Here is a 115343-nt window from a genome sequence, read left to right as displayed (position 1 = left end):
TATTGAACCGCCGCGCCGTGCCACATAGGGCAGGTCGTTGGTGAAATCGTAGTTGGCGGTCAGCAGCGGCATCAGCGCCGCCACCGCGGCAGCGGTTGCGGCGTTGCCGAAGGCCACCTGGCCGAGCGGGTTGTTATTGCTGTAGGACAAGCGGATGGTTTCCGCCATATTGGCCAGCGCTTCCGGGCCGTGCAGCGAGATATTCCCTTTCTTACTTTCTTTCACTTCCCATTTGGCGCTGAACGCCGGGCAAGCGGTATCCGGCAGGCAGACCGCCTGTTTCAGGCGATCGATGGCCGGTTGCCACTCCGCCTGAATTTGTTCGGCGCTTTTACCCTGCATCGCGTTTTGTAAAGCGGCTTTCACCTGTTCCTGATCCATCTGCACGCCGGCCGTCTCGGCATGGAACAAGGTGTCGTTGTCTTCACTCTCCGGGCCGCGAATCACCACGCCGCAACCGGGGAATACGCCATCCATCAGCGCCATGGCGGTTTCCTGCGTGCGTTGCAGCGGGCTGGCCCAGACAAACACGTCGCCGGGCGTCGGGCAATTCTGACTAAGTAACCCGTGCTGACGCAGGTATTGCCCTTCGTACTGGCCTTTTAGCACGGCCGCCGCGTAGCCGTGGCCGGTCAGTTCGCCGTAACGGGTCAGCCAGGTCGGCCAGTTGCGGCCGGTGCCTTCCTGAATGGTTTTAACGTTGCCTTCGGTCGGCGGGCGAACGCCATGACGGCTGACTTCCACGACTTTTTCCAGCGTCCAGCCCGACGGGGTGGTTTCCGCCTGCGCTGTCAGCCAGGGCAACGCCGACACCAACAACCCGGCAACGATCTTGCGTGTGAACAACATAATTAATCCTCAGGTAGATGCCTTTTGGCTACCGCCAAGGCTAAGCGATGGTGGTGGCAGGAAGAATATTTTTTCTATGTAAGAATCGTAGGTTTTCTTTCAATTTGTAAACAAAATTGTTGAAGAGAAAATATCACTTTCACCCTAAACACGATGAAATGAAAAAAGAAAAGTCTGAATCATAAAACTGTCTTTTTTTTGCCGGCCTGTTGTCACAGACCGATTTTAGGCTTGGCGGATTAATAGCGGGTGGGATTTATGGAGATATCATGACGGTCAATAAAAAACCGACGTTGGTTAACCACGGCAGATTTTGGGGCATGAGGTTGATCAGGGTAGGGTGTATTGCTCCGTTGCTGATCCCGTTATGGCTATTTTGGGTAATTCCTTTTTTTTGCAGCCTGTATATCAGCTTCACCGACTGGGATTATATTTCGCCGGATTATCATCTCGTCGGTATGGATAATTATCGTGATGTGTTGCACAGCGATGATTTTACCGGCGCGCTGGGGCATACGTTGGTATTCGCCGTGGCGGTGGTCATCCCGGTCGTTGCGCTGGGTTTGGGTTTTGCACTGCTGCTGCATCGCCGGTGCCGCGGGCAGCGCGGCTATCAGGCGATGATCTTTTCTCCGTGGATGACCCCGACGGTGGCGGTGTCCGTGGTGTGGTCATGGGTGTTTGATTCTCGCTCCGGGCTGGCGAATCAACTACTCGGTCTGTTCGGTTACGCCGGCGTGCCCTGGCTGGAGCAGCCGCGCAGCGCCATGCTGGCGGTGGTGACGGTCACGATATGGCAAGGCATCGGCTGGACGATGATGTTCTTTATCAGTGCGCTTAACCGCATTCCCGCCGACTTATACGACGCCGCACGGCTGGATGGCGGTAGCCACGCCAGGCGGCTGTTAACCATCACACTGCCGCTGATTTCTCCCACCACCTTTTTTCTGTTGGTCGTCAATCTGGTGAATGCCGTTCAGGCATTCGATCAATTTCAAATGCTGACGCAGGGCGGCCCCGGCAACAGCACTCGCACGCTGATGTACCTGTTTTACCAGCAGGCGTTTCAGCAGTTCAGTATGGGGCCGGCCGCCGCCACTGCGGTAATGATCCTGCTGTTGGCGGGCTCGCTGTCGCTGGTTAACACGCTGGTTGCCCGTCGCTGGGTGTACTTTTAAGGAGCATGGCTATGGTGTCGTCGCCAGTCACGCTTGCCAAACCGACGATTGCCTCATCCAGGCGTCGTGCCGTTTTTCCCGCGCAGGCGCTGCTGAAACATCTGTTATTGATGGTGGCCGGTTTGCTGATGGTGTTCCCGTTTGTGTGGATGCTGTCCGGCGCGCTGAAAACCAATGACGAAATTTTCCGCCATCCGCTGCAACTGTTGCCGTCGCGCCCCGATTTTTCTTCATTCGCTACCGTATGGCGCGATACGCATTTCGGCTTGTTTATGTACAACAGCCTGACGGTGGCGCTGCTGACATCGCTGTTGGTGGTGAGCAACAGCGTGCTGTTTGCCTATGCCGTCGTCCAACTGCGCGGTAAAGCAAATCGTCTGCTCTATGGCGTGGTGATGGTGTGCTATATGTTGCCCGGCGCGGTGACCTATATTCCCTGTTACATCATTCTGGCTAAATTGCATTTGCTGGATACCCATACCGGCCTGATCTTTTCCAACGCAGTCAGTGCGATGGGGGTGTTTTATTTGCATCAGGCGCTGAAAAAAATTCATCCGTCATTAATGGAAGCGGCGCGTATCGACGGCGCCGGAGAATGGACGTTGCTGCGCACGATGGTGCTGCCGCAAATAAAGCCGGTGCTGGCTACGCTATTTCTGCTTATTTTTATCACCAATTACAACAGCTATATGTGGCCCAGTCTGGTGATTACGTCACCCTCGTTGAATTTAATTTCTATCGGTATCCGGCAGTATTTTATTTCCGGGGGCGATTATGGTTTTAACTGGTCGAATATTATGGCGGCCAGCGCCATTGTCGTGATGCCGATGCTGATTTTATTCCTGTTATGCCAACGAATTATCCTGTCCGGCTTTTCCGATAATGGAGTGAAAGAATAATGATGACCGTACGCAAAGGGCTGTGGCGTGTGGGCGGTGCGCTGTGCATGCTGTTGCTGATCACACCGGCACAGGCCGTCACTGAAGTGAACTTCTGGTATTCCGGCGGTACTAAACCGCAAAAGATGATGCTGACGCTGATTGACGAATTTAACCGTAGTCAGGATCAATACGTGGTGAAAGGCGCATTACAGGGTAATTACGATGAAACCTGGCAAAAATTGCAGGCCGGCATGGCGGCGAAAAACGCCCCGGCGTTCGCGCTGTTGACCGCCTTGCAGGGAACGGCGCTGGCGGAGCGCAAACTGTTGCGCGATATGCGCCCTTACATGGATAGTCGCTTCCGTTTCACCGATTTCATCGGCGCGTTCCGCCGTCAGGTTACCCGGCCGGACGGCAGCGTTTACGGCTTGCCGGCCTACGGCACCACGCAGGTGCTTTACTACAACCAGGCGGTGCTGGCGCAGCACGGCTTTACGCCGGATGACCTGAAAACCTGGCAAGGGCTGGCGAAAGTGGCGGCGGCGGTCACCCGGAAAGACGCCGGCGGCAACACCCAGTATTACGGTTGGGAGCCGATGTGGGGGCCGGGCAATCTGATGGACGCCGCGTTGTCCAACGGCGGACGCATCCTTAGCGAAGACGGCAAAAAAGTGCTGATCGATTCGCCGGCATGGGTGGAGGTGTGGGACAGCTTCCGCCGCTGGATTCATGAAGACCGTATCATGCGTATCTACCACGGCGGCCAGGGCTGGGAGTACTGGTATAAAACCATCGACGATGTGATGAAAGATCGGGCGTTCGGCTATACCGGCTCATCCGGCGATCAGGGTGATCTCGATTTTCAGCGGCTGGCGGCGTTGCCTCAGCCGGGTTGGGGCAACAATCCGGCGGCGCCGCAGGCGGGCGCGCTGGTATTTGTGATGCCGACCGACACGCCGGAAGCGGCGGCGAAGGGTGCTTTTGCGTTTATGCGTTTTTACACCAGCGCCGCCAATACCGCCCGCTGGTCAATGTTCACGGGTTATATTCCGGTACGCGAAAGCGTGTTGCAGGACGCGGGTTACCAGAAATACGTCGCCGCCAACCCGCAGGCCGCCGTGCCGGTGCAGCAGGCGAAATCCGCCGGTATGGATTTTATCGACCCGACCAAAGGCAAAATTCTGGATGCGCTGACCGTTGCCGCCGATCAGGTGGAAATCGAGAACAAACCGGCGCAGCAGGCATTGACCGACGCGGCCCGTAAAGCGCAGAAGGCATTGGATCGCATCAATGAATAAGCCGGAGCTGACGCTGGCTGGTTGCCTGACGGCGGGGCGTGGGCAGGTGGAATTTCGCGTGCCGGAAGGGATCGACGGCCTGACGCTGACCGCGCACAACCGCAACAAAAGCTACCTGTACGCGTTTGTCTACGACGCCGGTCAGCAACTGCGCGCCAATCTGCTGATTGAACCGACCGCCAAGTCGGTGACCATCGCCGCCCGGCGGGCGCTGCCGTTGGGCGGCATACCGGGACCATTGCCTTCAGGAACGTGGCGGTTGGCGCTGTGCAGCATTCCGGCGCAGGCCAATCACCCAACCCAGGCGGATTACGACATCACCGTGGCGTTCGACGCGCCGTTGCCGCCGCCGGACGACCTGCTGCTGACAGTGGCGTTACGCGGCGATCATCAGGTGTGTTTTGATTATTCCGCCTGCCTTGAACCGGCGTCCCGTTGGTATCGCGGCGACTTGCACGCCCACACCCGGCTGTCGGACGGGCACAACAGTCTGGCGGCGGCGAGAGCGCTGGCGCAAGCGCAGCAGCTTGATTTTCTGTTCCTGACCGAACATAACCTCTGCCATCCGGCGCTGCCGGCCGGAGGCCGTACCCTGTTCCTGCCCGCACTGGAGGTGACTACCGATATCGGTCACTTCAATGTGCACGGCCCGCGCCGGGTACTGACGCTGCACGAGGGGGACATCACGCCGGAGGCGCTGATCCGTCAAGGGTTGTCGTTGAATGCCACCGGCGACGGCAGCATCAGCATCAACCATCCGATGATGCCGCCGTGGCACTGGCAGTATGCGGCGATGCCGCTGGCGCGCATCAACACGCTGGAAGTTTGCTGCGACCCAAGCTGGCCGACGTCGGCCGCCGCTACCGAACGAGCATTGCAGATGCTGAGCACGTTGTGGAACGGCGGCTGGCGTATCGCCGCCGTCGGCGGCAGCGATTGTCATCTGCGGCCGGACGAACGCTATGAGGGTGCCACCCAGCCTTCGGTATACGGCGACCCGACGACGCTGGTGTTTGCCCACGGTCTGAGCGGCGACGCTATTCTGCATGGCTTGCGTCAGGGGCGGGTGTATATCGATAGGCAGTGCGGCCTGCGTTTCCGGTTCGACGATGGTGAGGTGTTGCCGGGGCAGAATGTCGGCGCACGCACGGTGCAGGCGACCCTCGCCATCGAAGACGATCGACCGGGTTACCTGGCGGAATGTATCGCGGGGGGCGGCGTGATCGCACGCCATGTGCTGGGGCGCGACGAGGTGAGCTTTACGCTGCCGCTGGCCAACTGGCCGTGGTGTCGCATCGATATTCGTGCGCCGGGCGGCGGTTTTGCCGGGCTGATCAATCCGCTGTATAACGGCACTCACCCGATTTTCGCTAGCCAGACCTTTACCACCTGGGGCGAAGCCGCCGCCCGGCTACCGCAATAATGCCGGATGATGTGCTGTCGGCGGCGCGACGGGTAATCACCGAGCACCCGATCAGCGTATGGCATGAAGTCAGCCGACATGCCGGGGCGCTACAGCGTCAGGCGCATCGTCATCAGTTCCAGCCCCTGATTGCCGAACGGGGCGGTGGCGGTGATGTGAAAACCAATCGACTGGTAACAGCGCAGCGCGCTGTGGTTATGGCTATACCCGTCATACTTCAAGTTGCAGGTGCGTTGGCTTTCCTCGCTCACCCCGGTCACTTACTTGAGTAAGCTCCCGGGGATTCGCTGCGTCGCCGCCTTCCTGCAACTCGAATTATTTTGGGTATAAACACCGACAGCGATAGCGATACGCTGTGCGCCGCAAACTGCTGTGCTGCTTGTCGGATGGCGGCTTGCAACATCTCGCGCGCCAGCCCGCGCCCACGGTACGCCGGGTCGATAAATACCCGGCACAGCCGGCTGTGGTGCGGCTCCACCTGAGACAGCTCGACAAATCCCACGATCTCGCCCTGATGTTCAAACAGATACGGCACAAACTGCGGATTAGCCAGATGCTCGCTAATCTGCGCGAGGGTGATCGGAAACGCATAGGTGGGCCCGCCCCACAGCAGATTCAGTTCGGCATTGTCTATCCAGCGAATCAGACGCGGGTAATCCGCCGGCGTAAAATCGATAAGCATAGGGGCGTTTCCTTACGGTTCGTTTCCTTACGGTTTAAGTAACCGGCGGCTGGCGGCGGCGCCAGCTTGCAGGTAGCGAGCCATCTCGTCTTCCGGCACCATGCCGCCGCCGGTGGCCCAGATAACATGGGTGCCTTGCCGGCAACGCTGTGGTGTCAGCGGCGCGCGCCGACGGTAGCCCTGATCTTCCTGCAACAGACGCAAAAAAACCGGTGCGCCCGCCAGTGCAGACGGCTCCAGCAGAATCTGCTGGGTGTCGTGCATCACATACAGCAACGCCAGCATCTCTTCATCCGTCAGCGTGTAGTAACCGTCAATCAACCGCTGCATGGCGTTGCCGACAAACCCGGACGGGCGGCCGACCGCCAGCCCGTCGGCGGTGGTGCAGTTGCTGATGCCGAAATCCTGCACCGCCAATTGATCGTGCAGGCCGGTGTAGACGCCCATCAGCATACAGGGAGATTCGGTCGGCTCGGCGAAAATACAGTGTACGTGATCGCCAAACGCCAGCTTCAGCCCGAAGCTGATGCCGCCGGGCGCGCCGCCGACGCCGCACGGCAGGTAAATGAACAGCGGGTGCTCGGCATCCACCCCCCGGCCCTGCGCGGCAAACTGTGCTTTTAGCCGTTCCCCTGCCACTGCGTAGCCCAGAAACAGCGAGGTGGAATTTTCATCGTCGATAAAGTGGCAACTCGGGTCGGACAAGGCTTCCCGGCGACCTTGCGCCACCGCCTGACCGTAATCGCCGTCATACTCCACCACCCGCACGCCGTGCGCGCGTAACCGGTCTTTTTTCCACTGCCGGGCGTCGGCGGACATGTGCACCGTGGTATCAAACCCCAGCCGGGCACTGGCGATGCCGATCGACATCCCCAGATTACCGGTGGAACCCACCGCCACCTTGTGGCGACGGAACCACTGTTGGCAGTCGTCGTCCAGCAGGCGGCGATAGTCATCGCTTTCTTGCAACAGGCCATGGCGCAACGCCAGCTGTTCGGCGTGGTACAACACCTCGTAGATGCCGCCGCGCGCTTTGACCGAACCCGCTACCGGCAAGTGGCTGTCCAGCTTCAGCAACACTGACGGTGGCGCATCCAGCTCCGCCTGTCGGGCGATCGCCGCGGCAAATGCCGGCACCGGCACCAGTTCGGACTCGATGATGCCGCCGCTGGCTTCCAGCTCCGGGAACGCCTGACGCAGAAAGGGCGCGAACCGTTGCAAACGGCGACTGGCATCGGCTACGTCGGCACCGGTTAACGGCACGTCGCCCAGCGCGTCATGCACGGAAACCGTCGCCGGATTAAACCAGCACACCGGCTGGCGATTAATCAGCGGCTCCAGCAGCGGAAAGTCGTGGAACCATTGCGGTAAGGATTTACCGTATACGGCGTCGGCCATCGTCGTTGTCTCCTTTAAACGGCGGGCGTACCCGCTGCCAATCATCGATGCTTATCATGCCTGCGTTAGCCGGGATTTGCCTACCGCCATCGCCGGAATGGTGTGTGTTTATCCAGGTTTATTTTTTCTAATCATAGGGATATGACGGCTTGTCGACCCTATACAGAATTTTTATACCCACATGACAGGCTTTTACGACAAATTTACCGCCTGCCCGGTAGCCTGATTGCGTATTCCCGGATGGTATGACGTTTAACCGAATGCGGGTGGGGCGCGGCGAACCGGCCGTGGCAAGGCTCAGATCCGCTGTGCGGCAGGCCCATTTCATGGGAGAAGTGAGCCTGCCATAGCGGATCTCCCGAGGGGAGGAGGCAGTCATGAAATTACACTGGCTGGCGGCGGGCGGATTATTGCTGATGCTGCCGTTATGCGGGCAGGCGGTCGCGCCTTATCCGGCAGATGACCGCGGTGAATTTACCGAGGCGCAGCGGGCGGAAATCCGCCGGATTGTGATGGAATATTTGCTGGCGCACCCGGACAGGGTTCAGGCGATAGGCCGGACGCCGGCGATCGACGGGTGTATACCGGTGCGTCCGGCTGCCGGCAACGGCAAGCCCGGTTCGTGCATCAACAGGTCGTGCCCGCCGCAGTAAATCCGATCTGGAAAAAGGCCGGCATAAACGGATAAATATCATTCATATATTTTGAATGATATCTGCAAATAAACCCGATTTTAACGTCGAGGCAACAGGTCTATTATCACTTCCATCGAAGGCGAAAGCGCCTCCTGAAAAGAATAATTACCCCATTCAACGTGAAGGATATTGACCATGAACGCTATCAAAAATGTTGTTGCAGTTATCGCCCTGGCTACCGTTTCTTTTGGTTCTTTCGCTGCGACGGAAGTACAGCACTCTGCCAGCCAGTCCATCGGCAGCATCAGCGCTACCGCCAATACGCTGGACGGTTTGCAGGCCAGCCTGTCTGAAAAAGCGAGTGCTGCCGGCGCCAAATCGTTCCGCATTATCTCTACCACCGGCAACGACAACCAACTGCGCGGCGTGGCGGAACTGTACAACTAATCAAATCGATATTAATCACATCGATATCACATGCAGCAATGGCCGCCTTCGGGCGGCTTTGTTGTTTTCAGCACTGGGTAAGCGCCAGCGCGGCAGCGCCGAAAGCGGCGCTGTTTTGTGTCGGTAACGTTGAGAGGCGTACCGGCGGTAGTGTGAGCGGCGCGTCGTCGTCCGGCGCGGGCGATTGAGCCATAACGGCGGCCTGTAATTCGGCCATGAAGGGCGCAGGCAGCGTGCCGCCGAGGTAGAGACTGGGCGGGTCGAGCAGCGCGGTGACGGTATAAACCAACCGATACAGTTCACCCGCCGCGCGTTGGGTCCAGCGCTTTCCGGCGGGCGAGGCCGCCAATGCCTGCCAGCTTGCGTCGGCGGCCGCGGAGGGCAGCGACTCGCCCGCCGCCAGCAGGCAGCTGCGCAAATCGTCAAACGATGGGCGTGATTGCGCGCGGGTGCGCAGTGCGCCAATTTCACCCGCGTTGCCTTGCTTGCCACGGTGAAGTTCGCCATTCAGGATCAGTGCGCCGCCAATGCCTTTGCCGATATACAGGTAGAAAAAGCTGTCGTCCGGGGCGGCGGAGCCAAAATACAATTCGCCGATGGCGGCGCAATTGGCGTCGTTTTCCACCAGCACCGGGCAGCCCAGCCGGTCGCTCAACTGCCGGGCAATATCCACTCCGCGCCAGGCCGCCAGACCGGGGGCGATCCACACCGGCATGGCGCCGCCGTCAAACCGGGCGGGCAGCGCCAGGCTGACGGCCAGTAGCCGCTCGTGCGCCTGCGGCTGAGCCTCAAGCAGGGTGCGGATAGCATCGGCCAGCGTGTCCGCTACTGAATCCACCACCCGGAAATCGCCGCGCAGGGTGGTTTGCGCCACACATTGCCCGGCGTAGTCCATCAGAATCAGGCAAATCAGGTCGTATTCCGCGTACACCCCCAGCACATAACCCGCGTGCGCCGCCGGGCGCAGGTTGATGTGCGGCGGGCCGCGCCGCCCCTGCGCCCGGTCGCTCTCTTCCAGCAGGCCGAGGTTGAGCATGTCCCGCGTCATCATGCTGACGGCGGCGGTCGTCAGGCCGCTGGCGGCGGCCAGCGCGCTGCGCGACAGGCTGCCTGAACGGCGCAGCAGCCCCAGCAGCTTGCGGTGGGTGGCGGTGAGTTCTCGCTTTTCCATGGGTATCCGTTATCCCGGTGTTGTCCGGTTTCCTTCACACGTCTGCAATATAATTAAGTTACTTAATTAATTCGTCAACCTCAATAACAGGATGGTGCTCGTGCGTAAACGTGTTTCGTTATCTCTGGCGGCGTTATTGGCGTGCGGGCTGATAGCCCACAGCGCGGTGGCGGATGTCATCAAACTCAAGCTCTGGACCCTGAATGACAGAAATGCGCCGATGCGCACCGTCAATATCGAGGAGGCGGCCGGGGTGCTGAACCAGCAATTCGCCGCCGCGGGGGTGGATCGCAAAATCGTTATCGATACCCATGCCAGCGCGGTGCAGGGCTGGGACGATCTGGCGTTGGATACGCTGAAAGCCTTCGGCGTTAATCAGGGGCCGGATATTGTGCTGCTGCCGCACGAGTGGATCGGCGAATTTGCCCGCAACGGTTACGCCATGCCGATGGAGGAGCAGATCAAAGCGAATCCGTGGGTGTACGCCGATATTTTGCCGGTGTTGTGGGAGGCGATGAAATATCAAGGCAAGGTGTATGGCATACCGCAGGACGCCGAAATCCGCATGTTTTTCTATAACAAAGACATGCTGCGCAAGATTGGCAAGGACGAGACGTTTATCGATAGCCTGCCTGTTCGCGTGGACAGCGGCGAATTCACCATGGATGACCTGACGGCGCTGGCGAAGGAGGTGGTAGACCGCCATGCTGCGCCGATCGGCATGTTGCATCGCCCGAATGTCGGCATCGATTATCTGATGGTGTTTGCCGCCAGCGGCGCGAAATTCATGGATGAGAAAACCGGTAAACTACTGTTTGCGAAGAAAGAGGTTGAAACGGCGCTGAGCTGGTACGCCCGTAATGTGGCGGCCGGCGTGACGCCGACCGATAACACCGCCATGAGCTGGGACACCATCCAGACTGCGTTCAAGCAGGAGCAAGCCTTCCTGTTCCATCAGGGTATCTGGGCGATGGCCTGGCAGGTGAACGATAATTTTGGCCCGGCGTGGCCCGCCGATAAAGCGGGTTACACCCACAAGATTGGCTGGATAGCCGCCCCGGCGTTAGTGAAAGGCGGTAAACCCGCCAACCTGTCGCACCCCATCGCCTACGTGGTCAGCAACAAGAGTCAGTACAAGGATCTGGCGGCGCAGTTGGTGGCTATCGCCAGCCTGCCGTACTACAACAATCGCCACGCCGTCAGTTCCTATCATACCGCCATCAGCCATGCCCAGACCGCCATGCCGCAATACACCGACAACTGGGCGTTGAGCGCAGCCGGCAACATGATGAAAAACATTACCTTTGTGCCGAATCACACCCGTTTTGGCGACTATAACCGGGTGCTGTTCAAAGGCTTGCAGGCGGTGGAAACCAAACGCATGACGCCGGCGCAGGCGGTGGACTTTATCGCCGACGAGCTGGAAACCCAACTGGGCAAGGATGTGGAAATCGTCGATAGCCTGCATTGATGGCAGGCATCGTGGCGAGAGTGTTATCCGCGTTGATGAACGAGGTGGCGTATGTCTGTGACGTTGTCGAACCGCCCGGCCGGTGTGCATCCGGCGCGCTGGCTGGCCCCGGCTATTTCGGTGCTGGCGGTGTTTTTTGTCGCGCCGATGCTGCTCAATCTGGTGATTGCCTTCAGCGACATGGGCAGCAATGTGCAGATAAGCGCCTTTGGCACCGACAACCTGATGCGGTTGCTGGTTTCGGACAAGCGCCTGCCCGCTATCTTGCTGACCACGCTGGTGTATGTGGTCAGCACGCTGCTGTTGTTCAATCTGGGGCTGGGGATTGTGCTGGCTGTTGCCACCACCGCGGTGCCGCCGGCGCTGGGGGCGCTGTTTCGCGGCATCTGGTTTTTGCCGCGTATTTCGCCGTCGGTGTTGTACGCGCTGTTGTGGATCTGGGCGGCGGACCCGTCGCCCCACAGCCTGATCAATCAGGTGGCGGTCGGCTTGTTCGGGTTGCCGCCGCTTAACCTGCGTAACGACCATCCGATGATGCTGATTGTGGTGGCTAACGGTCTGGTGGGGGCCTCGTTTGCCATGGTGATCCTCGCCTCCACTATTCGAGCGATTCCGGCCCATCTGTGGCATGCCGCACGTGTTGATGGTGCTGGCGAGTGGTCGGTGATTCGGCATGTGGTTCTGCCAGCGTTAAAAAGCCCGGTGTGCTTTATTGCGCTGTATCAGGCGCTGTCGTTGATGGTGACTTACGAATACATCCTGCTGATTACCGGCGGCGGCCCGGTATACGACACCACCACCTATGCGCTCTACATTTACCGGCGGGCGTTTGAGTCCGGCGCTTATGGCTATGGTGCCATGCTGGCGCTGGGGCTGATGGTGTTCGGGGTGCTGCTGACGCTGTTGCAGTGGCGAATGATGAATATGCGCGCGCAGTTTACCCCGCCGCGTATCGAGGTGATGCGATGACGACGATGAACGCGGTCGACTGGGCGCGTCAGGCGGCGCGCTCGCGCTGGAACCGGGTGGGGTTTCTGGCGAGCGTGGTGCTGTTTCTGACGCTGGTCTCGATACCGATCGTGACGCCGTATCTGTGGCTGCTGGCTATCTCGTTTACCCAGCGGGATGGTGGCAGCGAGTATCAGGTGCTGTGGCGGTTACTGACGATCGCCGCGCTGGCGTACGGCTTGCTGCTTGCCGTCGCCTGGCGGGCGCGTACCGAACAGCATGCCCGCCGCTTGCGCTGGCTGGTTGGGCTGGCGGCGCTGCTGGTGTGCGGCCTGTGGGTTGCTCCGCAACTCACATTGCACAACTACCGCTTTCTGTGGAACCCGGATGTACAGGCCACCGGCGTACAGAGCGGCACGCTGCCGTCTGTCTGGACCGCGTTGGGCAATTCACTGCTGTTTGCTAGCGGCCACACCTTACTGGTGACGCTGCTGGCGGTGCCCGCCGCCTATGCGTTATCCCGGCTTGGTTTTCGACGGCGCGAAGGGGTGCTGAAAGCCTTGTTATTGCTGCACGCCTTTCCGGTGATGGCGCTGACGGTGGCGATTTTTATTCAGCTCTACTGGATGGGGCTGCTCAACAGCCTGTGGGGCGTGATGCTGGTGATGTGCGCCCTTGAGCTGCCGTTCGCCATTTTCGTGATGAAGAATTTTTTCGACGGCGTGTCGTGGGATATCGAAATGAGCGCCATTACCGACGGCGCCAGCCGTTTTCAGGCCTTCCGACTGGTGGTGCTGCCGCAGGTGACCGGCGGCATCATCGCCATCGCCACCTTCGCCTTTTTGCGCGGCTGGGAGGAGTACATTTTTGTACGCACCCTGCTGATCGACAGCAACCGGATGACCATGAGCCTGTACCTGTTCTGGGCGTCGCAAGACAGCATGGGCGCAGATTCCGGGCTGATTGCCGCCGTTGGCGTCATCTATATCCTGCCGGTACTGGCGCTGTACCTGTTAACCCAACAATACCTGACGCAGATGAGCGTCGGCGGAATTAAAGGCTGAATGATGGCAGAGATTGTGCTTGATGGCGTAACCAAAGCCTGGGGCGATACGCCGGTGCTACACCCGGTTAATCTGACGCTGGAAGACGGCGAGTTTGTGGCGATCCTCGGGCCGTCCGGCTGCGGTAAGTCCACCACGCTGTTTCTGCTGGCCGGGCTGTACGCACCGACACAAGGGCAGATTCTGTTCGACGGCCATCGGGTGAACGGCGTGGACGCGCGCGATCGCAATGTCGGGGTGGTGTTCCAGTCTTACGCGCTGTACCCGCATCTGAATGTGTACGACAACATTGCCTTTCCGCTGCGTTTTAAACCCGGCGAACGCGCCGGGCGCGACCGGCAGGTGCGGGAAGCGGCGGCGCTGGTGCAGGTATCGGAACTGCTGGATCGCAAGCCGTCGGCGCTGTCCGGCGGCCAGCAACAGCGGGTGGCGCTGGCGCGCGCGCTGGTGAAGCGGCCGTCGCTGTTGTTGCTGGACGAGCCGTTATCCAACCTTGATGCCACCTTGCGCATGACGATGCGCACCGAGTTAAAAGCGATTCACGCTCGCTCGCGTGCCACCACCTTGATGGTCACCCATGACCAACTGGAGGCGATGACGCTGGCCAGCCGCATTATCTGTATGAATCAGGGGCGGGTGGAGCAGGTCGGCACCCCGCAACAGCTTTATCGTCAGCCCGCCAATACCTTTGTCGCCGGCTTTATCGGCTCGCCGCCGATCTGCCTGCTGCCGGGGCAGGCCAACGGCCGTCAGTTGACGGTGGGCGAGATACGCTGGGGATTGTCATCGGCTTATCAGGGTAGGCTCACGCTCGGTATCCGCCCGGAAGACGTCATTCTGACGCCGCCGGACTCCGGGTTGTTGGCGGGGCGCATTGAACACATCGAGCCGATGGGGCGGGAAATCCTCTACCGCCTGCATACGCCGCTCGGCTCATTGCCGGCGCTGATAGCCGGCTCGATAGCGCAGTATGACGCGGGGATGCTCGTCGGGGTGTCGCTGTCGGAGGATGCTCTGCTGCTGTTTGACGCCGACGGCAACCGCCTGCCAGATGTCGGCGTTGTGCTGCCCGCCAATGTGTTTTCCGCCTGCCGGACGGCAGGTTAACGTCCACTTACCAACAGGTTGCCTTATGCTCATTGTCAGCTACAACATTCAATACGGTCTTGGCCGCGACGGCCGCTACAATCTGGCTCGCATCGCCGATGAAGTGCGCGGCGCGGATATCATCTGTATGCAAGAGGTCGAACGCTTCTGGCAACGCTCCGGCATGACCGATCAACCGGCGGAACTGGCGGCGCTGCTGGGCGAGTATCACTGGGTGTACGGCGCCAATCTGGACATGGACGCCAGCACCGTGTCGGCGGATGGCCGGGTCGTCAACCGTCGTCGCCAGTTTGGTACTCTGACGTTGTCCCGTCGGCCGATTTTCTCCAGCCGTAACTTCCCGCTGCCGAAATTCGGCACCCTGACCCAGCACTCGATTCAACAAGGTGTGCTGGAAACGGTTGTCGACACTGATGGCGGGGCGATCCGCGTTTATAACACCCATCTCAGTCATCTGTGTGCTGGCACCCGGTTGCCGCAGGTGGACGCGATGCTGGGGATTTTTGCCCGCGCTCCGGATGAAGGCGGTGCCTGGTGCGGCGGCCATCCTGACCCGAACTCGGGCTGGACTGAAGGGCAGATGCCGCTAATGCCGCAGGAGATGATCCTGATGGGGGATTTGAACTGCCTGCCGGAGAGCGAAGAGTACAGCCGTCTGATTGGTCCGGTGTCGCCGCATCACGGCCGGCTGGTCCGTCACCGTGGGTTGATGGATGCCTGGGTCGCGGCAGGCCAGCCGGAGAGCAGCGGTTCTACCCATCCGGCGGTCGGCGGCCGGATCGATCACTGCCTGCTGACGCCCTCACTGGGGCTGACGGTGCGCCGTTGCTGGGCGGATACCGAGAATCAGGGCTCCGATCACCACCCGCTGTGGGTGGAATTGCAATAACTGGCCACTCTGCCATCTGCGCTAAAAACTGGCAGGTGGCAGACAGTACAAAAGGGTGTTTTTTAATTCATAAATTTTGAATGATATCTGCAAATAAACCCGGTTTTAACGTCGAGGCAACAGGTCTATTATCACTTCCATCGAAAGCAAAAAGGCTTTCAACAAGAAAATTAACCGAATTCAACGTGAAGGATATTGACCATGAACGCTATCAAAAATATTGTTGCAGTTATCGCCCTGGCTACCGTTTCTTTCGGCACCTTTGCTGCGACCACGTCCACTGCGATTGAAGTACAGCAATCCGCCAGCCTGTCCGTCGGCACCGTCAGCGCGACTGCCGCTACGCTGGATGGCCTGCAAGCCAGCCTGTCTGAAAAAGCGGGTGCCGTCGGCGCCAAATCGTTCCGCATCATTTCCGCCACTTCCGGCGACAACCAGATGCGCGGCGTAGCTGAGCTGTACAACTGATAAGACATTTATCACGCACCGCAATTACGATGTGAGCAATGGCCGCCTTCGGGCGGCTTTGTTGTTTGGGGGAGTTGTTGTGGTGATTTTAGTGGCGCTGATTTAATGCGCTGTCTGGTGTTTACTCCAGCGCCTGCGCGCAGGCCCAGGCGGAGCTCCACGCCCACTGGAAGTTGTAACCGCCGAGCCAGCCGGTGACGTCCACCACTTCGCCGATGAAATACAGGCCCGGTGTTTTGCCGGCTTCCATCGTTTTTGACGACAGTTCGCGGGTGTCGACGCCGCCGAGCGTCACTTCCGCCGTGCGATAGCCCTCGGTGCCGTTAGGCTGAACCCGCCATTGTTGCAGCGTGGCTGCTACCTCGGCCTGCTGCGGCTTGTTGAGCTGTTTCAGCGTGACGTCCGGCAATTGCCCCAATGTTTGCAGGCATTCCACCAGCCGTTTCGGCAACCATTGCGACAGGGTATTTTTCAGGCTCTGGTTCGGGTGCGCCTGACGCTCGGCATTGAGGTTTTCGGCCAGATCAAGCGTGGGTAACAGGTTGATGGTGACGAATTCCCCCGGCTGCCAGTAGCTGGACAGTTGCAGAATCGCCGGGCCGGACAGGCCGCGGTGAGTAAACAGAATATTTTCACGGAAGGTGGTGCCGTTTTCGGCCGTCGCCACCGCCGGCACCGACACGCCGGAGAGCGTCTGTAATTGCGCCAGCAGCGGCTTATGCAGGGTAAACGGCACCAGCGCGGCGCGGGTGGGCAACACGTTGAGGCCGAATTGCGCCGCCAGTTGATAGCCGAACGGCGTGGCGCCCAGCCCCGGCATCGATAGCCCGCCGGTGGCGACGACCAGCGCCTGCGCCTGTACCACGCCGTTGTTAAGCTTCACCTGAAACTGTGCGTTTTTTTCCACCGACAGCACCTCGCTGCGCAATCGCAACGTCACCTTACCGGCATCGCACTCTTTCATCAGCATATCGACAATCTGCTGCGCGGAATCGTCGCAGAACAACTGACCAAGGGTTTTTTCGTGATACGCGATGCCGTGGCGGTTAACCAGACTGATGAAATCCCACTGGGTGTAGCGGGCGAGGGCGGATTTGCAGAAGTGCGGGTTGTGCGACAGGTAAGCACCCGGCTCGGCGTACAGATTGGTAAAGTTGCAACGCCCGCCGCCGGACATCAAAATCTTGCGGCCCGGTTTTTTGCCGTTGTCCACCAGCAGCACCCGCAGCCCTTTCTGGCCTGCCTGTGCCGCGCAGAATAGACCGGCCGCCCCCGCGCCGATGATGATGACGTCAAACTGTTCCACATTACTCTCCCGCTGTTGCGCCGGTGATATCCGGGCGGCCGATTATAGGCGATGTCCCCACATCGGTCACTCGCCCAACAGCGCCTTGTTTCATGCCGTTCCGCCGCCGGATCTGGGCGATGTACCGGTAACAAAATGTGTGGATGGGTAAAAACAATAATGCATTGATTTTAATTAATTAAATCCTTTTCACCGGCAGAAGTGGCGTAAATTAAGTCAAAATAATGTCATATTTTGCTTTTCCCGTTTCAGCTTGTCACCGATAATGCGCCGCGTTCATGACCACTACATGGCCTAACACTTATGTTACATTTATTTGCCGGGCTTGATTTCCATACCGGTCTGATGCTGGTTCTCGCCCTGCTATTCGTTCTGTTCTATGAAGCTATCAACGGTTTTCACGATACCGCCAACGCGGTCGCTACGGTGATTTATACCCGGGCGATGCGTGCTCAACTGGCGGTTGTCATGGCCGGTGTTTTCAATTTCCTCGGGGTATTGCTGGGCGGGCTAAGCGTGGCGTATGCCATCGTCCATCTGCTGCCAACCGATTTGCTGCTGAATGTCAGTTCCACTCACGGGCTGGCGATGGTGTTTTCGATGCTGTTGGCGGCGATCATCTGGAACCTGGGGACCTGGTATTTCGGGTTGCCGGCCTCCAGTTCTCATACCTTGATCGGCTCCATCATCGGTATCGGTTTAACCAACGCGCTGGTGACCCATACCTCGGTGGTGGATGCGCTTAATATCCCTAAAATGGTCAGTATCTTCCTGTCGCTGCTGATGTCTCCGGTGGTCGGCATGATCGTCGCCGGGTTGATGGTGTATCTGCTGCGTCGTTATTGGCGCGGGAATAAGAAACGCCAGCGTATTCACCTGACGCCGGCGGAGCGCGAAAAGCAGGATGGTAAGCGTAAGCCGCCGTTCTGGACGCGTACCGCGCTGATCTTGTCTGCGGTAGGGGTGAGCTTCTCTCACGGCGCTAACGACGGGCAAAAAGGCATTGGCCTGATCATGCTGGTGCTGATTGGCGTGGCGCCGGCCGGGTTTATGCTGAACATGAATGCCTCAGGCTACGATATTAGCCGTACCCGCGATGCGGTGATGAATCTGCAGGGGTATTATCAGTCTCATAACGCGTCGCTGACGCATGTGATCGGCCTGTCGACGCCGATTCCGGCTCCGGAAAACGTGATTCCTGCTACCGGCAACAAACCGGATTTTCACTGTGATACGTCTCGCGCCATGATCGCCATTGACCGTGCGCTGACGTTGCTGAATAACGTGAAAAACTACAGCGAGCTGCCTGCGGATGATCGTGCCCGTGCCCGTCGTTTGTTGATGTGTATCTCCGATACGTTGGATCGCGTCGTTAAGCTGCCGGAAACCTCGGCCGATGACAAACGCCTGCTCAACAATCTGCGTAGCGACCTGCTGTACACGGTGGAATATGCTCCGCTGTGGATCATTGTGGCGGTGGCGCTGGCGTTGTCGCTCGGTACGATGGTGGGCTGGCAGCGTGTGGCGGTCACTATCGGCGAGAAAATCGGTAAAAAAGGCATGACCTACGCACAAGGCGTCTCCGCACAGTTGACGGCCGCCATGTCGATTGGCATTGCCAGCTATACCGGTATGCCGGTATCCACGACGCACGTGCTTTCCTCCGCGGTGGCCGGCACCATGATTGTGGACGGCGGCGGCGTGCAGGGCAAAACGGTGAAAAGCATTCTGTTGGCTTGGGTTTTCACCCTGCCGGTATCAATGCTGCTGTCCGGCGTGCTGTACTGGCTGGCGCTGAAACTGATCTGACGTGCGCTAATAGAGCGCAAACGTTGCATCCATCAGCGTGTAGACAAAGTAGACAAATAAGAAAGGCGGCCATCAGGTCGCCTTTCTGCTTTCAGCGTATCGTTAATGGGTTGATGGGACCACAACCTGCTTATGCCGTCACTGTTGCCGCCGCACTTCAATGCCAGATGATAAGGCCGATGAGGCTGACGACGACCAGCCCGCACAAGGCGGAAGTCAGCAAAAACTGACCGCGCACCCGCGCGCAACGACGGATAAATTCCGGGTCGTGATGGTCAAGATAACGTTGTGCATAGATGTAACGAACCAACCGTAACTGCTTGCTGGGTTGCCCGTGGGAGGTGAAAAATCCGCTTCCATCCACATACTGATACAGTAGCGGATCACAGTCTCTCAATATCAGCAGCAGCACTCGCAACGAAGAATAATATCGCGCCATATTGATGACACAGACGACACATAAAGCCCAGAAAAGCGCAAATGTACTAATCATCATGCTTCCCTCCCGGATTATGACCCTACAGATGCCGGTATGTGTCGTATCCTGCTGACATCACATCTGTGGGTATTTATGCCACACGTTTTTCACGCGATGTTATGGGGCTGCCCGACCATGGCGAGTTGCCCGGGTGTTCTTCTTCACCTTTGTATCCCTGCCTGGAGATGAACCCGTTGAGGTTCCCCCCCAATTTCATTGTAGAAGAGCCTTGCGATTTTTTTCCATACCCGGCGCAAGGTTCCTGACAGCCAAAAACATCATGATGACTTTTGATCCGGCACCGGCTTTCTTCGCCGTAGGCCCCGTCCTTTTCAACTACACTTTATGTACGGGATAGCGGTTTCACCGTTATTCAGGCTTTCCTCTGGTATCCCTAAACAATTGAGTTGCAGGAAAGCCAACAGCTCTGCAGCTTGATGTATGACGGATATAGAGAGTATCGGCGCAATGGGCGATCACTTCAGGGTAGGCGATCATCCGCATTCGCAGAACCGTTACAAAATGTGTGGCGTTGTGATCCGTTGAACATAACCCGCAATAAGCGGGGTGTTATGCTCATCACTGCCATAGGTTATCAGGCTGGCAGGAAATATCTGCTGACTCATCAGTTAGTCATTACGGAAGGAGCTTAATCATGGCTTACAAGCACATCCTTATTGCGGTTGACCTGTCACCGGAAAGTAAGGTGTTAGTGGAAAAAGCGGTCTCCATGGCGCGGCCGTACGATGCCAAAGTCTCTTTGATCCATGTTGACGTGAATTACTCTGATCTCTACACCGGGCTGATCGATGTCAATCTGGGTGACATGCAGCAACGCATTTCCGAAGAAACCCAGAATGCCCTGAAAGATCTGGCGGAAAACGCCGGTTATCCGATCTCGGAAACTCTGAGCGGCAGCGGCGATCTGGGCCAGGTGCTGGTTGACGCGATTCGCAAGTATGACGTTGATCTGGTGCTATGCGGCCACCATCAGGATTTCTGGAGTAAACTGATGTCGTCTGCGCGCCAGTTGATCAATACGGTGCACATCGACATGCTGATTGTGCCGTTGCGTGAGGAAGAGGAATAAGTCGCACCCGTGTTTTGATGCGCCTGAAATGATCCGACGAATATGAGGCATAGCCAATCGCGATTGGCTATGCCTCTTTGTCTGTCTGTCCTGATCAAAGCCTGTCTGTCCTGATCAAAACTCAATTACGCCTGGTGGGATAAGCTCTTCGTATGGGTTTCTTTAATCACCTAAGGATGATACGCCGGCGGATTTTCTGGTTTTACCCAACCTAATCACGCTAGGATACCGGCAGTGAGGTTACTTATTGGGGAAATCATGGCGATAAAACTGATTGCGATTGATATGGACGGCACGCTGCTAACGCCGGAAAACCAGATTTCGCCGGCGGTGAAACAGGCTATTGCCGCCGCCCGCGAAAAAGGCGTTTATGTGGCGCTGGCGACCGGGCGCCCGTTCATCGGCGTTGAGCGCTATCTGAAACAACTGGGGTTGCAGCAAGACGGGCACTACTGCATCACCAATAACGGCGCGCTGGTGCAGCGCACATTGACGGGGGAATGCGTGGCGCAAACCACGCTGAGCTTTGAGGACTATCTCCATTTCGAGGCGTTGTCGCGCGAGTTGGGCGTGCACTTCCATGCGCTTGATTTCAATTATGTGTATACCGCCAACAAAGATATCAGCGCCTACACGGTGCATGAGTCCCACCTGACCAGCATGCCGCTGAAATACCGGGCGGTAGAGGAAATGGACAGCAGCCTGCGTTTTCCAAAAGTGATGATGATCGATGAACCTGAGGTGCTGGATGCCGCTATCGCCCGCATGCCACCCGAAGATTTCGCCCGTTATACCATCATGAAAAGCGCCGCTTTCTATCTCGAGATTCTGGACAAGCGCGTCAATAAAGGCGAAGGGGTGAAAATGCTGGCGCAACACCTCGGTCTGGCCGCTGATGAAGTGATGGCGCTGGGCGATCAGGAAAACGATTTGGCGATGCTCGAATTTGCCGGGCTGGGTGTGGCGATGGGTAATGCGATTGAGAGCGTCAAGGCGGTGAGCCAATTCGTCACCCGGTCTAACAGTGAAGACGGCGTGGCGTACGCCATTGAGAAGTTTGTGTTGAACGTCTGACCCACGCCGGGCCAGACGTATAACCCGTCATACTTCAAGTTGCAGGTGCGTTGGCTTTCCTGCAACTCGAATTACTTAGGATATAAGACGAACCGCGGGTCAGTCGTTAAAGAACGTTTGTTTGATCGCCAGTTCGACGCCGCGCACTTCCGCCAGCCCTTTCAGCCGCCCGATGGCGGAATAGCCGGGGTTGGTTTTCTTCTTCAGGTCATCCAGCATCTGGTGGCCGTGGTCGGGGCGCATCGGAATGGCGCGGGTATTGCCCTGCTGACGGCGGCGGTGTTCTTCCGCCAGAATCGCTTTCACCACCTTCACCATGTCTACATCGCCATGCAGATGAGCCGCTTCGTGGAAGCTTTTCGGGTTGTCTTCGCGGCAGGTGGCGCGCAAATGAGTGAAGTGGATACGGTCGGCGAAGGTTTCGATCATTTTCACCAAATCGTTGTCTGCCCGTACGCCGTAAGACCCGGTGCACATGGTGAAGCCGTTATGGATGCTGTCGACAGTATTTTTTAGCCACTGCATATCCTCAATGGTCGAAACGATGCGCGGCAGGCCGAGGATTGGCCGCGGCGGATCGTCCGGGTGTACCGCCAGCACGATACCGGCTTCTTCCGCTACCGGCACGATCGCCCGCAGGAATTCCGCCATGTGCTCACGCAGCTTCGCTTTATCGATACCGTCGTACTGCGCCAGTTGGGCGCGGAACTGCTCCAGCGTATAGCCTTCTTCGGCACCCGGCAGACCGGCGATAATATTGCGGGTCAACTTGTCTTTGTCGGCATCGGTCATGGCGGCGAAATACGCAGCGGCCTGACGCTGTTCTTCATCGGTGTAGTCGGCGGCGGCGCCGTTACGCTTGAGCAGGTGCAGCTCAAACGCCGCGAAGGCGGTGTGATCAAAACGCAGCGCCCGGGAGCCGTCCGGCATTGGGTATTCCAGATCGGTACGGGTCCAGTCCAGCACCGGCATGAAGTTGTAGCACACGGTATCAATGCCGCAGGCGCCCAGATTACGCAGTGACTGCTGGTAATTGGCGATATAACGCCGGTAATCGCCGGTCTGGGTTTTGATGGCTTCGTGCACCGGCACGCTTTCCACCACTGACCAGGTCAGCCCTTTTTCCGCCAGTATCGCCTGACGTTGCTTAATCTCTTCGATGCTCCACACTTCACCATTCGGGATATGGTGCAGGGCGGTGACGATACCGGTCGCGCCCGCCTGACGGGCATCATCCAGCGACACCGGATCGTTGGGGCCATACCAGCGCCAGGTGTGTTCCATAATGCAGCTCCTTAAACTCTGTTGATGTCGATGGTCGGTCTGGTGGCCTGACCACCGGACCGGTTCACTATTCACCACCTGTGGCGATATTTCTGTGATGTATGTCACTAATTGGGATTGGTGAGATGATAAGACAACAAGTTATCAGTTTAATTATGCCCCAGTAGTTTGAGTGATTAGAAACATAGTCTGGTCTCAGTAGACATAATTGTTGGGAGTGGCCGTTAAGTCCTAAATGCTAAGTAATATAGCTATTGATGATTAGCTGGTCTCTAGAATGACTAAAGGGAGTAATGTGTTATGCAAGAGTCTGGCAATGTTAAAAAACCTGTGGCACTTTCTGATTTACGAGTGTCATCAATACCTGTAGCTGAGTGTCATGAAAAGCTGGTGGATATAGTTGGTATTCATAAGAATATATTTGTTGATGATTCATTAGACAACCATTCTCATCTGGAGTATACCCCCGTATTTAAAGTCAGGGAATCTGTTGCTGAACGTTTGACTCGTGCTGCAAACTTACTTCCTGATGATTATGGATTCATCATCAAGGAAAGTTTCAGACCTGTTTCGATGCAGAAGTTCTATTTTAATCGGCGATTAAAACGGCTTGCAGCAGAATACTTAACACTTTCACACGAAGAGCTGGTTAGGTTGACATCAGAATTTGTTGCGCCACCCAATGTAGCTGGGCACCCTACTGGAGGTGCTATCGATCTGCTGCTGTGTTTGTCCGGAAAAATATGTGATATGGGGTCAGAATATGATATGGATATCGCATCTTCCAATGGAAAGTGTATGAGTTTTTGTGAAAATATCTCCGAGAAAGCACAAAAAAATCGAAATATTATGTTTAGTGTGTTATCAGCTAATGGCTTTGTCAATTACCCATTTGAGTGGTGGCATTGGTCATATGGTGATAAATACTGGGCTGCTATGACCAATGCACAATTTGCATTGTATGATTATGTTAAATAATCACGGTGGTTATTTGCAGATTTAATGTAGTAACTCCACATTGCATTCTGATTCAATACTATTGATCAGTGATTTAGTCATGCTATCCCGCTGTTGAGCAGAGTTACATAAAAGTTGAATGCGTCCAAGTACATCTTGTGGTTTGATGCTTATTGATGATCCACTCGATTCTATAGTTTCTGAAAAGATAATGTTTTTAGAAAAATTGGATATGCATTTAAGCATTTTTTCATGATTGATGGTCGATTCGGAAAGTGCCTCTAATCTAATTGTTGTAGCATATTTTTCGGTCATTTTTTTTATGTCAATATCAGGTTTTCTCCCTAAATGAATATCAAACATGAGTTTGTAAATATCATGTTCTGTGAAATTCAGATATAAAAGTGGCATGAATCCTCCCATGATCCTTGCGTTAGCCTCAACAAGGATAGGGCCTCTTGATGTGATCATCATCTCGAGATGAAAAATACCATAATGAAGTTCTAGAGCTTGTATAACAGAAATAGCATACTCTTCACATCGCAGCCATTCTTCCTCACTGATATCGGCTGGCATATCAATACGATATTCAACCATCTCATTTTTTTCAGAACGACCACGAGATGAAACCATTAATATTTTTGTTTCTTTTCCATTGTGTGCTACTTCAACAGAGACCATTTCGCCAGAAAGGTACTCTTCTATAAGAAAACCTCTTTCATATTGAACACGGACAGATACCGGGAGTTCACAAATTTTTCTTTCAGCCTCATGCCAATATGATTCAAGCTCAGTTTGATTTTTAACTTTATAGCTAAAAAAGCTATCTCTACCTGATATTGGTTTTAATATTACTGGATAACCGATTTTATTTGCGCTATCAATTGCCTCTTTTTTGTTTTTTGCCGTATAATATTTTGCGTTTTTGATTTTTTTTTCATTTAAAGTATTTCGGGTATAAAGTTTATTCCTGCATCTATTAACTGACTCTACTGTAGGAAATGGTAAACTAAGGTCTTGAGCTGCCTTTGCTGCAAACTCAATTGCTGTTTCTGGCAAGCATATAATGGCATCTATTTTTTTATTTTTTCAATCGCTATTATATTTTCATATAGTTCATCATAATCGGTTATTTCTTTCGTTTTGATATAATTATCTAGACTATTTAATATTTTTTGTTTTTCTCATTTTTTTTATACCAACTAAACTCACCTGATTCTATGAATGATACATAATGGCCAAGTGATTTTGCATGATGCATAACAATTGGTCCAGTAAGATTTGAATCAATAAATAATATATGTGCCATGGCTGTATCACTCAAATGTAAAATAAATTGTAACCAATGCGATTCTGAAGATGCGTTGGGCTGAGATGAGGGGCTGGTGTTCTGCCATTATATTTTACTTCCTCAATGATTGTCTTATTATTTTCAGGTGTTATTTCATTGTTTTTTTCTCTAAATAAAAATTCTATGCCATATTTTTTTCGTTTTTATTTTCTATGTCAGGTAAAGGAATTCCACATTTTAACATGATTAATATTTCTTCTAAATTTACTCCATATGTGAGGTTGACGAGCCTGGTAATATAATCACCTGCAACTCTGCATCCAACTTCTATTATTGCAATCTCATTTTTATTATTAACTTTGAACTCAACATGTAATATACTTGAGTTTACTTCAGCGGAACGAATAATTTTCTCTATATTCCTTTCAAGAACACCTGCTATTTCTGGTTTTATTTTCTCGCCACATATATGCCCAATTTCATCAAAATTAGGTAATTCTGAGACAAACTTTTTGTTTATAAAGTAATTAATGATGAGACCGCTCTCTACAATAACTTCCGCACTATATTCTTCCCCTTCAAAAAATGTTTCAATAATGCATTCTCCTTTAAAATCAATCCCTGTTGCAAATGATTTTTTATAGGAAAAAATAGGTTCCGCATTTCTAATTAGTTCCTGAGGTGTATGATTGATTGATACATACCATGAACCAGCCATATCGACAGGTTTGCTTATAACAGGGAAATGAATGGTATCATTTACTTTAGATATAAGATCTTTGTATGATGTGAAAATGCCTATGAGCATCGGTTGAGAAACTTCTTGTTTTTGAAATGCATTTCTCATTTTTTTCTTGTTTCTTAATACACTGGGGTCACCATTAATCGCTCGTATCAAACCTAATTCAGCGCAAAGGAATTCGGTTGCCTCTACGGAGAACTCGCCAGATGCAACAATGCCGGCAAGATCATTAATATTTCTCAGTATATTTAGTAGTTCGTAGGGAGATGATGATAATTCATCAATTTTTATTTCTTCAATGTTTTTGTATTTAGAGAAATCGATATGTGTTGACTTAGTCGTAATAACTAATGGAATAAGATTGTGTTTGAGTGCGGCATCAATGTACCTTACTGCAAAATCATAATTTAGTGGACAAATTAAAGCGACTCGTTTCATTCTATTTCCTTTTTTAATTTAGAATATTAAACTATCAATTTCAATGGTGGATACCAAGGATTATGCCGTTACTGCTATAACTTGCATTAAATCTGTCAATGGTTATACAGTTATGTGTTTCTCCCCAACGAGAAGGATCTCTGAAAAAAATATATTTCTTTCCGGCATGTTCTTTATATTTGTAAACAAGCACCAGATGACCCCCTTTTCCTGCATTGACTGGAAACTTATGCCGAATAGATGCGATGAAAACAGCACCTTTATTGACTAGATCTAATACGTCATCTAAAGGGATTTTCAATGCCTGGGACGGGAGCCCAAAAGAGGTGGATAGTTCTGCTAGTTTATAGTGAATCCAACCATTCTGCGAGTATGCACCAATCCTTATGGCAGCATTAAATATATCATGCATCTTTATTTCGGTGTTTTTCAGTCCTTTTAACGCCATCAACAGACAAGCAAGACCACAAGAGCGGTCAGACCAATATTGGATCATGCCAAATAACTCTTTCATGTCTTTTTTATTTACATCATAGTTCTTTAACCAATTTTGGCTAATATATGGTATCGATGACATAGTTTTTATTTCTATAAAATTTAGTGTTCATTCAACTTCTGTATTTACGCTATAGGACTGATGCGTAATAGTTGTCAATAATAGTATGGATATAATTGTGACGGATAACCATACTATATGCCATATATGGCTGTCTATATACTGGTATATGTAAACTCCAAAGTATTGGCCAAATCCAATACCAATTGCATTTGATAGAAAGCTATATATAGATATGTTTTTTTGTATCTGGCTGGGCTGAGTATATTTTCTTATATATTCCATGGCATAAACAGGGAATATGATCTCACCTATGGAATAGAATATTGTTATAAGCACGGGTATGTAAAATCCATATGGTGTACTAGGAATCAATAAAATTGCTACCAGCATAGAAACCAAGCTTATTGTAAAGCATTTTTTTATTGATAATTCTAATTTTTTGATAAGAATTGCAACCGGGATGGAAAAAATTATCAGTAATATTGCGTTAATAAAAAAGAAAAAACTAACATATGTTCCACCTCCGGTTTCATTAAATTTTATAGGTATAACACTGATGGATTGTCCTAGGAATATATTGAAAATAATACATATAACATAAAATGGGGTGGACTTGATTAAACCTTCTCCGGCTTTTTTTTGTCCTCTTTTGATTGATTTTTTACCTCTGTAAGATATGTGTTTATATCATTTTTTATTTTTTCATTATTAATAAGGATAATAATGAATCCTAAAAGATAAATTAATGATGTTGCAATGATTACTGATCCAAACTTTCCATCTTGAAAGATAATTGCACCTAGTATTGGCCCTACAGATGAACCTATTCCAAACATCATTGCAGCAGAGGAAAACAATGGTGAGCAGTCTTCATGATGAATATTTGTTATAGTGTGTATAGAGCGAGTCATGATCGTTGCGGATGCCATACATATTCTGATGAATATTAACCCTAAGGTGTAGAAGATAAGCATCTTTGATGTGGTTGAGTAGTATATTATCATTACGCCAAGTGTCGAAAATAACATTGCGGATAATAATATTTTTCTTGAGTTGTCATTTATATTGATAGTTGCTAGTAATAATGAAACACTACTACCAATTATCATGGATATCATAATCGATGTGCTTAGGTATGTATAATCCAAACCCAGGGATTCTTTTGCACCTATAAGCAAATAGGGATTAAGAATAAATGCTCCCAAAGCAACAAGCAATGTATTTAACAATAATACCTGACTGGATTTTGAGTATCCTGATTTAAATATAGTATTTAATATCATAAACATTCTTCTTCACTTCTTTCTTCGGTGAAATAAATGTGTTTATTTCCTTGGTTTTCTTTTTTCAGAATTCCGGTTCTGATAAATGCAATCACTAATTCGTTATAACTAAACCCTAAACTTGTAAACATTTTTGTAAAATTACTATTCTTTGATATTCCTGGTATTGTATTGATTTCGAGAATAAAAATATCATCATTGTCATCGATGATTAAATCAACTCGACCAACTCCTTGACATGCTGCATGTTCAAAGGCTTTTATTGCTGTCTCTTTTATTTTCCTATCAATATATTCCTTACTGGAAAAACTATTTAGAATATACTTTACATCATGATGACTATGACCGATTTTCAATTCAGCATCGTAGTAATTTGAGTTTGTTACTGTTTCCAATGTAGGTAATATGAGAACGCCTTCTATCATTTGAACAAAGCCTACAGATATAATTCTTCCTGATATGAATTTTTCAAGGAAGTATTTGTTTATTTCATTCTTATTTTTTTCATACCATGTATGTAGATCTTCATCGTTAGAAATATATGTAATACCGAGGCTGCTTCCTCCACATCGTTCTTTTGCCATGATAGGGTACTGAAGGCATAGTGCTTTTTTATGAACATCGCTATATGAATCATGAATATTGAGTTCATAAAAATTTGGAGTGTTGACGGATGATCCAGTCATAAGGTACTTGAATTTTAATTTATCGCAACAAACCGCACTAGCCAAAACGCCTGAGCCAGGGTACGGTTTATCTATATAATCTAGAAATCCTTGTAGCCTGCCATCTTCTCCATACTCGCCATGAGCATATATAAATACGAAATTATGATTGTTTATCTCATATTGAAGATTGTTATCTGTTGATTCTATTTTTTTATAATTAAGTCCTAAATCAATGAAAGCTGATTCTATTGATGTTATTCCTCTTTCTTCATCGGATGCCTGAGACTTATATATCAAATTTTCCTGTGAGTGAGTTCCTTCAACTAAGCATATTGACTGATTTTTAATGAATTCTTTATAATTCAATAAATATCTTTTCTCTTTTTCTGTAAGTGACTCAACATAAATTTTGTTTTTGCTGTCTATATATTTCATTTTTTGTCCTTGTATAAAAAATCCATTTCTATAAATGGAAATAAAATAAATCCCCTGTTATTTATGTTATTTAAATAAAACAGTTATTTGAGATAAGTAACAACAATCATTACACTTTAAAACTAAAGTGTAGATGGTGTTTTTATATATTAATCATCACGATGTTATTGATTTTAGCGCTGTGATGTCAATCGCATTTTTATTAATTATTTGTCTTTGGGTTTTAATTTTTATTCAAGTGTCGTTATAGGTGAATTGTTTCATTTTGTTGTTTTTCTTTGGGGTAATAAAATGCATGCTGGAGAAGTATTCCTGTTATAATGATTAGCACGATTATTTAATGATGTTTAATTATTATTCTGGATGGCTCATTTGAAATGGGCGTGTTTAATTTTGTTTTTTATTTGTAACATTATCCCCCTTTGATTAGGCTGTGTAAAATATAATTATGGATTGTTAAAATTTAAAATACGTTGCATTTTTTCTGTGCACTACCTCGAGTACAAATCAGTTTTTCCAGTGCCTGTTGGGTCAGCTTTTATTCTGATGTTGCATATGTATGCCCACTTTTTCGTCCCTTTGCCAACGATGCAGGAGTTGTTCCTATCGTGTTTGTACATTATTAAGAGATGCTACTGATGCTATGGTAAGCTTCAGGCTGTTATTGGCGGAACAGACGTTGACAGGTCACGACTGACGGGGGAACCGGAGGGGATATGGTGTTACCCACACTGAAAGTTGAGCGGCTTTACCGGCAGATATCCACGCTGCTGATTAACTGCATCAGGAACGGTCAGTTTGCGGCCGGGCAACTGCTGCCCTCGGAGCGAGAACTGGCGAAACAGCTGGGGGTAAGCCGCTCGTCGATCCGTGAGGCGCTGATCGCGCTGGAAATCACCGGCTGGGTGGAAATCCGTACCGGGAACGGTGTGTATGTCAACGATCCGCTACCAGAGGCACCGCCCGTTGCGTTGCCGGAAGATGAATTCAGCCTGCGGGCGTTTATTCAGGCTCGGCAGGTGTATGAAGCGATGATGGCGGAGCTGGCGGCGGTGCAGGCCACCGACGAGCAGCGTGCTGCGCTACAGGCGATCACCCGCGATCTGTCCCGCCTTAATGTTAATGACGCGCAGTTTCTGCATGAAGACAAGCGTTTCCACCTGTTGATTAGCGAGATGTCCGGCAATGAAGTGCTACAGGACATGATGGAGTACCTGTGGAACAAGCGTCAGAGCAGCCGGTTCGTGCGGCTGGAAACACTGTACGCCGACTCCGATTTTCCCCGCACCATGAATCAGGATCACGCCGATATCGCCGATGCCATCATCGCGCGCGACCCGGCACGGGCACGGACCAGCATGGAGCGTCATCTCCAGCATGTGTACGATCATCTGTTCAGCGGCGATGAGTAAAGCCGAGGTGTTCCGCGGGCATAAAAAAACCCCGGGGGGGACACAGGCACCGGGGCTGAGGGGTAATGATGAACGTGCAGGCGGGGATTATTTGTAGATAGTCGCGTTGCCGTGCAGGGTATCGTCGCCGCTGGCATAGGTAATGGTGTACGCCGAAGCGCCGGCTTCGCTGGCTTTGTCGGCCAGTTTGGCTTGCAGCGAGCTCAGATCGTTGGCGGTGGCGGAAACCGAACCGATTTTTTCCAACTGCTGGGCCTGGTCATAGCTGACGCTTTGCGCAGCGAAAGAGCCAAACGATAAGGTAGCAAGGGCAGCGGCGATAGCGATGGTTTTGATGTTTTTCATGTCTCTTTCCTTCTTCGGTAACTGACTTCGGTAACTGAGTTGAACGGCGCTTGTCCTTTCGATAACGGAAAGGTTACGCCCTGTTGACCTGCGTGGAAAACGGAGGTTGTTGACGATATCTTTCTATTTTTTTGACCGAGAATACAGTCAGCTTTTGTAAATAAAGCGCTGATTTTCATTGTTTTTGTCATTCATTGCGCGATTTTTTATGATATGCCAGGTTAATTTATTAAGACGGAAAATCTGTGATGAATGAAGACCGGCAGATAACATTCGATGCTTTTTCACATCAGCTGACCAATATAAATATCTGGTCCTGTGACGGTAATTGGTTGATTTATGATGTCAGGCCGCACGGATCTTCGTTTACCGGTTTGACGATTGAACGCGTCAATGTGGAAACCCACCGGCGTGAGGTGATTTACCGTGCCGGGCAGGGGGCGCATGTCGGCGTGGCGACCGGTAGCCCGGTGCCGCCGCAGCGCTATGTGTTTATCCACGGTCCTGAAAACCCGGACGCGCACTGGCAGTACGATTTCCACCATCGTCGGGGCGTGGTGCTAGCGGATGATGACCGCCAGCAGGCGACGACGCTGGATGCCTGCGTGTTGACGGCACCGTATCTGGCCGGTGCGTTGCGTGGGGGTTCTCATGTGCATGTGTTCAGCCCGGACGGCAGCCGCCTGAGCTTTACCTATAACGACCATGTGCTGCACGAGCGTGACCCGGCGCTGGACTTGCGCAACGTCGGGGTGGCGGTGCCGTTGCAGACAGTGGCGGCGCCACACCGTCATCCGCGTGAGCACGATGGCAGCCATTTTTGCGTGCTGGTAAGCGATACCACGCCGCAGCCGCGCCCCGGCAGCGATGATATCAACCGCGCCTATGAGGAAGGTTGGGTAGGAAATACCGGCTATTTACGCCCGGACGGTTGCCGCCAGCGCTGGGCGCTGGCGTTTATCGGCGATACGTTGTCGGCGCGCGGCGAAAAAGTGCCGGAGGTGTTTCTCGTTGATTTACCGGAAAAAATGGATGATTACGCCCGTGCCGGCGAGCGGCCGCCAGGCGGCACCGAGACAGAACTGCCTGCGCCGCCTGCCGGTGTGCGTCAGCGCCGACTCACCTTCACCGCCGACAGGCCGTATCCCGGCGTGGTTAACCAGCCGCGTCACTGGTTACGCAGTTCGCCGGACGGCCGCCAAATCGCCTTTCTGATGAAAGACGATCGCGGTGTCGTGCAACTGTGGACGGTATCGCCGAACGGCGGTGAACCACGTCAGGTGACGCAGGGCGACTGGCCGGTGCAATCGGCATTTAGCTGGCATCCGGACGGCAAATACCTGGCGTTCATTGGCGACAACAGCGTGATGCTGTGCGAGGCGGCGACCGGCCGGTTGATTCGTCAGACCGCGCGCAGCGAAACGCCGCCGGTAGCGGATGCGGTGGTCTTTTCACCGAATGGCGATCGCATCGCCTATTTACGGGAAATCGACGGTTGCAACCAGATTTTTGTGGTAACGGTGAGGTACTGACAACGGGAGCATCGCGAGGACTTTTCGGCTGCCTGCCCACTTATCACCAGATTGGTGTCTGGGCGCCGGTCTTGCTGGTGGTGCTGCGTTTCGTGCAGGGTTTTACGGCGATGCCGTTGGTGTTAAACGGCGATGCACAACCACATCAGGCGGCGATCCCGATGACGCTTGCCCAACGGCATCAGGCGGAACATCACTGACGGGGGTTATTCGCCGATGCGGGGATGACCATCAATGGCGGAGGGTTGCCCATCGGCTGGCGGCGTTCATATTCTTCCAGTCGATCACGGGCCGAGGTGCTGTGGCTGTCGCTGTGGGTGCGGTAATAATCATAGGGCAGCAGTAACGTATCCAGCATGGCGGAAAAGGGGACATCAAGCACGACCATCGGCATCATCGCCCAACTGGTGTTCTCATCCTTCAGCGTAGACATGCTGGCTTGGGTGCCGGAATAGTACCCCTGCTCGCCGCCAGAGTGAGTCATCACGCTGGAACAGCCGCTGCATGTCGCCAGTATCGCGCCTGACAGTACGAGCGACAATGAGGTATTTCTCAGTATGGTCATCATGTTACCTTGAGGAAAATCGTCCCGGTTACGCGGTTGGCTGTGCTTACAGCAACCTTGCGCTGCGGCCTTCACATATTTTAGCAAAATGTGCTTGCTGTCCAGTGTATGCGATTACATCGGAGCCGGGTAAAGAATAAGAAAATTTTCCCTTCTGCCGTGTTGAAAAGCAGAGATAAATCACCATATCCCTATCAGACCTGCAGACATACGCCGACAGGGTATAAGGCTGTGTTCCTGAATACAGTTGCTGCGGTCAGGAGCCCGTCCGGATGGAGGGCCGCCCTATTTTAACCTCGCTGCATGCCAGGAGATATTGTATGCGTAATCCCGATTTTTCCCCGCTGTATCGCTCCGCTATTGGTTTTGATCGTCTGTTTAATCTGCTGGAAGCTGGCCAGAGCCAGGGTAATGGCGGATATCCTCCTTATAACGTCGAGCTGGTTGACGAAAACCAGTATCGCATCGCGATTGCCGTAGCCGGTTTTGCTGAAAGCGAACTGGAGATCACCGCGCACGACAATATGCTGATTGTCAAAGGATCACACCACGGCGACGCCACCCCGCGCAATTACCTCTATCAGGGGATTGCCGAACGCAATTTCGAACGCAAATTCCAACTGGCCGAACACATTCAGATTAACGGCGCCAGCCTGGAGAATGGGTTGCTGTTCATCGAGTTACAGCGGGTGATTCCGGAAACGCTGAAACCGCGCCGCATCGACATCAAATAATCGCGACGGCCGCCGGCATCTCACGCCGCGGCGATCAGAGAGCCGCCTGGAGCGATAACGTCGCCCGGCGTCTGTCTCGCTATTCGTCCGCCGTACGGGGACGTCCGGCTATCGGCCGGAAACCATTATCTCGCTTCACAGAAGGAGTTATGAATATGCGCAATTACGATTTGTCCCCCCTGCTGCGTCAGTGGATCGGTTTTGACAAGCTCGCCAGTTCCATGGGGAACCAGGACGCGGTGGAGTTCCCGCCGTACAACATCGAGAAAATCGACGATAATCATTACCGCATTACACTGGCGCTGGCCGGGTTCCGCCAGCCGGAACTGGATATTGAAGTGGAAGGCCAGCGTCTGACCGTGAAGGGCACGCCGACATTACCGGAGAAAAAAGTGCAGTATCTGCATCAGGGGCTGGTGTTCAAACCATTTTCGTTGAGTTTTACCCTGGCCGAGCATCTGCATGTCTCGCAAGCGCAGTTTCAGCATGGGTTACTGCATATCGACCTGATCCGCGAGGTGCCGCAGGCATTGCAGCCGCAGCGCATCGCTATTGGTCGCCCGGCGCCTGAACGTATTGACGGTACGCCGAACGAACAGGCGTAACCGGTTATCACCAGCCGCTCGCACGGTGTTGGCGAGCGGTTTTTTAACATCTCCTCGCGTTTTCCCCGGCTGTTGAACTACGGCGGGCGATAGTTTGCTTTATGCCGGCTGAATAGTTTTTTTCATTTGCAGGAAAAATGTTGGAAAACACTTCAAAATTATTTTACTTCCTGACCAAATAGGGTGAAATAAACCGATAAATAATCACGGTGAAAAAAATATCTATTAATAAATTATTATTAACATCATCGTTAATGTCATGTTTGATAATTGTTATTTTATGGATTAATGATTCACTTTTATTTATTTTTGAAATGGTGTTTTTATTTTCAAAAGTAAATTATTAAATCTGTTTAGTAATTAAAATAACAATAGTGTATTCCATTTTTATAATACTATTTCCTTCGTTGATCACTTCACTTGATTTTGATGGGACGAGAAAAGCACCCTGCTCTTTATTGTTTTCTCGTCTTTTTTTACTGATGCTGTACCCGTTGTGTTTGTCAGGTCGTATCCCGCCATGAAAGATGGCGATGGCACGCCGAAAACTCGTTATCTGCATTTATTTATGCCTTTTGCATTGACCTGTTTTGTCAGATAACGAAATTAAGGGTGATGAAGAAATAAAATAACTCCTCCACTCATAATGCGGGACCTCCGGTAAAGGCGGCTGATTTCGTTTTAATTTTGAGTGGTGTTGTTATGTCTGCAAATAATAGCAGGTTAGTGAAGCTTCTTATTATCCTCGGTATAGCCGTTATATTTTGGTTTGTTCCGGTTCCCGAGGGCGTTAATCCCACCGCATGGCATCTGCTGGCGATATTTATTGCCACAGTCGTCGGGCTAATCCTTTCCCCCTATCCCCTTGGCGCCATTGCCATTTTTAGTATTACCACGGTGTCGGCGCTCGGTTTGCTGCCGGTCAAGGATGTGTTGGTCGGGTTTAGCGACCCCACCATCTGGATGATTGCCTGCGCCTTTTTTATTTCGCGTAGCTTCATCAAAACAGGGTTCGGTCGCCGTATCGGGTTCCTGTTCATCAGTAAACTTGGTAACAGCAGTCTCGGGCTGGCGTATGGTCTGGTGTTTACCGACCTGCTGTTTTCCCCGGCGATGCCGTCAACCTCCGCGCGTTGCGGCGGCATTATCACCCCGCTGTTCCGTTCCATCGCCGAAGCCTACGGCTCAACGCCGGAACAGGGCACTCAGCGGCGTATCGGCGCGTTTCTGGTGCAGACCATTTTCCAGTGTAACGCCATCACGTCGGCCATGTTCATGACCTCAATGGCCGGTAACCCGTTGATCAGCAAGCTGGCCACCCAGTTCGGCGTGCACCTGACCTGGACCGAATGGGCGGCGGCGACGCTGGTGCCGGGGCTGCTATCGTTGATCGTCATCCCGTTGGTGCTCTACCGTTTTTATCCGCCGGAGCTGAAGAAAACGCCGGAAATGCGTGAACTGGCCAAGGTTCGCCTGCAGGAAATGGGGCCGATGAGCCGCAACGAATGGATTGTACTGTGCGTATTCCTCGGGCTGGTGGTGTTCTGGGTGTTGGGATCGACGCTGAATATCGACGCTACCCTGACCGCACTGGGCGGGCTGAGCGTGCTGTTGCTGACTCGTGCGTTGAGTTGGGAAGACGTAACCGGCGAAAAAGAAGCCTGGCACACGGTGGTGTGGTTTGCCGTGTTGATGATGCTGGCGACCCAACTGAACAAGATGGGGTTGATCGCCTGGCTGGGCGGCATGGCCGGTCACGCCGTTGCTGGAATGTTCTGGTTGCCGATGCTGGGCTTGCTGCTGCTGGTGTATTACTACAGCCATTACTTCATGGCCAGCGCGGTGGCGCATATCAGCGCCATGTACGCGATTTTCGTATCGATCGCCATTGCGGCCGGGGCACCGCCGGTGCTGACGGTGCTGGCGTTTGCGACATTCAGTAACCTGTTCATGGCGACCACGCATTATTCCGGTGGCCCGGCGCCGATCATGTTCGGTTGCGGCTACCTGTCGCTGGGAACCTGGTGGAAAATCGGCTTCCTGATTGGGCTGGTCGTCATTCCTATCTGGTTGGGTGTCGGCAGCCTGTGGTGGAAAGTGCTGGGGCTGTGGTAATAACCTGCTGCCTGCAAAAATGGGATTCGCCGCCGCCGAATACGGGCGGCGGTTTTGTTATCAGCACGCGCAGAAATAGCCTGAACAGGTTAAGATAACGGGATCGATGATGCGAATTCCGGAGCGAGAAATGAGTAAAAAAAGACACCGCTGAAGTTAGGCACTTCGATCATTCTGATGGTGTCGGCGGTGATTGGCTCCGTACTGCTGGTGGTTTACGCGCTGCTGTTTTTCCGTATTACCGAACTGACCGAAACGCACCTCAAAGATAAAGCTTTTGCGATTGCCCGCACGGTTGCCAATTCGCCGCTCGTGGTGGATGACCTGAAAGGCATCGGCGACCCGATGCTGGTACAAAACTTTTCCGAGAATGTGAAAAGCCGCAACCATCTGTTGTTTGTGATTGTGACCGATATGGACGGCATCCGTCATTCTCACCCGGAACCGGGGCAGATCGGCCGTCACTTTATCGGCGATGATCTCTACCCGGCGTTGCTGGGGCTGGAGAATACGGCGGTGAATCGCGGGGTATTGGACCCGGCGCTACGCGTGTTTACGCCGGTATTTGACGAAAATAACCACCAACTCGGTGTGGTCGTGGTGGGGATTTCGCTTTCCAGCGTACAGTCGGTCATCAATGAGAATCGTTGGATTATTCCCTGGACCATTCTGTTCGGTGCGCTGGTCGGCCTGCTGGGCACCTATTTCCTGGTGAAAACCCTCAAACGTATCATGCTGGGTTTCGAACCGTTCGAAATTTCAAACCTGTTCGAGCAACGCAACGCGATGCTCAAACAAATCAAGGAAGGGGTGATCGCGGTCGATACCGACTTGCGCGTTACCATCATCAACGACGAAGCCAAGCGGTTGTTCAGCCAGCATGGTTCGGGTGAAACGCTGGCGATCGGCAGCACGATTAGTCACTGGCCGGCGTTGATGAATCTGGAAAAGGTGCTGGAGTCCGGTTCGCCGCGGCAGGATGAAGAAATCAATTTCAACGGCAACCTGCTGCTGATTAACACCGTACCGGTGGTGGTGAAGGGCGATATCATCGGCGCCATCGCCACCTTCCGTGATAAAACGGAAGTCAGCCAGTTGCTGCAACGCCTGACCGGGATGTCGTATTACGCCGACGCCTTGCGCGCCCAGTCGCATGAATTCATGAACAAACTGCATGTGATTCTCGGCATGCTACATTTGAAATATTACCCGCAACTGGAAGAATATATTTTAAAAACCGCCAATAATTATCAGGCGGAAATCGGCTCGATTATCCGAAAAGTAAAATCGCCGGTGATTGCCGGGTTCCTGTTGGGGAAAATCAACCGGGCGCGGGATCTGGGCGTCACGTTGTCCATCAGCGAAGACAGCCTGTTGCCGGATACCGACGATTCGCAGTCCACCAATGAATTGATTACCGTGCTGGGTAATCTCATCGAAAATGCGATGGACGCCTTATCCGGTCTGGAAAACCGCGAGATTACCGTGACGTTCCATCATCAGGATGGGCAGTTGCACTGCACGGTCAGTGACGACGGACCGGGCATTGCGCCGGATATTCAGCAGCGTATTTACCAGGAAGGATTTTCCACCAAAGGCTCCGGGCGTGGCATCGGCTTGTATCTTACCCGGCAGAGTCTGGAGAAAATCGGTGGTACCATCGATTTTGAATCCGAACCGGACGTTTATACCCAGTTTTTTGTGAATATCCCTTATCAAGCAAGGCAGTTTGACCATGATTAAGGCAATTTGACCATGATAAATGTACTGATCGTCGATGACGACGCCATGGTGGCGGAGTTGAATAAATGTTATCTGAATCAGATTTCCGGGTTTAGCTGCTACGCGACGGTGCCGACGTTGCAGCAGGCGCGAAATTTGCTGATGCAGCCGGACTGCGAAATTGATCTGGTGCTGTTGGATATTTATATGCAGCAGGATAACGGTCTGGATTTGCTGCCTACGATCCGTGAATTTAGCGAACACACGGATGTCATCATTATTTCGTCGGCCAGCGATGTGTATACCATCAAAAAAGCGCTGCACTACGGCGTGGTGGATTATCTGATTAAGCCGTTCCAGTTCGCCCGTTTCGAGCAGGCGCTGACGGCTTACCGGGAAGAGGCCAATCTGCTCAAACACCGTGAGTTTGTCGCGCAGTCGGATATCGATAACCTGATTCGTCGCACCAGCGGCACGCCGACGGTGGAGCGCAAGAAATTGCCGAAAGGGCTGACCAGCCTGACGTTGCGCACCGTTTGTGAGTGGATTGAGAGCAATCAGGGAGCGGAATTCTCTACCGAGATGTTGGCCAATGCGATTGGCATTTCCCGCGTTTCCTGCCGCAAATATCTGATCTATCTTGCCGATACCGGTATTCTCGATACCAATATTCTCTACGGTTCCACCGGCCGCCCGGTTTATCTCTACCGGCTACTGCCGGAAAAGCAGGACGCACTGCGTCAATACTGCGAATAACGCTAATACGACAAAGCCACGAACGATGTGGCTTTTTTATTGGCGGTATAAAACGAAAAAGGCCACGGAATCCGTGGCCTTGTCGCATATAAATCCGATGAAGAATTACACCAGCCAGCCCAGCAGCAGGGTGGCGGCGATCACGGTAGAAGCACCGCCGATACGGGTGGCGATTTGCGCGAACGGCATCAGCGACATGCGGTTGGATGCAGACAGGATCGCCACATCGCCGGTGCCGCCCAGACCACTGTGGCAACTGGTCACGATGGAGGCTTCGACCGGATACATCTTCAGGTACGGTGCAATGAAGAAGCTGATCAGCGCCATCGAAAGCACCACGGAGCCACACACCACCACGTAACCGACGGAGAACACCGCCACCACGCTTTCCAACGGGACATACAACATGCCCAGACCAATCATCAACGGCCACACCAGTGAGCTGGAGACGAATTTGTAGAAGCTGTTGGCGCCGGTTTCCATGCTGGATGGGATAACACGGCCGTATTTACACAACACTGCGATCAGAATCATCAGTACCGGGCCGGGGATATGCAGCACTTTTTCAAACAGCCCGCCGACGATGAAGAAGGTACAGATCAGCAGCAGGCCGCCGCCCATCAGATGGAAATCCACCGTTTTCGGCGCGTCTTTTACCGCAAACAACGCGTTGTCGGTTTCGTTGCGCACCAGATTGCCGTTACCGTTCAGGTCACTGCGCCATACGCCGATACGGGCCAGCACGCCGGCGCAGATGATGGCAAAAATGTTGCCGACTACGGCTGCCGGCGCCAACTGGGCGACGTAGACATCCGGCGCCTGACCGAGGATGGCGGAATAAGCCAGCGACAGCGGCAGAATGCCTTCGCCGATACCGCCGCCGATGATCGGCACGATGATGAAGAAGAAGGTGTGATAGAAGCTGTAGCCAAACAGTTTACCGACCAGTAAACCGGTCACTACCGCTGTCGCGGTGCCCACCACCAGCGGAATGAACATCCGGATCATGCCCTGAATCAGGATGACGCGGTTCATGCCCAGAATACTGCCCACCACCAGACTGGCGATGACGAAGTAAAGGAAGTTGGCGTCTTTCATTAACAGCTTGACGGTATCCAGCGTGTTGGCGTTAAACAGATGAAAATACACCAGGATCGACGGCACCATCAGGCAGAGAATCGCCGGGCCGCCGATTTCTTTCAGTACCGGAATACGTTGGCCGATATAGGCCAGCAGGAATCCCATAGTCATAATAACGGCAAAACCGCCGATCATGTTTTTAGGCAAGTAGCTGGCATAGGAAGCAATAAAAACAATGGCGGAAATAACCAGAAAGAGAATAAAAGGCACTGAACCAATGCGGGTTTTATTGATGCTTTCCAGTAAACCTGATGATGGTGCGGCGGTAGCGAGCGTGTTATCGCTCATGATTTCAGTTTCAATATTTTTCATTATATTCACCCTGTTGTAGCGGCATAGGACAGAGATAATCAGCTTGCTCTGCAAGATGTGGAAACGGCGTTAGGGCGCAAAGCACATGGTCATACCCGTCATACTTCAAGTTGCAGGTGTGTTGGCTGCGTTCGTTCACCCGAATCACTTACCTGAGTAAGCTCATCGGGATTCTCTCTCTTGCCGCCTTCCTGCAACTCGAATTATTTTGGGTATATGAGATACACCATCAAAGACGAATGCGATGTTATTTTTATAATGATATGGCAGGTAATCTAGCATGGAGAAATGTTAAAAATAATAGCCGTTCACTACAAATATAGGGGAATTGTGAACCTCACAGCAATTCATCTTTAAATAACTTAATTCGCCATTTTGTAATTAAAATTAATTTGTGAATGTTGTGGGTGGGATATTTATATGGATGGGTTATTTATTGCTATATAAAAGTAACACGTTAGGGGTAAAATAAAAATAAATTTTTAAAGTTATATAAATAAAATATCTTAAGTAACGGCGGGAAAAATCGATTGTATACCCAAAATAATTCGATTTGCCGGCCCGGTGAACCGCTCCAGCATGGATTGCCTGACGGTCACCGGGTGGCTGGTTTTTCCTTTTGGTTTTATACCGTTCTGGGTAATGCGTGTTGCGCTCGCGACGGGGCGTGGCGCCCTGAATGACCGTGTTGTTCTAAATGGAAATGCTCTATCGCCTGGGCCAACAGCATGGCTTGTTCCTCCAGTGAACCGGTTGCGGCAGACATCTGCTGCACCAGCGCCGAGTTTTGCTGTGTTACGCCGTCCATCTCATTCACGGCAATGGTGACCTGGCTTATCCCCTTCGCCTGCTCATCCGATGCATTAACAATTTCATTGATAATAGTTTGTACCGAGCTGACGGCTTGAGTCATTTCCTGCATGGTTTTACCGGCATCGTTCACCAGTTGTACGCCATTCTCAACACGCTGGCCGGATTCTTCAATCAGCGCGGCAATCTCTTTCACCGCGTTGGCGCTGCGTTGCGCCAGACTACGAACTTCCGATGCCACCACGGCGAATCCCCTACCTTGTTCGCCTGCGCGAGCGGCTTCAACCGCCGCGTTCAGCGCCAGGATGTTGGTCTGGAAAGCAATGCTGTTGATCATGGTGGTGATGTCGCCGATCTTTTTCGCGCTATCGTCAATCTGCGCCATCGTCTGAACCACCTGGCCGACCAGCGTTTCACCGCGACGGGCGATTTGTGTGGCGTTTTCCGTTAATGCCGTAGCCTGATGAGCATTGTTGGCATTGTGTTTCACGGTTGCGGTTATCTGCTCCATGCTGGCGGCGGTTTGCTCTAGTGCGGCAGCTTGCTGCTCAGTGCGTGAGGCGAGATTGATGTTGCCGCTGGCAATCTCTGCCGCCCCCTGATGCACCGCATTACCCGCTTCCTTGATTTGTTCTACCACCTGACGTAACTGTAATTGCATGGTGTGCAAAGCGAAAAACAGGCTGCTGCGATCATTCGGTTTGATCGCAATCGTATTGTTGAGCTGCCCGCTCGCAACCGACAGCGCAATGGTGGCTGCTTCGAGCGGTTCGCCGCCAAGTGGTTTAAGTACTTTCCGGTTGAAGGTCATTCCCAGCAACGCACTCACCAACAGAATGCTGAAAACCATCAGAATCACGGCATTGATTAACTGCTGTTGGGCGGCTTCCATGACTTTGTTCACCGGCGCAGCGATACCCAGATACCATTTATCCGTGCTGTTGCCGATGGTGATGGGGTACCAGGTTACCAGCGCTTTCTCGCCCATTATCGCATCATCACGTTGCACCACGGCTGAGGTAAGGCTGTCCGTTTTTTCGTTCCAGACCTTGCTTGTCATGGATTTATCCGGATAAGAAACCACTTTGCCCGCGCTGGAGAGCAGCATCGCGTAGCCGCTGCCTGACCAGGGTTTAATTTGATTAACGGTTTGCTGTAATGATGCAAGAGAAATATCCGCAGTGATCACGCCAAACAGTTTTCCCTGAGACACCATTGGCGCCGCTACCGATGTCAGCAGCGTTGGGACGCCGTTATAGGCATACGAATAGGGTTCGATTAATGTATCTTTCTGGCTTTTTTGCGGCAGCAAATAGTAATCGCCCTGACCGGGCGTCAGGTAGGAAAGCAGCGGGTTCATTTTGTAATTGCCGGCCGGGTCACGGTCGACAAACCAGGCGTAGCGGCCTTTAGGCGGCTGGCCCGGCTTATTGATAAATTCGGCATCGCGTCCGTCAAACGCATTCTCTTCGAAAATAACCGACACTGAGAGGTAATCCGGATTGTCCCGCAGAGCATATTCCGTCACCTTATCGACTACTGCGCGGTCTTTAATGCCCGCCGCCGGCAGCGAAATCAATGCCTGCCCGAGGTTATGCGCCACGTCACGGTCATAGTTGAGTTTTTGTTGAATTTTCAGCGCTTCACTTTGGGCTATCTGCTGTAAATAACTCTCCGCCAGTGATTTTTGTTCGCGGCTGGATTGCCAGCTCAGTACTCCGATGGTGACAGCAAAACCAAGAGCAATCGTTAATGAGCCTATTAACAACATCTGGGTGCGGATACTCATTGTCTTTTTTGGTAGTGATTGGTTGACCATATGGTTCTCCTGATCTTGATCCCTATCGTAATCAATATCGAACGCTTAACAGTGAAGTCACTGTTATTTGACTATCGGCGCTTTTTTTTTGAACTTTAAAGACACTGAAGTGTAACAAGATATTAGGACAGGATTGGTCATTCGGCGATTGATGCGCTCACTTTTTATTTCCGCATCGCACAAGGTAGACGAAACAAAGCAAGGGCTTGTATAAGCCGGACGAGGGTATTGTCGTTTGTCGTCGGGCGAGTTGTGCTCGGTGGGATAAAGTTTTTTTATAATGCGCAAATAGTTGGCGAATATCAGCAGGGATGATAGGAATACATCATCGCGGTTGGGGTTTTGTCAGTATTTTCACCTGAATTTAACCTTTTTAACACGTTTTATTGTGCAGTAATTCACCATACGAGAGGATTTTCCTATGGGGTGTTGTTTGGTGATAATTATCGCACGTTGTACCTGATGTGGTTTTATCTGTTGATTTTTTGTTATTTTGTGGGTGTTGTCACCAAAAAAATGGCAAACTGAGCTAATTTTATATCTTGCTGATTCTGCGGTTTCTGTTTGTAAATCCTAACAGGTTATATTGACGCGATTGTGATCTGTTGACACATTGTGGGCGTCACAAGGAGGAGGGCGGCAGAGTACCTGGAATCATCATGATTGATCCGACAGGGCTGGCGGGGGTTTTCCTGCTTGTCCCGCACTGTTGTCTCTCCCTGTTTACTATTACATCAGTCTTTGGGCGCGTTGCTCGGGCTGAAATAGAAGAAAAGTACAGACCGCCGCGATAAAAATCATCGCGATAACCCCAATTGCGATATCCCTGTTGCCATCACAACAGTCGCGATGACAACAACAGGTCTGACTGACACACAACATCCACAATGGAGTTCATGTAATGGCTAAATCCCTGATGAAATCAAGGGTGCTGAAGTTCAGCCTTGGTTTGCTGGCGCTGTCCGTTGCCGCCGGTGTACAGGCAAAAACCCTGGTGTATTGCTCAGAAGGTTCTCCAGAAGGCTTTAACCCGCAGCTGTTTACGTCTGGTACGACGTTTGATGCCAGCTCCATTCCTATCTATAACCGTCTGGTTGAATTCAAAAGCGGGACGACCGAAATCGAGCCGGGCCTGGCCGAAAAGTGGGACATCAGCGCCGATGGCAAAACCTACACCTTCCACCTGCGTAAAGACGTGAAGTGGCAGGACAGCAAAGAGTTTAAACCGAGCCGTACCTTCAACGCCGACGACGTGTTGTTCTCTTTCCAGCGTCAGATGGACGCCAACCACCCGTTCCATAAAGTCTCCGGCGGCAGCTACGAGTACTTTGAAGGCATGGGTATGTCGGACCTGATCAGCAAAATCGAGAAAGTGGATGACTATACCGTCCGTTTCCAACTGACCCGCGCCGAAGCGCCGTTCCTGGCTGACCTGGCGATGGACTTTGCTTCCATCATGTCCGCCGAGTATGGCGACAAAATGCTGAAAGCCGGTACGCCGGAGAAAATCGACCTGGATCCGATCGGCACCGGTCCGTTCCAGTTGCAGCAGTACCAGAAAGATTCCCGCATTCTCTACAAACGTTTTGACAGCTTCTGGGGCACCAAGCCGGGTATCGACCGTCTGGTGTTCTCCATTACGCCGGACGCCTCTGTGCGTTACGCCAAGCTGCAAAAAGACGAATGCCAGGTGATGCCGTACCCGAACCCGGCCGATCTGACCAACATGAAGCAGGACAAGAACATTGAACTGCTGCAGAAGCCGGGTCTGAACGTGGGTTACCTGTCGTTCAACGTTGAGAAGAAACCGCTGGATAACGTGAAAATTCGTCAGGCGCTGACTTACGCGGTGAACAAGCAGGCTATTATCGAAGCGGTGTATCAGGGTGCCGGTCAGGCCGCGAAAAACCTGATTCCGCCGACCATGTGGGGCTATAACGACGACGTTAAGGACTACGCTTACGATCCGGCCAAAGCCAAAGCGTTGCTGAAAGAAGCCGGTATGGAAAATGGCTTTGAGATAGACCTGTGGGCGATGCCGGTACAACGTCCGTACAACCCGAATGCGCGCCGTATGGCGGAGATGATTCAGGCTGACTGGGCGAAAGTCGGTGTGAAAGCCAAGATCGTCACCTACGAGTGGGGCGAGTACCTAAAACGCGCGAAATCCGGCGAACACCAGACCGTGCTGATGGGCTGGACCGGCGACAACGGGGATCCGGATAACTTCCTGGCGACGTTGTTCAGCTGCGATGCGGCGAAGAAAGGCTCCAACTACTCCAAGTGGTGTTACAAGCCGTTCGAAGACCTGATCCAACCGGCTCGTGCGGTGTCCGATCAGGCTAAACGTATCGAACTGTACAAACAGGCTCAGGTTGTGATGCACGATCAGGCTCCGGCACTGATTGTGGCGCACTCCACCGTGTATGAACCGATCCGTAAAAACGTGAAAGGCTACGTTATCGAGCCGCGCGGCGTACATAGCTTCAATCACGTATCAATAGATTAATTATCTTATCACGTCACATTTATGGGCGATGGCAGCGCTATCGCCCCTGTTGTTTTTGGCGATGCGTGTTTTTGGAAACGAGTGTTTCTGGAGACGCGTGTTTCCGTAGGGGAACGGCAGGGGGCGCTTCAACGCCCGTTTTAATGCAGTGAGCAATGTCAGGCTCGATGGTGAGCACCGTCGGGCCCTTTATTCTCTATACGAGAAAGCACAGAGAGTTCGGGATATGTTGCAGTTCATACTCCGTCGTTTGGGGCTGGTTATCCCAACGTTTATCGGTATTACCCTACTGACTTTCGCTTTCGTGCACCTGATCCCCGGCGACCCGGTGATGATCATGGCAGGAGAGCGCGGAATTTCGCCGGAGCGCCACGCGCAACTGATGGCGGAACTCGGGCTGGACAAGCCGCTCTGGGAGCAATACGTCCACTATATCAACGGCGTGCTGCACGGCGATTTGGGCATGTCGCTCAAGAGCCGCATCCCGGTCTGGGATGAATTCGTGCCGCGTTTCAAAGCCACGCTGGAACTGGGTGTCTGCGCGATGATTTTCGCGGTGATCGTCGGTATTCCGGTTGGGGTGCTGGCGGCGGTCAAACGCGGTTCCGTGTTCGACCATACGGCTGTCAGTATCGCGCTGACCGGTTATTCCATGCCGATTTTCTGGTGGGGCATGATGCTTATCATGCTGGTATCGGTACAGCTTAACCTGACGCCGGTGTCCGGCCGGGTGGGTGACACCGTATTTCTGGACGACTCCCTGCCGCTGACCGGTTTTATGCTGATCGATACCTTAATCTGGGGTGCGGAAGGTGACTTCAAAGACGCGGTAATGCACATGGTGCTGCCCGCCATTGTGCTTGGCACCATTCCGCTGGCGGTGATTGTACGTATGACGCGCTCGGCGATGCTGGAAGTGCTGGGCGAAGACTATATCCGTACCGCCCGTGCCAAGGGGCTGAGCCGCCTGCGAGTGATTGTGGTACATGCATTGCGCAACGCCATGCTGCCGGTGGTGACGGTGATTGGTTTGCAGGTGGGCACCATGCTGGCCGGGGCGATCCTCACAGAAACCATTTTCTCCTGGCCGGGGCTGGGCCGCTGGCTGATCGATGCGCTGCAGCGCCGTGACTACCCGGTGGTGCAAAGCGGGGTATTGCTGGTCGCCACCATGATCATTCTGGTGAACCTGCTGGTGGATGTGCTCTACGGCGTGGTTAACCCGCGCATCCGGCATAAGAAATAAGGGGGACGCGGAGATGACTCACGTTACCGAATCCGCAGCGACGGCTGCGCCGAAGCCCATGACCCCGTTGCAGGAGTTCTGGCACTATTTCAAACGTAATAAAGGGGCCGTCGTCGGCCTGGTTTACATCATCCTGATGCTGGTGATCGCAATTGGCGCCAGCGTACTGGCACCGCATGCGCCCGCCGAACAATTCCGCGATGCGCTGCTTAAACCGCCGGTTTGGCAGGACGGCGGCAGCTGGCAGTACATCCTCGGCACCGACGATGTGGGTCGCGACGTGCTGTCGCGCCTGATGTACGGCGCGCGCCTGTCGCTGCTGGTGGGCTGTCTGGTGGTGGTGATGTCGCTTGTCCTCGGCGTCGTTTTCGGGCTGCTCGCCGGTTACTTTGGCGGTACGGTTGACGCCGCTATTATGCGCCTGGTGGATATCATGTTGGCGTTGCCGAGCCTGCTGCTGGCACTGGTGCTGGTGGCGATTTTCGGCCCGTCTATCGTCAATGCGTCGCTGGCGCTGACCTTCGTGTCGCTGCCGCACTATGTACGCCTAACCCGCGCCGCGGTGCTGGTGGAAGTGAACCGCGACTATGTGATCGCCTCGCGCGTGGCCGGTGCCGGCCCGCTACGCCAGATGTTCGTCAATATTTTCCCTAACTGCCTGGCGCCGTTGATCGTGCAGGCATCGATGGGTTTTTCCAACGCCATTCTCGATATGGCTGCGCTTGGGTTCCTCGGCATGGGCGCACAGCCGCCCACACCGGAATGGGGCACTATGCTCTCCGACGTGCTGCAGTTTGCGCAGAGCGCCTGGTGGGTGGTGACGTTCCCCGGTCTGGCGATTCTGCTGACGGTATTGGCATTTAACCTGATGGGGGACGGCCTGCGTGATGCTCTCGACCCCAAACTCAAGCAGTAATAGAGCAAGCAGTTATAGAGGTAGAGAGATGGCGTTACTCAACGTAGAGAAACTGTCCGTTCACTTTGGTGATGAGGGGTTGCCGTTTCGCGCGGTAGACCGCATCAGCTATCAGGTGGAACAAGGGCAGGTGGTCGGCATCGTCGGCGAGTCCGGCTCCGGCAAATCCGTCAGTTCACTGGCGATTATGGGGTTGATTGATTTCCCCGGCAAAGTGATGGCCGACCGGTTGGAGTTCAACCAGCGTGATTTGCAGACGCTGTCCGACAAGGAACGGCGTCAGCTGGTGGGGGCGGAAGTGGCGATGATCTTCCAGGACCCGATGACCAGTCTCAACCCTTGCTACACCGTGGGTTTCCAGATTATGGAGGCCATCAAGGCGCATCAGGGCGGTAACCGTAAAACCCGCCGTCAGCGGGCGATCGACCTGTTGAATCAGGTCGGTATTCCCGACCCGGAATCGCGGCTGGATGTGTATCCGCACCAGTTGTCGGGCGGGATGAGCCAGCGCGTCATGATCGCGATGGCGATCGCCTGTCGGCCGAAGCTGTTGATCGCCGACGAACCGACGACGGCGCTGGATGTGACCATTCAGGCGCAGATCATCGAACTGCTGCTGGAATTGCAGCAGAAAGAGAACATGGCGTTGATCCTGATTACCCACGATCTGGCGCTGGTGGCGGAAGCGGCGCACCACATTATCGTGATGTATGCCGGGCAGGTGGTGGAATCCGGTAAGGCGGCGGACATTTTCCGCGCCCCGCGTCACCCCTATACCCAGGCGCTGCTGCGTGCGTTGCCAGAATTCGCGGTCGATAAGTCTCGTCTGGCATCGCTGCCGGGCGTGGTGCCGGGCAAGTACGACCGGCCAACCGGCTGTCTGCTCAATCCGCGTTGCCCGTACGCCGGCGATCGTTGCCGTCAGGAAGAGCCTGAGATGCGGGATATTCCCGGTCGTCAGGTGAAATGTCACACACCGCTGGATGATGCGGGGAGGCCAACCGTATGAGCCAGACCATGAATGCCGCCGGGCAGCCGTACCTGCTCGAAGCGATTGATTTGAAAAAGCATTACCCGGTGAAAAAAGGGTTGTTTGCGCCTGAGCGGTTGGTGAAAGCGCTGGATGGCGTCTCTTTTACGCTGGAACGCGGCAAAACGCTGGCGGTAGTGGGCGAGTCCGGTTGCGGCAAGTCCACGCTGGGACGCCTGCTGACCATGATTGAAACACCGTCGCACGGCGAGCTGTACTATCAGGGACAGGATTTACTCAAGCCGGACCCTGCGGCGCAGAAGCTGCGTCGACAGAAAATCCAGATCGTGTTCCAGAACCCCTACGCATCGCTCAACCCGCGTAAAAAGGTCGGGCAGATACTGGAAGAGCCGCTGGTGATCAACACTGATCTCACCAAGGCGGAACGCCGTGAAAAAGCGCTGGCGATGATGGCGAAAGTCGGCCTGAAAACCGAGCATTACGACCGCTACCCGCACATGTTTTCCGGCGGCCAGCGCCAGCGTATCGCGATTGCCCGCGGGTTGATGCTCGACCCGGACGTGGTGATCGCCGATGAACCGGTGTCCGCGCTGGATGTCTCGGTGCGTGCACAGGTGCTGAACCTGATGATGGATTTGCAGCAGGATTTGGGGCTGTCTTACGTGTTCATCTCCCACGACCTGTCGGTGGTGGAGCACATTGCTGACGAAGTGATGGTGATGTATCTGGGCCGTTGTGTCGAGAAAGGCAGCAAAGACGCGATTTTCAACAATCCGCGCCACCCGTACACCCAGGCGCTGTTGTCTGCGACGCCGCGCCTGAACCCGGACGCCCGCCGCGAACGCATCAAGCTGACCGGTGAGCTGCCAAGCCCACTCAACCCACCGCCGGGCTGCGCCTTCAACGCCCGTTGCCAGCACCGTTTCGGCACCTGCACCCAGTTGCAACCGCAGCTGAAACCGCATGGTGAGCAACTGGTCGCCTGCTTCGCGGTGGAGCAGGAAGACAGTCAGGCAAGCTGACGTCTGTAGTGAGTAACATCGGTAGTGAAACAAAAACAGCCCCGATTAAAATCGGGGCTGTTTTACGATTGGCGAGCAGGCACGCTTTACTCCCTTAATTGCCGCCACTTGCTATCGATCTCCTGCTGAATGCCGGTAATCAGTGGTGCCGGGAGGCTGAAGTGGCTGGCTTCCCGATGAAAGTTTTTGGCGATGTCATAGAGCTCATCCGCTATGTTGAGAACCTCTCAAGCCTTTGATAAACCAGCCTGCCCCGCCAGTTGTCCAACACGTTCTTCCCGGCCATTGCTCAGGCGGCGTATAACTTCCAGAGGTACACTAAGCATTTTTAAGCCCCTCTTCGATGCTGGTGGGGGTATGTACCTGGCTGGTGAGTGCGTTGAGATCGTTCAGGTTACCCAAGACTTCGTACAACATCAGAAACTGTCTGAGTTATTTGAGGGTGGAGACGCCATTGTCGCCAGCCTGACGACGATTCGGTTACCTACCGTAATGGCGCTAATGTATTTGTCGTTTATTTCTACGCTTTTCGGATACGCCATCTGGGGCTATCTGTTGTCGCGCTATGAAACCTGGCGGGTCGCGCCGTTATCGCTGCTGGTGCCGGTGGTTGGCATACTGAGCGCGGCGCTACTGCTGGGGGAAAGTCTATCGGGCGGGCAACTGTCGGGAGGGTTGCTGGTGATGCTGGGATTGCTGGTCAATGTATTCGGCACGCGGTGCTGGCCGTTGCGGCTGGCGCGTCAGTCATAACGTACTGTCGGGTGATAATCCGAGGTGTGGGATTATTTAATTTACTTTAACCGTCTGGTCAATATTTAATCGTGGATTTTAGACGAACACTACGCTATCTTCTCGCGGTCATTTATCGTTCGGCATCGAACAGGTAATTCCCTCGGTGATTAACCACCTGGGGATTATTGAGACAGTAGAATCTTAGCCCGATAAATTACTCTGCTTTCAGTACGTTAAAGAAGATAATGTTCACTTGCGGATGATGTTATTTATTTTTCCGGGGTAATTTACCTTCATCGCAAATCTCGGTATAAGACTAATCCTAAAAGATTGTTTTTTGCGCTGTCTCCCAGCGCTATATTCGCCGTCACCCTTTCCAGGGAAATGTCAGTTAGATGAATAGTTATGATGATATGCAGCGCTTTAAGGATAAAGCCCAGATAAAAGATATGAATTTCAGGGACATGTCCGGTCAGGTATTGCAATCTGACACCGTAGTCTGGCCGATCATGAAACAGCTGTTGCGCAACCAGGCAAGCGATGATTCGCTGTCCGGCGCGCAACCGGTGAGTATTGCGCAACCGGTGCCGGCTAATCTGCATGACTTGTCTGCGCCGGTGCCGTCAGCGTCTCGGCGTGTAACGCCAACATCTGCTCTGGCTTCCGGTTCTTCCGAAGATACCCCGCCTGCTCTGTTTAATGCGGTTGCTGCGTCATTGCCGCCGGTTGAGGCGGTGCCTGCCCCTGTACCGGTAGCGGCGGCGGCGATCGACGTTGCGCCGGAAGCGGCACGTCCGCATCCGCTGGCGTCTGCACCGGCGGCGTCTGCTCCGGTAATGGGTGGGGCTCAGGTTGCTCCAGAAGCCGGCCGGTTTCGCCAGTTATTCACTCGTCACCGCCCTGATGAAATCCATTCGGCACCTAAGACCATGTTGTTGAAACCCTTGCTGGAGAAAATCGCGTTATGCCGTTAGTTTGTGTTTGTTCTCCGAAAGGTGGCGTCGGCAAAACCACCATGGCGGCTAATCTGGCCTATGCGCTGGCCCGCGGCGGCAGCAAGGTGCTGGCGATTGATTTTGATGTACAGAATGCACTGCGACTGCATTTTGGCGTACCGCTGGGCGATGAACGCGGTTACGTCGCCAAATCCGATGAAACGGCCGACTGGAGCCAGTCTATCCTGACCACGGACGATAATATTTTCGTGTTGCCCTACGGCAATGTCACCGAGGAGCAGCGGTTGGCGTTTGAGCACCGTCTGACGACCGACCCGCTGTTTATTAAACGCGGTCTGAGTACGGTGATGAACTATCCGGGGCTGGTGATCGTGGCGGATTTCCCGCCCGGGCCGAGCCCGGCGCTGAAGGCGATGACCGAACTGGCCGATCTGCATCTGGTGGTGATGATGGCGGATACCGCCTCTCTGTCGTTGATGCCGCACATTGAGGGCAACAAGCTGACTGGCCAGGCGCTGAACCGCCGCAAGGGATCTTACCTGTTGCTGAACCAGACGGATAACCGCCGTACGATCAGCAGTCAGGTGGCGTCGTTTGTCCAGCAACGTATGCCGGATAAACTGATAGGCAGCGTACACCGCGATGAAAGCGTCGCTGAGGCCAACGCTTCCCAGCGATCTATTTTTGATTTCAGCCCGGTTTCCGCCGCGGCGTTTGATATTGAGCTGATTGGAAAACGCGTTGCGTCGCTGTTGGATATCCGCATCGGTAACGGAGAAGTTCACGCCGATTTTCCAGCCTACCAGACTGTTCCGGCCAATTAAGCGCCGGTTCGGCCTAATCCGTACGGAATTCATGTTCCCCGGCTGGCTTTCTCAGCGCAAGGTATGTGCGCGCGAACGTTTTCCATCAATGAAATATCAGGATAATCGATGAAAAAAATCCTGTTTTTAACCGTGTTGTTGTTATTGCTACCGGTTGCGGCGGTGATTGTCATCACCCCGATGGACAGTGAAAAACAATATATATTCGGCCTGATTAGCCTGGCGCTGATGTTTTTGCTGGGATTAAACAAGAGTCGGCAAGTCACGGTCATACTGATTGTTTTGTCGGTATTGACCTCGACACGCTATATATACTGGCGGGCAACGGCAACCCTGCATTTCAATTCTGAAATTGAAGCTATTCTGGGTATTGGCTTATTTATCGCCGAGCTCTATGTCTGGGTTATTTTGTTATTAGGTTTTCTCCAGACGGCCTGGCCGCTGGAGCGGGTGATTGAGCCGATGCCGGAGGACACCCAATTGTGGCCGACGGTGGATGTGTATATCCCTACCTATAACGAGAGCCTGGATGTGGTGCGTGATACGGTGCTGGCGGCGCAGTGCATCGACTACCCACGCGAAAAAATGAAAATCTATCTGCTGGATGACGGCAAGCGCAGCGAGTTTGCCGTGTTCGCTTCGCAAGCGGGCGTCGGTTATATCACCCGCGATAACAATGCTCACGCCAAGGCCGGTAATCTCAACCATGCGCTCAGGTTGACGCAGGGCGAACTGATTTGCGTGTTTGACTGCGACCATGTCGCCAAGCGTATTTTCCTGCAGGCGACGGTCGGCCCGTTCCTGTCGGACCCGAAGCTGGCGTTGTTGCAGACGCCGCATTACTTCTACTCGCCGGATCCGTTCGAACGTAACCTGCGCGCGGCGCGTAATATGCCGAACGAAGGCGCGCTGTTTTACGGGCCGGTGCAACAAGGCAATGATCTTTGGAACGCGGCCTTTTTCTGCGGCTCCTGTGCGGTGATTCGTCGTTCGGCGCTGGACGAGATCGGCGGCTTTGCGGTGGAAACCGTGACGGAAGACGCGCATACCGCCATCAAGATGCAGCGCAAAGGCTGGAAGTCGGCTTTTCTGTCGATGCCGCTGGCGGCAGGGCTGGCGACCGAACGGCTGGTGCTGCATGTGATTCAGCGTACCCGCTGGGCGCGCGGCATGACGCAAATCTTCCGGGTCGATAACCCGTTATTCGGCCGTGGGCTGAGCTGGCCGCAGCGGTTGTGTTACCTCAATGCCATGTTGCATTTCCAGTTCGGCTTACCGCGCGTGGTGTTTCTGACCGCGCCGCTGGCCTACCTGCTGTTTAATCTCAATATTATTCATGCTTCGGCGGCGATGATCTTTGCCTATGCGCTGCCGCATCTGATGGTGTCGATGTACCTTAACTCGCGCATGAACGGGCGTTTTCGGTACAGCTTCTGGGGCGAAATCTACGAAACGGTGATGGCGTTCCATCTGGTGATTCCGACGATCGTCACCCTGTTTTCGCCGACGCGCGGCAAATTTAACGTGACCGATAAAGGCGGGTTGCTGGACGAAGGTTTTTTTGATTTTCGTATCGTGCGGCCGCATATCGTTGCGGCGGTGTTGCTGGGTGCAGGCGTGGTGGCCGGCATTACCCGCATTGTCGCGCATGATTATTTCAATGTTGACCCTTATGTGATGCTGCTGAACGTGGGATGGGCGCTGCTCAGCTTGTTGACCCTGCTGGCGGCGATCGCCGTGGCGCGGGAAACTAAACAGGTGCGCAAGACCATCCGTATTGATGTGGATGTGCCGGCCATTATCCATTACGCCAGCGGTATTGCATCCCGCACCACCACCGTCAATCTGTCGATGGGCGGGGTGCAGCTTAAAGCGCCGGACCAGCGCCACAAAACCGATGAGATTGAGGCGGTTGAACTGTTGCTGCAATCCAGCGAAATCTGCCTGCCGGCGCAGTCGGTGGCGGCGGACGACGACACCATTCGCCTGCGATTCGATGATATTCCGCTGGCCCAGCGCCGGGCGCTGGTACGCGTGGTGTTGTCGCGTGCGGATGCCTGGATGGGCAAGCCCTGGCCGCAGGATCGCCCTTTGCGCTCGCTGTGGGCGGTAGTCTGTACGGTTTGCGCGTTCTTCTGGATGAGTTTGCGGGGCCGCGGCAGAAAAGCGGACCTGAAAAAAGAGGACGCCGCAGCATGATGACGCCACGTTTTCTAAAAGCGCTGCTGTCACTGTGTGTGAGCAGCGTGTTGACGCTGGGCGCGGGCGGCGTGCTGGCGGCCGGCGATAATACGGCGGATGAGCCGCTGCCTGCGATGCTCAGCCCCGGTGGTACTCCGCAGACAGCCACGACGGAATCGGCGCCGACGATATCGTTACCTGCGATGCCGCCGGTAACGTCGCCGGCCCCGGCAACGTCATCAACGTTATCAACATCATCAACGTCATTGCTCCCGGCGGAGCCGGATGCGGCGCCGATAGCGCCGGAGTCTCCGTCGCCGGTATCGCCGTCGTTAACGACGCCGGCCATGTTGCTGCCCGCGGCTGTCGGCGATCAGGCCGGCGCAGGCTACCAGCCGCTGTCCAGCGATGTTTCCGTGGCGCAGATGGGGCAAACGCAGGGGATCACGCTGGCGGGCGGTCAGGCGCAGGCCGGGGTGATTTTTACTCTGCCGGGCGACCAGGTGGTCACCAACGCGCGGTTGGATCTGGCGTTGCGGGTATCGCCGGAACTGGCGGCGCTGAATACCTCGATGCAACTGATGCTGAACGGTCAGCCGTTGGGCACCGTGCCGCTGAATGCCGCGACGGGCGACAGCACGCTGTTTCAACTGGATATTCCTGCCGCGATGGTGGTATCCAGCAACAACCTGAGTTTTCGCATCAATGATGCCGACCGCCTGCTATGCGAGCGCGATAGCGCGACCCGCTACAACCTGACCATCCTGCCGACCACGATTCTGCATCTGGAAGGGCAGCAGCTTGATATCGGCACCCGGCTGGAGAATTTCCCGCGTCCGTTCGTCGACCCGTTGCAGATGACGCCCGCCTCGGTAACCATGGTGTTTCCGGCGAGTGTGACGCCGGGGCAAGTCAGCGCGGCATCGCTGGTCGCCTCCTGGCTGGGGACGCGGATGGACGGCTACGGCGTGACGTTCCCGGTAATACGCGATGCGTTGCCCGAAAAAAACGGCATGGTGTTTGGCCGCCCAGGGGAGAAAGTCGGCGCGTTGACGCTGCCGGAAGTCGCCGTGCCTACGCTGCAACTGATTGATAACCCGGTGAATCCTGTTTACAAACTGATGCTGGTGGTCGGCAAGGATGACGAGCAACTGCGACAGGCGGCGTACCGTCTGGCCAGCCAGCCGTTGACCGGCGATGCTTCCACCCTTTCGGTCACGCCGCAGACGATACCGTTTCGCCGCGCTTATGACGTACCGCGTTGGATCAATACCGATCGGCCGGTACGGTTGAGCGAACTGAAGCGCGCCGATCAAAACATGACGGTCAGCGGGCTCTGGCATGAGGCGCTGCGGATTAATTTCCGCGCCGCGCCGGATTTATTCCTGTGGGACGGCGATGCCATTCCGGTACAAGTCGATTACCGTTTCCCGTCGGAAAGCTGGATTGATGAAAACCGTTCGTACCTGAACGTGATGCTCAACGGCACGTTCCTGCGCAACCTGACGGTGAACAAGATTGGCGTGTTGCAACAACTGTGGCGCGAGATGGGCGGCGATACCCGCCAGGAGAGCTATACGCTGAAGGTCGACCCGTATCTGATTTACGGCTATAACCAGTTCCAGCTCTACTTCAACATCCGTGCGAAAGAGGATGCGCCGTGCAGTGTGCTGCTGAATAACAACATCAAGAGCCAGATTGCCGATAGCGCGTCGATCGATCTGAGCCGGACGCGCCATTTCACCTTGTTGCCGAATCTGTCCTATTTTGTAGGCGTGGCATTTCCGTTCACCCGCCAGGCGGATTACGCGCAAACCGTGATGCTGCTGCCGGAAAATCCCTCCGATGCCGAAATCGGTCTGTTGCTGGATCTGGCCGGCCGCGCCGGCGACGCCACAGGGGTCAGCCTTAATCACAACCGTGTGATGTTCGGCTTGCCGGACAACGGCGCTGACCGCCAGAAACTGGAAAACAGCGATGTTCTGACGGTGACCACGCTGCAGCAGGCGGCGTTCAATCAAAAACTGTTGGCCGATTCGCCCTACATGGTCAATGACCATACCTTTGGCGTGAAGACGCCCGGCATCGGGGAGCGTTTCCGAACCCTGGTGACCGGCGACTGGGACCGCACGCCGCTGGATGCCGACCGTTACTTCTCGTCTAACGAAGCCTGGCGCGGTTTCCTGAGCTATCGTTCGCCGTGGAGTCCCGAACATGTGGTGGTGGTTGCCACCGGCAGCGACGACGAGCAGTTATTGCGGCTATATGGCGATCTGAACTCACCGAACATTAACGCCGCGGTGCGGGGCGATACCGCCATCATTACCGACGAAAACAGCGTGCGCAGTTTCCGGGTGGGGCCACAGTTCCCCAGTGGTGAAATGCCCTGGTACATGATGATTGTCTGGTACGCCAATCAGCATTCGGTGTTGATGGCGGTCGCCGCAATGCTGCTGGCGGCGGCCATAGGGCTGAGCCTGGCATCGATCCTCCGGCGACAGGCGGAGAAAAGGCTGTCGACCCGACGTGATGCGGGATCGGATAAAAAATAAGTGAGCCACCTATGAAGATGACGACATTAACAGCCCGCATCCGTCAGTCACTGTCTCTTTCCGGGGTGCTGGTCGGCGGTATGCTGTCGACCTGTGCACTGGCGGCACCGGCTAATCCGGCGCTACAGGCGCTGTTTGAACAGGCGGATTACTGGCATCAGCGTTCTCACGACGATCTTGCCCGCAACGCGCTGCAAAAAATCCTGATGGTGGACGCCAACAACTCGCAGGCGTTGTACCTGATGGCGTTGTACGCCCAAAACGGCGGCGATAACGCCGAGGCCACCAAATGGCGTGAGCGCCTGAGCAAGGCATCGCCGCAGGACCCGCTATTGCAGGCGCTGGATAATGCCCGACAGGCCGCGACTATTCCGCCGTCGCAACTGGCGCTGGCGCGTCAGCAGGCGCGCAGCGGTAATATCAGCGCGTCGCTGCAAACCTGGCGCAATCTGTTTAGCGGCAACCAGCCGCCGGCCAGCATCGCAGCGGAATACTACCTGACCATGGCGGGCGACCGTACATTATTGCCGCAAGCGATTGACCACCTGCGCGAGTTTGCGGCGGCGCACCCGCAGGATACCCATGCCGCCGTGGCGCTCGGCAAAGCGCTGACCTATCAGGAGCCGACCCGCCGCGAAGGGGTGCAGATGCTGAGCGGGCTGGCGTCCGGCAGCGCCGATGCCGATCAGGCGATGCGGCAGGCGTTGCTGTGGCTGGCGCCGAAGATAGACGACGTCCCGCTCTATCAGCTCTACCAGCAGCGGCATCCGCAGGATACCGCGGTGATGGACTATTACCGCAAAAATGTGGGCGGCAACGAGAAAGACACAGGCTTTACCGCGCTCAACAGCGGCGATCTGTCCAGTGCGCAAACCGCATTCGGCCAGGTGCTGCAGGCTAACCCGGAAGACGCGGATGCGCTGGCGGGCATGGGGTATGCCGCCCAGCGTCGCGGCGATTTCGCCGCCGCGGCGTCCTGGCTGGAGCGTGCCGCCCGGCAAGGCGGCGAGAACAGTGCACAGCGCCGGCAGCAGGCGGACGACGCCCGTTTCTACGCCCAACTGGCGAATGCTCAGCAGGCGATGAAGAGCGGCGATACGGCGCAGGCGTTGACGCTGAGCGAACCGCTGGCGCAGGCCGGCGGCGATAAAGGGCTGACGGCGAAACTGTTCCGGGCGGATGTACTGCGTCGTACCAACAATTTTTCGCAGGCGGAACGGCTGTACCGCGATATTTTGCAAACGGATGCGGATAACCGTAACGCCAAAGAAGGGCTGTATTACGTTCTGCGTGAGCAGAATCGTGCCGACGAGGCCAATACCCTGTTTACCGCCTTGCCGGAGAACGTGCGTCGCAGTATGGCGCCGCGCCCGGTCGCCACCAGCTCGCCGGTTCGTAATGAAGCTAAACAGGCACTGGCGGCGGGCGATACCACCCGGGCCATCGGCCTGCTACAGCAGGGTGTGCAGCGTTTCCCGAACGACGGTTGGCTGAAGCTCGATCTGGCGCGGATTTACCAGCAGCAGGGCAATACCGCGGCGGCGACGGCGTTGATGCAGCCGTTATTCCGCACCGGCGCCAGTGCGGAAGACCTGTACGCCGCGGCGCTGTTCGCCAGTGAAAATAACGCCTGGCAGCAGGCCAGCACGTTGCTGTCGCGCATTCCGCCGCGCAATCAGAACGAGGATACCCGGAGCCTGGCGCGGCGGGTCAATTTCAATTTGCAGATGGTGACCGCGCAGGTTTATTTGTCGCGGGGCGAGAACGCCGCTGCGGCCAACACGCTGCGGGCGTTGTCAGTCACGCCGCCGGACAACCCGGCCGACGCGGGCAAACTGGCCCGGTCGCTGGCGGCGGCGGGCGATACTACGGCGGCGGTGGCGCTGGTGCGCAACAACATGCAGCGCGGCGTGCAGGGCAACGCCGGCGATTACGCCGATCAGGTCGGTGTGCTGAATCAGGCCGGGCTGAGCGACGAGGCGCAGTCGTGGCTGAGCCGCCCGGAGCTGGTGTCGCGCAGCAGCGCCGCGCAGTTGGATCAGCTGCGTACCGGCTTCGTCGTGCGCGAAGCCGATAGTCTGCGAGAGAACCAACAGTATGCACAGGCCTACGATAAGCTGGCCCGTGCGCTGCAACGCGATCCGAAAAATACCGACCTGATGTTTGCGATGGCCCGGCTATACCAGTCCGGCAAAATGCACAAAGAGGCGGCGGATGTTTACGACTACCTGTTGTCGCACGATACGCCGACGCAGGAAGCGCGCGTCGGTGCCATTAATGTGGCGCTGGAGCGTAGCGATGCGAAAAAGGCGCAGGCGTTGTCCGCCGGGTTACAGGGTGAACAAACGCCGGAGCGGTTGTTGCTGCTGGCCCGCGTTGCGGACGCCGAAGGCAACCGCGATCAGGCATTGGCCTACCTGAGAACCGCTCGTGCTAAAGCCGTGGGGCTGGAAGGCGCCGTCCCCGGCAAAGCGCCTGCGATCGGCGGCCTGGCCGTGGCGGATAATCCGTTCATTAATCGTGCGACGCCAGCGGCGACCCGTACTGCCGGTAATCCTTCCGCTTATGGCACCGTGATGCCGTGGCAGCAACGTAATGATGTTGCTGCCGGCGATACCGCACCGGCTCAGCAATCAGCGGCTACGCTAACCCAGATCAACACCATGATGGACGATCTGGAGAGGGATAACGGCGGCTGGGTACAAACCGGGGTGCAGATTCGCGGCCGCGATGGCGAGTCGGGCCTGAGCCGGTTAACCGAAGCCAAAGCGCCGTTGACCTGGTCGAGCGGTTCGTTTGGCGATGCGCGGATCAATTTTAGTGTTACGCCGATCACCATGAATGCCGGAGAGGCCGACGGTACAACCAGCCGACGTTTCGGCACCGGTGCGCTGTCTCAGTCGATTACCGCAGCGGTTCAGACTCTGCAAAACGAGCGTGCGAATGGTGCCAACGTGCCTAATCTCAGTTTTAACGATTTGAACCCGCTCACCGCCGCCGGGCTGACAAATCTGCAAAACATGCAGGGCCTCCTGCAGAATTCGACTCGTAAGCCAAATATCGATCTGGTGAATGTTGATTCACCCGGCGGGCGGCGTGCGTCCGGGGCGGAGCTGAATCTGGCGTTGATCGGTAAGAATTATAAAGTTGACTTCGGTAGTACGCCGTTGGGCCAGGAGTTGAATACACTGGTAGGTGGGGTGCAGTGGTCGCCGAAACTGACCGACTTCCTGACGCTGGTGGTGACCGGCGAACGACGTGCGGTAACGGATAGTCTATTGTCGTATGTCGGCGCTAAAGATGCGTTGACCGGCAAACGCTGGGGGCAGGTCACCAAGAACGGCGGCAACGTATTGCTGAGCTATGACAACGGCGATGTCGGTTTCTATGGCGGCGGTGGCGCTTACAGCTATCTCGGCGAAAATGTGAAGAACAATACCAGCGTGATGGCGAATGCCGGCGCTTATATCCGGCCGTTCCATGACCGTGATCGCGAACTGAAAACCGGCGTGAGCCTGAGCTGGATGAATTTCTCCAAAAACCTCGGTTATTACAGCTATGGTCAGGGGGGCTATTTCAGCCCGCAGGACTATGTGTCAGTGTCGCTGCCGGTGGAGTGGAGCCAGAAATATGATGACCTGAGCGTTAAAGCGGGCGTAGCGGTCGGTTTCCAATCTTATTCACGCGATCGCAGCGCCTATTTTCCCAATAATCCCGACTGGCAGACGTTGCTGGAGTCTGCCGAATCGGCTGGGTTAGCCAAAGAATCTCACTATGCCGGCGAGAGTAAGAGCGGCGTTGGCTATAACGCGCATGTCGGTGCGGACTATCGCGTAACTAAAGATGTGACCGTCGGCGGACAGATGAGCTACGACACCTTTGGCAACTATAACGAAACCACGGCCCAGCTCTATTTCCGCTATGGGCTCGGAGGCAAATAAGCATGAGTGACATGCAACAACATGCACTGAACTATTATCACCAGCAGCAATTGCCACCCGGCTGGGCGGATTTGTTCGGCGTGATCGTCAACGGGATGATGGATAACGCCGGCGAACAGGAAGGGCTGGCGTTTTTACGTCACATGGGCGAACAACTAGCTGAACGTTACCCGCTGTCTGAGGCGATAACCGTGGTGGATCTTGAGCAGGAGATGAATCAAGTGCTGTCGCTGTTTCACTGGGGATGCGTGGATCTGCGCCCGTATGAAAACCGTCTGGAAATCTACCATCTGGCAGTGCCTGGCGTGTTCAATACGGCGGGCAGCACACGCTGGCGTATGGCGATGGCGGCAGTATTGCAGGGGCTTTACAGTCGCTGGTTGCGCGAGCAGGGCGGGGCGGAACAGGTGCCGTTGTCTTATCAGGAAACCGATGATAGTTCGGTTCTGCTGTTTCGTTACCAACACTGAGCCGGGGGCATAACATGCTAAAGCCAATGTGGCGTGGTTGGATATTGATGCTGATGGTGTGGTTTAGTGTGTCGGCGACGGCGGCAACCGGCTGGGAAACCTATAAAAGCCGCTTCATGACCGCAGACGGGCGCATTCAGGATACCGGCAATAAGAATGTCAGCCATACCGAAGGCCAGGGTTTCGCCATGCTGATGGCGGTGCATTACGATGACCGTGCGGCGTTCGATAACCTGTGGAACTGGACGCAGAGCCACCTGAAAAATACCGTCAACGGCTTGTTTTACTGGCGTTATGACCCGGCGGCATCCAACCCGGTAGCCGATCGGAACAACGCAGCGGACGGCGATGTGCTGATTGCCTGGGCGTTGCTGAAGGCCGGTAACAAGTGGCAGGACAACCGCTATTTGCAGGCTTCCGACGGCATCCAGAAAGCGATCATCAGCAACGAAATTATTCAGTTCGCCGGGCGCACCGTGATGTTGCCGGGTGCGTATGGCTTCAACAAGAACAGCTATGTCGTCCTTAACCCGTCGTATTTCTTGTTCCCCGCCTGGCGCGACTTTGCCAATCGCAGCCACCTTCAGGTCTGGCGGCAACTGATTGACGATAGCTTATCGTTGATTGGAGAAATGCGTTTCGGGCAGACGGGATTGCCGACGGATTGGGTGGCGTTAAACGCCGATGGCAGCATGGCGCCGGCAACCGCCTGGCCGTCGCGTTTCAGTTATGATGCTATCCGTATTCCGTTGTACCTGTACTGGTATGACGCCAAAACGATGGCGCTGGTGCCGTTCCAACTGTATTGGCGGAATTATCCCCGTTTGGCGACGCCGGCCTGGGTCGATGTGTTGAGCAATAACACCGCGCCTTACAGTATGCAGGGCGGTTTACTGGCGGTGCGTGACCTGACGATGGGCAGTTTCGACGGGCTTAGCGATCAGCCCGGCGCTGCGGAAGATTATTACTCGTCCAGCTTGCGTTTGCTGGTTGCCTTGGCGCGCGGTCGGTAACGGCGCGGCGACACATATGGCGGGGCGTCGTTCCCGCCACGTTTTTGTTCTGTTTTCCTCTCTCTGTATTCCCCTGTGTACCTCTCATTTTTCACGCTTTGTTAACCTGATTGTTACTCGTGATCCTATTCACAAAAAATTCTTATGAATCAGCGCAAGATAGTACTGCAGCGCGGTTTGCTCGCGAGGCAAGAGAGTGTTGGTTATGCGTGATGTTATCAGTAAATTAATGCAATGTTTTTTGGGAATGATCTGTTGAAGCGATTCAGCTCTTGTTTTTAACCGGATGTTCACAAACTAAAGTTATAAAAGTATTCACTCTGTTATCAGGGTGTTATTTTCCGGCGCAAGCACAGGCGGCAATTTTATCGTTCTTTGTCCCCTGTGTTTTTTCCCATCAAAGGACGTCACACTATGAAAAAATCAATATTCAAAAGTCTCTACTTTCAGGTACTTACAGCTATTACCATCGGGATATTATTGGGGCATTTCTACCCGGCTTTGGGTGAACAGATGAAACCCCTGGGTGACGGATTCGTAAAACTGATCAAAATGATCATTGCGCCAGTTATTTTCTGTACTGTGGTAACCGGCATTGCAGGCATGGAGAGCATGAAATCGGTCGGTCGTACCGGTGCGGTGGCGTTACTTTATTTCGAGATCGTTAGTACACTGGCGCTGATCATCGGTCTGGTTGTGGTCAACATTTTGCAGCCAGGGGCTGGCATGAATGTTAACCCGGCGGCATTAAATGCGTCTGCGATTTCCGCTTATACCAGCGAAGCGGGTAAACAAGGCGTAATACCGTTCCTGATGGATGTGATTCCTTCCAGTGTGATTGGTGCTTTCGCCAGCGGCAACATCCTGCAGGTGCTGCTGTTCGCGGTGATGTTCGGTTTCGCTCTGCACCGTCTGGGGCCAAAAGGTGTGGTGATTTTTGATGTGATCGAAAGTTTCTCCAGAGTCATTTTCGGCATCATCAACATGATCATGCGTCTGGCGCCGCTGGGGGCATTCGGTGCGATGGCTTTCACCATCGGCAAGTATGGCGTGGGTACGCTGATACAACTGGGGCAGTTGATTATCTGCTTCTACATCACCTGTATTCTGTTCGTGGTGTTGGTGCTGGGTTCTATCGCCAAAGCCACCGGTTTCAGCATCTTCAAGTTCATTCGTTACATTCGTGAAGAACTGCTGATCGTGCTGGGAACCTCGTCTTCTGAATCCGTACTGCCGCGTATGCTGGAGAAGATGGAAAAACTGGGTTGTAAGAAATCAGTCGTGGGCCTGGTGATTCCGACCGGCTACTCCTTCAACCTGGACGGCACCTCGATTTACCTGACCATGGCGGCGGTATTTATCGCTCAGGCGACCAACAGCCATATGGATATCTGGCATCAGATTACCTTGCTGGTGGTGCTGCTGTTGTCGTCGAAAGGGGCTGCGGGCGTGACAGGCAGTGGCTTTATCGTACTGGCGGCAACGATTTCCGCAGTAGGACATTTGCCGGTTGCCGGTCTGGCGCTGATTCTGGGGATTGACCGCTTCATGTCCGAAGCCCGTGCGTTGACCAACCTGGTCGGTAACGGTGTTGCAACCGTGGTCGTCGCCAAATGGTGTAAAGAGCTCGATTCCAAACAGATGGACGATGTGCTGTCCGGTCGTCATGACGCCCCGGCGGCGGAATCCCGTCCGTCCTGATACGTCACACTGATTTTCTCCTGCCTTTCTTTACCCACAGTTCGTTTCACGGGCTGTGGGTAATTCTTATCCATTCTGTGCTAGATTTAGACGCCTTTAATTTTTTTACTCTTATTTCACGTTGTTGAGTGACATAGACGAAAGCACGCTGTCTAACGGGATGGTACACTTCGCCTCTCATTTTTTATGGGGCGAATAACACGTGAGGCGTCAGGATTATTTCGCCTGAATTCACAAAAACATACTGTATTTATACCCAAAATAATTCGAGTTGCAGGCAGGCGGCAATCGAGCGACAAATTCGTCGGGAACGAATTTGACCAGCCAAAGGCTGGCCTCTGGTGAGAGACAGGATGTCTCTCATTTCATCCCCAGGAGCTTACATAAGTAAGTGACTGGGGTGAGTGAGGGCAGCCAACGCACCTGCAACTTGAAGTATGAAGGGTATAGTTAGTGATTAAAGTAGGGGTTCACATGCAGGGCACCAAATTTGGCCTTTTTGTTGGTGGAGTGTTGCTGGCGGCGACTGTCGGCAACGTGCAGGCTGAAGCACTACAACCCGATCCCGCCTGGCAACAAGGCAAGCTGGATAACGGCTTTAACTGGCAGCTTCTTGCTACACCCCAGCGCCCCAGCGACCGGATTGAACTACGGTTGATGATTAACACCGGTTCATTGACGGAAAACTCGCAGCAAACGGGGTTTGCCCATTTTATTCCGCGTCTGGCGTTGTTGCCGCGAGACACCTTTTCCGCCGGTCAATTACCGTCGTTGTGGCAGCAATCTGAAAGCGAAACCCGGCCGCTGCCTCCGGCTACGACATCGTATGATTTCACGTCCTATAATCTGAGTTTGCCGAATAACCGGCCTGACCTGCTGAAAGATGCCCTCAACTGGCTGGCGGATACGGCGGGCCAGTTACCGATTGACGATAAGCGCATCGCATCGGCGACGAAAATGATTGATCCGGTGGCGACCGCGCCTTCCAACCCTCAGGACCCGACCTGGCGCTATCGCCTGAAAGGATCGTCGTTGCTGTCGTACGCGCCGGGTCAACCGCTAAAAGCCTCGGCGAATGCGGAACAGCTCAGCAAATATTACAAAACCTGGTACACCCCGGACGTCATGACGCTGTATGTGGTGGGTAATGTCGACAGCCGCGTCATTGCCGAACAGATTGACAAAGCGTTTTCTCCGTTGCAGGGGAAACGCGTCGTCCCGTCGCCGCTGCCGACCTTATCCGCGATGCCATCGGCTCCTATTAGCCTGATGGACAGCAATATGAAGCAGGATATTCTGTCGCTGGTGTGGGATATGCCGTGGCAACCCATTCGTGATTCACAGGCGCTGGCCCGTTACTGGCACAGTGATTTGGCGCGCGAGGCGCTGTTCTGGCATATGCAGCAGGCATTGACTAAAAGCCCGCTGAAAGACACCAATGTCCGTTTCGACTGCAATGTGGTGTATGGTCGTGCTCAGTGCGCCATCCATCTGGATAATGTTACCGGCGAGTCGGCCCAGACAGGGGTGACGTTCCTGAGCAAAGAGCTGCTGGCGTTACGGGATAAAGGGTTGTCTCAGGCCGAGTTTGATACGCTGATGGCGCGTAAGACGGAGGAACTGGGCAAACTGTTCGCCACTTATGCCCGTGCCGGCACCGATATTTTGATGGATCAGCGTCTGCGTTCGCAGAAAAATGGCGTGGTGGATATCGCACCGGAGCAGTATCAGAAACTGCGCCAGAATTACCTGGCCTCCGTCACGCTGGAGATGCTGAATCAGGAGCTGCATCAGCAACTGTCTCAGGAAGCGACGTTGGTGATGTTGCAGCCACAGGGCGAACCCGAAGCCGACATGAAGGCGTTGCGCGAGACCTACATGAGTATCATGAAACCGGATAATAACACCGCTTCTGCGGCACCGGCACAATAGATAGACTGGGTGTGTCCCTTAATTTGACAACCGCTTTAAAATAACCGGATAGCACCCAGTTTACGCATACCAGCGCTGTGGGTCTATCCGCCGCTCAGGCAAAAACTCAACGGTAATCCTGTGCCATCTATTGCCAGATGGATTGAGATTAAGACCTTTGATAATCAGCGAAAAACAACGCAAGCTTGCCACATGGGCAGTTGCCGATCCGCTCCGACGGATTAAACGGTTATTTGTCCTTTATCTACACGGCTGGCGATAAGCTCAGCGGCCGTCATATGCGTGCAGGCATAATGCAACTTGTTTTGGATGGTTTGAAAGAAACGGTTAGTATCCTGGTTGGATGGCTCGTAGTCGGCGGCCATAGTAAAGATTTCTTTCACCCGCAGATAAACACGCCGCTCACTGGCTCGGATATCGCGAATGTGTTCCAGCATTTCATCAAAGTAATCTGGCACAGCGGAATGACCAACGGGCGGATTTTTCAGGCGTTCGTCATCCATGACGAAGCCTTTGATCAAATACTCTTGTAAGGTTTGGGTTGCCCATTGGCGAAACTGAGTGCCACGGCTTGAACGGACTCGATAACCAACTGCTAATACTAATGGCAGGCTAAAGTATTGAACATTGTAGGATTTGCCGTCTGCCGCAGTTGTTCGGTATAACCGAACAACTGAATTTTCGGCCAATTCACCTTCAGTAAATATATTTTTTATATGCTCACTGATGGTCGCTTTCGCTTTGCCATATAACTCAGCTAGCATGGCTTGAGAAAGCCACAACGTATCGGACTCAAAACGACACTCAACGCGGGTTTGACCGTCAGCACTGGTGAAGAGAACAAACTCACCTTGTGGAGCTTGAGGCGTGTTATCTGCCATTTAATCAACCTCTCTGCGTTATTGAGTGGCTCTACTACGCTGTTTCATCATGTCAAAAATCAGTTCAACATAGCTCGCCATTACCTGCGGATCTTTTAGTAGTGTACGGGCGATATCGCCTTCTTTCAGCAATGCCTGCTTAACGGCTTGTGGTAAGTCAGTCGCTTTGAACGCTATCGTCTTATCATGTTTTTCAACCTTCAACCTTCAACCACAATCGGGTTTTCGATATCACGGGTATTCGGTAACACGGGTAATAGTGCCATTGGCAAAGTTACGACGGCCAGGTTTATCGCCCGCATCAATGAGATTTGTTATGCATTGCTTGGTATTAGCGTCATGATTTTGCTATATCCGCATGATGGGCAAATAAAAACGCCGCTTCAGTATGATGCTGAACCGGCGTTTTTTGTTGCGTTAACCGCGTGACGCGTTTCAGGCCGGCATCGCGTCCAGCGGGATGATCGCACCGCGATACTGAATAACGGTGCTGGCGGTGAGGTGGCCGCGTTTGGCGGCATCCTGCGCGCTACCGCCGTTCAGGCGCACCGACAGGTAACCGGCGCTGAATGAATCGCCTGCCGCGGTGGTATCGACGACTTTCTCTTTCGGCAGCGTAATCGCCGGGATTTCCAGCAGCGGCTCACCCTGAATCGACACCAGACAAGCGTCTGCGCCGCGCTTGACAACCACTTCCGTTACGCCTGCGCCGTGGGTACGTTTCAACACCTCGTCTACCGGCATTTCGCCCCACAACATATCTTCGTCGTCCAGCGTCAGGAATGCGATATCGGTGCAGGCCAGCATATCGCTGTATGACTGGCGGGTTTCTTCTTTGCTCTGCCACAGACGCGGGCGGTAATTATTGTCGAAAATCACCTTGCCGCCGTTGGCGCGGCAGGCGCGCAGCACCGCCAGCAGGCGTTCACGGCTGTTCTGGTTGAGGATCGCCAGACTGATGCCGCTCAGGTAGATGTAGTCGAACTTCGCCAGTTGCTGGCTGATGGTTTCGGCATCCGGGCTTTCCAGCCAGTAACGGGCCGCAGCATCGTTACGCCAGTAATAAAACGTACGTTCGCCGGTCGCGTCGGTTTCGATGAAATACAGCCCCGGCAATTTGTTGTCCAGACGCTGGATCAGGTCAGTTTTGACCCCTTCCTGCTGCCAGGAAGCCATCATTTCGCTACTGAAAGAGTCGGTGCCCAGCGCGGTAACATAGTGCACGCCGAGTGCTTCTGGTTTTACCTGACGGGAGATATAGACGGCGGTGTTGAGGGTATCGCCACCAAAACCGCGGCTGAGATCCGCGCCTTTCTGTGACAGTTCAATCATGCACTCGCCAATAATCGCAATGTTCTTCGTCGTCATGACAGCTGACCTGTAAAAAAGAGAAGGTGAACCAAGTGGAAACTAGCGCCAGTCTCAACATTACACGGCAGAGAGTCAATAGTGATGAAACGATGTTTTATTTTTTCATGATATGGATCGGGAAAAGCGATTGTAATCCCGATCCTGTGTACAGCGTGGCGCCTGATGCGTTGTGTTTGCGGTTATGACGCTTGCTGGCGACGTTCGGTAACGCTCTGCCCGCCGATGCCCCAATTGTCGGTTTCCACCTCGTCAATGATGACGACGGTAGTGGCCGGATTTTTCCCCAACGTATCCACCAGTAACTGCGTTACGCCGGCAATCAGTTGTTTCTTTTGTTCGGCGGTGGCGCCGTCTTTGGTGATGCGAATATTGACGAAAGGCATGGTTGCTCCTGTTAATTAGCTCTGGGCCGAGTCAGGCGTCGGGTAGCGACGCCGGTTTAGGTGTCTCGGCTTTTGGGTCCGCCGTGGCGATCCAGGCGGCACAAAACAAGGTCAGGCGTGCAAAAAAGTAGAAAAACGTCATCAGGCCGATCACGGAACCAAACGCGGCGCCGGAAGGCGATGTCGCCAGTTTGGGCAGCGCCACGGTCATGGCGAATTTCAGCGCTTCGAAGCCGATGGCCGCCATCAGCGTGCCGCGCAACAGCGGCGTGCGCCGGGGATTATGGCGCGGCAGTACCCACAGTATCCACAAAAACAGCAGATAGTTGGCGAAAATGGAGATGGACAACGCAATCAGCGTCATGACCGGGCGCAGCCAATCAATGCCGCCCAGACCCAACGCCCGGACGATAGTCGCCTGCGCGCTGCCGGCTACCGAGGTGAGAAACAGCGTGATCACCAGCGCCAGCAGCAGCCCGATCAGCGACAGGAAATCCCACAGGTAGCGCAGATAGAGTTTCTCTTCCTCGTGCGGCTTACGCTCCCACACATCGCGCGACTGAGCGTGAATCGCTTCCCGCAGGTTGCCTATCCAGTTTACGCCGGAATAGAGTGCTATCAGCAAACCGGTCAACCCAACGGTGGTGCGCTGCCGTACCGCGGTATTCACGGTGTTCTTCAGGGTACGGGCGAGGTTCGGGTCGCTGATGCTGTTGACAATACGGTTGATGAGACCGGTCAGCAGGTCAGGGTTGGAAGCCAACACAAACCCTGCCGTGGCGAACGTTACCATGAGAATCGGAATCAGCGACAGAAACGAAAAATAGGTGATGGCTGCGCCGAACTGGTTGCCCATCCGGTCGTTAAACCGCTCTCCTGCGCGGATAAAATGCGCGATAGCCGGTACTGATCTGATGCGATGCAGCCCGCCGGTTAAACGTCCGAAGCGCTGGCTCGGCGCGCCGCATTGCGCGCCCTGTTCGGTCGATGGGGGCGGCGGGTTGGGCTTCACAGGCATGCAATCTCTCCTGAGCGACATTCCTGCTGAGTATAACGCAGGCGAACTGTCGGTAAATGTGTAAAGACGGCCTATCGGCTGATTGATGCTGAAAGACACAAATGTCTTGTTTATACTCGGAATCTTAACATTGTCCGCCGCGTTCGCTTGTCGACGCGACCTGTAAGCGAGCCGATTCGCCATGCCTGTTTCCACACCGTCCGTGCCGCCCAAGCCCTCTCCCGGCGGCTTACGCCTGAACCTGCGCATCCTGTCCGTGGTGATGTTTAACTTTGCCAGCTACCTGAATATCGGGTTGCCGCTGGCGGTATTGCCGGGCTATGTGCATGAGCGCCTTGGGTTCAGTGCATTCTGGGCCGGTCTGGTCATCAGCTTGCAGTATTTTTCTACTCTGATCAGCCGCCCGCGAGCCGGTCGTCATGCCGATGAAAAAGGGCCAAAACAGGTGGTGGTGTTCGGGTTGGCGGGGAGTGTGCTGAGCGGTGTGTTCTATGCACTGGCTGCCTGGAGCGACGGCTCACCGATACTGGCGCTAGCATTGCTGTGTATCGGACGTTTGATTTTGGGCATCGGGCAGAGTTTTGCCGGCACCGGCGCAACGTTGTGGGGCGTCGGTGTGGTTGGGTCGTTACATATTGGCCGGGTGATTTCGTGGAACGGCGTGGCGACCTACGGCGCAATGGCGATTGGCGCTCCGCTGGGGGTGTGGATTTACCATCTCGGCGGTTTGTCGCTGCTGGCGTTGGTCGTCGTGCTGGTGGCCGGTATGGCAATGTTGCTGGCGTTACCTCGCCCGGCAGTGAAGGTAACGCCGGGCAAGAAGCTGCCGTTTCGCGAAGTACTCGGCAAAGTGTGGCTGTACGGCGTGATTCTGTCGCTGGCGTCCGCCGGGTTTGGCGTGATTTCGACGTTTATCACCTTGTTTTACGCCGGCCGCCAGTGGGAGGGCGCCGCGCTGACCCTGAGTGTGTTCAGTTGTGCTTTTGTCGGCACCCGTCTGTTGTTCCCGAATGTCATTAATCGTTTTGGCGGCTTGCGGGTGGCGCTGGCCTGCTTTCTGGTGGAAAGCGCCGGTTTGCTGTTGATATGGCTGGCGTCTCACCCGCTGATGGCGGAAGTGGGCGCCTTTTTCGCCGGCGCCGGGTTTTCGCTGGTGTTTCCGGCGCTGGGCGTGGTGGCGGTCAAGGCGGTGTCCGCGCAGAATCAGGGCAGCGCGCTGGCGACTTATACTATCTTTCTTGATTTGTCGTTGGGTGTGGTTGGGCCGGTCGCCGGCATTATGATGGCCTATACCGATATCAATGCGATTTATCTGGCTGCCGCAGGATTGGCGTTGATAGGGTTATTGCTGACTTTGCGGCTATATCAGCGTGGCGGGCAAGACGTGGCGGCAGGATGAGTGAGTTCCCGCCGTCAGCCGTTATCGGCGCGGCGGGGGGCTCAGGCATTGAATGAAATCAGTTCAGCTTCAGTGTGCTGATGACCTTGCCTGCATCGGCCTGCGCTTGCTGCAGATTGTTCGCCGGCAGCGTGATTTGCAGCGTCAGCAGGCGACTATCCACCTTAGCCAGCACGATAGACGAGAACGCTTTCTGCCCGTCGCTGGTCATCACGCTATCGAGTTGTTGAATCTGATGGCCGTTGATCTCGGCGGTCTTGTTGCCCAGTACCTGAAGGCTGGCGTCGCGTCCGCGTTGTTGCTGTTCCAGCCGTTGACCTAATGCCGGCAGATCCAGCGCCGTATCATCACCGACAATCACGATGATGGCTTTCTGGCCGCTTTGATCGGCATAGACATGCATGTTGTTGTTCTGATTGCCTAATTTTCCGCTTTGATCGCTCAGGCCATCCGGCAGCGTAAAGCTTAATTTACCGGAAAGCAGGGACACATTCTGCGAGGTGGCTTTCTCTGCCGTTGGGTTGGCGGCCGGCGCGTTGGCCTTCTTATCGCTGTTGCCGTCGCAGGCGGCCAGCGTGGCGGCCAGCAGACCAATACCGATATATTTCGCTAAGTTTGGCATGGGTATCCTTTCTTTATCACGAACAAAAACAGAAGTGGCGCTATGGCACCTGATTCGAGACGTAAAAACAAGCGTTTTGTGATTACGATTCCTGTCTTACGCTCGAATCAGGCTGGGGCAGGCAATTTTTCCGGTTATTCCGAAACCCGTTTATGGGCGGGAAAATCCGTTTTGAATAAAAAGCGTATCATGCGGTCTGATCCTGGTACGGCGAGCTTCCCGCCTGGCTCAGACGGCGCAGCAACATATTCAGCAGTACGCCGTACATCGGCAGGAAGAAAATCAGATTAATGGCGATCTTAAAGAAATAATCCACCGTAGCGATTTCCATCCAGTGGGTCGCCATGAATGGGTCCGTGCTGCGATAGAAGGCGATAAAAAAGAACGCGACGGTATCGCTAAGGTTGCCGAGCACGGCGGAAGCGGCCGGAGCCACCCACCAGGCTTTGAGCTGGCGCAGGCGGTTAAAAACATGTACGTCGAGAATCTGGCCCAATACATACGCCATCAGGCTGGCGGCGGCGATACGCGCGACTATCGGGTTCACCTGGCTCAGCGCGCCGAACCCCTGCCATTCACCTTTATAAAACAGCGATGAAACCAGATACGACGCGATCAGCGCCGGCACCATCACGGTCAGGATAATGCGGCGTGCCAGCGGAGCGCCGAAAATGCGTACCGTTAAATCGGACGCCAGAAAGATAAACGGGAAGGTAAAGGCACCCCAGGTGGTATGAAAGCCGAAAAGCGTAATGGGCAGCTGAACCAGATAGTTACTGGAGATAATCACCAGAATATGGAAGAGCGATAACCAGCACAGCGCCGTCAGCCGCTGTTGTGCGGAGAATTGAAACATAGTATGACCTTTTTTTGGTTATTGGGGTGAGGGAACCCAGACAAATTGCCTCGTCATACCCGTCATACTTCAAGTTACAGTTGCTTTGGCCGGCTTGATTCATCCTGGTGGCCGACAGCGGTCAGCGGCCAGATATCCATGCGGCTTGCGCCGTGCTGCAATTCGGGTTATTTCGGGTATATGCGTCTTTTTAACGCTAACGTGTCGGCATCATACCGCGTTGTTGTAGCTTTGCAATGGTTCGCGGACGTATGATTTCATGTGTAATAATTAATCGCCGCCTGACGGCTTGCACCCCCTTGCGGGAAGGGTAAACTACGCCGCACTGCGTTCGACAATCATCATGAGACACTGAATGACCGATATTTTCGCCAATCCGGACCATACGCTGGATGCACAGGGGCTGCGTTGTCCTGAACCGGTAATGATGGTGCGCAAAACCGTGCGCCAGATGGAAACCGGGCAAACGCTGCTGATTATCGCCGATGATCCGGCCACCACCCGTGATATTCCCGGTTTTTGCCGTTATATGGAGCATGAGTTGCTGGCGCAAATGACCGAGCGACCGCCGTATCGCTACCTGCTGCGCAAAGGGGCGTAGCAATCCGGGAGCGCCTTGCGAACTTGTGGGGCTATCGGCGTCAGACGTAAAGCGAGCGGACTATCAGAAAATGACCGCCAAAGTAACAGATAGCCATCAATGCCTGATACGCGCGAAAGTTAACGCGAAAGTGGTTTACCAGCCAGATAGCGTGACCGATAAATAACAGCAGCGCGCCTGCCAGTAACGAGAAGTTGGCGGCGTTGCCCAGTGCAAAATAGTGATCCCCTGCCACCCATGCCATAAAGGCAGTCACCAGCACCAACGCCGTGACCGTCAGGCGCTCGGCTTTTAGCCGTGACCACAACAGCGCGAGCAGCAGCGCCGACAGAAGAACCAGTGCCAGCGGCAGCGGCCAGAAGAACCCCAGCGAAGGCTGTGAGACGAAAAAACTGACGGTGTAAAGCACGTGTGCGGCCAAATAAGCCGCCAGTGCAAACCGCAGCCGATCGCCGGAGAGCTGTAACAGCGCGTCGCCGACCAGCGTGGTCGCCAGCCCCAAGACCACCAGATAGCCGGGGATGCCGAGCTGAGGCGTTTGCCAGACCATCAGCATCATCAATAGCAGGGTGACGGGTTTAAACAACCAGCGTTGCCAGACCGGGCCGCGATAACTGGCGTCGACATACAACCAACCGGAAAAAAAGACGGCAATAAAAGACCAGAGCATAGCGTGTCCTTCAAGGTGATGAATCCAGAGTGATGAATCGAGCGCCGTTCCGGCGTATGGCGGACAACCTGCGCCCTGATGGCCGGGATTGTCGCCCCGCCAGCGCGTTTAACGGCCTGTGTCGATTATGCCTGGCGGGACTGGTTCTCAGTATAGGCAAATCCTGAGTTTGAGGTCGGCGTGATGTGTGATACCGGCCGGCTTGCCGGTGGAGAGGCGGCGGGCTTCATGCTATGTTAGCGGCCAGTTTTTGTGACGAAATGATGATGCCTGACAACTTGTCGGGGGAGACGAACTTTTAATGAGCAATGAACCCTTACTTTATCGTATCCAGTTCATTAATAACGGTAAGAACTATCAGCTGTATGTGCGTGAGCTGGTGCAGAGCAATCTGTTCGGATTTATTGAAATTGCCGATTTCGTTTTCGACAACCAATCAGCGGTACTGGTTGATCCCACCACGGAGAAGCTGAAAACGGAGTTTGCCGGCGTTGGCCGCAGCTATATTCCACTGCAGGCCGTTATCCGCATTGATGCGGTCACCGAACGTGATCGCGATAGCGCCCGTATTTCAGAACTGGGCGATAACGTCACCCATTTTCCCTATCTGCCGGGTAAAAAAAACTAGCTGCCGGGTAAAAAAACCTAGGCTATCCGGTGGCGCCTGCCGCGCCGCCGTTTCCCTGCCGATGAACGGTTTTCCGCTAGCGTTTTTTACGCGGCGGCACCGGTTGTTTTCGCTGCCAGTCCAGTAATTCGAACACCCCGAACAGAAAGATGCGCAATTGCAGTAGCCCGCTGAGCGGCGGCGCGTCTTTGGGCTGGCTGGCTTTCAGCAGCAGAAATTGCACGCCGTGCATCAACAGCATGAATCCCATCGCCAGCACCATGAAAATGTTCAGCGGGCGGGGAAAAGGATGAATCAGGTTCAGAATCAAGAACCCCCATATGCCCAGCATCAGCAGTCGGCCAAGATTAATCCAAATGCTCATCGTTGCCTCCGGGAGTCGCATCAGACGCATGACGGATATAAAGACGGTAGGACACCTGACCGGCGGTTTTCTCGCGGTGCAGCGTCCAGGTAGGCGGAATAGCCAACATACGGTTTTCCGCCTCGGTTTCGATATAAATCCAGGCTTCCGCCGCCAGCCAATTGCCGTCTTCCAGCAACCGCAGCGTGTCATCCAACAGGCCGCGGCGAAACGGCGGGTCGAGAAACACCACGTCGAAAGGGAGAGGGGACGCCGGCTTAGCCAGCCATTGCAGCGTATCGGTATTCACCACGTCGGCATTATCGGCACGCAGCAGCGACAGATTCTGCGCGAGTTGGCGCGCCACATTGCGTTCGGCTTCCAGTAGCGTGGCGTGAGCGGCCGAGCGTGACAGCGCCTCCAGACCCAGCGCGCCGCTGCCGGCAAAACAGTCCAGACAGCGCGACTGCTGAATGACCGGAGCGAGCCAGTTGAACAGGGTTTCGCGGACGCGGTCGGTGGTGGGGCGTAAGCCGGGGCTGTCCGGCACGGGGAGTTTTCTGCCGCGCCACTGACCGCCGATAATGCGGATTTGACCGGGCGCGGATGTCGCTTGATGTTTTGCCATAACCTGTATTTTGCTGAAATGGGGCACCGACGGCGGCCCGCCGGATTTTATGAGGCGTTATTCTAACGGCGGCGGCCGGTGTAGCAAATGTAAAGATGCAGTTAATGGGAGGCGACGCGGAAAAATCCGTCAAATTCGGGGATTTGTCTGGTGTTTGACACACCTGGTTACGGAGATTGTCACTCTACCCGGGGGAGCGGCGCGTGTTGCTGGCGGCGGGAAAGTGTTAAACTCATTGTTTTATTGACTGCATTGGTTATTGATCAGCCGCACTGGGTGGCAGGAGCGCAATTACACGATGGCGAAAGAGAAAAAGCGCGGATTTTTTTCCTGGCTGGGGTTAGGGCGTCAGGACGAAGAGAAAACCGAACAATCGCAACCGGTGCCGGAAGCGACGCAAACGGCGGATGAAGCAACGCCCGCGGCTCCGGAATCGGCACAGAAGATAGACGACGTCGCGCCGGAACAATCGGTACAGGGCGGTGCGCCGGCTGAAACCGCGGAAACGACGTCGCCCGAATCACAACCGGCTGAGGCCGCGGTACCGGTCGATCTACCGGAAACACCGGTGCAGGTGGCCGAGGCCGTGCCGGAAACGGCGTTCGCCCCCGTCACTGAATCGCAAGCGGATACTGGAACGTCGGACACCGACGCGGACGATGATGTCGAGTCCGAGCCTGTAGCCGCGGGTGTTCCGGCTGCGCCGGTGGTGTCGCAGGAGCAGGAGCGCCCGACCAAAGAAGGCTTTTTCGCCCGCCTCAAGCGCAGCCTCATAAAAACCCGCCAGAATCTGGGTTCTGGGTTTGTCGGTCTGTTTCGCGGCAAGAAAATCGACGACGATCTGTTTGACGAGCTGGAAGAACAGTTGCTGATCGCCGACGTTGGCGTCGAAACTACCCGGAAAATTATCGCCCGATTGACCGAACATGCCAGCCGCAAACAACTGAAAGACGCCGAAGCGCTGATCGCGTTGCTGAAGGCGGAAATGAGCGACATTCTGGCGAAAGTGGACGCGCCGCTGGCTATCGACAGTAAAACGCCGTTCGTCATTCTGATGATCGGCGTCAACGGGGTGGGGAAAACCACCACCATCGGCAAACTGGCGCGTCAGTATCAGGCGCAAGGTAAATCGGTGATGCTGGCGGCGGGCGACACGTTCCGTGCGGCGGCGGTAGAGCAGTTGCAGGTATGGGGCCAGCGCAACAATGTGCCGGTGGTGGCGCAGCACACCGGCGCGGATTCCGCCTCGGTCATTTTTGATGCGTTGCAGGCCGCCAAAGCGCGTGGCATCGACGTGCTGATTGCCGATACCGCGGGGCGTCTGCAAAACAAAGCGCACCTGATGGAAGAACTGAAGAAGATTGTGCGCGTCATGAAGAAGCTGGATGAAGACGCGCCGCATGAAGTGATGTTGACGCTGGATGCCAGCACCGGTCAAAACGCGGTTAGCCAGGCCAAACTGTTTAATGAAGCGGTCGGGTTGAGCGGCATCACGTTGACTAAACTGGACGGCACCGCCAAGGGCGGCGTGATCTTCGCCATCGCCGATCAGTTCGGCATTCCCATCCGCTACATTGGGGTGGGGGAAAGTATCGATGATTTGAGGCCGTTCAAGGCGGATGATTTTATTGAAGCCTTGTTCGCCCGTGAGGATTAAAACGGATGATTCGGTTTGAGCAGGTCAGCAAAGCCTATCTCGGCGGTCGCCAGGCGTTGCAGGGGGTGGATTTTCATATCCGCCCGGCCGAGATGGTCTTTCTGACTGGTCACTCTGGCGCAGGGAAAAGTACCCTGCTGAAGCTGATTTGCGGGATTGAACGCCCGAGCGCGGGCCACATCCTGTTTGGCGGTCACGATATCAGTCGCCTGAAGAAACGCGAGGTACCGTTTCTGCGTCGGCAGATCGGCATGATCTTTCAGGATCATCATTTGCTGATGGATCGCACGGTGTATGAAAACGTCGCCATGCCGCTGATTATCTCCGGTGCCAGTGCCGAGGATATCCGCCGCCGCGTGTCGGCGGCGCTGGATAAAGTCGGGTTACTCGACAAGGCGCGCAGCTACCCGATTCAGCTCTCCGGCGGTGAGCAGCAACGTGTGGGCATTGCCCGGGCGGTGGTGAACAAACCGGCGGTATTGCTGGCGGACGAGCCGACCGGCAATTTGGATGATGCGTTGTCCGAAGGCATTCTGCGCCTGTTTGAGGAGTTTAATCGCGTGGGCGTTACGGTGTTGATGGCGACGCACGACACCGGGCTTATCGCCCGCCGCCATTATCGAGTGCTGACGTTATCGCAAGGGCGCATGCTGGGAGGTCACGATGGCGAGTAATTCCCGTGCGCAGCGGCCCGGTAGCAAAACTCGGGCTCTGCAAGGCGGCTGGCAGGAACAGTGGCGTTATGCCTGGGCCAATACGCTGCGCGACATGTTGCGTCAACCGCTGGCGACGTTGTTGACCATCATGGTGATTGCCATCTCGCTGACGTTGCCGAGCATCTGTTATCTGGTGTGGAAAAACGTCAGTCAGGCGGCGTCGCAGTGGTATCCCACGCCGCAACTGACGGTATATCTGGACAAATCGCTGGATGATAACGCCGCCGAAGCGGTGATTGGCAAAATCAAGGCGGAAGAGGGGGTGGATAAGGTGAACTATCTGTCCCGCAGCGAGGCGATGGGGGAATTCCGCAACTGGTCTGGTTTCGGCGGTGCGCTGGATATGCTGGAGGAAAATCCGCTGCCGGCGGTGGCGGTCGTCTCACCGAAGCTGGGTTTTCAAAATAACCAGACGCTCAATACGCTGCGTGATCGCATCGCCGCGATTCAGGGGGTGAGCGAGGTACGCATGGACGATAGCTGGTTCTCTCGTCTGGTGGCGTTGACCGGGCTGGTGGGCCAGATAGCGGCGACGATCGGTATTCTGATGGTGGTCGCGGTATTTTTGGTGATCGGCAACAGTGTGCGACTCAGTATTTTCAGCCGTCGCGAAACCATCAATGTGATGAAGCTGATTGGCGCGACGGACGGTTTCATTCTGCGGCCCTTCCTGCATGGCGGCGCGTTGCTCGGCTTTTGCGGCGCGGTGCTGTCGTTGATCCTGTCGCAAGCGCTGGTCTGGAAACTGGCGGGCGCGGCGGCACAGGTGGCGGCGGTATTCGGCACCACTTTTACGGTGCGTGGGCTGAGCTGGGACGAAGCGCTATTGCTGGTTCTGATTGCCGCGATGATTGGCTGGCTGGCCGCCTGGCTGGCGACGGTACAACATTTACGCCGTTTTACACCGGAATAGTCTGTATCACCGTCCGGTACCGACGTTTTCTGGTATACTTTTCCCTCGTGTCGGCTGGCGACTTCGGGGGAAGCGTATTGCTGATATTGTGATTGCCAATGCCTTCAACGCTCGCTTTCCTCGTATATTTCGTCACACCACTGCACCTGTTCTTCACCATCTTGATATGAAAAATAAGATGGTTAAAAATAGTGGAACTTGTGCAGTCCGTCACACTCTAAACCGGTGCTGGCTCCTAAACCCTGTTTAGGCACAGATTGAATTTTTAGGCACAGAATGTGCAACAAATACCGGTATGCTATCCGATGATGTGCAACGTTATGAATGGTAGATTGAGAGGGGTGGAATGACCAAAGATATGCAAACTTTCGCCTTAGTTCCCCAAGGCAGTCTGGAAGGGTACATCCGTGCCGCCAATGCCTATCCGATGCTGACGGCGGAGGAAGAGCGGGCGCTGGCCGAACGGCTGCATTATCACGGGGATCTGGACGCCGCCAAGCAGCTGATTCTTTCGCATCTGCGTTTTGTTATTCATGTTGCCCGTAATTATTCGGGGTATGGCTTGCCGCAGGCGGATTTGATTCAGGAAGGCAATATCGGCCTGATGAAAGCCGTGCGCCGCTTTAACCCTGATGTCGGCGTTCGTCTGGTGTCGTTTGCCGTACACTGGATTAAAGCTGAAATCCACGAGTACGTACTGCGCAACTGGCGTATCGTGAAGGTAGCGACGACGAAAGCGCAGCGTAAACTGTTCTTCAACTTGCGTAAGACTAAACAGCGCCTTGGCTGGTTTAATCAGGACGAAGTGGAAATGGTGGCGCGTGAGCTGGGTGTGACCAGCAAAGATGTCCGTGAAATGGAATCCCGTATGGCGGCGCAGGATATGACGTTTGATCCGTCGCCGGAAGATGACGCGCAGCCGGGTCAACCGATGGCGCCGATGCTCTATCTGCAGGATAAGTCTTCCGACTTTGCCGATGGCATTGAAGAGGACAACTGGGAAACCCACGCCGCGGATAAACTGGCCTATGCGCTGGAAGGGCTGGACGAACGCAGCCAGCATATTATCCGTGCTCGCTGGCTGGATGATGACAATAAGTCTACGTTGCAGGAACTTGCGGATCATTACGGTGTGTCTGCCGAGCGTGTGCGCCAGCTAGAGAAGAACGCTATGAAGAAATTGCGTGCGGCTATCGAGGCGTAATGCCGGCCGGATTTACCACGTGATTTAACCTGAACGATGAACGACCGGGACAGCCACAAGCCGCCCGGTCGTTCTGTTTTATACCCCAGGTTTGTATCGCCACGTCCTGGGGCATGCCACTACTTTCCTTCTTTGCTTATTTCCCTTCCTGATTAACGATATATTCCCAGCCGCCGGACACCGGGTAAAAACCGCAGGATTGCATAAACTTATCCATTACGGCTTCGCTGACCAAGGCATGGTCGGCGGCGTCCAGCCACCACTCTTTCACATCGGGGCAGGCACGCAGCACTTCTTCCAGCAAATATTTGCCGACGCCATGCCGCCGGGTGGAGGTTCTGACTTGCAGGTCGGTTAACTCTGCGCTGTCGCTGTTACTGTCGATTTCGACAATCACCCCTGCCAGCAGATGGCCGTTAAAGCGGGCGACAAACAGGCGGTGATCATGGTTCAGGTCACGCTCCAGTGCGTCGAAATTCTGGTGGGGCCAAATGAAAGCCAGATCGTGCCTGTCCTGTTCGTTAATTGTTGTGAGGCGTTCAACCGAGAGTCTCATACGCGGGTACTCCTGTTGATTCTTAAGAATATTGTAGTGATCTTGTAGAAAAAGGGTTGTGTAACTTTTTCTGTACGGTTAACAGCGAAAAAGGTTTCTCTGTCATTAATTTTTCGAGTAATTAATTATTCTTTGGTGTTAAAACCAGCATAACTGACTATTTATGAAGCAAAAATCAAATTTTAAAGATGGTATTTTATGCTGTTTACGCCGTGTTTTACTGAGAATTACAGTTGATTTACAGCATAAAACTCCTGTTTAATATTATGAATAATAAAGCCTTATTACAAACTATTGCTTATAGTAGAGTCTAAATCGTTATTCCGTATGAAAAAGTGCGAACAATAACGGCTAACGACAATAATTATAGCAATATCTAAAAATGACAGATGGGGTAAAACGGATGAAATTAAGCAAAGGTAACGCATTACTGATGGGGTGCCTGGTTGCAGCAATGGGCCACGCGGCGAATGCGGCGGATATCAAAGTGGCGATCGTCGGTGCGATGTCCGGCCCGGTAGCGCAGTACGGCGACATGGAGTTTACCGGTGCGCGTCAGGCCATCGCCGACATTAACGCCAAAGGCGGCGTTAACGGTAACAAACTGGTGGGTGTGGAATTCGATGACGCGTGCGACCCGAAACAGGCCGTTGCCGTCGCCAACAAGGTGATTAACGAAGGTATTCACTATGTGATTGGTCACCTGTGCTCGTCGTCCACTCAGCCTGCATCCGACATTTACGAAGATGAAGGCGTGCTGATGATTACACCGGCAGCCACCGCGCCTGACCTGACCACCCGCGGCTACAAACTGATTATGCGCACCACCGGTCTGGATTCCGATCAGGGCCCGACCGCGGCGAAATATATTCTGGAGCACGTTAAACCGCAGCGTATCGCCGTGGTGCACGACAAGCAGCAGTATGGCGAAGGGCTGGCTCGCGCCGTGCAGGATAGCCTGAAAAAAGCCAATGCGAATGTGGTGTTGTTCGAAGGGGTAACCGCCGGGGATAAAGACTTCTCCACGCTGGTGGCGCGCTTGAAGAAAGAGAACGTCGATTTCGTCTACTTTGGCGGCTACTACCCGGAAATGGGGCAGATTCTGCGTCAGGCGCGCGCAGCCGGCCTGACCACCAAGTTCATGGGACCGGAAGGCGTGGGTAACTCGTCGCTGTCCAACATCGCGGGCGCGGCGTCTGAAGGTATGCTGGTGACGCTGCCGAAGCGTTATGACCAGGTGCCGACCAACCAACCGATCGTCGATGCGCTGAAAGCCAGGAAACTGGACCCGACCGGCCCATTCGTATGGACGACCTACGCCGCGTTGCAGTCGCTCACTACCGCGATGCAGCGTACCGGCAGCACCGAGCCGGCCAAACTGGCGGCCGACCTGAAAGCCAAGTCGGCGGATACGGTAATGGGCCCGCTGAGCTGGGACGAAAAAGGCGACCTGAAAGGGTTTGAATTTGGCGTATTCGAGTGGCACGCAGACGGTACTTCTTCTTCTGCGAAGTAATTGACCGTACCCGTATTACTCCCAATACCGATGCCCCCTCAGCCGTCAGGCTGCGGGGGCAATATCTAAGGTTAAGGTATGTCCGAGCAGTTCCTCTATTTCCTTCAGCAGATGTTCAACGGCGTGACGTTGGGCAGCACTTATGCGCTGATCGCCATTGGCTACACCATGGTTTACGGCATTATCGGCATGATTAACTTCGCCCACGGCGAGGTCTACATGATCGGTAGCTATGTTTCTTTTATCGTGATTGCCGCACTGATGATGATGGGCATCGATGCCGGCTGGCTGTTGATTAGCGTCGCGTTCATCGCGGCGGTGGTGATCTCCAGCGCCTATGGCTGGAGCATCGAACGCGTCGCCTACAAACCGGTGCGTAATTCCAAGCGACTGATCGCGCTGATTTCCGCCATCGGTATGTCGATTTTCCTGCAGAACTACGTCAGCCTGACGCAAGGGTCGCGCGACGTGGCGTTGCCGAGCCTGATCCACGGCCAGTGGGTGTTGGGCGAAAGCAACGGCTTCGCGGCGACGCTCTCTTCCATGCAGCTCACCATCTGGGTAGTCACCTTTCTGGCGATGCTGGCGCTGACGCTGTTTATCCGCTATTCCCGTATGGGGCGCGCCTGCCGCGCTTGCGCGGAAGACCTGAAAATGGCCAGCCTGCTGGGCATCAGCACCGACCGAGTGATTTCGCTGACTTTCGTCATCGGCGCCGTGATGGCGGCGGTGGCCGGGGTACTGCTGGGCCAGTTCTATGGCGTGATTAACCCCTATATCGGTTTCATGGCCGGTATGAAAGCGTTTACCGCTGCGGTGCTGGGCGGTATCGGCAGTATTCCGGGGGCGATGATCGGCGGTCTGATTCTGGGGATTGCCGAGTCGCTGACCTCCGCCTACCTCAGCACCGAATATAAAGATGTGGTCTCCTTCGCGCTGTTGATTGGGGTGCTGTTGGTGATGCCGACCGGGATTCTGGGCCGTCCGGAGGTGGAGAAAGTATGAAACTGCACACGCTGGTTAATGCCGTGGTCTCGGCGCTGGTACTGCTGGTGCTGGCCACATTCCTGATGGGGATGCAACTGAGTCTGGATGGGACCCGGCTGGTGGTGCACGGCGCGGAAAAACTACGCTGGATGTGGATTATCGCCGCCTGCGCGCTGGTATTCCTGTTTCAACTGCTGCGCCCGGCGCTGGCGCAAGGGGCAAAGAAAGTCTCCGGACCCGGTTTTGTGCTGCCGGGTTTTGACGGCAGTACGCCGCGACAGAAACTGCTGGCGCTGGCGTTGGTTATCGTCGCGGTGGTCTGGCCGTTCGTGGTGTCGCGCGGTACGGTGGATATCGCCACGCTGACCATGATTTACATCATTCTGGGCCTCGGCCTGAACGTGGTGGTGGGGTTGTCCGGTCTGCTGGTGCTGGGATACGGCGGCTTCTACGCTATCGGCGCTTACACCTACGCGCTGTTGAGCCACTACTATGGCCTTGGCTTCTGGCAGTGTCTGCCGCTGGCGGGCCTGACGGCGGCGCTGTCCGGTTTCCTGCTGGGTTTCCCGGTGTTGCGCTTGCGCGGCGACTATCTGGCGATCGTCACCCTCGGGTTTGGCGAAATCGTGCGTATTCTGCTGCTGAATAACACCGGTTTTACCGGTGGGCCGAACGGTATCAGCCAGATTCCAAAGCCGACGTTCTTCGGGCTGGAGTTTAACCGTGCCCCGCGCGAAGGCGGCTGGGATACCTTTCACCATTTCTTTGGCCTGAACTATGACCCGAGCGACCGCATCATTTTCCTGTACATGGTGGCGTTGTTGCTGGTGATGCTGACGCTGTTCGTCATCAACCGTTTGCTGCGTATGCCGCTGGGCCGAGCCTGGGAAGCGCTGCGTGAAGACGAAATCGCCTGCCGTTCGCTGGGCCTGAGCCCAACCAAAATCAAGCTGACCGCGTTTACCATCAGCGCCGCGTTCGCCGGTTTCGCCGGTACGCTATTCGCCGCCCGTCAGGGGTTCGTCAGCCCGGAATCCTTCACCTTTGTGGAGTCGGCTTTTGTGCTGGCGATTGTGGTGCTGGGCGGAATGGGCTCGCAGTTTGCGGTGGTTCTGGCGGCCATTCTGCTGGTGGTATCGCGTGAGTTGATGCGTGACCTGAACGAATACAGCATGTTGCTGCTGGGCGCCCTGATGGTACTGATGATGATTTGGCGTCCACAGGGGTTGCTGCCGATGAAGCGTACGCAGATCAAGTTGCAGGTTGAGAAGAAGGAAGAGCAGGCATGAGTACGCAGCCATTATTGTCGGTCCGGGGCCTGATGATGCGCTTCGGCGGCCTGCTGGCGGTCAACAACGTCGAGCTGGATTTGCACCAGGGCGAGATCGTGTCGCTGATCGGCCCCAACGGCGCGGGTAAAACCACGGTATTCAACTGTTTGACCGGTTTCTACCGCCCCACCGGCGGCACCATTTTGCTGCGCTCCCAGCATCTGGAAGGCTTGCCGGGACAGCAGATTGCCCGCATGGGCGTAGTGCGTACCTTCCAGCACGTGCGCCTGTTCCGTGAAATGACGGTGATTGAGAACCTGCTGGTGGCGCAACATCAGCACCTCAAGAGCGGTGTGTTCGCCGGTCTGTTAAAAACGCCGGGCTTTCGCCGCGCCGAAGCCGATGCCCGGCAGCGCGCCGCGGTTTGGCTGGATCGGGTGGGTTTGCTCGATCTGGCGAACCGTCAGGCGGGGAATCTGGCGTATGGTCAGCAGCGTCGGTTGGAGATCGCCCGCTGCATGGTGACCCGTCCGGAACTGCTGATGCTGGATGAACCGGCCGCCGGCCTGAACCCGAAAGAGACGGAAGAGCTTAACGAACTGATTATCGACCTGCGCGGCAATCACCAGGTTTCCGTGCTGTTGATCGAGCACGACATGAAGCTGGTGATGGGTATTTCGGACCGGATTTACGTGGTGAATCAGGGCACGCCGCTGGCGAACGGCACTCCGGCTGAAATTCGTAACAACCCGGATGTGATCCGTGCGTATCTGGGTGAAGGATAAAACGTTATGTTGTCATTGAATCAGGTTTCTGCGCACTACGGCAAAATTCAGGCGCTGCATCAGGTCAGCCTGCATATCAATCAGGGCGAAATCGTGACGCTGATTGGCGCCAACGGTGCGGGTAAAACCACCCTGTTGGGCACACTGTGCGGCGAGCCGCGCGCCTCGCAAGGGTCTATCGTGTTCGACGGCAAAGACATTACCGACTGGCAGACGGCGCGCATCATGCGTGAAGCCATCGCCATCGTGCCGGAAGGCCGCCGGGTATTTTCCCGCATGACGGTGGAAGAGAACCTGGCGATGGGCGGGTTCTTCGCCAGCCGCGAACAGTATCAGGAACGCATTGTGCGCGTGTACGACTTGTTCCCGCGGTTGTATGAGCGCCGTGCCCAGCGCGCCGGCACGATGTCCGGCGGCGAACAGCAAATGCTGGCTATCGGCCGTGCGCTGATGAGCCAGCCGCGCTTGCTGTTGCTGGACGAACCCTCGCTGGGGCTGGCGCCGATCATCATTTTGCAGATTTTCGACACCATCGCGCAGTTGCGCGAAGAAGGCATGACCATCTTTCTGGTGGAGCAGAACGCCAATCAGGCGTTGCGTCTGGCGGATCGCGGCTACGTGCTGGAAAACGGCCGTGTGGTGCTGGAAGACACCGGTGATGCTTTGTTAGCTAACGAAGCCGTGCGTTCTGCCTACCTTGGCGGTTAAAATCTTTCCGGGCCGAATTCCATCGGCCCGTTTTTCTATCATCCTTTCAAAAAATAAGTGAGATTCGACATGTCAACGGATGGGTTACTGGCGCAGCGCATGGCGCGCCTGAAAAGCTCCGCGATTCGTGAATTGCTCAAGCACAGCAAAATGGACGGCGTGATTTCGTTGGCGGGCGGCATTCCTTCTGATGCGTTGTTTGATTTCCAGGGACTGAATGAAGCGACCCAACTGGCGATTACTGAGCAGCCGAAATCGGCGTTTCAGTATGGCCTGACCGAAGGCAGCCCGCTGCTGCGCGAGCGTATCGCCGAGTTGTGCGCGCTGCGTGGCGTGCTCACGCAGGCGCAGGACATCGTGGTGACGGCCGGTTCCCAGCAGGCGCTGGATCTGGTGATGCGCGCCACCACCAATCCGCAGGATATTTTTGTGGTGGAACGCCCGACCTATCTGGCGGCGCTGCAAACGCTGGAACTGGCGGAAGCGCAGGTGATGTCGGTGTCGTCTGACGAAAACGGCATGGTGGTGGACGAGTTGGCTACCCTGCTGGAAACCACGCGTATCAAGGGCGTCTATCTGGTGCCGAACTTCGGTAACCCGAGCGGCGTGACCCTGAGCGAGGCGCGTCGCCGTCAACTGGTGGCACTGGCCGCCCGCCACGATTTTCTGATCGTGGAAGACGACCCGTACGGCGAACTGCGTTTCACCGAAGAACGCCACGCCACCCTTTATCAACTGGCGAAAGAGGCCGGACACGCCGACCGTGTGATCTATACCTCATCGTTCTCTAAAGTTCTGGCGCCGGGGTTGCGTTTAGGCTGGGCGATTCTGCCTGAATGGTTGCTGCATAATGTGGCGATTATCAAACAGGCCGCCGACCTGCACGCCAGCTCGCTGTCGCAGACTATCGTCGAATACTACCTGGGAACCGGGCGTTTACCGGCACAGATTGACAAGATTCGTCAGGCTTACCGCCGGAAAGGCGAACTGTTGTCTGAACTCATGGCTAGTGAGCTGGGCGATGTGATTAGCTTCAATCAGCCGAAAGGCGGCATGTTCCTGTGGGCGCGTTTCCGGCAGCCGTTCGATACCACCGCCTGGCTGCAAAAAACGCTGGCGCAAGGCGTGGTGTTCGTGCCCGGCGAGTTCTTCTTCGCCGATAAGCCGGACCAGTCAACGTTGCGCCTGTCGTTCGCTACCGCGACTGAAGAGCAGATGCACGAGGCGGTCGCCCGCCTGCGTCGCGCGCTGTAACCGGATACCTCAAACGATGATGACCGCTGCCGTCTGGCAGCGGTCAGGATGACACTTCCTGCAATGGCAAGCCATCGCGGTTGACCCAGCCATCAAGGTCTAAACCGCGCTGGGACTTACCGGATTCAGTGCATAATCACCTGATTGCTGTCCATATTGACGACCTGATCCTGTGTGACCATATCGAGTCGCTGGCGGGAAATCATGTCTTCGACGATAAACACTTTAATCAAATCAACCAGATGTGTGGCCTGGCTGCTGAGGCTGTCTGTCGCGGTGGCGGATTCCTGCACCAGTGCGGCGTTTTGATGCGTGACCTGATCAAGCTGGGCGACCGCCGTATTGATTTGCGAAATACCCAGTTGCTGTTCGCTGGTCGAGAGGCTGATTTCATTAATTAAGTGAGCAACCTGACGCGTTTGTTCCAGAATATTGCCCATCGTGCCGCCGGCGTGAGTAACGAGCTCCGCGCCTGCCGCAATTTTTTGTACACTTTCGGTAATCAGGGTGTTGATGTCGTGGGCGGCGCTGGCGGAGTGCTGCGCCAGTGAGCGTACTTCATGGGCGACGACCGCAAAGCCTTTCCCTTCTTCTCCTGCCCGTGCCGCTTCCACGCCGGCGTTTAACGCCAGAATGTTGGTTTGAAAAGCAATACTGTTAATGAATTGAATAATATCGACAATTTTTTGCGAACTGCTCCTGATATCGTTCATCATCGTGATGACCTGGCTGAACATCTCATTACCGGTTTGCGCGGTTTGCGTCGCGGTATTGGCCAGGTCGGTGACGTGTTTGACTATCTCAACATTGTGAGTAACGGCATTGCTGATCTGCTCCATTGACGCCGCCGTTTGTTGCAGGCTGGCGGCTTGCTCCTCGGTGCGTTGGCTCAAATCACTGGTGCCACTAGCGATTTCATTCGAACCCAGCGCGATGGAATAACTGCTCTGGCGCACCTGATCAACGATGTGGCATAAATTCTGGCGCATTACCTCAATAGCGGCCAGCACGCTGCGGGTGTCGTTTTCTTTCAGTGCGATGTTGATGGCCAGATTGCCCTGCGCGATTTGCTGTGCGATATACGCCGCTTCAGCCGGTTCGCCGCCGAGCTTACCTTTTACCTGTCGGGTAATGAACCAGGCAATCAGGCTGCCTAATACTAGCGCCATCATGGTCAACAAAAACATGATGTTGCCCGAATCGCTAGCCAGTTCTACCGAACCGGCAGCTAACTCATTGGTTTTATTCTTTTGGTAGATGATGATGTCGTCGATTGCCCCCATCAGCTTAACCTGTGCCGGTTTAAAGTCGTTGAGAATGACGTTTCTGGCTTCTTCAGTGCGGTTAGCAAGGCCAAGCTCAATCACTTTTTTCAGCGCGGTGATGGCGGCTGGCCGTGCATCTTCCAGTGCTTTTAATAGCGCCTTCGCTTCGGATGAGGCCGTCACTGTGTTGTAGCGCTGAAGCAGGGCTGTGCTGTTGGCAACCGCCTCATCAATCCGCTGTTTTTCCGCTTGCTTCTGTAACGGGTCAGATGACAACACTAAATCGCGCGCCGCGTTGGATACCGTCATGATGTTGCTTTGATAGGTCTCCATCATGATCAGTTTAGGCACCCTGTTGTCTGATAAATCATGAATGTTGCTGCTTAACTGCCAGAGCTGTATGCGGCCGAATCCCGCAACGATAAAGCCAATCAGTATGACGATGGCGAAGCTGGAAGCGAGCATGGTGCTCAATTTCATGTTATTGAGAGTGTTCATAATATCCCCTGCCTGTGTGATGCAACGGTCTTAGCCAGAATGAAGGTATATAGCGGCCTGTTGGTCGTGCAGATGCCGGCATACCCGTTAACGTCCACCATGTTTTTTCATACAGGCATCGAGCGGATACCAGGTATTTCAGAGAAAACACCCCCCGGAGCCATGGTCCATTAAATGGCTCTAAGTGTCAGAAATAGAGTGTTACCCGTGATAAAAAACACGGTTACATCGCTTGCTGTCACGCTTGTTGAATAAGCGTTTGCACTGGTGTTGAGCCGTCACACGCATAACTACACGATGGAGGGCAGAAAAGTGTGGGGATCAGCGTAAAGTGTCATCCTGATGGATGCCGTTGGGCTGAATGTCACTTCCGTGATGGTTATTTCTTCAGCTGATGGCTTAACTATGTGTGGAGAATGGTGTTTTGTCTAATCGCAAATTTTTGTATGGCCGAGGGAGAGATACCTACCTGGGTTATTTGTAAAAATCACTCGGTATTTTTATTTTAATATCAATATATTAAGTGGTTTTTGGCGGCGTCTGACCGGTTGTGAATCCATCGGGCCTAAAGACGGCGGGTGTGGTGCCGTTATGTTTCAATATATGTCAGAAAAATTCTGCCTGAGGGTGTCTGATGGCACCCATGCTTAATTTTTACTGATGGATCATGACAGACACGGCACAGGACTTCGCATGACATCTCCCATTTCTTTCAACCGTACTGTTGCGGGCTCGTCAGCGCCGTATGCAGGAACCGATAGTGACGCTGGCACGGCGCAGGCCGGCACCGAAGCTGATACATCCCGCGAGCAGCAGTCGTTCACCTCTGTGCTGGTGCAATTCAGCGACGAGGTGCGTAAGCGTATTGATGCCGCGATGCGGGTTAATATGAGCAAGCTCGACAACGCCGACCAGGATTTGGCGCGCGGGCGGATTGAGCAAATCAAGCGACGTATCCAGATGCTGAAGATGATGCTGCTGTCGCTGGCCGGTCAGGCGGTGCCGCCCGGTATAATGCGCGAAATCCGCCAGTTGGCCAGAGAACTGGGTCAGGCGGCGAACACATTGAACGAAGGCGGCGGGGGCGGTATGGCAGCGGCCGTTACGGCAGGCGGGGCGGGAGGAGAAAATGCCTCAGGCGTTGCAGCAGAAAACGACGGCGATACCTCCGGACTTTCCGGCGCTATGGCCGATGCCGCGGTGAGTGATAATACTTCTGCCGGATTCGATAGAGGGGAAGATGCCGGCGGTGCGGCGTCGGCGGCAAAAAACGGTGAAGACGCCTCTGCGCAGGAAGCGGAGCACTGGCAGAATGTGGCGGCGGCGCTCAGTGAACGGGGGAGCGGTACGTCGCAGCGTCGGGAGGACGCAAAATCGGTGCAGGATGCCGTGCGCGAGCTGAAATCGCTGCTTGCGATGGTAAAAAATGCAGTCAGAAACGGCGACCAGGAAGCCCAGAAGTACATGCAGGCGATCAACCAGGCGCTTGCCGATACCGAGAAGACGGCTCAGGAGATGAGCATGACTCAAGGCGGAGCAGACATCAGCATTGACCTGACGGCTAATGCCGCAGGCCAGATATCGATTGATGTGCAGGTTTAATGGTCAGACTGCCGCTACGTGCGCGCAATGATTCGGGGAGCCGGCATGTTTTCCGCCTCCCCGATGATGTGGTCGACATGCCGCTTATGCGGTGGTTAGCGTGACGCCAACGCCAGGCGTAAGGCACCGTTGTTATGCGATGTGCGCTGAGTCTGGCCAGCATGACCGGCGAGGATGAACACATTCATCAACTGCACCAGATGACTGGCCTGAGCGTTCAGACTGTCGGCGGCGTCGGCGGATTGTTCTACCAGTGCGGCGTTCTGTTGGGTGACCTGATCGAGCTGGCTGACGGCTTGATGGATCTGGCCGATGCCGGATTCCTGTTCGCTGGTGGTGACGCCTATTTCCCTGATTAGGTCAGCGACGTGGCGAGCCTGAGCAACAATCTCCTGCATGGTGACGCCGGCATGGCCGACACGCTGCGAGCCGCTTTCCACTTTTTCCATACTTTCGGTGATCAGTTCTTTGATTTCTCTGGCGGCAGAGGCGGAGCGCTGCGCCAGCGAACGCACTTCTCCGGCTACCACCGCGAAGCCACGGCCCTGTTCGCCGGCACGAGCGGCTTCCACCGCCGCATTCAGCGCCAGAATATTGGTCTGAAAGGCGATGCCGTCGATAACGCTGATAATATCGCCGATTTTACGCGAACTGTTGGTAATCTCTTCCATGGTGTGGATAACGGCGCTCACCACATCACTGCCTTTAGCGGCGGTCTGGCTGGCGGTGGTGGCGAGCTGGGCGGCTTCACGCACCGTTTCACCGTTCTGGCGGATGGTCTGGCTAATCTGCTCCATCGACGCGGCGGTTTGTTGCAGACTGGCGGCTTGCTCTTCCGTGCGCTGGCTGAGATCGGCATTCCCGATAGCGATTTGCTGCGACCCGGCGGCGATGGATTCGCTGCTTTGGCGGACCTGATTGACGATATGGCTGAGGCTGTCGCGCATGGTGCGCATCGCGGCCAGCAGGCTATTGCGATCATCGGTTTGCAGCGCGACATCCACCGATAAATCACCCTGCGCGACCTGCTGGGCGATATGTGAAGCATAGGCCGGCTCGCCGCCCAGCAACGTCTTGACCCGGCGGGTAATCAGCCAGGCGACGACCACCGCCAGCAGTGCGCTGATGGCGGTGACAATCAATAGCAGGGTGCCGGAGTCGCGGGCATCGTCCATGAAACGCTGGGACATGGCAACGGTATCATTCTTGTGTTCGGTGATCATGGTGTCCATCGCGTTGAACAGCGTCGTTTGCGTCGTCAGCAGATCGCCCAGAATCAACGCACGGGCTTGTTCCTGCTGGCCGGTGAGACTCAAATCCATGACTTTTCGCACCGCAGCGGAATAGGGCGGGCGCGCCTGATTGACCTGCGCCAGCAATTCACGTGACTTTTTCAGCTTCAGTTTTTCATCCAGCAACTGGAGCAACGTATTGTTGCGGTCGATAAGCTGTTCGAGTTCGTGTTTTCCCTGAGCGAGGTGGGTCGCGTCGGTTTGTATCGCGCTTTCCCGAATAATGCGAGCCGCCGCATTCAGATTGTCTTTAATATCCTGCATGGCAATCAGGTTATTCAGGCGAATATTGGACAGGTAATCCAGATTATTGCCCACATGAATCAGCTGGCTGCGCCCGAAAATCGCGACGATAAAACCGATCAGAATCACCAGTATAAAACCGGATCCGAGCATAGCGCCGAGCTTCATATTTTTTAGTATCTGCATCATGTGCCTTTTCTATTTAGGTATTGCCGTCATAAGTAGCTTCGCATCCCTGGTGTGAGGCGAACTGTGTGTATGGGTTAATGATGGGCGCCGGCAGCAAGCCACCACCGAAACAGCCCATCACCAATTGATCTCAACCTGTTATCGTTACGTGAAGAAATGATTTTTTAGTTAATTAACTTTTTAACAAAATGTATGCGCCTCGTTTACCGTGACAACATGCGGAAGAACGAGCGAAATAAAAATAGGCTATTGATTACATGATAAAAATGTCATCCGCTAAAGTAATTGACATTGTTAATCATTATGGAGCGATTGGCACGTATGCATGAGGGAAACATGGTGCCTGCGATGTGGCGCGTTGTTCCGCAACTCGAATCATTTAGGGTATAGGTGGCAAAAAGGCATGATATTTGTGGTGGTATAAAAATAAACTCATCCTGAATAATGCCATTCTTCATGCATGACTGATGCGGTGACGGCTTTATGATGTTTTCCTGGGGCGGTGGGGGCGTTATCGGCGAAGGGAATAAAAAACCGCCACGTTGTCGTGGCGGTTGGTGGGGGATGACGAAACGTCAGAATTGTTCCCAGTCGTTGTTATTGGCTTTGCTGGCCAGCGCAGCTCTGGGTGCCGCGGCGGGTTTTTTCAAGGCGGGTGCCGGGTGACTCTGCCGACGAGGCGGCGGTGTTGCCGACGTGTGCCCAATGGTGAATACGCCCATCAGTTCCACCAGTTTTTCGGCCTGCTCGCTCAGACTATCAGCCGCACTGGCAGACTCTTCAACCAGCGCGGCGTTTTGCTGGGTGATGCTGTCCATTTGGGTAATCGCCTGATTGATTTGCGAAATGCCCGATTCCTGTTCCTGGGTGGTGACGCCGATTTCGCTAATCAAATCGGCAACATGCTGGGCCTGGGTGACGATATCGGACATGGTTTCACCGGCATGCGCTACCAGTCTGGAGCCGCTTTCCACTTTTTCCATGCTGGTGGTGATGAGTTCTTTAATTTCGCGCGCCGCGGACGCGGAACGTTGCGCCAGTGAGCGCACTTCACCGGCGACGACGGCGAAACCACGGCCCTGTTCGCCGGCGCGGGCGGCTTCCACCGCGGCATTGAGCGCCAGAATATTGGTCTGGAAGGCGATGCCGTCAATCACGGTAATGATATCGCCAATCTTGCGGGAACTGGTGCTGATGTCGTCCATGGTATTGATAACATTGTGTACCACGTCGTTGCCTTTCGTCGCCGTCTGGCTGGCGGCGGTGGCGAGCTGAGCCGCTTCGCGCACCGTGTCGCCATTCTGGCGGATAGTCTGGCTGATTTGCTCCATCGAGGCGGCGGTTTCCTGCACGCTGGCGGCCTGTTCTTCGGTGCGACGGCTCAGGTCGTTGCTGCCGATAGCAATTTCGCGGGAGCCGGTGGAAATAGACGAACTGCTATCATGTACCTGCTGCACAATTCCGCGCAGTCTGGCGCGCATATCCTCCATAACAGCCAGCAGGCTGGAGCTATCGCCTGCTTGCAGCTCGACATTGATAGTCAGGTTACCACCGGCAATTTGACGCGCGATATCGGAAGCGTATGCCGGTTCACCGCCCAGCAGTTTTTTGATGCGGCGGGTAATCGCCCAGGCGATCGCAATACCCAGTACGGTAGATAGGCCGGTGAGTACCAGCATCAGGACGCCGGCGAAATTGGCAGACTGGCCGGCATCGTCAGCCGAGCGGCGGGTATCGCTTTTCTGGTAACTCACCATATCACCGATGGCTTTGAAGTAATTTTCCTGCGCGGGTTTCACTTCATTCATGATCACGGCTTTGGCTTCATCCAGCTTATTTTCCTGGCTGAACGCAATCGCTTTTTGTGTGGCGGCCAGACTAGCGGGCCGAACTTGATTGATGCCATCAAATAACGTTTTTTCTTTTGGCGAATTTGCCAGTTCACCGATGCGTTTAATAATGTCGCCGTTTCGCGCAATGGTTTTGGTAATCAGTTGTTTTTCCTGTGCCACCTGGTCCGGTGCGGTAAACAGCGTCAGGTTGCGTACCGAAATGGCAAGGATGTTCAGGTTATCTTTCAGCTCCTGCACCAGCAATAATCCTTCCAGTTGGTCGTGAGCCAACGTATTGATATTGCTGCTTTGTTGCCGTAATTGCAGTTGACCATACCCAGAAACAAAAAAGCTGATGACCAGTACGATGGCGAAACCGGCGCCAAGCATGGTGGCAAGTTTCATATTCTTCAGAATACTCATGGATTATCCCCCGAATGTTATTTTTCATCACAACAAGCTGGTGCTTATATCCCTGTCATTTCTCGATTGCCGGTGCGCTGTTTGCTTTCCCGCTTGTCGAATTATTGAGGGTATAAATACGGGCATCAAAAATGCCAGGTTATTTGTGATGTAGGGAATTAATCTAATCGATGAATATTTGTTATATCTTAAGAGCCGAAAAAAATTACCTGATTGTAATTTTTATTTTTTGTTTTTATTATCAACGTATTGCCGTTGGTTTTTTATTGTCTCGAATAGCGATTATTAATAATAGTTATGTGCGTGACTTTATATTGGCTGACGACTTTTAAACCATGAAGGGGATTTTTCAAAAAAAGTGTGTTTATACCCAAAATAATTCGAGTTGCAGGACAAAACGCGTTGCGTTTTGAACAACGCAACGCGTTGGCCCTTCAGGGCAAGGCTCATAGAGCCTTGTAACGCGGCAAGAGAGAGACAAATTCGTCGGGAACGAATTTGACCAGCCAAAGGCTGGCCTCTGGTGAGAGACAGGATGTCTCTCATTTCATCCCGATGAGCTTACTCAGGTAAGTGATTCGGGTGAACGACAAATCTGCCGGGAGCAGATTTGAACGCAGCTCGCTGCGGCCCGTAGGGCGAGGCCCAGGGATGGGCCGAGTAATAAAGCCAACGCACCTGCAACTTGAAGTATGACGGGTATAAGTTGAAATAAGACAGGTGACGAGCGGTATGTGTTGAAAGAATACCGCCACGTTGCCGTGGCGGTGAGGTGAATTTAGAACTGTTCCCAGTTACTGCTGCCGGCGTCGTTCGCCAACGCCAGCCTGGACGGCATCGATTTTTTCGGTGCGATCCCCGGTCTTTGCAGGGTAGGCGGTTGGTGATTAACCGTATGCTGGGTCGTGAAGACGCTCATGAGCTCCACCAGTTTTGCCGCCTGATCGCTCAGGCTGTCGGCGGCGCTGGCCGACTCTTCCACCAGCGCGGCGTTCTGCTGCGTGACCTGATCAAGCTGGTTTACCGCATCATTAATCTGCGAAATACCGGATTCCTGCTCATGGGTGGTCACGCCTATTTCGCCGATCAAATCCGCCACGTGGCGCGCCTGCTTCACCAGTTCGTCGATAGTGGAACCGGCTTCGCTCACCTGCGCTGATCCCATTTCCACTTTTTCGACGCTGGCAGTAATCAATTCTTTGATTTCTTTGGCGGCGGAGGCGGAGCGTTGCGCCAGATTCCGCACTTCACCCGCTACAACGGCAAAGCCGCGGCCCTGTTCGCCGGCGCGGGCCGCTTCCACCGCGGCGTTGAGCGCCAGGATGTTGGTCTGGAAGGCGATGCCGTCGATAACGCTGATAATGTCGCCAATTTTGTACGAACTGGCGGAGATATCTTCCATGGTTCGGACGATGTTGCCGACGGCTTCGCCGCCTTTGGCGGCGGTTGAACTGGCTGATTGCGCCAGCGTGGTGGCGGTACGCACGGTATCGCCGTTCTGGCGGATGGTCTGGCTCATTTGCTCCATGGAGGCGGCGGTTTGCTGCAGACTGGCGGCCTGCTCTTCGGTACGTTGGCTCAGGTCGGTACTGCCGGCGGCGATTTCACTGGCGCCGGTCGCAATGGATTCGCTGCTCTGGCGCACCTGGGTGACGATTTGCCCCAGTTTTTCCCGCATGTCGTTCATGGCCGCCAGCACGCTCTTCGTATCGCCGTCGCGCAGTTCGACCCGAAAGGCCAGATTACCATCGGAAATTTGCTGCGCCACTGCGGCGGCATAAGCCGGCTCGCCGCCCAGTTGTCCTTTGACCGTACGGGTGATAAGCCAGGCGGTCAGCGCGCCGAGTACCGCCGCGGCCAGCGCCAGCGCCAGCATGACCGTGCCGTCGGCGCGGGCATTATGCATCGACTCCGACACCACGCTCATGGTGACTTTCTTTTGAAAGTCGAGCATGTTGTCCAGCGCTTTGAACACGCCGTTTTGAGCGGTTTGCATGTCATTGAGAATCAGCTCACGCGCCTGATTGCGCTGTTCCGGCTGATCGGACATCCCCAGCGCGACCGCTTTATTGAAGGCTTGCAGATAAGCCGGGCGCGCCAGCGTCAGTTGATTGAGCTGATCGCGCGTTTCCGGCGTATCCAGCCGTTCCGAGAGTTGTTTCAGCACTTCGGTATTACGGGCGATCTGCCGGTCGATCTGCTGCTTTTCACTGGCGATGCGCGAGGTATCGTTACTCAGTGCGATATTGCGCACCAGACGGGAATTGGTATCGAAGCCGGTTTTGGCTTCCTGAATCAACATCATGTTGGTGAGGGTGGTCGCAGAGAGATGATCGATGTCGTCACCTAACCCCACCAGTTGGGTTCGACCAAATGTCGCTACCAGCAAACCGATCACGATGACCAGGGCGAATCCTGCACTTAGCATGGTGCCCAGCTTCATTTTTTTTAGCGCGTTCATAGATGTCCTTAACGTCGTGTATTCCATGCATTCATTTTGGACCTCGTCCGGGAGGTAAATAAAATAGTTCTACAGATGTATAATTTGGATTAGTTCTATTCCATATGAATAAATTTTCGCATTGACCGATTAATCTCCTGTTAATGACGTATAATTTCTAAATAAATAGAAAGATAACGGTTTATGAAATCCGGTAACAAGATTGTTTAAAATCGATAAGTAAATCGATGAAATAACAAGATATAAAATTACCCGTCATTCGATAACAATATAGATTAAGGAATATAAATTTATTTGTCGAATATAATGTGCGTGCTGTCATAAAAACACCATTTTATGACTTATGGTGATGTTTTTTTGCTTAATTAATCGCTGTTGCTATCAATTACGTTCAAATAAAAACGGTGTTTTAATAATGCTGGAGGCCCACTGTAATATTTCCCTGACTGGCCGCCATTTTTCAGGCTATTTCCGCCGCGGCGCCACTGTTGAATGCTGTTTGCTCCCCCTTCCTCTTGCCGCCTGCTCGGGTATCAACGGCCATGCTCCGGATGCGCACGGCACCAACGGGCCGCCGCCAATACACATTTAATGTAAGGTAATGATTTAAATTAATAAAATCATATTTTCAGTACGGTCATCCTCACGTCTCGCCCGTCAGTGCAATCGTATGCATTGTCATCGGGCTGTCATGTCGTAGTTATTTTTCTGTCATCCGGGCATGTCATGTTACCTGCCGAACATAAAACGCGCTTTTTCGCTCATAGCGCTCACCATGTCGCCCCTCAATGATCTCAGGAGACAGCATGTTTCAGCACGCTATCCGTAAAACCGCCGCCGTCGTCATTATGGCGTTAGCCACCGGCGCACAGGCGCAGGCGGTTACCGAAATCCCGTTCTGGCATTCGATGGAAGGGGAACTGGGTAAGACCGTTAATTCTCTGGCTGACCGTTTCAACCAGACACACAGCGACGTCAAAATCGTGCCGGTGTACAAAGGCAACTACGAGCAGAGTCTGGCGGCGGGTATTGCGGCATTTCGCAGCGGCAACGCCCCGGCTATCCTGCAAGTGTATGAAGTCGGCACCGCCACCATGATGGCCAGTAAGGCTATCAAACCGGTATACCAGGTCTTCAAAGACGCTGGTGTGCCGTACGATGAGACGATCTTCGTGCCGACCGTTTCCGGTTACTACACCGATGCCAAAACCGGGCACCTGCTGTCTCAGCCGTTCAACAGCTCTACGCCGGTGCTGTATTACAACAAAGACGCCTTTAAAAAAGCCGGGCTGGACCCGGAGCAGCCGCCGAAAACCTGGCAGCAGATGGCCGAGTACACCGCTAAACTGCGCGCGTCCGGCATGAAGTGCGGCTACGCCAGCGGCTGGCAGGGCTGGATTCAGATTGAAAACTTCAGCGCCTGGCACGGCCTGCCGATCGCCACTAAAAACAACGGTTTCGACGGTTTTGATGCGGTACTGGAGTTCAATAAGCCGGTTCAGGTCAGGCATATTCAGATGCTGGAAGACATGAACAAGAAAGGGGATTTCACCTACTACGGCCGTAAAGACGAACCGACCGAGAAGTTCTATAACGGCGACTGCGCCATGACCACCGCGTCATCCGGTTCGCTGGCCAATATTCGTCAGTACGCCAAATTCAACTACGGCGTGGCGATGATGCCGTATGACGCCGACGTGAAAGGCGCGCCGCAGAACGCCATTATCGGCGGCGCCAGCCTGTGGGTGATGAGCGGTAAAGACGCCGCAACCTATAAAGGTGTCGCTGAGTTCATGCAGTTCCTGTCTACGCCGGAAATCGCCGCCGAGTGGCACCAGAAGACCGGTTATCTGCCGATCACCACCGCCGCTTACGAGCTGACCAAACAGCAGGGTTTCTATGACAAGAACCCCGGCGCGGACATCGCCACCCGTCAGATGTTGAATAAGGCACCGCTACCGTTCACCAAGGGGTTACGTCTGGGCAATATGCCGCAGATTCGTACCATCGTGGACGAAGAGCTGGAAAGCGTCTGGACCGGCAAAAAGACCCCGCAGCAGGCGCTGGATGCCGCTGTGGAACGCGGTAACGTACTGCTGCGTCGCTTTGAACAGGCGAACAAGTAACTTATTCCGGGCCGAAGGGATTCGGCCATCCCTGTTTTTTCCTGAGAACCCTGTTTTCTGAGCATTCTGTTTTCTGAGAGCCTTGTGCATGACTGCTTCCCGTCCGGTTTTTGGCCGCAGCCTGTTGCCTTACCTGCTGGTGCTGCCGCAACTGGCCATCACGGTGATCTTCTTCCTCTGGCCCGCCGGGCAGGCGCTCTGGTATTCGGTGCAGAGCGTGGACCCGTTCGGCCTTTCCAGTCAGTTTGTCGGGCTGGATAACTTCACCAACCTGTTCCACGACAGCTATTACCTCGGTTCGTTTTACACCACGCTGCTGTTCAGTTTTCTGGTGGCGGCCTCGGGGCTGATCGTGTCGCTGTTTCTGGCGGCGCTGGTGGATTACACCCTGCGCTTTAGCCGCCTGTACCAGACGTTGCTGATTCTGCCTTATGCAGTGGCGCCGGCGGTGGCGGCGGTGCTGTGGATGTTTCTGTTCAACCCCGGCCTGGGGCTGATTACCTGGCTATTGCACCAGTGGGATTACGACTGGAACCACGCACAACACAGCGGTCAGGCGATGTTTCTGGTGGTATTGGCGTCGGTCTGGAAGCAAATCAGCTATAACTTCCTGTTTTTCCTCGCGGCGTTGCAGTCCATTCCCCGTTCGTTGATCGAAGCGGCGGCGATTGATGGCGCCGGCCCGGTGCGCCGTTTTTTCAATCTGGTGCTGCCGCTGATTTCACCGGTGAGTTTTTTCCTGCTGGTGGTCAATCTGACTTACGCCTTCTTCGACACCTTCCCGGTGATCGACGCCGCGACCGGCGGCGGACCGGTTCAGGCCACCACCACGCTTATCTATAAAATCTACCGTGAAGGGTTCGCCGGTCTTGACCTCTCCAGCTCGGCGGCGCAGTCGGTGGTGCTGATGCTGGTGGTGACCGTGCTGACGGTTGTCCAGTTCCGCTTTGTCGAGCGTAAGGTGAACTATCAATGAGCCGGTTTGCAATCACAGGGAGCCGCATGATTGAAAATCGCCGCGGGCTGGATTTCTTCAGCCACGCCATGCTGGCGGTCGCTATTCTGATGGTGCTGTTCCCGCTGTATGTGGCGTTCGTCGCCGCCACCCTGAGCCAGGAGCAGATGTCGCAGGTGCCGATGCAGCTTATCCCCGGCGGGCACCTGTGGGAAAACATGACCTATATCTGGCGGCATGGCGTGGGCGACAACAACAGCGCGCCGTTCGGCCTGATGCTGTTTAACAGCTTTGTCATGGCGCTGACGATCACCGTCGGCAAAATCAGCGTGTCGATGCTGTCGGCTTTCGCCATCGTCTATTTCCGTTTTCCGTGTCGGAATCTGTTTTTCTGGATGATCTTTTCCACCCTGATGTTGCCGGTGGAAGTGCGTATTTTCCCGACGGTCGAGGTGATTTCGCACCTCAATATGACCAATAGTTATGTCGGGCTGACGTTGCCGGTCATGGCGTCCGCCACCGCCACATTTCTGTTCCGACAGTTCTTCATGACGCTGCCGAACGAACTGCTGGAGGCGGCGCGTATCGACGGCGCCAGCCCGATGCGTTTTTTCTTCGACATGGTGCTGCCGCTGTCCAAAACCAATCTGGCGGCGCTGTTTGTCATCACGTTTATCTACGGCTGGAACCAGTATCTGTGGCCGCTATTGATCGTCAACGACCCTCATTTGGGCACGGCGGTCGCCGGGATCCAGAGCATGATCGCCACCGGCGATACCGCCACGCCCTGGCATCAGGTGATGGCGGCGATGCTGATGACGATGCTGCCGCCGCTGTTGGTGGTGTTGCTGATGCAACGCTGGTTTGTTCGTGGTCTGGTTGATAGTGAGAAATAGAACCTTATGGCATGTTTAAAACTTCAGGCCGTCACCAAATCCTACGACGGCAAAACCCAGGTGATTCGGCCGATTGACCTCGACGTGGCGGACGGCGAATTCGTGGTGATGGTCGGCCCGTCCGGCTGCGGCAAATCGACCCTGCTGCGCATGGTGGCCGGTCTGGAGCAGACCACCAGCGGCGATATTTACATCGGCGACGAACGCGTTACCGACAAGGAGCCCAAAGATCGCGGTATCGCGATGGTGTTCCAGAATTACGCGCTCTACCCGCATATGAGTGTTTACGACAACATGGCCTACGGCCTGAAAATCCGTGGTTTCGGTAAAGTGCAGATTCAGCAGCGAGTGGAAGAAGCGGCGCGGATTCTGGAGCTGCAACCGTTGCTCCATCGCAAGCCGCGCGAGTTGTCCGGCGGCCAGCGCCAGCGCGTGGCGATGGGGCGCGCCATTGTGCGCGAGCCGGCGGTGTTCCTGTTCGACGAACCGCTGTCTAACCTTGACGCCAAGCTGCGGGTGCAGATGCGCCTTGAACTGCAACAACTGCACAAACGCCTGAAAACCACCAGCCTGTACGTCACCCACGATCAAGTGGAAGCGATGACGCTGGCGCATCGCGTCATTGTGATGAACAAAGGCGTGGCGGAGCAGATCGGCGCACCGGCGGAGATTTACCGCAAACCGGCGTCGCTGTTCGTCGCCAGTTTTATCGGCTCGCCCGCCATGAATCTGTGGGCCGGGCAGGTGAGCGCCGACGGTAGCCGGGTCGAGCTGTCGGCGGATTTCTCGCTGCCGCTACCGGTGGCGAAGCCGGAATGGCAGGGGCGCACCGTCACGCTGGGGATGCGCCCGGAGCACATTTTGCAGTCCACCGCCGACACCGGCGGCGTGCCGCTGGTGGTGGAAACGCTGGAGCTGCTGGGCGCGGATAATCTGGCGCACGGCACATGGGCGGGGCAGAATATCGTGGTGCGCCTGTCGCACGAGCATTGTCCGGCGGTGGGGGAAACCCTGTGGCTCACTCTGCCGGCCGTATCCTGGCATATATTTGATTCGCAAAGCGGATTACGGATGGAAGCATGACCCCGAACTGGCTTTATCCTGTTATCGTCGCCCACCGCGGCGGCGGCTCTCTGGCGCCGGAAAACACGCTGGCGGCGATTGATGTCGGCGCGCAGCACGGTCACCGGATGATCGAGTTTGACGCCAAGCTGTCGCAGGATGGGCAGATTTTCCTGCTGCACGACGACACGCTGGAGCGCACCAGCAACGGTTGGGGCGTGGCGGGCGAGCTGCCGTGGGACAAACTGGTGGGGCTGGACGCCGGTAGTTGGTACAGCCGTCAGTTTCACGGCGAACGCCTGCCGTTGCTGTCGGAAGTGGCGAAGCGTTGCGCGCAGTACGGTATGGCGGCCAATATTGAGATCAAACCAACCACCGGCTGTGACGATCAGACCGGCCGCGTGGTGGCGATGGCTGCCCGCGAGTTGTGGCAAAACCATCCTGTCGCGCCGCTGTTGTCATCGTTTTCGGTAGCGGCATTGGAAGCCGCGCAGCGGGCGGCGCCGGAATTACCGCGCGGCCTGCTGCTGGACGAATGGGAGGATGACTGGCGTTCCCTGACCGGGCGGCTGGGTTGCGTGTCGATTCACCTCAACCACCAACTGCTGGATGAGGCGCGCGTCAGGATGTTGAAAGACGCCGGGCTGCGCATTCTGGTGTATACCGTCAACCAGCCTGAACGTGCGCGTACCCTGTTACAGTGGGGCGTTGACTGCATCTGCACCGACCGGATAGATTTGATTGGACCGCAATTTAATTAACGTCGGCGGATGTCGCCTTTCCTGACGGCAATCACGCTGAAAGATAAACCAGGCGTGTTTCGTCAGGCGTTTCCTGTATGACCCCGGGCCGCTCGGCCCGCTCCCCGGTAGGGCTTGCCGCCTTGCCGTCGTGACAAGCCATCAGCCTTCGCCCGGGTGAGCTGCGCGTTTTTTAAGGAAGGGCGATGCCCACGTTTATTGTTTCTCTTTGGCACCAGATTTTTCTTTCCCTGCCGCTGTTTGTGCTGATTGCGCTGGGGTATGGCTTGATCCGTTTCGGCCGTTGGCCGTCCACGGTGACCGATGCGCTGACCAAATTCGTGTTTTCGGTGGCGTTGCCCGCCATGCTGTTCCGCATGATGTGCGATTTCTCCAAACGACCGGCGGTGGATGCCCGGCTGCTGATCGCCTTTTTCGGCAGTTGTCTTATCGTGTTCGTGCTCGGACGGATTATCGCCAGCCGGGTGTTTCGGTTAGACGGCGTTTCCGGCTCGGTGTTTTCGCTCAGCGGTATTTTCTCCAACAACGTGATGCTCGGCCTGCCGATAGCCACCCTGATGCTTGGCCCGCAGGCCGTTCCGTCCGTGGCGTTGGTGCTGGTGTTCAATGGCTTGATTTTATGGACACTGGTGACCGTCTCGGTGGAGTGGGCGCGCAACGGGTCGCTGTCGATGCAGGGGTTTACCAAAACGGCGGTCGGCGTGCTGAAGAACCCGCTGATCATCGGCATTTTATCCGGTACGTTTTACAGCCTTACCGGCCTGCCGCTGCCGGACGTGGTGGACAAGCCGATAGGCATGTTGGGGCAAATCGCCGTCCCGCTGTCGCTGATAGCGTTGGGGATGGGGCTGGCGGAATACCGCATTCGCGACGGCTGGCAAATCAGCGTCGCTATTTGTCTCATCAAGCTGGTAGTGCAGCCGCTGGTGGTGTGGGGGCTGGCGCTGGCGCTGGGGCTGCCGGAGATGGAAACGCGTGTGGTGGTGCTGCTGGGGTCGATGGCGGTGGGCGTGAATATCTATCTGATGTCCCGACAGTTTAATGTGCTGGGCGGGCCGGTCGCCGCCAGCCTGCTGATGTCGACCGCGCTGGCGGGGATTACCACGCCGTTGATCCTGACGCTGATGGGCGTGCGGGTATAACGCTATTCGTAACCCGCCGGTCATTCTGCGGTGAGCGGCGGGTGTGACGGGAAGGGATCAGTAACGGTTGGTATTGCCGGGCGCGGACTGTTGAATACGCTGGCGATTCTGTTCCAGTTGCTGTTGCAGTTGCTGCTGCTGTTCGCGGCTGCGCTGCTGGATTTCCTGATTTAACAGTTGCTGCTGGAACTGCTGGTTTTGCTGCATTTGTTGCAACAACCGCTGCTGGCTGCTGATGCCGTTTTCAAATTGCTGCTGCTGGGGCGAGATGGGTTGTGTAGCGGCGTGAGCCAGCAACGGCAGGCTTAGCAGCAACATCAGGGAAGCGATTATTTTCATGATTCCTCCGGGGGAAACGGCTGTCGGATATGGCTTTATTCTAGCGGTTAATTCGGGGCGTCGTCCCTGCCTGCGTCCACACATCGGACGATTCGTCGTACTGACCGCGGCTGGGGCGCGGAAGCGGAATAGGCTATACTGGCATCCACCTTTTTTTGTACCTGACCTTATCATGTTCCATATTGCGCTCTATGAGCCACAGATTGCACCCAATACCGGCAATATTATCCGTCTGGCGGCCAACAATGGTTGCTCGTTGCACCTGATTGAGCCGCTTGGCTTTGATTTCGAAGAGAAAAAATTACGTCGCGCCGGGCTGGATTATCACGATTTGGCGAATGTCAGCCGTCACCGCAACTATCAGGATTTTCTGCAAGCAGTGGCAGGCCAGCGGATTTTCGCCTGTACCACCAAAGGCAGCCGCCCTTATGACGAACCTGACTATCAGCCGGGCGATGTGCTGCTGTTTGGCTCCGAAACCGCCGGCCTGCCGGATGAAATTCGCAATGGTTTTGCGCCTGAAAATCGTATCCGTATTCCGATGGAGCCGAATTGCCGCAGCCTGAACTTGTCCAACTCGGTGGCCATCATCAGTTATGAAGCCTGGCGACAGAATGGGTTCGGCGGCCGCCGCTGATCTACCGCTTATGTCATCGCGTTTCACCGCCGCGTGCAGGGGGGCGGGCTAGCGTTGTTGCAGTATCGGGGTGCGGCGCGCCGGTATCGGATTAAGCAGGAACACCACTTCACCCCGGTAAAAGGGCGATGCAATCAGCCGTCGCTGCCACTGTTCGTCCCACTTGCCGTGTTGTACCAACCCCAGGCGGAACGGTAACGTCAGGTTCATCAGTGCGGGCAGATAGGCGGTGTAATTGTCCACCGTATGCCGCCCCTGATAGGTTTGCACTACCAGTTCATCCACGACGCCGCTCAGACGATTGAGTTGCCGGACGTCGCCGGTTTTTGCCCAATCCAGCAGGCCGGTGACGCTCAGGCGACAACCGGGCGGCAACTGCTGGCGCAGCGCCTGTAAAAAGGCAACGTAACTCGCCAGATTGTAGCTCTTCGCGTCGAAATCAATCTGGATGCCCTCAACCTGATTGCCGGCGGCGACCCAGCGTTGGCGCAGATGCAGCAGGCGCTGCACTTGCTGCTCCCCGATATGCAACTCAGACACCCGAAACGACAGCCAAAGATGCCGTACCGGCAGCGTACTGACCGGGATCCCCTGACGCAGAAACACGGATTTACCGTGTCGACGGGTGATTTCCCCTTGATGCAAGTAGAGCGTATCGGCCCGGGATAACACCGGCTGCGGTTGTACCGCCGCCCACAACCAGAAAGCATGATAGCGGGCGGCATCGACGGTGGCGCTGTACGCCGTGAAACTCAGACACAGCAGACCGAACAGCACAACGCGACAACGGGCTACCATACAACGGGCTACCAATAGTATTTGAGCTGCCGTGCCCATTGACTGCCTTTAAACTCGGTTTTGAGCTGCCGGAACCACGCCTTGCGCGTTTCCTTGCCGATATCCTGAGAACCGCAGTCGTTGTAGCCGCCGGGCGCGTAACAATAGATAGCGCGGTAGAGCGCATAGCTTTTATCTTCCGGCGGCGCTTTCGCGTCGGCAATCACCTGCATGTAGTTGTCCAGACGGTTGAACTCCTGGCCCGGATAGTGGGCGGCGGCATCCGTCAGCCCGTTGAGCATGTTGCTCTCACCCCAGTCGAAGCCGACGCCGTTGCCGGTGCGCAGGACGAACTCGCCCAGGCAATTCAAGGCATGGGCATTCCTGGCGTTCTGGCTCAGCGTGGTCACCGTTTCCTGCAACGTCGGGCATTCGTACCCCTCTTCGGTGTCACTGCCGTCCCAACCGAATACCGTCAGATCCTCTTCGTTCCAGCTCATATTTTCCGTGCTTTTCAGCGGCGCGATGGTTTTCAACAGGGCACTGTCTTTGAGAAAACCGGCGTAATCGCGGTGCGTCAGTTGCCTGGTGAGCAGCGTGTGCAGGGCGATAGCCCGCTCTTCCGGCGTTTGCTGAGGGCCGGTCTGCCGGTGCAATAAATCGGCATCGGCGCTGACTTTCAGAATGGCGGAGCGGAAACGCAGGTTTTTGACCGGGCTTTCCGGTGTAAATACCCGCTCCGGATGACCGCTGTCCACCAGCGTTTGCGCCAGTGCCAGTTGCAGGTATTGCTGCTGGGTATACGTCGTCTTCAGCATCAGCAGGTGACGCCAGTGCGCTTCCGCTTCGTCCCACTGTTTCTGCCGTTGCATCGCCAGCCCACGCAACACCTGGCTGCTGAATACGGTTACATCGGAGATATCCTGTGCCGTGGTCATCGGCAGCGTTTTCAATACCGCCGCGTCGTCGCGCAGTTGGTAGTACTGAAACGCCGCCTGCAGATAGCTAAATGCATCCTGCATACCTGCTGCTTCAAATAGCGGTTGCTGGCGGGTTAACTCCTCTTGCGTCAACGCGGGTAACGTCATCCAGCCGTCGGGGCTGCGCAGGCGCTTGATGTCCTGCACCAGCATCAGGACAGGCGTATCGGCTGAGGCGACAAAACGGTTGTCTTCCAGCAACTTGTTGTCGATTTCGTTGCTGATGACCTGCAATTGATTCACGCTTTTGGCCGACGCCAGCGCCTTGCTGAAACGACCGGCCAGTGCAACGGTATCACCGCTGACCCACTCAGCCCGGCGGTACAGACCTTCAGCGGAGTCGACGTATTTCCCTCGCGGGTACTGTTTCAGGTAGTCGTTGATACGTTGGATTGCCTGCTGCCCGGCGGCCTTATCCATCTTGCGGGGGTCGAACATGTTGTATTCGTCCTGCGCGTCTTTCATCGCCTGATTAATCGACACCCGAATCAGCATGTAGCGAGCCGTTTCCGCGACCCACGGCTGACTGGCTTGCAGCAGTTGCCGGAAGCCGTTATCCGCTTGATCTAACTGCCCTTCATAAAATGCCGTGGCGCTCGTCAGGTAGCGGCGTAACTCGCCGGCATGGCCGGTTTCCGGCACGCCGGCCAGATCGGTTTTCGCGTCGTCAAGGCTATAGTCGCTGGACAGCATTTTCATTCGCACCTGTGCTAGCTGCGTGCGTTGGGCATCATTGAGCGTTTTATCTGCCAGCAGCAGATCGAAAAAGCTTTCCAGCGTGGTGAGGTCGTTGGAAACCCAACGGCCATCCAGATCGACGGGCGTCATTTCGCGCAACTGGCCCAGTTCGGTATCGGAAAAATGCAACTGGACGGCTTTTTGCAGCAGCGAGGCATTTTCTTCGTCGGCTTTATCGTCGGCGGGGGCGACAGGGTCGATTTGCGTGTCGTCGCTGTTTTCTTCGGCTGCATCCAGCCCCATTACGCGGTATGCGGTGAACGGATCGACGCGGGAGCGGGTTTGATCCGGCTCGGGCTGGGGTATCGGCAACGGAATATGGTTACGGCTGCTTTGCAGCAACATCAAATTGGTGCGGGTGTCGTTATCCGGCAAGAGATAAGGAAGTGCGGGCATACCGCAATCAGCATCGGAAAAACCACATACACCATCGCTGGAAGCATACGCCGGTAGTTGTACCAGAGTAGCGACGAATCCAGCCAGTAAGGCTAATCCTTTCATGTCCTTTTCCTGTGCAGGGTGTCAGGCAACATCAAGAACGTATTCCATCAAACATGTGCAGGCATGACTGAAGGGATAACGGGTTGTCACAAGGCAGCCGAGGCGGCTTCCCGCGGCTGTCGCATGGCACAGGTTCACACTCTACCCGACCAGAGGAAAAACTCAATTGATTGACGGTATGGATGTGACGCCGGGCGCGGTATGCCGCGCCCGGGTGAGGCGCAATATCCATTAACGCTGATAGAGCGGTAGCCATAACGTGAGCTGTAAACCACCCAGCGGGCTTTCATCGGCTTTAGCCCAGCCGCGATGCTGTGACAGCGCCGTTTCGACGATGGCCAGCCCCAGTCCTGTTCCGCCGGATTCGCGGTCGCGGGCTTCGTCAGTACGGTAGAACGGCCGGAAAATTTGCTCCCGATCTTCCGGGCTGACGCCGGGGCCGTCATCGCCGACCACAATGGTAACGCCCTGAACATCGACCGAGAACGATACGGTAATATGGCTGTGCGAATAACGCAGTGCATTACGCACCACATTTTCCAGCGCACTGTCGAGCGCGGTGGGGTTGCCGAACAACGGCCAGGGGCCGGGAGGCGATAACACGTCCAGTGTTTTACCCACCTGCTCGGCTTCAAAGCGCGCGTCATCCAGCACATCGTTCCATAGCTCATCCGCCCGCAACTCTTCGCGTAACAATTCATTCTTATGCTGGTTACGCGACAGCACCAGCAAATCGTTGATCATGCCATCAAGCCGCTGGGTTTCGGTTTCGATGCGGTTAAGTTCGTTGCCTTCGCCCTGACGGCGGCGTAACAGCGCGGTAGCCAGTTGCAGGCGGGTCAGCGGCGTACGCAGCTCGTGGGAAATGTCGGACAACAGGCGCTGCTGCGCGGTGACCATCCGCTCCAGCGCGCTCACCATTTGGTTAAAGCTGGCGCCGGTCGCACGGAATTCGTGCGGGCCGGATTCCAGCTCCGGATGTTGTTTCAGGTTGCCGCGCGCGACTTCATCGGCCGCATTCTTCAGCTTACGCGCCGGTTTTGCCAGGCTCCAGGCCAGCCACAGCAGCAGCGGCGAGCTGGTGAGCATGGTGACGATCAGCAGCAACAGTGGGCGGTCGAACAGCAGGTTGATGAAATCGGATTGCGGGCTGCTGGCGGGGCGCAGCATGTACATCAGGTAGCTGTCTTCACCATCGCGCACGGCGAACGGCCCCAGCAATTCCAGCCGACCGTATTTTTTCTTTTGCGGGAAATCAGCGCTGTCGGATTGACCGATGAAATTGCGCACCATCTGCATTTCATTGCGCTGCGCGCCAATCACACGTCCTTCGCTGGTCACCAGCAGCAGGCGCTGGCCGGGCGGCGCCCATTTTTCGATGACGCGAAATAAACGCCGCCACCACAGCAAATCATTGGCGGGGTCGCTCGCCAGCTCAGCCTCAATATGCTGTTCCAGCATGAGCCCCTGCCGCTGTTCATTTTCCAGCAGCGGCGTGAGTTGCCGGGAGTCCAGTTTCGGCAGCATCAGCACCAGCATCAGCACGAGTGCCAACGTCAGCCAGAAAATGGCGAAAATACGGGCGGTAAGGCTGTTAATCATACGACGGCAACCTGCATCATGCGGTAGATACCATCAGATAGCCTCTGCCGCGCAAGGTTTTAAACCAGGGCAACCCATCTTTGCGTTCAGGCAGCTTGCGCCGCAGGTTGGAGATATGCATATCGATAGCGCGATCGAACGGCGTCAGGCGTTTACCCAACACTTCCTGACTGAGATGTTCGCGCGATACGACCTGGCCCAGCCGCTGCGCCAGCAGGTAGAGCAGGGTGAATTCCGTACCGGTCAGATCCAGCACTTCATTGTCAAAGCTGGCTTCCTGACGGCCGGGGTTAAGCCGCAGCGCATCTACCTCGATGGTGGGCGCACTGGCTTCGCCTGCCTGCTGTTGGTCCGTCCAATTGGAACGACGCAGAATAGCGCGGATGCGGGCGACCAGTTCCCGGTCGTTAAAGGGTTTCGGCAAATAGTCATCTGCGCCCAGTTCCAGACCGAGTACGCGATCCAGTTCGCTGCCGCGGGCGGTAAGCATGATTACCGGCGTCTGGTAGCGTTGGCGCACTTCCTTGAGTGTATCGATGCCGTTTTTCTTCGGCATCATGATATCCAGCAATAACAGGTCAACCGAGTCATCCAGTACGCTTAACGCCTGTTCGCCGTCATGGGCGACAACGACGTTAAAACCTTCCATTTCGAGCAATTCCCGCAACAGGGATGTCAGCTCGCGATCGTCATCAACCAACAGGATTTTATTCATGATTTACCTACCTCCACGGGCAAAATACGTCATAGATCGCCGCTATTCCATGACTTTACGTAGTTTTACATCGTCTGACGCATGTTTGCAGCAAGGCAATTAGACTGAGTGCATTGATTAGCCAGCCAGTACAGCGTACCAACGCAAGCCGTGCGTGAACACAGAGGGGTCATGAGATGCGGGGCACCATCATCACGTTATCTTTTACTTCACTGCTGATGTTGGTCACCGGTACTGCGATGGCGACTGAAAACATGTTTTCCGGCAAAGAGAATTTATCCACCGAAAATAATTTATCCACCGAAAACAATGCCCCCGAACTGGGCAACTGTTATCGCGATGACTCTGCCACGAAACGCACGGAGAGTCAGCAAGGGATATTTGATGGTGTGAGGTTGACGGAACATCAGCGCCAGCAAATGCGTGATCTGATGCGGCAAGTCCGCCACGAACAACCCGCTTATGATGCTAACGATGTGGAGATTATGCATCAGCTGATAACGGCAGAAAAATTTGATGCACCGGCGGTGCAAGCGCAGGTCGCCAAAATGGTCCAGGCGCAAATTGCACGTCAGGTTGAGATCGCCCGGGTGAGCAACCAGATGTACAACATGCTGACGCCGGAGCAGAAATCGGTTTTGAACCAGAAACATGAGCAGGCAATGCAGACGGTGCGTCAGCGGATGTCGGCGTCCGGTTCACAGAGCCAGAATTTGGAACTGTCCCGTCAGGGGCAGGATGAGAGTACCGAGTAATGATCGTAACGATGTAGAGCGTGTTTTTCCGAGTAGTGAGATCCGAGTAGTGAGAGTAGTGCCGAGAGTAGTGTGTTAAAGAAGTAACCTGTTTTCCTTGCCATAGACACCATCCCTGTCTTTTTCCCCGCCTTGATGGCGGGGTTTTTTTTGGACGAGCTATAGGATTGTGTGACTATCCAGCCCTGATCGTAAGCCATCCGTTTTCTGCAGAATGACGTGTGTCCTAATTTTTATGCCATTTTTGTGTGATGGGATTACTGATTTTGTTCTCTTCCAGGGAAAAAGTCCCATTCTGTTGTGCTATTGCCTCTCCCGTTTCAACGATCGCATTTTGTATAAAATACTTTTCTTTGTCGCCATGAATGAATGTGAGTTGATGAAATGCAGTCTTTTTCCCCCAGTCTTCAGAAGGCAATGAGATATATCTGATGGTATAGGTTTGATCCTGAAAATTTCCCTGCATGACGTAAACACCATAATGTTCTTCACCTTGCGATATTATTTTATAAATACCGTTGTCGTAATAGAATATTTCTGCATCGGGGAACGGTTTTTTCTCATAGAGTTTACGGTAGTGCAGTGTTTGCCTGTAGGTCGGTTTACCAAAGCCAACCTCAAGTTTTTTTTCATTATTATCCGTTGTTAATGAGCTTGCCTGACTGGGGCTTATTGCCATAAGCCCCAGGAAGAGAAATGAAAAATTCATTTTCATGTCTTATCTCCTTCACCTTTCTTCATGTTTTGTCTGAAAAATAATAATGAGTGCTGACTTAATTGCTATTTTCAGCCCGGTTATTTTCTGGGGGAGTGATATTTCTGTCATACCAATGATGTTACTAATCATCATTCACTTTCCCGATCTCCATAGTTATAAAAAACTGAACGGGGTTTGTTGTGCTATCGCTGTTCCAACCCTCGCTGCGTGCGCTGTTGCTGGCCTGTCAGCATAATGTCCGATACTGCCACAACGGGTTAAAATCGCTTGGAAAAGCGTGTGTCGACAAGTGTGGCGGTATGTGTTCCATGCCTGAGCATGGGCCCCTTTATCGCTAATTCTGATGAGACATGTTATGAGCACGAAATATACGGCCTTGCTTACCCAAGTGGGAGCAGACAGGCTGGCTAATGCGATCGCACTGGGAAAACAACTGGAAATCGCCCGGATGGGCGTAGGGGATGGTGGTGGTGTATTGCCAACGCCGGACGCAACCCAGACTAAATTGATCAATGAAAAACGTCGTGCCGCGCTTAATTCGTTGAGCATCGACCCTGCTAATGCCAATCAGATTATTGCCGAACAAGTGATCCCGGAGAATGAAGGTGGATTCTGGCTGCGGGAAATCGGCTTGTATGATGCGGACGATAATTTGATTGCCGTAGCCAACTGTCCGGAAACCTATAAACCACAGATGCAGGAAGGATCGGGCCGCGTGCAGACGGTGCGCATGATTGTGGCTATTAGTCAGGCGCAGGCGGTATCGCTGAATATCGACCCGGCGGTGGTGCTGGCCAGTCGGCAGTATGTGGATAACATGGCTGACGGAAAACTGGCTAAAGCTCAAAATGGTGCAGACATTGTGGATAAAGCTCAATTTATCGAGAATTTGGGCGTAAGGAGCGCATTTTCCGGTGTGATTGGCATGACACGCAATGCCACGATGAATATTCCCTCCGTTTCTTCCAGTGCCACATATACTGCTGATGAGATTATTGTTGGAACTGCTCTGGGGGGAAACCAATATCGAATAGGTTTATTCAGGCAGACGATCGATCTGGCAAAGAATGGCGTTGGAGGAATGGATACCGGAACCGTTCCTGATGAAGGGTTCGTCGGGATTTATGCCATTTATAATCCGGTAACAATGACGTCAGGCTTGCTTGCGGTTAACGCCACCTCAGTCAAATTGCCGGAGATTTATAGCGGAACCAATATGCCGGATGGATATACCGCATCGGCATTATTGACGGTTGTGCCGGTCAATGCGGGTAAGTTTACCGTATTATCTGTCTTTGGAAGGGAGGTGCATACTCCTGCAAGACAGCTCTATTCTACCTCACAAACTTCATTAGGAGTTGATGTTCCTGTTAGTGGAGTAATTCCGTTAAATGCCAGAACTATGAGTGGATTAATCCGGCAAGGTAGTACGGAAGCTGGTTTTTTATCCACGACGATCGCTAGTAAAAATAGTATTTCTACTCAGCAGATAACAACTTATGTATCTGCAGGGGTTGATATAGCTAACAATTATTCTGATGTTTTTATTGTTAATGAAGGTTATATTTCATTATCTACAAGTAATGCAACGCTAGGCAATGCGAAGTTTGTTTTTTTGGCTTCTAAATACTTGATTTAATATATTAAATATTTATTTTTTATAAATTGATTTCCTGGTGTTGATTTTTTATATTCATTGGTCTCATTGGTTTTATTGCGGTTGGGACCAATTTTTATAAAAAATAAAATGTTAATCACTCATTCTGAAATATATTTCATACGTTGTATAAAATATACCATCATTCATATCAGGTTATTTCGTCGCGCTAGCAAAATACGTGAATTTTACGATCTTTCCCTGTACAAATAATCCTGATGAGAGAAACAATGGGTACCAAATATTTTAAATTGTTGATCCATGTCGGCGAGATTAAACTAGCAGTGTCGATCTCGACTGAAAAACCACTGAAAATTATCCTGATAGGGGGCGATAGTGGCAGCCTATTGTCAACAACGGTCTACATCTATCGCTACCAACGGTTCAATGTTGGGCCACTTGGTTTACTCTGGATTACCAGAGCTTCGGCTCTAAGCCAGGGATGCAATTACTCGCTATATCACGGGTTACAGCAAACTTCGACCGCACTGGTATAACTGTGGTTTGACGCCCAAGAATCAGAGCTGCTGTTCCATGATGAGGCAGATGCGGCCGTGGTCAATTTTAGTTGACCACTACCATCAGCCTACATTTATTGTCATATCACCCAATTTTTTTACTGTAACTAACTAAATCTCAGTGCTATATTTGAACTGCCATCTACATGGCTCGGTTTTCATATTTTAATGAATGGATTTTAAAAAATTTTAGGAACGATATCGATGAAACCTATTGAAAAACACCTGTTATTAAAAAGCTTGCCAACTCAGGAGGTTGGTATAGAGATATCTCCTTTATATAGACCGGCAACCGATAGGTCTATACACAATGTTCATTATACCGATTACACGAGTGCAGAAGATTCAAGAGAAAAACATGCTCATTATGAACACCCTGAAATAATGGATCTTGATTTTATTTGGACTCCAGGTAAAAAGCTTTCTGAGTGTACTCCAGTTGGCATTGAATATCATTGGGCTATTGCATCTCATGTTCTTGAACATGTTCCTGATCCAATTGGCTGGCTCTTAGAAGTATTTGAGGTAATGAATGAAGGGGGGGTATTTTCTCTGGCGCTTCCTGAAAAGACTCAAACGTTCGATAGAAATAGGCGTATCTCTGAAACTTCTGACCTTATTCATGCATGGCTTAGTGAAGATAAAAGACCAAATACAAAACAACTTTACGATTTTCTTTCTAAAGTTACTTCAGAAGACGGGAACGGGAATATTTTTTCTGAACATCATTATACCAAGGAAGAAGCACTGAACTTTACGCTGAACTCCTACACAACGGGGCAATATTTCGATGCGCACTGTTCCGTGTTTACAAAAGATAGTTTTGTTGCCGTGATTAATGAACTAAATGAACTCGGTATTTTAAATGTTAAGGTTTCCGAACCTATAGAAGGTGTTGATGAATTCTATATTCAGTTAAAAAAAGTAGGTGAACCTAAACTGTCTAGACCTGTTCCATTCAAGGCAGACGACGAAACGGTTAGTGCTATTACGAATGAAATTAAGGAAAAACAATTAGAGCATTATATTAAGGCTTACAAAGAAGCAATTGATGTTCAAGATACTCTTAAAAAGCATATTGCCGAATTAGAAAAACTAAAACCCAGTATTTGGAACCGGATATTTGGAAGGTAATGTTATACCAAAAATAATTCGAGTTGCAGGAAGGTGGCAATGCAGACGGTGCGTCAGCAGATGTCGGCGTCCGGTTCACAGAGCCAGAATTTGGAACTGTCCCGTCAGGGGCAGGATGAGAGTACTGAGTAGAGCGTGTTTTTCCGAGTAGTGAGAGTAGTGCCGAGAGTAGTGTGTTAAAGAAGTAACCTGTTTTCCTTGCCATAGACACCATCCCTGTTTTTTTCCCCGCCTTGATGGCGGGGTTTTTTTGGACGAGCTATAGGATTGTGTGGCTATCCAGCCCTGATCGTAAGCCATCCGTTTTCTGCAGAATGACGTGTGTCCTAATTTTTATGCCATTTTTGTGTGATGGGATTACTGATTTTGTTCTCTTCCA

The 115343-nt window shown here is 54.3% G+C and carries 101 protein-coding genes and 3 pseudogenes (1 of these 104 cut by a window edge); 64 read left to right on the top strand and 40 right to left on the bottom strand.

All coding sequences use genetic code 11. The features are described from left to right. Window positions 1-849: the 5' portion of a histidine-type phosphatase gene (locus DCH402_RS20220; protein ID WP_040003134.1), read on the bottom strand. 435 nt of this gene lie to the left of the window's left edge; the window shows 849 of its 1284 coding nt (coding positions 1-849); the start codon lies at window positions 847-849; the stop codon falls past the left edge of the window. Between the two features lie 269 nt (window positions 850-1118). Between DCH402_RS20220 and DCH402_RS20215 the strand changes: the two genes are divergently transcribed. From DCH402_RS20215 to DCH402_RS20200, 4 genes are read left to right on the top strand one after another with little or no spacing between them, the layout of a single operon-like run. Continuing rightward, complete coding sequence (locus DCH402_RS20215; protein ID WP_081642202.1) at window positions 1119-2027, top strand: carbohydrate ABC transporter permease; 909 nt, start codon at window positions 1119-1121, stop codon at window positions 2025-2027. A gap of 11 nt (window positions 2028-2038) precedes the next feature. Then, complete coding sequence (locus DCH402_RS20210) at window positions 2039-2926, top strand: carbohydrate ABC transporter permease (RefSeq protein ID WP_081642201.1); 888 nt, start codon at window positions 2039-2041, stop codon at window positions 2924-2926. Beyond that, a complete protein-coding gene (locus tag DCH402_RS20205; RefSeq protein ID WP_040003131.1) occupies window positions 2926-4206 on the top strand; it encodes an extracellular solute-binding protein in 1281 nt (426 codons plus the stop codon). The genes DCH402_RS20210 and DCH402_RS20205 overlap by 1 nt, the downstream gene beginning before the upstream one ends. Further along, window positions 4199-5629, top strand: a complete 1431-nt coding sequence (locus tag DCH402_RS20200; protein ID WP_040003130.1) for a CehA/McbA family metallohydrolase — start codon at window positions 4199-4201, stop codon at window positions 5627-5629. Before DCH402_RS20205 ends, DCH402_RS20200 begins: the two co-directional genes overlap by 8 nt. Window positions 5630-5718: 89 nt before the next feature. Here DCH402_RS20200 and DCH402_RS22555 read toward each other — a convergent pair whose 3' ends face one another. Genes DCH402_RS22555 through DCH402_RS20190 form a run of 3 tightly spaced genes read right to left on the bottom strand, consistent with a single transcriptional unit; the run spans window position 5719 to window position 7709 of the window. Further along, a complete protein-coding gene (locus tag DCH402_RS22555) occupies window positions 5719-5880 on the bottom strand; it encodes a hypothetical protein (protein WP_233276305.1) in 162 nt (53 codons plus the stop codon). A gap of 5 nt (window positions 5881-5885) precedes the next feature. Next, on the bottom strand, window positions 5886-6311 hold the full coding sequence (locus DCH402_RS20195; protein WP_040003128.1) for a GNAT family N-acetyltransferase: 426 nt from the start codon (window positions 6309-6311) through the stop codon (window positions 5886-5888). A 27-nt stretch (window positions 6312-6338) separates the two neighbouring features. Next, entirely contained in the window at window positions 6339-7709 is a 1371-nt protein-coding gene (locus tag DCH402_RS20190; protein WP_040003127.1) for a D-serine ammonia-lyase, read from the bottom strand. Between the two features lie 377 nt (window positions 7710-8086). Here DCH402_RS20190 and DCH402_RS20185 point away from each other — a divergent pair, with 377 nt between their 5' ends. Both DCH402_RS20185 and DCH402_RS20180 read left to right on the top strand, forming a co-directional pair. After that, on the top strand, window positions 8087-8362 hold the full coding sequence (locus DCH402_RS20185) for a hypothetical protein (protein WP_040003125.1): 276 nt from the start codon (window positions 8087-8089) through the stop codon (window positions 8360-8362). Window positions 8363-8539: 177 nt separating this feature from the next. Next, a complete protein-coding gene (locus DCH402_RS20180) occupies window positions 8540-8791 on the top strand; it encodes a YdgH/BhsA/McbA family protein (protein ID WP_040003124.1) in 252 nt (83 codons plus the stop codon). Window positions 8792-8858: 67 nt separating this feature from the next. Here the strand turns inward: DCH402_RS20180 and DCH402_RS20175 are convergent, their stop codons facing one another. Beyond that, window positions 8859-9962 (bottom strand): ROK family transcriptional regulator, encoded by a 1104-nt coding sequence (locus DCH402_RS20175; protein ID WP_040003122.1) that lies wholly within the window; start codon window positions 9960-9962, stop codon window positions 8859-8861. A 100-nt stretch (window positions 9963-10062) separates the two neighbouring features. Here DCH402_RS20175 and DCH402_RS20170 point away from each other — a divergent pair, with 100 nt between their 5' ends. The 6 genes from DCH402_RS20170 (at window position 10063) to DCH402_RS20145 (ending at window position 15909) form a co-directional block, all read left to right on the top strand. Next, window positions 10063-11433 carry an ABC transporter substrate-binding protein gene (locus tag DCH402_RS20170; RefSeq protein ID WP_081642200.1) on the top strand — a complete coding sequence of 457 codons (1371 nt, stop codon included), beginning with the start codon at window positions 10063-10065 and terminating at the stop codon, window positions 11431-11433. Between the two features lie 51 nt (window positions 11434-11484). After that, on the top strand, window positions 11485-12402 hold the full coding sequence (locus tag DCH402_RS20165; RefSeq protein ID WP_040003120.1) for a carbohydrate ABC transporter permease: 918 nt from the start codon (window positions 11485-11487) through the stop codon (window positions 12400-12402). Next, window positions 12399-13445: a carbohydrate ABC transporter permease gene (locus tag DCH402_RS20160; protein ID WP_040003119.1), complete on the top strand. Its 1047-nt coding sequence runs from the start codon at window positions 12399-12401 to the stop codon at window positions 13443-13445. Before DCH402_RS20165 ends, DCH402_RS20160 begins: the two co-directional genes overlap by 4 nt. A 3-nt stretch (window positions 13446-13448) precedes the next feature. Next, entirely contained in the window at window positions 13449-14552 is a 1104-nt protein-coding gene (locus DCH402_RS20155; protein WP_040003780.1) for an ABC transporter ATP-binding protein, read from the top strand. Window positions 14553-14577: 25 nt separating this feature from the next. Further along, window positions 14578-15441: an endonuclease/exonuclease/phosphatase family protein gene (locus DCH402_RS20150; RefSeq protein WP_040003118.1), complete on the top strand. Its 864-nt coding sequence runs from the start codon at window positions 14578-14580 to the stop codon at window positions 15439-15441. A 201-nt stretch (window positions 15442-15642) separates the two neighbouring features. Continuing rightward, entirely contained in the window at window positions 15643-15909 is a 267-nt protein-coding gene (locus DCH402_RS20145) for a YdgH/BhsA/McbA family protein (protein ID WP_040003116.1), read from the top strand. Window positions 15910-16030: 121 nt separating this feature from the next. Here DCH402_RS20145 and DCH402_RS20140 read toward each other — a convergent pair whose 3' ends face one another. Then, window positions 16031-17215, bottom strand: coding sequence for a BaiN/RdsA family NAD(P)/FAD-dependent oxidoreductase (locus DCH402_RS20140; RefSeq protein ID WP_040003115.1), 1185 nt, complete (start codon window positions 17213-17215; stop codon window positions 16031-16033). A gap of 303 nt (window positions 17216-17518) precedes the next feature. Between DCH402_RS20140 and pitA the strand changes: the two genes are divergently transcribed. Continuing rightward, window positions 17519-19024, top strand: coding sequence for an inorganic phosphate transporter PitA (pitA, locus tag DCH402_RS20135; RefSeq protein ID WP_040003113.1), 1506 nt, complete (start codon window positions 17519-17521; stop codon window positions 19022-19024). A 157-nt stretch (window positions 19025-19181) separates the two neighbouring features. On the opposite strand, the gene uspB is transcribed toward pitA, so the two are convergent. Further along, window positions 19182-19517 (bottom strand): universal stress protein UspB, encoded by a 336-nt coding sequence (gene uspB, locus DCH402_RS20130; RefSeq protein WP_027713562.1) that lies wholly within the window; start codon window positions 19515-19517, stop codon window positions 19182-19184. A 640-nt stretch (window positions 19518-20157) separates the two neighbouring features. Here uspB and uspA point away from each other — a divergent pair. After that, window positions 20158-20592, top strand: coding sequence for a universal stress protein UspA (gene uspA / locus DCH402_RS20125; protein ID WP_015848404.1), 435 nt, complete (start codon window positions 20158-20160; stop codon window positions 20590-20592). 258 nt (window positions 20593-20850) lie between these two features. Continuing rightward, on the top strand, window positions 20851-21666 hold the full coding sequence (gene yidA, locus DCH402_RS20120) for a sugar-phosphatase (RefSeq protein ID WP_040003112.1): 816 nt from the start codon (window positions 20851-20853) through the stop codon (window positions 21664-21666). 99 nt (window positions 21667-21765) lie between these two features. On the opposite strand, the gene uxuA is transcribed toward yidA, so the two are convergent. Next, window positions 21766-22950 carry a mannonate dehydratase gene (gene uxuA / locus DCH402_RS20115; RefSeq protein WP_040003111.1) on the bottom strand — a complete coding sequence of 395 codons (1185 nt, stop codon included), beginning with the start codon at window positions 22948-22950 and terminating at the stop codon, window positions 21766-21768. A 300-nt stretch (window positions 22951-23250) separates the two neighbouring features. On the opposite strand from uxuA, the gene DCH402_RS20110 reads away from it, so the two are divergent. Next, window positions 23251-23928, top strand: a complete 678-nt coding sequence (locus DCH402_RS20110) for a M15 family metallopeptidase (RefSeq protein ID WP_050583345.1) — start codon at window positions 23251-23253, stop codon at window positions 23926-23928. A gap of 21 nt (window positions 23929-23949) precedes the next feature. Here the strand turns inward: DCH402_RS20110 and DCH402_RS21810 are convergent, their stop codons facing one another. From DCH402_RS21810 to DCH402_RS20085, 6 genes are all read right to left on the bottom strand, one after another. Then, window positions 23950-24966 (bottom strand): ATP-grasp domain-containing protein, encoded by a 1017-nt coding sequence (locus DCH402_RS21810; RefSeq protein ID WP_071604752.1) that lies wholly within the window; start codon window positions 24964-24966, stop codon window positions 23950-23952. A gap of 413 nt (window positions 24967-25379) precedes the next feature. Then, a complete protein-coding gene (locus tag DCH402_RS20100; protein WP_040003108.1) occupies window positions 25380-26378 on the bottom strand; it encodes an ATP-grasp domain-containing protein in 999 nt (332 codons plus the stop codon). A gap of 40 nt (window positions 26379-26418) precedes the next feature. Beyond that, complete coding sequence (locus tag DCH402_RS20095) at window positions 26419-26955, bottom strand: cysteine peptidase family C39 domain-containing protein (protein ID WP_040003106.1); 537 nt, start codon at window positions 26953-26955, stop codon at window positions 26419-26421. A 27-nt stretch (window positions 26956-26982) separates the two neighbouring features. Beyond that, the gene (locus DCH402_RS23455; protein WP_411431461.1) at window positions 26983-27513 is read right to left on the bottom strand and encodes an MFS transporter; all 531 of its coding nucleotides are present in this window, start codon (window positions 27511-27513) and stop codon (window positions 26983-26985) included. Between the two features lie 41 nt (window positions 27514-27554). Further along, entirely contained in the window at window positions 27555-28226 is a 672-nt protein-coding gene (locus tag DCH402_RS20090; RefSeq protein WP_081642198.1) for an MFS transporter, read from the bottom strand. After that, on the bottom strand, window positions 28217-29323 hold the full coding sequence (locus DCH402_RS20085; RefSeq protein ID WP_040003103.1) for an ATP-grasp domain-containing protein: 1107 nt from the start codon (window positions 29321-29323) through the stop codon (window positions 28217-28219). Before DCH402_RS20085 ends, DCH402_RS20090 begins: the two co-directional genes overlap by 10 nt. 716 nt (window positions 29324-30039) lie before the next feature. Here DCH402_RS20085 and DCH402_RS20080 point away from each other — a divergent pair. Continuing rightward, on the top strand, window positions 30040-30735 hold the full coding sequence (locus tag DCH402_RS20080; protein WP_040003100.1) for a FadR/GntR family transcriptional regulator: 696 nt from the start codon (window positions 30040-30042) through the stop codon (window positions 30733-30735). Between the two features lie 87 nt (window positions 30736-30822). Here the strand turns inward: DCH402_RS20080 and bhsA are convergent, their stop codons facing one another. Continuing rightward, entirely contained in the window at window positions 30823-31080 is a 258-nt protein-coding gene (gene bhsA / locus DCH402_RS20075) for a multiple stress resistance protein BhsA (RefSeq protein ID WP_040003098.1), read from the bottom strand. Window positions 31081-31328: 248 nt separating this feature from the next. On the opposite strand from bhsA, the gene DCH402_RS20070 reads away from it, so the two are divergent. Next, a complete protein-coding gene (locus DCH402_RS20070) occupies window positions 31329-32612 on the top strand; it encodes a DUF3748 domain-containing protein (RefSeq protein WP_040003097.1) in 1284 nt (427 codons plus the stop codon). Next, window positions 32576-32812 carry a hypothetical protein gene (locus DCH402_RS23450; RefSeq protein WP_071604750.1) on the top strand — a complete coding sequence of 79 codons (237 nt, stop codon included), beginning with the start codon at window positions 32576-32578 and terminating at the stop codon, window positions 32810-32812. The genes DCH402_RS20070 and DCH402_RS23450 overlap by 37 nt, the downstream gene beginning before the upstream one ends. Here DCH402_RS23450 and DCH402_RS20065 read toward each other — a convergent pair. Then, complete coding sequence (locus tag DCH402_RS20065; protein WP_050583344.1) at window positions 32806-33180, bottom strand: YceK/YidQ family lipoprotein; 375 nt, start codon at window positions 33178-33180, stop codon at window positions 32806-32808. The genes DCH402_RS23450 and DCH402_RS20065 overlap by 7 nt on opposite strands. Before the next feature lie 317 nt (window positions 33181-33497). Here DCH402_RS20065 and ibpA point away from each other — a divergent pair, with 317 nt between their 5' ends. Continuing rightward, the gene (gene ibpA / locus DCH402_RS20060; RefSeq protein ID WP_040003093.1) at window positions 33498-33911 is read left to right on the top strand and encodes a small heat shock chaperone IbpA; all 414 of its coding nucleotides are present in this window, start codon (window positions 33498-33500) and stop codon (window positions 33909-33911) included. 155 nt (window positions 33912-34066) lie between these two features. Then, window positions 34067-34516: a small heat shock chaperone IbpB gene (ibpB, locus tag DCH402_RS20055; RefSeq protein WP_040003091.1), complete on the top strand. Its 450-nt coding sequence runs from the start codon at window positions 34067-34069 to the stop codon at window positions 34514-34516. A gap of 343 nt (window positions 34517-34859) precedes the next feature. Here the strand turns inward: ibpB and DCH402_RS20050 are convergent, their stop codons facing one another. Next, window positions 34860-35078, bottom strand: a complete 219-nt coding sequence (locus DCH402_RS20050) for a hypothetical protein (protein ID WP_040003090.1) — start codon at window positions 35076-35078, stop codon at window positions 34860-34862. 140 nt (window positions 35079-35218) lie between these two features. On the opposite strand from DCH402_RS20050, the gene DCH402_RS20045 reads away from it, so the two are divergent. The 3 genes from DCH402_RS20045 to dcuR all read left to right on the top strand — a co-directional run bounded on the left by DCH402_RS20045 (window position 35219) and on the right by dcuR (window position 39109). Then, window positions 35219-36631, top strand: coding sequence for an anion permease (locus tag DCH402_RS20045; protein ID WP_027713554.1), 1413 nt, complete (start codon window positions 35219-35221; stop codon window positions 36629-36631). Between the two features lie 177 nt (window positions 36632-36808). After that, complete coding sequence (locus tag DCH402_RS20040) at window positions 36809-38374, top strand: sensor histidine kinase (protein WP_050583343.1); 1566 nt, start codon at window positions 36809-36811, stop codon at window positions 38372-38374. A gap of 12 nt (window positions 38375-38386) precedes the next feature. Further along, complete coding sequence (gene dcuR / locus DCH402_RS20035) at window positions 38387-39109, top strand: two-component system response regulator DcuR (RefSeq protein WP_029729176.1); 723 nt, start codon at window positions 38387-38389, stop codon at window positions 39107-39109. 105 nt (window positions 39110-39214) lie between these two features. Here the strand turns inward: dcuR and DCH402_RS20030 are convergent, their stop codons facing one another. Continuing rightward, a complete protein-coding gene (locus DCH402_RS20030; RefSeq protein WP_040003086.1) occupies window positions 39215-40561 on the bottom strand; it encodes a 2-hydroxycarboxylate transporter family protein in 1347 nt (448 codons plus the stop codon). Between the two features lie 625 nt (window positions 40562-41186). Further along, window positions 41187-43190 carry a methyl-accepting chemotaxis protein gene (locus tag DCH402_RS20025; RefSeq protein ID WP_081642197.1) on the bottom strand — a complete coding sequence of 668 codons (2004 nt, stop codon included), beginning with the start codon at window positions 43188-43190 and terminating at the stop codon, window positions 41187-41189. Between the two features lie 901 nt (window positions 43191-44091). Between DCH402_RS20025 and dppA the strand changes: the two genes are divergently transcribed. The 16 genes and pseudogenes from dppA to DCH402_RS23445 all read left to right on the top strand — a co-directional run. After that, the gene (dppA, locus tag DCH402_RS20020) at window positions 44092-45699 is read left to right on the top strand and encodes a dipeptide ABC transporter periplasmic-binding protein DppA (protein ID WP_040003084.1); all 1608 of its coding nucleotides are present in this window, start codon (window positions 44092-44094) and stop codon (window positions 45697-45699) included. Window positions 45700-45925: 226 nt separating this feature from the next. Further along, on the top strand, window positions 45926-46945 hold the full coding sequence (gene dppB, locus DCH402_RS20015) for a dipeptide ABC transporter permease DppB (protein WP_040003082.1): 1020 nt from the start codon (window positions 45926-45928) through the stop codon (window positions 46943-46945). A gap of 13 nt (window positions 46946-46958) precedes the next feature. Continuing rightward, window positions 46959-47861, top strand: coding sequence for a dipeptide ABC transporter permease DppC (gene dppC / locus DCH402_RS20010; RefSeq protein ID WP_040003081.1), 903 nt, complete (start codon window positions 46959-46961; stop codon window positions 47859-47861). A gap of 28 nt (window positions 47862-47889) precedes the next feature. Beyond that, complete coding sequence (dppD, locus tag DCH402_RS20005) at window positions 47890-48870, top strand: dipeptide ABC transporter ATP-binding protein (protein WP_040003079.1); 981 nt, start codon at window positions 47890-47892, stop codon at window positions 48868-48870. Window positions 48871-48878: 8 nt separating this feature from the next. Continuing rightward, a complete protein-coding gene (gene dppF, locus DCH402_RS20000; protein WP_411431460.1) occupies window positions 48879-49874 on the top strand; it encodes a dipeptide ABC transporter ATP-binding subunit DppF in 996 nt (331 codons plus the stop codon). A 426-nt stretch (window positions 49875-50300) separates the two neighbouring features. Then, window positions 50301-50627: pseudogene (locus tag DCH402_RS19995) on the top strand (EamA family transporter); the annotation flags it as partial. A 377-nt stretch (window positions 50628-51004) separates the two neighbouring features. Continuing rightward, the gene (gene bcsO / locus DCH402_RS19990; protein WP_040003075.1) at window positions 51005-51583 is read left to right on the top strand and encodes a cellulose biosynthesis protein BcsO; all 579 of its coding nucleotides are present in this window, start codon (window positions 51005-51007) and stop codon (window positions 51581-51583) included. Continuing rightward, complete coding sequence (bcsQ, locus tag DCH402_RS19985) at window positions 51574-52389, top strand: cellulose biosynthesis protein BcsQ (RefSeq protein ID WP_027713545.1); 816 nt, start codon at window positions 51574-51576, stop codon at window positions 52387-52389. Before bcsO ends, bcsQ begins: the two co-directional genes overlap by 10 nt. Window positions 52390-52497: 108 nt before the next feature. After that, the gene (gene bcsA, locus DCH402_RS19980) at window positions 52498-54588 is read left to right on the top strand and encodes a UDP-forming cellulose synthase catalytic subunit (RefSeq protein WP_050583342.1); all 2091 of its coding nucleotides are present in this window, start codon (window positions 52498-52500) and stop codon (window positions 54586-54588) included. After that, window positions 54585-57122 (top strand): cellulose biosynthesis cyclic di-GMP-binding regulatory protein BcsB, encoded by a 2538-nt coding sequence (bcsB, locus tag DCH402_RS19975; RefSeq protein WP_040003074.1) that lies wholly within the window; start codon window positions 54585-54587, stop codon window positions 57120-57122. The genes bcsA and bcsB overlap by 4 nt, the downstream gene beginning before the upstream one ends. Window positions 57123-57133: 11 nt before the next feature. Continuing rightward, the gene (locus tag DCH402_RS19970) at window positions 57134-61063 is read left to right on the top strand and encodes a cellulose biosynthesis protein BcsC (protein WP_050583341.1); all 3930 of its coding nucleotides are present in this window, start codon (window positions 57134-57136) and stop codon (window positions 61061-61063) included. A 2-nt stretch (window positions 61064-61065) separates the two neighbouring features. Beyond that, window positions 61066-61533: a cellulose biosynthesis protein BcsD gene (bcsD, locus tag DCH402_RS19965; protein WP_040003073.1), complete on the top strand. Its 468-nt coding sequence runs from the start codon at window positions 61066-61068 to the stop codon at window positions 61531-61533. A gap of 14 nt (window positions 61534-61547) precedes the next feature. After that, entirely contained in the window at window positions 61548-62546 is a 999-nt protein-coding gene (locus tag DCH402_RS19960; protein ID WP_040003071.1) for a glycosyl hydrolase family 8, read from the top strand. A 414-nt stretch (window positions 62547-62960) separates the two neighbouring features. Further along, entirely contained in the window at window positions 62961-64247 is a 1287-nt protein-coding gene (locus DCH402_RS19955; RefSeq protein ID WP_040003069.1) for a dicarboxylate/amino acid:cation symporter, read from the top strand. A gap of 474 nt (window positions 64248-64721) precedes the next feature. Continuing rightward, on the top strand, window positions 64722-66179 hold the full coding sequence (locus DCH402_RS19950; protein WP_040003067.1) for a M16 family metallopeptidase: 1458 nt from the start codon (window positions 64722-64724) through the stop codon (window positions 66177-66179). Between the two features lie 157 nt (window positions 66180-66336). Beyond that, a pseudogene (locus DCH402_RS23445) lies at window positions 66337-66420 on the top strand (reverse transcriptase); the annotation flags it as partial. Here DCH402_RS23445 and rhuM read toward each other — a convergent pair. The 5 genes and pseudogenes from rhuM to yhjD form a co-directional block, all read right to left on the bottom strand. Beyond that, window positions 66413-67060: pseudogene (gene rhuM / locus DCH402_RS19945) on the bottom strand (RhuM family protein); the annotation flags it as partial. The pseudogenes DCH402_RS23445 and rhuM overlap by 8 nt on opposite strands. A gap of 18 nt (window positions 67061-67078) precedes the next feature. After that, window positions 67079-67264, bottom strand: a complete 186-nt coding sequence (locus tag DCH402_RS19940; protein WP_040003066.1) for a hypothetical protein — start codon at window positions 67262-67264, stop codon at window positions 67079-67081. A gap of 231 nt (window positions 67265-67495) precedes the next feature. Further along, window positions 67496-68428: a 2-dehydro-3-deoxygluconokinase gene (kdgK, locus tag DCH402_RS19930; RefSeq protein ID WP_040003063.1), complete on the bottom strand. Its 933-nt coding sequence runs from the start codon at window positions 68426-68428 to the stop codon at window positions 67496-67498. Window positions 68429-68610: 182 nt separating this feature from the next. Beyond that, the gene (locus DCH402_RS19925) at window positions 68611-68814 is read right to left on the bottom strand and encodes a 2-hydroxymuconate tautomerase family protein (RefSeq protein ID WP_015848366.1); all 204 of its coding nucleotides are present in this window, start codon (window positions 68812-68814) and stop codon (window positions 68611-68613) included. Between the two features lie 31 nt (window positions 68815-68845). Continuing rightward, the gene (gene yhjD, locus DCH402_RS19920) at window positions 68846-69832 is read right to left on the bottom strand and encodes an inner membrane protein YhjD (protein ID WP_040003061.1); all 987 of its coding nucleotides are present in this window, start codon (window positions 69830-69832) and stop codon (window positions 68846-68848) included. A 181-nt stretch (window positions 69833-70013) separates the two neighbouring features. Here yhjD and DCH402_RS19915 point away from each other — a divergent pair, with 181 nt between their 5' ends. Then, complete coding sequence (locus DCH402_RS19915; RefSeq protein WP_040003060.1) at window positions 70014-71231, top strand: MFS transporter; 1218 nt, start codon at window positions 70014-70016, stop codon at window positions 71229-71231. Window positions 71232-71289: 58 nt separating this feature from the next. Here the strand turns inward: DCH402_RS19915 and DCH402_RS19910 are convergent, their stop codons facing one another. Further along, window positions 71290-71853, bottom strand: coding sequence for a DcrB family lipoprotein (locus tag DCH402_RS19910; protein WP_040003058.1), 564 nt, complete (start codon window positions 71851-71853; stop codon window positions 71290-71292). A 187-nt stretch (window positions 71854-72040) separates the two neighbouring features. Continuing rightward, complete coding sequence (locus tag DCH402_RS19905) at window positions 72041-72709, bottom strand: 7-cyano-7-deazaguanine/7-aminomethyl-7-deazaguanine transporter (RefSeq protein ID WP_015848362.1); 669 nt, start codon at window positions 72707-72709, stop codon at window positions 72041-72043. 355 nt (window positions 72710-73064) lie between these two features. On the opposite strand from DCH402_RS19905, the gene tusA reads away from it, so the two are divergent. Beyond that, on the top strand, window positions 73065-73310 hold the full coding sequence (gene tusA, locus DCH402_RS19900) for a sulfurtransferase TusA (RefSeq protein WP_027713535.1): 246 nt from the start codon (window positions 73065-73067) through the stop codon (window positions 73308-73310). A gap of 40 nt (window positions 73311-73350) precedes the next feature. Here the strand turns inward: tusA and DCH402_RS19895 are convergent, their stop codons facing one another. Continuing rightward, complete coding sequence (locus DCH402_RS19895; RefSeq protein WP_040003055.1) at window positions 73351-73980, bottom strand: lysoplasmalogenase; 630 nt, start codon at window positions 73978-73980, stop codon at window positions 73351-73353. A 301-nt stretch (window positions 73981-74281) separates the two neighbouring features. Here DCH402_RS19895 and DCH402_RS19890 point away from each other — a divergent pair, with 301 nt between their 5' ends. Next, a complete protein-coding gene (locus DCH402_RS19890; protein WP_040003053.1) occupies window positions 74282-74608 on the top strand; it encodes a DUF1820 family protein in 327 nt (108 codons plus the stop codon). 76 nt (window positions 74609-74684) lie between these two features. On the opposite strand, the gene DCH402_RS19885 is transcribed toward DCH402_RS19890, so the two are convergent. After that, the gene (locus tag DCH402_RS19885; RefSeq protein ID WP_027713533.1) at window positions 74685-74966 is read right to left on the bottom strand and encodes a DUF1145 family protein; all 282 of its coding nucleotides are present in this window, start codon (window positions 74964-74966) and stop codon (window positions 74685-74687) included. Beyond that, window positions 74956-75579: a 16S rRNA (guanine(966)-N(2))-methyltransferase gene (gene rsmD / locus DCH402_RS19880; RefSeq protein ID WP_040003051.1), complete on the bottom strand. Its 624-nt coding sequence runs from the start codon at window positions 75577-75579 to the stop codon at window positions 74956-74958. The genes DCH402_RS19885 and rsmD overlap by 11 nt, the downstream gene beginning before the upstream one ends. 298 nt (window positions 75580-75877) lie before the next feature. On the opposite strand from rsmD, the gene ftsY reads away from it, so the two are divergent. The 4 genes from ftsY (at window position 75878) to rpoH (ending at window position 80069) form a co-directional block, all read left to right on the top strand. Further along, on the top strand, window positions 75878-77236 hold the full coding sequence (ftsY, locus tag DCH402_RS19875; protein ID WP_040003050.1) for a signal recognition particle-docking protein FtsY: 1359 nt from the start codon (window positions 75878-75880) through the stop codon (window positions 77234-77236). A 5-nt stretch (window positions 77237-77241) separates the two neighbouring features. Next, window positions 77242-77910, top strand: a complete 669-nt coding sequence (ftsE, locus tag DCH402_RS19870; protein WP_040003048.1) for a cell division ATP-binding protein FtsE — start codon at window positions 77242-77244, stop codon at window positions 77908-77910. After that, the gene (gene ftsX, locus DCH402_RS19865) at window positions 77900-78865 is read left to right on the top strand and encodes a permease-like cell division protein FtsX (RefSeq protein WP_040003047.1); all 966 of its coding nucleotides are present in this window, start codon (window positions 77900-77902) and stop codon (window positions 78863-78865) included. The genes ftsE and ftsX overlap by 11 nt, the downstream gene beginning before the upstream one ends. A 346-nt stretch (window positions 78866-79211) precedes the next feature. After that, on the top strand, window positions 79212-80069 hold the full coding sequence (gene rpoH / locus DCH402_RS19860) for an RNA polymerase sigma factor RpoH (RefSeq protein ID WP_040003046.1): 858 nt from the start codon (window positions 79212-79214) through the stop codon (window positions 80067-80069). 136 nt (window positions 80070-80205) lie between these two features. Here rpoH and panM read toward each other — a convergent pair whose 3' ends face one another. Then, the gene (panM, locus tag DCH402_RS19855; RefSeq protein ID WP_040003044.1) at window positions 80206-80625 is read right to left on the bottom strand and encodes an aspartate 1-decarboxylase autocleavage activator PanM; all 420 of its coding nucleotides are present in this window, start codon (window positions 80623-80625) and stop codon (window positions 80206-80208) included. 403 nt (window positions 80626-81028) lie between these two features. On the opposite strand from panM, the gene DCH402_RS19850 reads away from it, so the two are divergent. The 6 genes from DCH402_RS19850 (at window position 81029) to DCH402_RS19825 (ending at window position 87146) form a co-directional block, all read left to right on the top strand. After that, window positions 81029-82141 (top strand): branched-chain amino acid ABC transporter substrate-binding protein, encoded by a 1113-nt coding sequence (locus DCH402_RS19850; RefSeq protein WP_040003043.1) that lies wholly within the window; start codon window positions 81029-81031, stop codon window positions 82139-82141. A gap of 78 nt (window positions 82142-82219) precedes the next feature. Then, window positions 82220-83146 carry a high-affinity branched-chain amino acid ABC transporter permease LivH gene (gene livH, locus DCH402_RS19845; protein WP_027713527.1) on the top strand — a complete coding sequence of 309 codons (927 nt, stop codon included), beginning with the start codon at window positions 82220-82222 and terminating at the stop codon, window positions 83144-83146. Then, the gene (locus DCH402_RS19840; protein WP_040003042.1) at window positions 83143-84417 is read left to right on the top strand and encodes a high-affinity branched-chain amino acid ABC transporter permease LivM; all 1275 of its coding nucleotides are present in this window, start codon (window positions 83143-83145) and stop codon (window positions 84415-84417) included. The genes livH and DCH402_RS19840 overlap by 4 nt, the downstream gene beginning before the upstream one ends. Further along, window positions 84414-85184: a high-affinity branched-chain amino acid ABC transporter ATP-binding protein LivG gene (livG, locus tag DCH402_RS22690; protein WP_040003040.1), complete on the top strand. Its 771-nt coding sequence runs from the start codon at window positions 84414-84416 to the stop codon at window positions 85182-85184. Before DCH402_RS19840 ends, livG begins: the two co-directional genes overlap by 4 nt. A gap of 6 nt (window positions 85185-85190) precedes the next feature. Further along, window positions 85191-85892 carry a high-affinity branched-chain amino acid ABC transporter ATP-binding protein LivF gene (gene livF / locus DCH402_RS22685; protein ID WP_040003038.1) on the top strand — a complete coding sequence of 234 codons (702 nt, stop codon included), beginning with the start codon at window positions 85191-85193 and terminating at the stop codon, window positions 85890-85892. A 69-nt stretch (window positions 85893-85961) separates the two neighbouring features. Then, complete coding sequence (locus tag DCH402_RS19825) at window positions 85962-87146, top strand: aminotransferase-like domain-containing protein (RefSeq protein WP_040003035.1); 1185 nt, start codon at window positions 85962-85964, stop codon at window positions 87144-87146. 125 nt (window positions 87147-87271) lie between these two features. Here the strand turns inward: DCH402_RS19825 and DCH402_RS19820 are convergent, their stop codons facing one another. After that, window positions 87272-88909: a methyl-accepting chemotaxis protein gene (locus DCH402_RS19820; protein ID WP_040003034.1), complete on the bottom strand. Its 1638-nt coding sequence runs from the start codon at window positions 88907-88909 to the stop codon at window positions 87272-87274. A gap of 693 nt (window positions 88910-89602) precedes the next feature. On the opposite strand from DCH402_RS19820, the gene DCH402_RS19815 reads away from it, so the two are divergent. Next, window positions 89603-90511 carry a hypothetical protein gene (locus DCH402_RS19815; protein ID WP_040003032.1) on the top strand — a complete coding sequence of 303 codons (909 nt, stop codon included), beginning with the start codon at window positions 89603-89605 and terminating at the stop codon, window positions 90509-90511. A 95-nt stretch (window positions 90512-90606) separates the two neighbouring features. Here the strand turns inward: DCH402_RS19815 and DCH402_RS19810 are convergent, their stop codons facing one another. From DCH402_RS19810 to DCH402_RS19800, 3 genes are all read right to left on the bottom strand, one after another. Then, window positions 90607-92232, bottom strand: a complete 1626-nt coding sequence (locus DCH402_RS19810; RefSeq protein WP_040003030.1) for a methyl-accepting chemotaxis protein — start codon at window positions 92230-92232, stop codon at window positions 90607-90609. Window positions 92233-92810: 578 nt separating this feature from the next. After that, window positions 92811-94490: a methyl-accepting chemotaxis protein gene (locus tag DCH402_RS19805; protein ID WP_040003027.1), complete on the bottom strand. Its 1680-nt coding sequence runs from the start codon at window positions 94488-94490 to the stop codon at window positions 92811-92813. Window positions 94491-95268: 778 nt separating this feature from the next. Further along, a complete protein-coding gene (locus DCH402_RS19800; RefSeq protein WP_040003026.1) occupies window positions 95269-96951 on the bottom strand; it encodes a methyl-accepting chemotaxis protein in 1683 nt (560 codons plus the stop codon). Between the two features lie 806 nt (window positions 96952-97757). Between DCH402_RS19800 and ugpB the strand changes: the two genes are divergently transcribed. The 6 genes from ugpB (at window position 97758) to DCH402_RS19770 (ending at window position 103893) form a co-directional block, all read left to right on the top strand. Next, on the top strand, window positions 97758-99077 hold the full coding sequence (gene ugpB / locus DCH402_RS19795) for a sn-glycerol-3-phosphate ABC transporter substrate-binding protein UgpB (RefSeq protein WP_040003024.1): 1320 nt from the start codon (window positions 97758-97760) through the stop codon (window positions 99075-99077). A gap of 88 nt (window positions 99078-99165) precedes the next feature. Beyond that, window positions 99166-100053 (top strand): sn-glycerol-3-phosphate ABC transporter permease UgpA, encoded by an 888-nt coding sequence (gene ugpA / locus DCH402_RS19790; protein WP_040003023.1) that lies wholly within the window; start codon window positions 99166-99168, stop codon window positions 100051-100053. Window positions 100054-100079: 26 nt separating this feature from the next. Then, window positions 100080-100928: a sn-glycerol-3-phosphate ABC transporter permease UgpE gene (gene ugpE / locus DCH402_RS19785; RefSeq protein WP_040003021.1), complete on the top strand. Its 849-nt coding sequence runs from the start codon at window positions 100080-100082 to the stop codon at window positions 100926-100928. 6 nt (window positions 100929-100934) lie between these two features. Next, window positions 100935-102011, top strand: coding sequence for a sn-glycerol-3-phosphate import ATP-binding protein UgpC (locus DCH402_RS19780; RefSeq protein ID WP_040003020.1), 1077 nt, complete (start codon window positions 100935-100937; stop codon window positions 102009-102011). After that, on the top strand, window positions 102008-102751 hold the full coding sequence (gene ugpQ, locus DCH402_RS19775) for a glycerophosphodiester phosphodiesterase (protein WP_040003018.1): 744 nt from the start codon (window positions 102008-102010) through the stop codon (window positions 102749-102751). Before DCH402_RS19780 ends, ugpQ begins: the two co-directional genes overlap by 4 nt. A 185-nt stretch (window positions 102752-102936) precedes the next feature. Then, window positions 102937-103893, top strand: coding sequence for an AEC family transporter (locus tag DCH402_RS19770; RefSeq protein ID WP_040003017.1), 957 nt, complete (start codon window positions 102937-102939; stop codon window positions 103891-103893). A 57-nt stretch (window positions 103894-103950) separates the two neighbouring features. Here the strand turns inward: DCH402_RS19770 and DCH402_RS19765 are convergent, their stop codons facing one another. Continuing rightward, on the bottom strand, window positions 103951-104232 hold the full coding sequence (locus DCH402_RS19765; protein WP_040003016.1) for a DUF2756 domain-containing protein: 282 nt from the start codon (window positions 104230-104232) through the stop codon (window positions 103951-103953). A 172-nt stretch (window positions 104233-104404) separates the two neighbouring features. On the opposite strand from DCH402_RS19765, the gene DCH402_RS19760 reads away from it, so the two are divergent. Then, entirely contained in the window at window positions 104405-104869 is a 465-nt protein-coding gene (locus DCH402_RS19760; RefSeq protein WP_012886602.1) for a tRNA (cytidine(34)-2'-O)-methyltransferase, read from the top strand. Between the two features lie 48 nt (window positions 104870-104917). On the opposite strand, the gene DCH402_RS19755 is transcribed toward DCH402_RS19760, so the two are convergent. The 4 genes from DCH402_RS19755 to cpxR all read right to left on the bottom strand — a co-directional run bounded on the left by DCH402_RS19755 (window position 104918) and on the right by cpxR (window position 110182). Further along, a complete protein-coding gene (locus DCH402_RS19755; protein WP_040003013.1) occupies window positions 104918-105706 on the bottom strand; it encodes a DUF3142 domain-containing protein in 789 nt (262 codons plus the stop codon). After that, window positions 105676-107865, bottom strand: coding sequence for a hypothetical protein (locus DCH402_RS19750; protein ID WP_040003011.1), 2190 nt, complete (start codon window positions 107863-107865; stop codon window positions 105676-105678). The genes DCH402_RS19755 and DCH402_RS19750 overlap by 31 nt, the downstream gene beginning before the upstream one ends. A 231-nt stretch (window positions 107866-108096) precedes the next feature. Beyond that, a complete protein-coding gene (gene cpxA / locus DCH402_RS19745) occupies window positions 108097-109467 on the bottom strand; it encodes an envelope stress sensor histidine kinase CpxA (RefSeq protein WP_040003009.1) in 1371 nt (456 codons plus the stop codon). A gap of 16 nt (window positions 109468-109483) precedes the next feature. After that, entirely contained in the window at window positions 109484-110182 is a 699-nt protein-coding gene (gene cpxR, locus DCH402_RS19740; RefSeq protein ID WP_015848325.1) for an envelope stress response regulator transcription factor CpxR, read from the bottom strand. A gap of 176 nt (window positions 110183-110358) precedes the next feature. On the opposite strand from cpxR, the gene cpxP reads away from it, so the two are divergent. After that, entirely contained in the window at window positions 110359-110937 is a 579-nt protein-coding gene (gene cpxP / locus DCH402_RS19735) for a cell-envelope stress modulator CpxP (protein ID WP_040003008.1), read from the top strand. Window positions 110938-111163: 226 nt separating this feature from the next. Here the strand turns inward: cpxP and DCH402_RS19730 are convergent, their stop codons facing one another. After that, entirely contained in the window at window positions 111164-111652 is a 489-nt protein-coding gene (locus DCH402_RS19730) for a hypothetical protein (RefSeq protein WP_081642196.1), read from the bottom strand. Window positions 111653-112010: 358 nt separating this feature from the next. Between DCH402_RS19730 and DCH402_RS23215 the strand changes: the two genes are divergently transcribed. Then, window positions 112011-113294 (top strand): phage tail protein, encoded by a 1284-nt coding sequence (locus DCH402_RS23215; RefSeq protein WP_233276304.1) that lies wholly within the window; start codon window positions 112011-112013, stop codon window positions 113292-113294. A 740-nt stretch (window positions 113295-114034) separates the two neighbouring features. Further along, window positions 114035-114964, top strand: a complete 930-nt coding sequence (locus DCH402_RS20825) for a methyltransferase domain-containing protein (RefSeq protein ID WP_050583340.1) — start codon at window positions 114035-114037, stop codon at window positions 114962-114964. Window positions 114965-115343: the final 379 nt, after the last annotated feature.

Origin of the sequence: Dickeya chrysanthemi NCPPB 402 (assembly GCF_000406105.1) — a bacterium.
In the GTDB taxonomy this organism is placed as follows: Bacteria; Pseudomonadota; Gammaproteobacteria; order Enterobacterales; family Enterobacteriaceae; genus Dickeya; species Dickeya chrysanthemi.
The sequence above is the reverse complement of the archived record's forward strand: the minus strand, read 5'-3'. Positions and strand labels throughout refer to the sequence as shown.

Excerpts from the sequence above, each read along its gene's own strand:
- DCH402_RS20215 (WP_081642202.1), top strand. The coding sequence starts at position 1,119 with ATGACGGTCAATAAAAAACCGACGTTGGTTAACCACGGCAGATTTTGG.
- DCH402_RS20210 (WP_081642201.1), top strand. The coding sequence starts at position 2,039 with ATGGTGTCGTCGCCAGTCACGCTTGCCAAACCGACGATTGCCTCATCC.
- DCH402_RS20205 (WP_040003131.1), top strand. The coding sequence starts at position 2,926 with ATGATGACCGTACGCAAAGGGCTGTGGCGTGTGGGCGGTGCGCTGTGC.
- DCH402_RS20200 (WP_040003130.1), top strand. The coding sequence starts at position 4,199 with ATGAATAAGCCGGAGCTGACGCTGGCTGGTTGCCTGACGGCGGGGCGT.
- DCH402_RS20195 (WP_040003128.1), bottom strand. The coding sequence starts at position 6,311 with ATGCTTATCGATTTTACGCCGGCGGATTACCCGCGTCTGATTCGCTGG.
- DCH402_RS20190 (WP_040003127.1), bottom strand. The coding sequence starts at position 7,709 with ATGGCCGACGCCGTATACGGTAAATCCTTACCGCAATGGTTCCACGAC.
- DCH402_RS20185 (WP_040003125.1), top strand. The coding sequence starts at position 8,087 with ATGAAATTACACTGGCTGGCGGCGGGCGGATTATTGCTGATGCTGCCG.
- DCH402_RS20180 (WP_040003124.1), top strand. The coding sequence starts at position 8,540 with ATGAACGCTATCAAAAATGTTGTTGCAGTTATCGCCCTGGCTACCGTT.
- DCH402_RS20175 (WP_040003122.1), bottom strand. The coding sequence starts at position 9,962 with ATGGAAAAGCGAGAACTCACCGCCACCCACCGCAAGCTGCTGGGGCTG.
- DCH402_RS20165 (WP_040003120.1), top strand. The coding sequence starts at position 11,485 with ATGTCTGTGACGTTGTCGAACCGCCCGGCCGGTGTGCATCCGGCGCGC.
- DCH402_RS20160 (WP_040003119.1), top strand. The coding sequence starts at position 12,399 with ATGACGACGATGAACGCGGTCGACTGGGCGCGTCAGGCGGCGCGCTCG.
- DCH402_RS20155 (WP_040003780.1), top strand. The coding sequence starts at position 13,449 with ATGGCAGAGATTGTGCTTGATGGCGTAACCAAAGCCTGGGGCGATACG.
- DCH402_RS20150 (WP_040003118.1), top strand. The coding sequence starts at position 14,578 with ATGCTCATTGTCAGCTACAACATTCAATACGGTCTTGGCCGCGACGGC.
- DCH402_RS20145 (WP_040003116.1), top strand. The coding sequence starts at position 15,643 with ATGAACGCTATCAAAAATATTGTTGCAGTTATCGCCCTGGCTACCGTT.
- pitA (WP_040003113.1), top strand. The coding sequence starts at position 17,519 with ATGTTACATTTATTTGCCGGGCTTGATTTCCATACCGGTCTGATGCTG.
- uspB (WP_027713562.1), bottom strand. The coding sequence starts at position 19,517 with ATGATTAGTACATTTGCGCTTTTCTGGGCTTTATGTGTCGTCTGTGTC.
- uspA (WP_015848404.1), top strand. The coding sequence starts at position 20,158 with ATGGCTTACAAGCACATCCTTATTGCGGTTGACCTGTCACCGGAAAGT.
- yidA (WP_040003112.1), top strand. The coding sequence starts at position 20,851 with ATGGCGATAAAACTGATTGCGATTGATATGGACGGCACGCTGCTAACG.
- uxuA (WP_040003111.1), bottom strand. The coding sequence starts at position 22,950 with ATGGAACACACCTGGCGCTGGTATGGCCCCAACGATCCGGTGTCGCTG.
- DCH402_RS20110 (WP_050583345.1), top strand. The coding sequence starts at position 23,251 with ATGCAAGAGTCTGGCAATGTTAAAAAACCTGTGGCACTTTCTGATTTA.
- DCH402_RS20100 (WP_040003108.1), bottom strand. The coding sequence starts at position 26,378 with ATGAAACGAGTCGCTTTAATTTGTCCACTAAATTATGATTTTGCAGTA.
- DCH402_RS20095 (WP_040003106.1), bottom strand. The coding sequence starts at position 26,955 with ATGTCATCGATACCATATATTAGCCAAAATTGGTTAAAGAACTATGAT.
- DCH402_RS20090 (WP_081642198.1), bottom strand. The coding sequence starts at position 28,226 with ATGTTTATGATATTAAATACTATATTTAAATCAGGATACTCAAAATCC.
- DCH402_RS20085 (WP_040003103.1), bottom strand. The coding sequence starts at position 29,323 with ATGAAATATATAGACAGCAAAAACAAAATTTATGTTGAGTCACTTACA.
- DCH402_RS20080 (WP_040003100.1), top strand. The coding sequence starts at position 30,040 with ATGGTGTTACCCACACTGAAAGTTGAGCGGCTTTACCGGCAGATATCC.
- bhsA (WP_040003098.1), bottom strand. The coding sequence starts at position 31,080 with ATGAAAAACATCAAAACCATCGCTATCGCCGCTGCCCTTGCTACCTTA.
- DCH402_RS20070 (WP_040003097.1), top strand. The coding sequence starts at position 31,329 with ATGAATGAAGACCGGCAGATAACATTCGATGCTTTTTCACATCAGCTG.
- DCH402_RS20065 (WP_050583344.1), bottom strand. The coding sequence starts at position 33,180 with ATGATGACCATACTGAGAAATACCTCATTGTCGCTCGTACTGTCAGGC.
- ibpA (WP_040003093.1), top strand. The coding sequence starts at position 33,498 with ATGCGTAATCCCGATTTTTCCCCGCTGTATCGCTCCGCTATTGGTTTT.
- ibpB (WP_040003091.1), top strand. The coding sequence starts at position 34,067 with ATGCGCAATTACGATTTGTCCCCCCTGCTGCGTCAGTGGATCGGTTTT.
- DCH402_RS20050 (WP_040003090.1), bottom strand. The coding sequence starts at position 35,078 with ATGCAGATAACGAGTTTTCGGCGTGCCATCGCCATCTTTCATGGCGGG.
- DCH402_RS20045 (WP_027713554.1), top strand. The coding sequence starts at position 35,219 with ATGTCTGCAAATAATAGCAGGTTAGTGAAGCTTCTTATTATCCTCGGT.
- DCH402_RS20040 (WP_050583343.1), top strand. The coding sequence starts at position 36,809 with ATGGTGTCGGCGGTGATTGGCTCCGTACTGCTGGTGGTTTACGCGCTG.
- dcuR (WP_029729176.1), top strand. The coding sequence starts at position 38,387 with ATGATAAATGTACTGATCGTCGATGACGACGCCATGGTGGCGGAGTTG.
- DCH402_RS20030 (WP_040003086.1), bottom strand. The coding sequence starts at position 40,561 with ATGAAAAATATTGAAACTGAAATCATGAGCGATAACACGCTCGCTACC.
- DCH402_RS20025 (WP_081642197.1), bottom strand. The coding sequence starts at position 43,190 with ATGGTCAACCAATCACTACCAAAAAAGACAATGAGTATCCGCACCCAG.
- dppA (WP_040003084.1), top strand. The coding sequence starts at position 44,092 with ATGGCTAAATCCCTGATGAAATCAAGGGTGCTGAAGTTCAGCCTTGGT.
- dppB (WP_040003082.1), top strand. The coding sequence starts at position 45,926 with ATGTTGCAGTTCATACTCCGTCGTTTGGGGCTGGTTATCCCAACGTTT.
- dppC (WP_040003081.1), top strand. The coding sequence starts at position 46,959 with ATGACTCACGTTACCGAATCCGCAGCGACGGCTGCGCCGAAGCCCATG.
- dppD (WP_040003079.1), top strand. The coding sequence starts at position 47,890 with ATGGCGTTACTCAACGTAGAGAAACTGTCCGTTCACTTTGGTGATGAG.
- dppF (WP_411431460.1), top strand. The coding sequence starts at position 48,879 with ATGAATGCCGCCGGGCAGCCGTACCTGCTCGAAGCGATTGATTTGAAA.
- bcsO (WP_040003075.1), top strand. The coding sequence starts at position 51,005 with ATGAATAGTTATGATGATATGCAGCGCTTTAAGGATAAAGCCCAGATA.
- bcsQ (WP_027713545.1), top strand. The coding sequence starts at position 51,574 with ATGCCGTTAGTTTGTGTTTGTTCTCCGAAAGGTGGCGTCGGCAAAACC.
- bcsA (WP_050583342.1), top strand. The coding sequence starts at position 52,498 with ATGAAAAAAATCCTGTTTTTAACCGTGTTGTTGTTATTGCTACCGGTT.
- bcsB (WP_040003074.1), top strand. The coding sequence starts at position 54,585 with ATGATGACGCCACGTTTTCTAAAAGCGCTGCTGTCACTGTGTGTGAGC.
- DCH402_RS19970 (WP_050583341.1), top strand. The coding sequence starts at position 57,134 with ATGAAGATGACGACATTAACAGCCCGCATCCGTCAGTCACTGTCTCTT.
- bcsD (WP_040003073.1), top strand. The coding sequence starts at position 61,066 with ATGAGTGACATGCAACAACATGCACTGAACTATTATCACCAGCAGCAA.
- DCH402_RS19960 (WP_040003071.1), top strand. The coding sequence starts at position 61,548 with ATGCTAAAGCCAATGTGGCGTGGTTGGATATTGATGCTGATGGTGTGG.
- DCH402_RS19955 (WP_040003069.1), top strand. The coding sequence starts at position 62,961 with ATGAAAAAATCAATATTCAAAAGTCTCTACTTTCAGGTACTTACAGCT.
- DCH402_RS19950 (WP_040003067.1), top strand. The coding sequence starts at position 64,722 with ATGCAGGGCACCAAATTTGGCCTTTTTGTTGGTGGAGTGTTGCTGGCG.
- kdgK (WP_040003063.1), bottom strand. The coding sequence starts at position 68,428 with ATGACGACGAAGAACATTGCGATTATTGGCGAGTGCATGATTGAACTG.
- DCH402_RS19925 (WP_015848366.1), bottom strand. The coding sequence starts at position 68,814 with ATGCCTTTCGTCAATATTCGCATCACCAAAGACGGCGCCACCGCCGAA.
- yhjD (WP_040003061.1), bottom strand. The coding sequence starts at position 69,832 with ATGCCTGTGAAGCCCAACCCGCCGCCCCCATCGACCGAACAGGGCGCG.
- DCH402_RS19915 (WP_040003060.1), top strand. The coding sequence starts at position 70,014 with ATGCCTGTTTCCACACCGTCCGTGCCGCCCAAGCCCTCTCCCGGCGGC.
- DCH402_RS19910 (WP_040003058.1), bottom strand. The coding sequence starts at position 71,853 with ATGCCAAACTTAGCGAAATATATCGGTATTGGTCTGCTGGCCGCCACG.
- DCH402_RS19905 (WP_015848362.1), bottom strand. The coding sequence starts at position 72,709 with ATGTTTCAATTCTCCGCACAACAGCGGCTGACGGCGCTGTGCTGGTTA.
- tusA (WP_027713535.1), top strand. The coding sequence starts at position 73,065 with ATGACCGATATTTTCGCCAATCCGGACCATACGCTGGATGCACAGGGG.
- DCH402_RS19895 (WP_040003055.1), bottom strand. The coding sequence starts at position 73,980 with ATGCTCTGGTCTTTTATTGCCGTCTTTTTTTCCGGTTGGTTGTATGTC.
- DCH402_RS19890 (WP_040003053.1), top strand. The coding sequence starts at position 74,282 with ATGAGCAATGAACCCTTACTTTATCGTATCCAGTTCATTAATAACGGT.
- rsmD (WP_040003051.1), bottom strand. The coding sequence starts at position 75,579 with ATGGCAAAACATCAAGCGACATCCGCGCCCGGTCAAATCCGCATTATC.
- ftsY (WP_040003050.1), top strand. The coding sequence starts at position 75,878 with ATGGCGAAAGAGAAAAAGCGCGGATTTTTTTCCTGGCTGGGGTTAGGG.
- ftsE (WP_040003048.1), top strand. The coding sequence starts at position 77,242 with ATGATTCGGTTTGAGCAGGTCAGCAAAGCCTATCTCGGCGGTCGCCAG.
- ftsX (WP_040003047.1), top strand. The coding sequence starts at position 77,900 with ATGGCGAGTAATTCCCGTGCGCAGCGGCCCGGTAGCAAAACTCGGGCT.
- rpoH (WP_040003046.1), top strand. The coding sequence starts at position 79,212 with ATGACCAAAGATATGCAAACTTTCGCCTTAGTTCCCCAAGGCAGTCTG.
- panM (WP_040003044.1), bottom strand. The coding sequence starts at position 80,625 with ATGAGACTCTCGGTTGAACGCCTCACAACAATTAACGAACAGGACAGG.
- DCH402_RS19850 (WP_040003043.1), top strand. The coding sequence starts at position 81,029 with ATGAAATTAAGCAAAGGTAACGCATTACTGATGGGGTGCCTGGTTGCA.
- livH (WP_027713527.1), top strand. The coding sequence starts at position 82,220 with ATGTCCGAGCAGTTCCTCTATTTCCTTCAGCAGATGTTCAACGGCGTG.
- DCH402_RS19840 (WP_040003042.1), top strand. The coding sequence starts at position 83,143 with ATGAAACTGCACACGCTGGTTAATGCCGTGGTCTCGGCGCTGGTACTG.
- livG (WP_040003040.1), top strand. The coding sequence starts at position 84,414 with ATGAGTACGCAGCCATTATTGTCGGTCCGGGGCCTGATGATGCGCTTC.
- livF (WP_040003038.1), top strand. The coding sequence starts at position 85,191 with ATGTTGTCATTGAATCAGGTTTCTGCGCACTACGGCAAAATTCAGGCG.
- DCH402_RS19825 (WP_040003035.1), top strand. The coding sequence starts at position 85,962 with ATGTCAACGGATGGGTTACTGGCGCAGCGCATGGCGCGCCTGAAAAGC.
- DCH402_RS19820 (WP_040003034.1), bottom strand. The coding sequence starts at position 88,909 with ATGAACACTCTCAATAACATGAAATTGAGCACCATGCTCGCTTCCAGC.
- DCH402_RS19815 (WP_040003032.1), top strand. The coding sequence starts at position 89,603 with ATGACATCTCCCATTTCTTTCAACCGTACTGTTGCGGGCTCGTCAGCG.
- DCH402_RS19810 (WP_040003030.1), bottom strand. The coding sequence starts at position 92,232 with ATGCAGATACTAAAAAATATGAAGCTCGGCGCTATGCTCGGATCCGGT.
- DCH402_RS19805 (WP_040003027.1), bottom strand. The coding sequence starts at position 94,490 with ATGAGTATTCTGAAGAATATGAAACTTGCCACCATGCTTGGCGCCGGT.
- DCH402_RS19800 (WP_040003026.1), bottom strand. The coding sequence starts at position 96,951 with ATGAACGCGCTAAAAAAAATGAAGCTGGGCACCATGCTAAGTGCAGGA.
- ugpB (WP_040003024.1), top strand. The coding sequence starts at position 97,758 with ATGTTTCAGCACGCTATCCGTAAAACCGCCGCCGTCGTCATTATGGCG.
- ugpA (WP_040003023.1), top strand. The coding sequence starts at position 99,166 with ATGACTGCTTCCCGTCCGGTTTTTGGCCGCAGCCTGTTGCCTTACCTG.
- ugpE (WP_040003021.1), top strand. The coding sequence starts at position 100,080 with ATGATTGAAAATCGCCGCGGGCTGGATTTCTTCAGCCACGCCATGCTG.
- DCH402_RS19780 (WP_040003020.1), top strand. The coding sequence starts at position 100,935 with ATGGCATGTTTAAAACTTCAGGCCGTCACCAAATCCTACGACGGCAAA.
- ugpQ (WP_040003018.1), top strand. The coding sequence starts at position 102,008 with ATGACCCCGAACTGGCTTTATCCTGTTATCGTCGCCCACCGCGGCGGC.
- DCH402_RS19770 (WP_040003017.1), top strand. The coding sequence starts at position 102,937 with ATGCCCACGTTTATTGTTTCTCTTTGGCACCAGATTTTTCTTTCCCTG.
- DCH402_RS19765 (WP_040003016.1), bottom strand. The coding sequence starts at position 104,232 with ATGAAAATAATCGCTTCCCTGATGTTGCTGCTAAGCCTGCCGTTGCTG.
- DCH402_RS19760 (WP_012886602.1), top strand. The coding sequence starts at position 104,405 with ATGTTCCATATTGCGCTCTATGAGCCACAGATTGCACCCAATACCGGC.
- DCH402_RS19755 (WP_040003013.1), bottom strand. The coding sequence starts at position 105,706 with ATGGGCACGGCAGCTCAAATACTATTGGTAGCCCGTTGTATGGTAGCC.
- DCH402_RS19750 (WP_040003011.1), bottom strand. The coding sequence starts at position 107,865 with ATGAAAGGATTAGCCTTACTGGCTGGATTCGTCGCTACTCTGGTACAA.
- cpxA (WP_040003009.1), bottom strand. The coding sequence starts at position 109,467 with ATGATTAACAGCCTTACCGCCCGTATTTTCGCCATTTTCTGGCTGACG.
- cpxR (WP_015848325.1), bottom strand. The coding sequence starts at position 110,182 with ATGAATAAAATCCTGTTGGTTGATGACGATCGCGAGCTGACATCCCTG.
- cpxP (WP_040003008.1), top strand. The coding sequence starts at position 110,359 with ATGCGGGGCACCATCATCACGTTATCTTTTACTTCACTGCTGATGTTG.
- DCH402_RS19730 (WP_081642196.1), bottom strand. The coding sequence starts at position 111,652 with ATGAAAATGAATTTTTCATTTCTCTTCCTGGGGCTTATGGCAATAAGC.
- DCH402_RS23215 (WP_233276304.1), top strand. The coding sequence starts at position 112,011 with ATGAGCACGAAATATACGGCCTTGCTTACCCAAGTGGGAGCAGACAGG.
- DCH402_RS20825 (WP_050583340.1), top strand. The coding sequence starts at position 114,035 with ATGAAACCTATTGAAAAACACCTGTTATTAAAAAGCTTGCCAACTCAG.